This is a genomic window from Amycolatopsis sp. NPDC114503 (genome assembly GCF_055633655.1).
Genome location: NZ_JBVKDT010000003.1, coordinates 503,506 through 617,163, shown reverse-complemented (window position 1 = coordinate 617,163; position 113,658 = coordinate 503,506). Strand labels below are relative to the sequence as shown.

Annotated in this window: 97 protein-coding genes (2 of these 97 cut by a window edge); 47 read left to right on the top strand and 50 right to left on the bottom strand. The window is 70.3% G+C overall.

The features are described from left to right. Positions 1–649 carry the start of a helix-turn-helix domain-containing protein gene (locus ACZ7OI_RS15430; RefSeq protein ID WP_470264838.1) on the bottom strand. 728 nt of this gene lie to the left of the window's left edge, so 649 of the gene's 1,377 nt are visible here — the first part of the coding sequence; its start codon is at positions 647–649; its stop codon lies off the left edge, out of view. Positions 650–832: 183 nt separating this feature from the next. Between ACZ7OI_RS15430 and ACZ7OI_RS15425 the strand changes: the two genes are divergently transcribed. Both ACZ7OI_RS15425 and ACZ7OI_RS15420 read left to right on the top strand, forming a co-directional pair. Further along, a complete protein-coding gene (locus tag ACZ7OI_RS15425; RefSeq protein ID WP_470264837.1) occupies positions 833–1,204 on the top strand; it encodes a hypothetical protein in 372 nt (123 codons plus the stop codon). A gap of 371 nt (positions 1,205–1,575) precedes the next feature. After that, a complete protein-coding gene (locus ACZ7OI_RS15420) occupies positions 1,576–2,982 on the top strand; it encodes a pentapeptide repeat-containing protein (RefSeq protein ID WP_470264836.1) in 1,407 nt (468 codons plus the stop codon). A gap of 195 nt (positions 2,983–3,177) precedes the next feature. On the opposite strand, the gene ACZ7OI_RS15415 is transcribed toward ACZ7OI_RS15420, so the two are convergent. After that, positions 3,178–4,026 carry a sigma-70 family RNA polymerase sigma factor gene (locus tag ACZ7OI_RS15415; protein WP_470264835.1) on the bottom strand — a complete coding sequence of 283 codons (849 nt, stop codon included), beginning with the start codon at positions 4,024–4,026 and terminating at the stop codon, positions 3,178–3,180. A 72-nt stretch (positions 4,027–4,098) separates the two neighbouring features. Here ACZ7OI_RS15415 and ACZ7OI_RS15410 point away from each other — a divergent pair, with 72 nt between their 5' ends. Next, the gene (locus tag ACZ7OI_RS15410) at positions 4,099–4,785 is read left to right on the top strand and encodes an FMN-dependent NADH-azoreductase (protein ID WP_470264834.1); all 687 of its coding nucleotides are present in this window, start codon (positions 4,099–4,101) and stop codon (positions 4,783–4,785) included. Here the strand turns inward: ACZ7OI_RS15410 and ACZ7OI_RS15405 are convergent. Further along, positions 4,775–7,411: a glycoside hydrolase family 3 protein gene (locus ACZ7OI_RS15405; RefSeq protein ID WP_470264833.1), complete on the bottom strand. Its 2,637-nt coding sequence runs from the start codon at positions 7,409–7,411 to the stop codon at positions 4,775–4,777. The genes ACZ7OI_RS15410 and ACZ7OI_RS15405 overlap by 11 nt on opposite strands. A 200-nt stretch (positions 7,412–7,611) precedes the next feature. On the opposite strand from ACZ7OI_RS15405, the gene ACZ7OI_RS15400 reads away from it, so the two are divergent. The 3 genes from ACZ7OI_RS15400 (at position 7,612) to ACZ7OI_RS15390 (ending at position 9,515) form a co-directional block, all read left to right on the top strand. Beyond that, positions 7,612–8,355: a dienelactone hydrolase family protein gene (locus ACZ7OI_RS15400; protein WP_470264832.1), complete on the top strand. Its 744-nt coding sequence runs from the start codon at positions 7,612–7,614 to the stop codon at positions 8,353–8,355. A 147-nt stretch (positions 8,356–8,502) separates the two neighbouring features. Continuing rightward, positions 8,503–8,859, top strand: coding sequence for a hypothetical protein (locus ACZ7OI_RS15395; RefSeq protein WP_470264831.1), 357 nt, complete (start codon positions 8,503–8,505; stop codon positions 8,857–8,859). 11 nt (positions 8,860–8,870) lie between these two features. Then, the gene (locus tag ACZ7OI_RS15390) at positions 8,871–9,515 is read left to right on the top strand and encodes a phosphate signaling complex PhoU family protein (RefSeq protein ID WP_470264830.1); all 645 of its coding nucleotides are present in this window, start codon (positions 8,871–8,873) and stop codon (positions 9,513–9,515) included. Here ACZ7OI_RS15390 and ACZ7OI_RS15385 read toward each other — a convergent pair. From ACZ7OI_RS15385 to ACZ7OI_RS15370, 4 genes are all read right to left on the bottom strand, one after another. Beyond that, positions 9,427–10,638 (bottom strand): phosphatase PAP2 family protein, encoded by a 1,212-nt coding sequence (locus tag ACZ7OI_RS15385; RefSeq protein WP_470264829.1) that lies wholly within the window; start codon positions 10,636–10,638, stop codon positions 9,427–9,429. The genes ACZ7OI_RS15390 and ACZ7OI_RS15385 overlap by 89 nt on opposite strands. 128 nt (positions 10,639–10,766) lie before the next feature. Beyond that, a complete protein-coding gene (locus ACZ7OI_RS15380; RefSeq protein WP_470264828.1) occupies positions 10,767–11,153 on the bottom strand; it encodes a hypothetical protein in 387 nt (128 codons plus the stop codon). After that, the gene (ftsW, locus tag ACZ7OI_RS15375; protein ID WP_470264827.1) at positions 11,150–12,358 is read right to left on the bottom strand and encodes a putative lipid II flippase FtsW; all 1,209 of its coding nucleotides are present in this window, start codon (positions 12,356–12,358) and stop codon (positions 11,150–11,152) included. The genes ACZ7OI_RS15380 and ftsW overlap by 4 nt, the downstream gene beginning before the upstream one ends. Before the next feature lie 63 nt (positions 12,359–12,421). Further along, on the bottom strand, positions 12,422–12,793 hold the full coding sequence (locus tag ACZ7OI_RS15370; protein WP_470264826.1) for a winged helix-turn-helix transcriptional regulator: 372 nt from the start codon (positions 12,791–12,793) through the stop codon (positions 12,422–12,424). A 96-nt stretch (positions 12,794–12,889) separates the two neighbouring features. Between ACZ7OI_RS15370 and ACZ7OI_RS15365 the strand changes: the two genes are divergently transcribed. Then, positions 12,890–13,717 carry an alpha/beta fold hydrolase gene (locus ACZ7OI_RS15365; RefSeq protein ID WP_470264825.1) on the top strand — a complete coding sequence of 276 codons (828 nt, stop codon included), beginning with the start codon at positions 12,890–12,892 and terminating at the stop codon, positions 13,715–13,717. Next, complete coding sequence (locus tag ACZ7OI_RS15360; RefSeq protein WP_470264824.1) at positions 13,708–14,832, top strand: hypothetical protein; 1,125 nt, start codon at positions 13,708–13,710, stop codon at positions 14,830–14,832. Before ACZ7OI_RS15365 ends, ACZ7OI_RS15360 begins: the two co-directional genes overlap by 10 nt. Here the strand turns inward: ACZ7OI_RS15360 and ACZ7OI_RS15355 are convergent. Continuing rightward, a complete protein-coding gene (locus ACZ7OI_RS15355) occupies positions 14,757–15,755 on the bottom strand; it encodes a DMT family transporter (protein ID WP_470264823.1) in 999 nt (332 codons plus the stop codon). The genes ACZ7OI_RS15360 and ACZ7OI_RS15355 overlap by 76 nt on opposite strands. A 92-nt stretch (positions 15,756–15,847) precedes the next feature. On the opposite strand from ACZ7OI_RS15355, the gene ACZ7OI_RS15350 reads away from it, so the two are divergent. The 4 genes from ACZ7OI_RS15350 to ACZ7OI_RS15335 all read left to right on the top strand — a co-directional run bounded on the left by ACZ7OI_RS15350 (position 15,848) and on the right by ACZ7OI_RS15335 (position 19,238). Beyond that, a complete protein-coding gene (locus ACZ7OI_RS15350) occupies positions 15,848–16,738 on the top strand; it encodes a LysR substrate-binding domain-containing protein (RefSeq protein WP_470265174.1) in 891 nt (296 codons plus the stop codon). 72 nt (positions 16,739–16,810) lie between these two features. Further along, on the top strand, positions 16,811–18,124 hold the full coding sequence (locus tag ACZ7OI_RS15345; protein ID WP_470264822.1) for an FAD-binding oxidoreductase: 1,314 nt from the start codon (positions 16,811–16,813) through the stop codon (positions 18,122–18,124). Between the two features lie 49 nt (positions 18,125–18,173). Continuing rightward, positions 18,174–18,512: a ferredoxin gene (gene fdxA, locus ACZ7OI_RS15340; protein ID WP_470264821.1), complete on the top strand. Its 339-nt coding sequence runs from the start codon at positions 18,174–18,176 to the stop codon at positions 18,510–18,512. Positions 18,513–18,545: 33 nt separating this feature from the next. Continuing rightward, positions 18,546–19,238, top strand: a complete 693-nt coding sequence (locus tag ACZ7OI_RS15335) for a helix-turn-helix transcriptional regulator (RefSeq protein WP_470264820.1) — start codon at positions 18,546–18,548, stop codon at positions 19,236–19,238. 9 nt (positions 19,239–19,247) lie between these two features. On the opposite strand, the gene ACZ7OI_RS15330 is transcribed toward ACZ7OI_RS15335, so the two are convergent. Continuing rightward, positions 19,248–19,832, bottom strand: a complete 585-nt coding sequence (locus ACZ7OI_RS15330) for a DUF3885 domain-containing protein (protein WP_470264819.1) — start codon at positions 19,830–19,832, stop codon at positions 19,248–19,250. 90 nt (positions 19,833–19,922) lie between these two features. On the opposite strand from ACZ7OI_RS15330, the gene ACZ7OI_RS15325 reads away from it, so the two are divergent. Next, positions 19,923–20,318 carry an Imm7 family immunity protein gene (locus ACZ7OI_RS15325; protein ID WP_470264818.1) on the top strand — a complete coding sequence of 132 codons (396 nt, stop codon included), beginning with the start codon at positions 19,923–19,925 and terminating at the stop codon, positions 20,316–20,318. Positions 20,319–20,742: 424 nt separating this feature from the next. On the opposite strand, the gene ACZ7OI_RS15320 is transcribed toward ACZ7OI_RS15325, so the two are convergent. Both ACZ7OI_RS15320 and ACZ7OI_RS15315 read right to left on the bottom strand, forming a co-directional pair. Next, positions 20,743–21,486, bottom strand: coding sequence for a DUF2249 domain-containing protein (locus ACZ7OI_RS15320; protein WP_470264817.1), 744 nt, complete (start codon positions 21,484–21,486; stop codon positions 20,743–20,745). 71 nt (positions 21,487–21,557) lie between these two features. Then, positions 21,558–22,025, bottom strand: coding sequence for a hypothetical protein (locus ACZ7OI_RS15315; RefSeq protein ID WP_470264816.1), 468 nt, complete (start codon positions 22,023–22,025; stop codon positions 21,558–21,560). Between the two features lie 136 nt (positions 22,026–22,161). Between ACZ7OI_RS15315 and ACZ7OI_RS15310 the strand changes: the two genes are divergently transcribed. From ACZ7OI_RS15310 to ACZ7OI_RS15295, 4 genes are all read left to right on the top strand, one after another. Then, entirely contained in the window at positions 22,162–23,160 is a 999-nt protein-coding gene (locus ACZ7OI_RS15310; RefSeq protein ID WP_470264815.1) for a zinc-binding dehydrogenase, read from the top strand. A 69-nt stretch (positions 23,161–23,229) separates the two neighbouring features. Beyond that, positions 23,230–23,637, top strand: coding sequence for a RidA family protein (locus ACZ7OI_RS15305; protein WP_470264814.1), 408 nt, complete (start codon positions 23,230–23,232; stop codon positions 23,635–23,637). 28 nt (positions 23,638–23,665) lie between these two features. After that, the gene (locus tag ACZ7OI_RS15300; RefSeq protein WP_470264813.1) at positions 23,666–24,520 is read left to right on the top strand and encodes an MBL fold metallo-hydrolase; all 855 of its coding nucleotides are present in this window, start codon (positions 23,666–23,668) and stop codon (positions 24,518–24,520) included. 56 nt (positions 24,521–24,576) lie between these two features. Then, positions 24,577–25,104 (top strand): pyridoxamine 5'-phosphate oxidase family protein, encoded by a 528-nt coding sequence (locus ACZ7OI_RS15295; RefSeq protein WP_470264812.1) that lies wholly within the window; start codon positions 24,577–24,579, stop codon positions 25,102–25,104. 441 nt (positions 25,105–25,545) lie between these two features. Here ACZ7OI_RS15295 and ACZ7OI_RS15290 read toward each other — a convergent pair whose 3' ends face one another. Then, complete coding sequence (locus ACZ7OI_RS15290) at positions 25,546–26,055, bottom strand: MarR family winged helix-turn-helix transcriptional regulator (protein WP_470264811.1); 510 nt, start codon at positions 26,053–26,055, stop codon at positions 25,546–25,548. Between the two features lie 55 nt (positions 26,056–26,110). On the opposite strand from ACZ7OI_RS15290, the gene ACZ7OI_RS15285 reads away from it, so the two are divergent. Continuing rightward, positions 26,111–28,060, top strand: a complete 1,950-nt coding sequence (locus tag ACZ7OI_RS15285; RefSeq protein ID WP_470264810.1) for an MFS transporter — start codon at positions 26,111–26,113, stop codon at positions 28,058–28,060. 10 nt (positions 28,061–28,070) lie between these two features. On the opposite strand, the gene ACZ7OI_RS15280 is transcribed toward ACZ7OI_RS15285, so the two are convergent. The 11 genes from ACZ7OI_RS15280 to ACZ7OI_RS15230 all read right to left on the bottom strand — a co-directional run bounded on the left by ACZ7OI_RS15280 (position 28,071) and on the right by ACZ7OI_RS15230 (position 40,414). Next, on the bottom strand, positions 28,071–28,895 hold the full coding sequence (locus tag ACZ7OI_RS15280; RefSeq protein ID WP_470264809.1) for an HpcH/HpaI aldolase/citrate lyase family protein: 825 nt from the start codon (positions 28,893–28,895) through the stop codon (positions 28,071–28,073). Further along, positions 28,892–30,100 carry a CaiB/BaiF CoA transferase family protein gene (locus ACZ7OI_RS15275; protein ID WP_470264808.1) on the bottom strand — a complete coding sequence of 403 codons (1,209 nt, stop codon included), beginning with the start codon at positions 30,098–30,100 and terminating at the stop codon, positions 28,892–28,894. Before ACZ7OI_RS15275 ends, ACZ7OI_RS15280 begins: the two co-directional genes overlap by 4 nt. Next, positions 30,097–32,046 (bottom strand): SUMF1/EgtB/PvdO family nonheme iron enzyme, encoded by a 1,950-nt coding sequence (locus ACZ7OI_RS15270; protein WP_470264807.1) that lies wholly within the window; start codon positions 32,044–32,046, stop codon positions 30,097–30,099. Before ACZ7OI_RS15270 ends, ACZ7OI_RS15275 begins: the two co-directional genes overlap by 4 nt. Further along, positions 32,043–32,936, bottom strand: a complete 894-nt coding sequence (locus ACZ7OI_RS15265) for a ribokinase (protein WP_470264806.1) — start codon at positions 32,934–32,936, stop codon at positions 32,043–32,045. Before ACZ7OI_RS15265 ends, ACZ7OI_RS15270 begins: the two co-directional genes overlap by 4 nt. Then, positions 32,933–34,252 (bottom strand): ADP-ribosylglycohydrolase family protein, encoded by a 1,320-nt coding sequence (locus ACZ7OI_RS15260; protein WP_470264805.1) that lies wholly within the window; start codon positions 34,250–34,252, stop codon positions 32,933–32,935. The genes ACZ7OI_RS15265 and ACZ7OI_RS15260 overlap by 4 nt, the downstream gene beginning before the upstream one ends. Continuing rightward, positions 34,249–35,409 carry an ADP-ribosylglycohydrolase family protein gene (locus ACZ7OI_RS15255; protein ID WP_470264804.1) on the bottom strand — a complete coding sequence of 387 codons (1,161 nt, stop codon included), beginning with the start codon at positions 35,407–35,409 and terminating at the stop codon, positions 34,249–34,251. The genes ACZ7OI_RS15260 and ACZ7OI_RS15255 overlap by 4 nt, the downstream gene beginning before the upstream one ends. A 94-nt stretch (positions 35,410–35,503) precedes the next feature. Continuing rightward, complete coding sequence (locus ACZ7OI_RS15250; RefSeq protein WP_470264803.1) at positions 35,504–36,787, bottom strand: ABC transporter substrate-binding protein; 1,284 nt, start codon at positions 36,785–36,787, stop codon at positions 35,504–35,506. 38 nt (positions 36,788–36,825) lie between these two features. After that, complete coding sequence (locus tag ACZ7OI_RS15245; protein ID WP_470264802.1) at positions 36,826–37,653, bottom strand: carbohydrate ABC transporter permease; 828 nt, start codon at positions 37,651–37,653, stop codon at positions 36,826–36,828. A gap of 3 nt (positions 37,654–37,656) precedes the next feature. Further along, entirely contained in the window at positions 37,657–38,607 is a 951-nt protein-coding gene (locus ACZ7OI_RS15240) for a carbohydrate ABC transporter permease (RefSeq protein ID WP_470264801.1), read from the bottom strand. Beyond that, complete coding sequence (locus tag ACZ7OI_RS15235) at positions 38,604–39,629, bottom strand: LacI family DNA-binding transcriptional regulator (RefSeq protein WP_470264800.1); 1,026 nt, start codon at positions 39,627–39,629, stop codon at positions 38,604–38,606. The genes ACZ7OI_RS15240 and ACZ7OI_RS15235 overlap by 4 nt, the downstream gene beginning before the upstream one ends. A gap of 233 nt (positions 39,630–39,862) precedes the next feature. Then, on the bottom strand, positions 39,863–40,414 hold the full coding sequence (locus tag ACZ7OI_RS15230; protein WP_470264799.1) for a TetR/AcrR family transcriptional regulator: 552 nt from the start codon (positions 40,412–40,414) through the stop codon (positions 39,863–39,865). 66 nt (positions 40,415–40,480) lie between these two features. Here ACZ7OI_RS15230 and ACZ7OI_RS15225 point away from each other — a divergent pair, with 66 nt between their 5' ends. The 4 genes from ACZ7OI_RS15225 (at position 40,481) to ACZ7OI_RS15210 (ending at position 43,536) form a co-directional block, all read left to right on the top strand. After that, a complete protein-coding gene (locus ACZ7OI_RS15225; protein WP_470264798.1) occupies positions 40,481–41,242 on the top strand; it encodes an ABC transporter ATP-binding protein in 762 nt (253 codons plus the stop codon). Positions 41,243–41,342: 100 nt separating this feature from the next. After that, positions 41,343–42,677: an FtsX-like permease family protein gene (locus ACZ7OI_RS15220; RefSeq protein ID WP_470264797.1), complete on the top strand. Its 1,335-nt coding sequence runs from the start codon at positions 41,343–41,345 to the stop codon at positions 42,675–42,677. Next, the gene (locus ACZ7OI_RS15215) at positions 42,674–43,192 is read left to right on the top strand and encodes an MATE family efflux transporter (protein WP_470264796.1); all 519 of its coding nucleotides are present in this window, start codon (positions 42,674–42,676) and stop codon (positions 43,190–43,192) included. The genes ACZ7OI_RS15220 and ACZ7OI_RS15215 overlap by 4 nt, the downstream gene beginning before the upstream one ends. Positions 43,193–43,209: 17 nt before the next feature. Continuing rightward, positions 43,210–43,536, top strand: coding sequence for a putative quinol monooxygenase (locus ACZ7OI_RS15210; protein ID WP_470264795.1), 327 nt, complete (start codon positions 43,210–43,212; stop codon positions 43,534–43,536). Between the two features lie 45 nt (positions 43,537–43,581). Here ACZ7OI_RS15210 and ACZ7OI_RS15205 read toward each other — a convergent pair whose 3' ends face one another. Both ACZ7OI_RS15205 and ACZ7OI_RS15200 read right to left on the bottom strand, forming a co-directional pair. Then, positions 43,582–45,186 (bottom strand): amidohydrolase, encoded by a 1,605-nt coding sequence (locus ACZ7OI_RS15205; RefSeq protein ID WP_470264794.1) that lies wholly within the window; start codon positions 45,184–45,186, stop codon positions 43,582–43,584. Continuing rightward, positions 45,179–46,474, bottom strand: coding sequence for an MFS transporter (locus tag ACZ7OI_RS15200; protein ID WP_470264793.1), 1,296 nt, complete (start codon positions 46,472–46,474; stop codon positions 45,179–45,181). Before ACZ7OI_RS15200 ends, ACZ7OI_RS15205 begins: the two co-directional genes overlap by 8 nt. An 81-nt stretch (positions 46,475–46,555) precedes the next feature. On the opposite strand from ACZ7OI_RS15200, the gene ACZ7OI_RS15195 reads away from it, so the two are divergent. Further along, positions 46,556–48,070, top strand: coding sequence for a PucR family transcriptional regulator (locus ACZ7OI_RS15195; RefSeq protein WP_470264792.1), 1,515 nt, complete (start codon positions 46,556–46,558; stop codon positions 48,068–48,070). Positions 48,071–48,079: 9 nt separating this feature from the next. Here ACZ7OI_RS15195 and ACZ7OI_RS15190 read toward each other — a convergent pair whose 3' ends face one another. Next, the gene (locus ACZ7OI_RS15190) at positions 48,080–49,105 is read right to left on the bottom strand and encodes a LacI family DNA-binding transcriptional regulator (protein WP_470264791.1); all 1,026 of its coding nucleotides are present in this window, start codon (positions 49,103–49,105) and stop codon (positions 48,080–48,082) included. A 137-nt stretch (positions 49,106–49,242) separates the two neighbouring features. Here ACZ7OI_RS15190 and ACZ7OI_RS15185 point away from each other — a divergent pair, with 137 nt between their 5' ends. Genes ACZ7OI_RS15185 through ACZ7OI_RS15175 form a run of 3 tightly spaced genes read left to right on the top strand, consistent with a single transcriptional unit; the run spans position 49,243 to position 54,245 of the window. After that, the gene (locus ACZ7OI_RS15185) at positions 49,243–50,580 is read left to right on the top strand and encodes an MFS transporter (RefSeq protein ID WP_470264790.1); all 1,338 of its coding nucleotides are present in this window, start codon (positions 49,243–49,245) and stop codon (positions 50,578–50,580) included. A gap of 27 nt (positions 50,581–50,607) precedes the next feature. Continuing rightward, the gene (locus tag ACZ7OI_RS15180; RefSeq protein ID WP_470264789.1) at positions 50,608–52,665 is read left to right on the top strand and encodes a hydantoinase/oxoprolinase family protein; all 2,058 of its coding nucleotides are present in this window, start codon (positions 50,608–50,610) and stop codon (positions 52,663–52,665) included. Continuing rightward, positions 52,662–54,245, top strand: a complete 1,584-nt coding sequence (locus ACZ7OI_RS15175; RefSeq protein WP_470264788.1) for a hydantoinase B/oxoprolinase family protein — start codon at positions 52,662–52,664, stop codon at positions 54,243–54,245. The genes ACZ7OI_RS15180 and ACZ7OI_RS15175 overlap by 4 nt, the downstream gene beginning before the upstream one ends. A gap of 28 nt (positions 54,246–54,273) precedes the next feature. Here ACZ7OI_RS15175 and ACZ7OI_RS15170 read toward each other — a convergent pair whose 3' ends face one another. After that, positions 54,274–54,684: an NUDIX hydrolase gene (locus ACZ7OI_RS15170; RefSeq protein WP_470264787.1), complete on the bottom strand. Its 411-nt coding sequence runs from the start codon at positions 54,682–54,684 to the stop codon at positions 54,274–54,276. Between the two features lie 73 nt (positions 54,685–54,757). Between ACZ7OI_RS15170 and ACZ7OI_RS15165 the strand changes: the two genes are divergently transcribed. Then, positions 54,758–55,135 (top strand): hypothetical protein, encoded by a 378-nt coding sequence (locus ACZ7OI_RS15165; RefSeq protein WP_470264786.1) that lies wholly within the window; start codon positions 54,758–54,760, stop codon positions 55,133–55,135. A 36-nt stretch (positions 55,136–55,171) separates the two neighbouring features. On the opposite strand, the gene ACZ7OI_RS15160 is transcribed toward ACZ7OI_RS15165, so the two are convergent. Further along, positions 55,172–55,852 (bottom strand): endonuclease V, encoded by a 681-nt coding sequence (locus ACZ7OI_RS15160; RefSeq protein WP_470264785.1) that lies wholly within the window; start codon positions 55,850–55,852, stop codon positions 55,172–55,174. 161 nt (positions 55,853–56,013) lie between these two features. Between ACZ7OI_RS15160 and ACZ7OI_RS15155 the strand changes: the two genes are divergently transcribed. The 3 genes from ACZ7OI_RS15155 to ACZ7OI_RS15145 all read left to right on the top strand — a co-directional run bounded on the left by ACZ7OI_RS15155 (position 56,014) and on the right by ACZ7OI_RS15145 (position 62,511). After that, complete coding sequence (locus ACZ7OI_RS15155) at positions 56,014–56,838, top strand: BPL-N domain-containing protein (protein WP_470264784.1); 825 nt, start codon at positions 56,014–56,016, stop codon at positions 56,836–56,838. Positions 56,839–56,971: 133 nt separating this feature from the next. Next, on the top strand, positions 56,972–61,921 hold the full coding sequence (locus tag ACZ7OI_RS15150; protein WP_470264783.1) for a DUF7927 domain-containing protein: 4,950 nt from the start codon (positions 56,972–56,974) through the stop codon (positions 61,919–61,921). A gap of 44 nt (positions 61,922–61,965) precedes the next feature. After that, positions 61,966–62,511 (top strand): AAA family ATPase, encoded by a 546-nt coding sequence (locus ACZ7OI_RS15145; RefSeq protein WP_470264782.1) that lies wholly within the window; start codon positions 61,966–61,968, stop codon positions 62,509–62,511. 6 nt (positions 62,512–62,517) lie between these two features. Here ACZ7OI_RS15145 and ACZ7OI_RS15140 read toward each other — a convergent pair whose 3' ends face one another. The 4 genes from ACZ7OI_RS15140 to ACZ7OI_RS15125 form a co-directional block, all read right to left on the bottom strand. Further along, entirely contained in the window at positions 62,518–63,156 is a 639-nt protein-coding gene (locus ACZ7OI_RS15140) for a hypothetical protein (RefSeq protein WP_470264781.1), read from the bottom strand. A gap of 94 nt (positions 63,157–63,250) precedes the next feature. After that, positions 63,251–64,411: a sulfotransferase family protein gene (locus tag ACZ7OI_RS15135; protein ID WP_470264780.1), complete on the bottom strand. Its 1,161-nt coding sequence runs from the start codon at positions 64,409–64,411 to the stop codon at positions 63,251–63,253. A 10-nt stretch (positions 64,412–64,421) separates the two neighbouring features. Beyond that, on the bottom strand, positions 64,422–65,201 hold the full coding sequence (locus ACZ7OI_RS15130) for an SDR family oxidoreductase (RefSeq protein WP_470264779.1): 780 nt from the start codon (positions 65,199–65,201) through the stop codon (positions 64,422–64,424). 4 nt (positions 65,202–65,205) lie between these two features. Continuing rightward, positions 65,206–66,375, bottom strand: coding sequence for a hypothetical protein (locus ACZ7OI_RS15125; protein WP_470264778.1), 1,170 nt, complete (start codon positions 66,373–66,375; stop codon positions 65,206–65,208). Positions 66,376–66,462: 87 nt separating this feature from the next. On the opposite strand from ACZ7OI_RS15125, the gene ACZ7OI_RS15120 reads away from it, so the two are divergent. Next, on the top strand, positions 66,463–67,344 hold the full coding sequence (locus ACZ7OI_RS15120; protein WP_470264777.1) for a helix-turn-helix domain-containing protein: 882 nt from the start codon (positions 66,463–66,465) through the stop codon (positions 67,342–67,344). Between the two features lie 78 nt (positions 67,345–67,422). Here ACZ7OI_RS15120 and ACZ7OI_RS15115 read toward each other — a convergent pair whose 3' ends face one another. Then, the gene (locus ACZ7OI_RS15115) at positions 67,423–67,896 is read right to left on the bottom strand and encodes a nuclear transport factor 2 family protein (protein WP_470264776.1); all 474 of its coding nucleotides are present in this window, start codon (positions 67,894–67,896) and stop codon (positions 67,423–67,425) included. Between the two features lie 81 nt (positions 67,897–67,977). Between ACZ7OI_RS15115 and cysD the strand changes: the two genes are divergently transcribed. From cysD to ACZ7OI_RS15085, 6 genes are all read left to right on the top strand, one after another. Beyond that, positions 67,978–68,895, top strand: coding sequence for a sulfate adenylyltransferase subunit CysD (gene cysD, locus ACZ7OI_RS15110; RefSeq protein ID WP_470264775.1), 918 nt, complete (start codon positions 67,978–67,980; stop codon positions 68,893–68,895). Continuing rightward, entirely contained in the window at positions 68,895–70,733 is a 1,839-nt protein-coding gene (gene cysC / locus ACZ7OI_RS15105; protein WP_470264774.1) for an adenylyl-sulfate kinase, read from the top strand. The genes cysD and cysC overlap by 1 nt, the downstream gene beginning before the upstream one ends. A 248-nt stretch (positions 70,734–70,981) precedes the next feature. Then, the gene (locus tag ACZ7OI_RS15100) at positions 70,982–71,698 is read left to right on the top strand and encodes a class I SAM-dependent methyltransferase (protein ID WP_470264773.1); all 717 of its coding nucleotides are present in this window, start codon (positions 70,982–70,984) and stop codon (positions 71,696–71,698) included. A gap of 77 nt (positions 71,699–71,775) precedes the next feature. Next, positions 71,776–71,910, top strand: coding sequence for a hypothetical protein (locus tag ACZ7OI_RS15095; RefSeq protein WP_470264772.1), 135 nt, complete (start codon positions 71,776–71,778; stop codon positions 71,908–71,910). Between the two features lie 61 nt (positions 71,911–71,971). Continuing rightward, a complete protein-coding gene (locus tag ACZ7OI_RS15090; RefSeq protein WP_470264771.1) occupies positions 71,972–73,156 on the top strand; it encodes a YcaO-like family protein in 1,185 nt (394 codons plus the stop codon). Positions 73,157–73,173: 17 nt separating this feature from the next. Then, complete coding sequence (locus ACZ7OI_RS15085) at positions 73,174–74,583, top strand: TfuA-like protein (RefSeq protein ID WP_470264770.1); 1,410 nt, start codon at positions 73,174–73,176, stop codon at positions 74,581–74,583. An 84-nt stretch (positions 74,584–74,667) separates the two neighbouring features. Here ACZ7OI_RS15085 and ACZ7OI_RS15080 read toward each other — a convergent pair whose 3' ends face one another. From ACZ7OI_RS15080 to ACZ7OI_RS15065, 4 genes are all read right to left on the bottom strand, one after another. Next, positions 74,668–74,808, bottom strand: coding sequence for a hypothetical protein (locus ACZ7OI_RS15080; protein ID WP_470264769.1), 141 nt, complete (start codon positions 74,806–74,808; stop codon positions 74,668–74,670). Positions 74,809–75,053: 245 nt separating this feature from the next. Then, positions 75,054–75,758 carry a type 1 glutamine amidotransferase domain-containing protein gene (locus tag ACZ7OI_RS15075; RefSeq protein ID WP_470264768.1) on the bottom strand — a complete coding sequence of 235 codons (705 nt, stop codon included), beginning with the start codon at positions 75,756–75,758 and terminating at the stop codon, positions 75,054–75,056. Beyond that, positions 75,755–76,699, bottom strand: a complete 945-nt coding sequence (locus tag ACZ7OI_RS15070) for an acetoacetate decarboxylase family protein (RefSeq protein WP_470264767.1) — start codon at positions 76,697–76,699, stop codon at positions 75,755–75,757. The genes ACZ7OI_RS15075 and ACZ7OI_RS15070 overlap by 4 nt, the downstream gene beginning before the upstream one ends. A gap of 81 nt (positions 76,700–76,780) precedes the next feature. Next, positions 76,781–77,362: a TetR/AcrR family transcriptional regulator gene (locus ACZ7OI_RS15065; RefSeq protein WP_470264766.1), complete on the bottom strand. Its 582-nt coding sequence runs from the start codon at positions 77,360–77,362 to the stop codon at positions 76,781–76,783. Positions 77,363–77,425: 63 nt separating this feature from the next. Between ACZ7OI_RS15065 and ACZ7OI_RS15060 the strand changes: the two genes are divergently transcribed. Further along, complete coding sequence (locus tag ACZ7OI_RS15060; RefSeq protein WP_470264765.1) at positions 77,426–78,694, top strand: NADH:flavin oxidoreductase/NADH oxidase family protein; 1,269 nt, start codon at positions 77,426–77,428, stop codon at positions 78,692–78,694. On the opposite strand, the gene ACZ7OI_RS15055 is transcribed toward ACZ7OI_RS15060, so the two are convergent. Both ACZ7OI_RS15055 and ACZ7OI_RS15050 read right to left on the bottom strand, forming a co-directional pair. Next, positions 78,663–80,294: an ABC transporter substrate-binding protein gene (locus tag ACZ7OI_RS15055; RefSeq protein WP_470264764.1), complete on the bottom strand. Its 1,632-nt coding sequence runs from the start codon at positions 80,292–80,294 to the stop codon at positions 78,663–78,665. The two genes, ACZ7OI_RS15060 and ACZ7OI_RS15055, sit on opposite strands and share 32 nt — an antisense overlap. Before the next feature lie 26 nt (positions 80,295–80,320). Further along, the gene (locus ACZ7OI_RS15050) at positions 80,321–82,378 is read right to left on the bottom strand and encodes a hypothetical protein (RefSeq protein ID WP_470264763.1); all 2,058 of its coding nucleotides are present in this window, start codon (positions 82,376–82,378) and stop codon (positions 80,321–80,323) included. Between the two features lie 275 nt (positions 82,379–82,653). Between ACZ7OI_RS15050 and ACZ7OI_RS15045 the strand changes: the two genes are divergently transcribed. From ACZ7OI_RS15045 to ACZ7OI_RS15035, 3 genes are all read left to right on the top strand, one after another. Then, positions 82,654–83,955, top strand: coding sequence for a threonine/serine exporter family protein (locus ACZ7OI_RS15045; protein ID WP_470264762.1), 1,302 nt, complete (start codon positions 82,654–82,656; stop codon positions 83,953–83,955). 581 nt (positions 83,956–84,536) lie between these two features. After that, the gene (locus ACZ7OI_RS15040; protein WP_470264761.1) at positions 84,537–90,275 is read left to right on the top strand and encodes an SDR family NAD(P)-dependent oxidoreductase; all 5,739 of its coding nucleotides are present in this window, start codon (positions 84,537–84,539) and stop codon (positions 90,273–90,275) included. Next, complete coding sequence (locus ACZ7OI_RS15035; protein WP_470264760.1) at positions 90,272–91,489, top strand: cytochrome P450; 1,218 nt, start codon at positions 90,272–90,274, stop codon at positions 91,487–91,489. Before ACZ7OI_RS15040 ends, ACZ7OI_RS15035 begins: the two co-directional genes overlap by 4 nt. Positions 91,490–91,575: 86 nt before the next feature. Here the strand turns inward: ACZ7OI_RS15035 and ACZ7OI_RS15030 are convergent, their stop codons facing one another. The 4 genes from ACZ7OI_RS15030 to ACZ7OI_RS15015 are packed head-to-tail and all read right to left on the bottom strand — an operon-like array spanning position 91,576 to position 97,463. Continuing rightward, positions 91,576–92,757 carry an alkyl sulfatase dimerization domain-containing protein gene (locus ACZ7OI_RS15030; protein ID WP_470264759.1) on the bottom strand — a complete coding sequence of 394 codons (1,182 nt, stop codon included), beginning with the start codon at positions 92,755–92,757 and terminating at the stop codon, positions 91,576–91,578. Then, positions 92,757–94,079, bottom strand: coding sequence for an MFS transporter (locus tag ACZ7OI_RS15025; protein WP_470264758.1), 1,323 nt, complete (start codon positions 94,077–94,079; stop codon positions 92,757–92,759). Before ACZ7OI_RS15025 ends, ACZ7OI_RS15030 begins: the two co-directional genes overlap by 1 nt. Before the next feature lie 53 nt (positions 94,080–94,132). Beyond that, positions 94,133–95,452 carry an alkyl sulfatase dimerization domain-containing protein gene (locus ACZ7OI_RS15020; RefSeq protein WP_470264757.1) on the bottom strand — a complete coding sequence of 440 codons (1,320 nt, stop codon included), beginning with the start codon at positions 95,450–95,452 and terminating at the stop codon, positions 94,133–94,135. Next, positions 95,445–97,463: an acetate--CoA ligase family protein gene (locus ACZ7OI_RS15015; RefSeq protein WP_470264756.1), complete on the bottom strand. Its 2,019-nt coding sequence runs from the start codon at positions 97,461–97,463 to the stop codon at positions 95,445–95,447. Before ACZ7OI_RS15015 ends, ACZ7OI_RS15020 begins: the two co-directional genes overlap by 8 nt. A gap of 110 nt (positions 97,464–97,573) precedes the next feature. Between ACZ7OI_RS15015 and ACZ7OI_RS15010 the strand changes: the two genes are divergently transcribed. Then, on the top strand, positions 97,574–98,743 hold the full coding sequence (locus ACZ7OI_RS15010) for a PucR family transcriptional regulator (RefSeq protein WP_470264755.1): 1,170 nt from the start codon (positions 97,574–97,576) through the stop codon (positions 98,741–98,743). Here the strand turns inward: ACZ7OI_RS15010 and ACZ7OI_RS15005 are convergent, their stop codons facing one another. From ACZ7OI_RS15005 to ACZ7OI_RS14980, 6 genes are all read right to left on the bottom strand, one after another. Continuing rightward, positions 98,744–99,745 carry a hypothetical protein gene (locus ACZ7OI_RS15005; protein WP_470264754.1) on the bottom strand — a complete coding sequence of 334 codons (1,002 nt, stop codon included), beginning with the start codon at positions 99,743–99,745 and terminating at the stop codon, positions 98,744–98,746. It abuts the gene before it with no gap. Between the two features lie 21 nt (positions 99,746–99,766). Beyond that, positions 99,767–100,579 (bottom strand): DUF3592 domain-containing protein, encoded by an 813-nt coding sequence (locus ACZ7OI_RS15000; RefSeq protein WP_470264753.1) that lies wholly within the window; start codon positions 100,577–100,579, stop codon positions 99,767–99,769. 9 nt (positions 100,580–100,588) lie between these two features. Then, a complete protein-coding gene (locus ACZ7OI_RS14995) occupies positions 100,589–101,116 on the bottom strand; it encodes a hypothetical protein (RefSeq protein WP_470264752.1) in 528 nt (175 codons plus the stop codon). A 123-nt stretch (positions 101,117–101,239) separates the two neighbouring features. Beyond that, positions 101,240–104,242, bottom strand: coding sequence for a hypothetical protein (locus ACZ7OI_RS14990; protein ID WP_470264751.1), 3,003 nt, complete (start codon positions 104,240–104,242; stop codon positions 101,240–101,242). A gap of 1 nt (position 104,243) precedes the next feature. Beyond that, on the bottom strand, positions 104,244–105,278 hold the full coding sequence (locus tag ACZ7OI_RS14985) for a hypothetical protein (protein ID WP_470264750.1): 1,035 nt from the start codon (positions 105,276–105,278) through the stop codon (positions 104,244–104,246). Then, positions 105,275–106,582 carry a hypothetical protein gene (locus ACZ7OI_RS14980; protein WP_470264749.1) on the bottom strand — a complete coding sequence of 436 codons (1,308 nt, stop codon included), beginning with the start codon at positions 106,580–106,582 and terminating at the stop codon, positions 105,275–105,277. The genes ACZ7OI_RS14985 and ACZ7OI_RS14980 overlap by 4 nt, the downstream gene beginning before the upstream one ends. Positions 106,583–106,895: 313 nt before the next feature. On the opposite strand from ACZ7OI_RS14980, the gene cynS reads away from it, so the two are divergent. Next, on the top strand, positions 106,896–107,366 hold the full coding sequence (gene cynS, locus ACZ7OI_RS14975; RefSeq protein ID WP_470264748.1) for a cyanase: 471 nt from the start codon (positions 106,896–106,898) through the stop codon (positions 107,364–107,366). Positions 107,367–107,431: 65 nt separating this feature from the next. Here the strand turns inward: cynS and ACZ7OI_RS14970 are convergent, their stop codons facing one another. Further along, a complete protein-coding gene (locus ACZ7OI_RS14970; protein ID WP_470264747.1) occupies positions 107,432–108,718 on the bottom strand; it encodes a type VII secretion protein EccE in 1,287 nt (428 codons plus the stop codon). A gap of 152 nt (positions 108,719–108,870) precedes the next feature. Here ACZ7OI_RS14970 and ACZ7OI_RS14965 point away from each other — a divergent pair, with 152 nt between their 5' ends. The 4 genes in view from ACZ7OI_RS14965 to ACZ7OI_RS14950 are tightly spaced (at most 3 nt apart) and all read left to right on the top strand, a layout consistent with a single transcriptional unit that may run on beyond the window. Then, positions 108,871–110,895, top strand: a complete 2,025-nt coding sequence (locus ACZ7OI_RS14965; protein WP_470264746.1) for a fibronectin type III domain-containing protein — start codon at positions 108,871–108,873, stop codon at positions 110,893–110,895. Further along, positions 110,892–111,860 carry an AAA family ATPase gene (locus tag ACZ7OI_RS14960; RefSeq protein WP_470264745.1) on the top strand — a complete coding sequence of 323 codons (969 nt, stop codon included), beginning with the start codon at positions 110,892–110,894 and terminating at the stop codon, positions 111,858–111,860. The genes ACZ7OI_RS14965 and ACZ7OI_RS14960 overlap by 4 nt, the downstream gene beginning before the upstream one ends. Before the next feature lie 3 nt (positions 111,861–111,863). Continuing rightward, the gene (locus ACZ7OI_RS14955) at positions 111,864–112,982 is read left to right on the top strand and encodes a DUF58 domain-containing protein (RefSeq protein WP_470264744.1); all 1,119 of its coding nucleotides are present in this window, start codon (positions 111,864–111,866) and stop codon (positions 112,980–112,982) included. Beyond that, on the top strand, positions 112,979–113,658 hold the 5' end (the start) of the coding sequence (locus ACZ7OI_RS14950; RefSeq protein ID WP_470264743.1) for a transglutaminase TgpA family protein. The gene runs 1,438 nt beyond the window's last position; 680 of the gene's 2,118 nt are visible here — the first part of the coding sequence; it begins with the start codon at positions 112,979–112,981; its stop codon lies off the right edge, out of view. Before ACZ7OI_RS14955 ends, ACZ7OI_RS14950 begins: the two co-directional genes overlap by 4 nt.

The following is a 113,658-nucleotide window of genomic DNA, read 5'->3' as shown; positions in this document are numbered from 1 at the left end:
CGTCGGCGGTCGCGTCGCGGGCGATGCGGTCGATGATGTCCAGCACGCCGAGCGTCATCGGCAGCGTTTTGGCCGGACCGCGTTCGCCGTCCTCGTATTTGTACTGGTCGAGCTGTCTGCGGAAATAGTGCGTGACGGTTTTGTCCATGTACCGCCGGGGATTCTCCAGCGCTCGCGCGACGTGCTCGGCGCTGCCTATTCCCAGCGCGGGCAAAGCCGCGACCGGCAGGCCGTTTTTGAGCAGGGAGCGGCGACTGAGCGGGCTCATGACGTCCCATTCTGTGGTCGGAACCGCCGGCTGGGCCGCGTCGCCGGGAGCGGGCACGAGCCGGCCGAGGACGCTGGCCGCGACCGTGCCCCGGTCCAGCGGCAGCGCGACCGGCCGCCCGTCCACGACGACCGGGAGCAGGACGCTCGGCGGCCCCCCGAGGTCTGCCTGCGTGCCTTCCCGGAGCAGCTCCTCCAGCCGGGCGGGGCTGATGCGCAGAAGCCGGGCGAGCCGGTCGCGCCGGTGCGGACGAGGCTCGGACCGGCCGGATTCCCAGGCGCGGATGCTCTTTTCGTCCGCCGGGAGCAGCGCGGCGAGCTTTTCTTGCGTCAGGTTCGCCGCTTTGCGCGCCCGGACAAGCCCTTCTCGCCGTTCGCCCATGGGCGACACTCCTTCGCCACGAACCGGGGTCGTCAGATTACCGCAGGTCACCGGGTGCAGGGCAAGACGATTCGCTCGGTTGCCGCCCGCTTTTCGCCCGGTTTGCTGGCTGGTCCAGGCCACTGCCCGCCTTCATGGTGGTGGGGCACGCGAAGACACTTCCGAAGCCGAGAGGTGCATCGCATGAAGGCAGCAGAGACGCTCGTCGAGGCGACCCGCACCGGCCATCCGGCGGTGGTCATCGTGTGTTGCGTGCTCCTGCTGCTGGTACTGGTCTCGATGTGGCTGTGGCGGGCGCGCCGGCCGATCCCGCCTCCGCGAGGACGGCTGACGGTCCGCGACCTCAAGGCCCGTCTGGACTACGAGGTCCAGGCCGAGATCGAGGAAGCCCGCCTGGCCGAATTCCGCCGGACGGCCGAGGCGATGGCCGCCGAACGCGCCGAGGAGGACACCGAGGTGATCCCGAAAGTCGAGGACGACGAGGACACCATTGTCTTCCCGGAGGTCGAGAACCCGCGAAAAGGGAGGAAAACGAGTAAAGCTCGGTGCGGTTAGGAGCGTCCCGCCCATCGCTCACCGCACCGTTATGCCTGCCCCAGCCTGGCGCGGCACGCCACCTCCCCTGGGCTGGGGCAGGCCTTATCTGCCGCACAACATCTTTGCCCGCCTGCGGCGTGCTGAACTGGAGGTTCTGCCCGGCAACGCCTCCGTGCCCGATTGCCGCCGCTGAGCTGACCGTACATCGTACGACATTGTGACAGGTCGGAATTTCGGTGTGTTTGTCCGCTCTCCGGTACTCGAGGAGGCGTCGTGCTGTCTTTCCGGGCTGTCTGCGCGACGGCTGTTCGGGTGAACGTCCTGAGCTGGCAGCGGCCTGGTTTCCAGGATCTGGATCGGAGTGGCAAGGCGTAAGACAAGATGCCTTGATGAGTGACGACACGCCTAGACGTGAGGTCCGTGAGCTGCTCGCCCCCGTTTATCCAGTGACCGCCGGAGTCAGCCGGTTGCGGGAGTTGACTCCGAAGGCGATGTGGGCGACCGCAGTGGTGATCGGGGGGCTCACCGTAGCGGCGGTGACCGTGTTGTGGTGGCCGGCGACGGCCGGTCTGAACGGCGCAGCGTTGGTCACTGCGCGATTCGACGCGTTGAAGATCGGCCTAAGCATCGGAGTGGGAAGCGGGGGAGTTGTCGCACTTTACCTGACTTGGCGGCGGCAGCACGCCGCGGAAGCCGATCTTGACACCCGTGAGCGCACGCTTGCGCATCAACAAGCCGTGGCGGCCGATACCAAGCGGCATCAGGAGCGGGTCGCGGAAGATGCCCGGGTGGATGCCGCTGCGAGGCGAATTACTGAGTTATACACCAAAGCCGTAGAACAACTCGGCTCCGACAAGGCCCCGGTGCGGCTTGGCGGTCTCTATGCTCTCGAGCGCCTCGCGCAAGACAATGAATCCCAGCGTCAGACTATTGTAAATGTTTTGTGCGCTTATCTCCGAATGCCGGAAAATTCTGAGAAGCTCAAGTCTGGTGCGGCTGGGGATCAAGATATCTTTGACCTTCAATATGCACAGGAGCGAGAAGTTCGAACAGCCGCGCAAAGAATTATCGTGAGTCACCTGGGCGTTGGTTGCGAGGATGCCTACTGGGGGCCGCGTGACCTCGACCTTGCCGGTGCACGCCTCCGGAATTTCGACCTGTCGACGAGTCGGATCGGCTCAGCGGACTTTACTGGTGCGTTTTTTTCCGGTGTGGCGAGCTTTTCGTCCTGTAAATTCGCTGGTTATGGTGATTTCACTGGCGCTACTTTTCAGGATCAGGCCCTCTTTGAGGGTGTCGAGTTCGATGGCGGCGCGGTCCTTGTTGATGCGAGGTTTCGGGGCGATGCAAATTTTTCCGGTGCTACTTTTGTGGCATTCGTGCTCGCTCGGGGAACGGTATTCGAGGGGGGAGCGGAGTTCAATTTCTCCAGATTTAAGGAAGGTGCACGGTTTGAGAATTCGAATTTTGAAGGAATGGCAAAGTTTTCTGGGGTCAACTTCGGGGTCATCGAAGTTGAAGACTCTGTCTTCGAGTCATCTGCAAGCTTCATGCATTTAACTGTGTCCAGGCGTTCCGCGTGGAGTGGTGCTCGGTTCGTCGGTAATGTCACATTTGAGGGATCGTCATTTGACGAGGGGTCCAAATTTGTTGGAGTGAAATTCGAGTCTGGTGCTGATTTCTCTGCGGTGAACTTTACCTATGCGCCGGATTTCAAGAACGTGTCCTTCGGGAAAGAGCCGCAGTTCGTCGGTGCTCGTTCGGAAGGTCGTGACTTCGATCTCGGGCGGGGTTGATGCGGGGGAGTGGGTGAGGGCGCGAACTTGCGGTCCCTGCGCTGATGGAAGGTCGGAAGTTCTTGCGCGGGAGCGTGACGCGTTGGGCGAGATCACGCCGCGCCTGCGATCCGGGCTGTGCCTTGGACCGAGTCCTGTCTTGCCCCAGGGCCGCTTCCGTCTCGTCGAAGTTGAGTGTATAACGCCCTATACGGCCTAGCGGGAAAGCGCAGCGATCTCGATCCCCGCCAACCGCTCGGCACTCACCACCACTTCATACGCCTGGAGCAACCCGCCCCGAACCTCGATCCGGAGCACCCCCGCCAACCGCCCAGCCGGAGCGAGCACCAGCCCGACCTCCCCGTCGATCAGCGCCAGCTCCGCCAGCCGCGCGTTCCCCGCGAACAGCTTCGTTCCCCGCGCAACCTCGTCCGACCCGCGCAGCACCGCGGCGGCACCCGGCGGCAGCATCGCCGGATCGGTAACCCGGACGACATCCGGTGCCAGCACGGTCAGCAGCGTCGCCATGTCCCCGCCCCGGGCCGCGGAGAGGAACGCCGTCACCACTTCCCGGTGCTCGGCCAGCTCCGCGGCAGGCACCGCCGGGACCCCGCGCACCCGCAGCCGCGCACGGCTGGCGAGTTTCTTCGCGGTCGCGGGCGTCCGGTCGAGGATCGGCCCGACCGCGTCGAACGGCACCGCGAACAGATCGTGCAGCACGAACGCCACCCGTTCGGGCGGGGCGAGCCGGTCCAGGACCACCAGCAGCGCGCGCCCCACCTCCCCGGCCAGCAGGACCTCGTCCTCGGGAACCGCGCCGCCGGCGGCGTCGGGCACCGCGGAGACCGGGGTTTCCCGGCGCGCCCGCAGCGCGTCCAGGCACAGCCGGGACACCGCGGTCGTCAGCCAGCCGCCGAGGTTGTCGACGCCGGACGTGCGGTTCAGCCGCAGCCACGACTCCTGCACGACGTCCTCGGCCTCGGCCGCGGAGCCCAGCATGCGGTAGGCCAGCGCGTGCAGCCGCGGGCGCTCGTCTTCGAAGCGCCGCGCCAGTGCGTCGTCCATCGGTCACCTTTTCCCGTCTCGATCCGTCATGGGAGTGCCGGCCCGAAGACCAAGGACGAGGAGAGGAACCGGATGACCGTCATGCTAGCGCCCCTGCTGCACGTGGATTCGAGCGCCGACCGAGAGGCGTCGGTGAGCAGGCAGCTGGGCGCGTTGTTCGCCGACGAGTGGCGAAGAGGCGGCGGAACCGTGCGCCACCGCGACGTTTCCGCTGAGCCGGTCCCGCCCCTGAGGGAGGCGTACGCGCGGCTCGGCCGCCGGGTGGAACGCAAGGGAGTGCTGTCCCTGGAAGACATCGCGGCACTGATCGCGGACGACGACGAACAGCGCGAATGGGAGCGGACGCTGCCGCTGGTCAACGAGGTGCGCGAAGCCCGCGCCGTGCTGCTCGGCGTGCCGATGTACAACTTCGGCGTGCCCGCCACGCTCAAGGCGTGGATCGACCGGATCAGCTTCCCGGGCGTGTTCGTCGACCCGGAGACCGGCCGGAAACTGCTGGCGGACAAGGACTTCGTGATCGTCAGCGCGCGCGGCGGCGGATACGGTCCTGGCACGCCGCGCGAGAAGTTCGAGTTCCAGGAGTCGTATTTGCGCGCCTACCTGGGTGACAAAGGCGTCGGGCGGCTGACGTTCGTCGCCCAGGAGTTCACCCGGGTCGGCGACGTTCCGGCGCTGGACGGGTTCGAAGACCTGGCCGCCGCGTCGCGCGCGGCGGCCAGGTCTCAGGTCGCAGAAACCGCCCAGCGGCTCATCCGGTGAGGTCGGAGCACTTCCGCGCGTCCGGATCCTTCGCCCCGCCCGGCGACCACCGCACGTTCGCGAACGACGCGGAGAACGGGCCGTCGGTGTAGACGAGGAACGGCGTGTCGACGCTCTCGAAGTCCAGCCCGCTCGCGAAGCAGGACAACGGGATCTTCACCGTCGACTTCTGCCCGGCGGGCAGATCGCCGAACAGCTTCGTCGCGTTGACCTCGGACGAGCACGGGTAGACGCAGTGCAGGCTGACGACCGTCCGGTTCACCGGCGGCGAATGCACGATCACGTCGAACTCGAGCGCGCCGTCGGCGTTGAGGTACCCGCGCAGGTCGTCCGTGCCGCCGGGGTGCTGCGAGTACAGCTGCGCCGCGCCGGTGCCGGTCCACGTCGCTTTCAGGCCGTCGCCCTGGACGTTGACGTCGGCCGGCGCCACGTTGATCTCAGGATGCGAAGCGGTGCCGTCGGCACCGATCTCGGTGCCACCCCAGTTCGAGGCCGAGCCGATGAAACTCTTGTACGGCGCGACATCCGTGCGGTCGTAGATCGGCAGGTCCTCGGTTGCGGTGCCGCCGCCGTCGTGCGATCCGCAGCGGGCCGGGCCTTCGGTTTCGTCGAGCTTTCCGACGGTGGTCCGCTGGTTGGAGGTGAGGCCGTAGCCGAGCTTGAACAGCGGGTCGTAGCCGGGACTCCACGGGTTGAGCGGCGTCTGGCACGCGCTCTTCGGCCACGAATAGGACAGCTTGCCGTGGTATCCGCCGCGGTCCTTGCCGCGCACGAGCATGTCCGCGACCCCGCCGCCCTCAGTACCGGGCAGCCACGCGGCGACGAACGCGTCGGAACGGTTGAGCTCCTTGTTGACGTACAGCGGACGCCCGCTGACGTACACCGTCACCACCGGAGTGCCCTTGCCGCTGACTTTGTCCAACACCGCAAGGTCTTCCGGATACAGCTTCGCCGCTTCAAGGCTCTTCCGCTGCAGATCGCCGACGCCTTCCGCGTACGGAGTCTCGCCGACGACCGCGATGACAGCGTCGTAGCCCTTCGGGTCGACGGTGCCGGCGGGATCGAAGGTGACGTTGGCGAGATCCTCCTTGAGCCCGGCGAGGATCGAAGTGGCGCCAGGGAAGTCCGCGTTGGTGTTCCCGGTGCCCTGCCAGGTCAGCGTCCAGCCGCCGGTCTGGTTCGAGATGTTGTCCGCGCTCTTGCCGACCACGAGCACCTTCGCGTTGCGCGCCAAGGGAAGCACGTTCCCGTTGTTCTTCAGCAGAGTCTGCGACTTGCGCACCGCTTCGCGAGCGAGCGCCTTGTCCGTGAGGGCGTCCGACGAACCGGCGTACCAGCGCTGCGACGGCTTGCGTTCCTCGAAAAGCCCGGCGCGCAGCTTGACCCGCAGGATCCGGGTGACCGCGTCGTCGATGCGCGACATCGGGATCTCGCCGCCGCGCACCTGCGCGACCGTGTTGGCGATGAAGGCTTTCCAGTCGTTCGGCACCATTACGACGTCGATGCCCGCGTTGATCGCGCGCGGGCAGCTGGCGTTGGTGCAGCCGGACACCTGGCCGATGCCGTTCCAATCCGACACGACCAGGCCGTCGAAGCCCATCTTGCCCTTGAGGATCTGGTTGAGGACCTTGTCGCTGCCGTGGATCTTGCCCTCGTTGATGCCGAGGTCGGGATTGGTCCAGCTGTTGAACGATGCCATGACCGTCTGCGCGCCCGCGGCGAGCGCGCCGTAGTAGCCCTGGCCGTGGAGGTTGATCATGTCTGCTTCTGAAGAAGCGTTGACGCCCTGGTCCTGGCCGTCGGTGGTGCCGCCGTCGCCGATGAAGTGCTTGGCGGTGCCGATCACGCCGTTCGGGCCGATCCGCAGCCTCGCACCGGCTTGCAGTCCGTTCATGGCCTCGTATCCGTACGCGCGCGTGATGCGCGGATCCTCGGAGAAGCCTTCGTAGGTGCGGCCCCAGCGGTCGTCCTGCACGACGGCGAGCGTCGGCGCGAACGCCCAGTCCTGGCCGGTCGAGCGGATCTGCCGCGCGGTGGAGTTCTCGACGTCGCGCACCAGGCACGGGTCGTGCGCCGCGCCGAGCGCGATGTTCTGCGGGAAAACGGTGGAGCCGTATACGTTGTTGTTTCCGTGCACGGCATCTATGCCCCAAATTACCGGAATCTTTGTCCTCGTGGCCTTCGCCGCGTCCCAATAGGAATCTGCGAGCTTGAGCCAGTCCTGCTGCGTGGCGTGCTTGTTCCCGCCCGGCCACGAGCCGCCGCCGTTGAGCACGGACCCGATGGAGTACTGCGTGACCTCGGCCGGCGTGATCGCGCCGATCTCGGGCTGGGTCATCTGGCCGACTTTTTCCTCCAGCGACATGCCGGAGACGATCTGCCTGATCCGCCATTCGTCGACCGGGTTCCGCGGCATCGCGCTGCGCACCTTCGGCCAGTCGGCCAGCTCGGGCAGCGAGTTTTCGATGCGGGCACAGCCGTTCCGGTCGAGCGCGGGACGGCCGATCTCCGGCTGGGCCGGGGGAGCGGCGTGAGCGGCCTGGGCGGGGACGAGCCCGCCGAGGAGGACGAGCGCGGCGAGCGCGACCCGGTTCCGGGCGCGCGGGGAGCGAGGAGGTCTGGCCATCGACAGTCCGTTCTGCGGAGGGCGGCCCGGAGCGGGCCCGGTGATCCTGGCCGGGCAAACCGGACTCCGTCAATCCGCCGACCGCAGTGGTTCAGTCCACTGACCGGACAGGAAACGGGACATCGCGGGGAGCGGCGGCCCGTCGCCGGACGGGGATAGATTGATCGCGTACGCACTGCAATCAATGGAGGACAAAGCGGATGCGCAAGGAAATGCTGGACGTTCCGGCGGCTGACGGGACCGCGGACGCGTACCTGGCCGTGCCGGACGGCGGGCCGCATCCCGGGGTGCTGCTCTTCCCGGACGCGTTCGGGCTGCGGCCGCGGATCGAGGAGATGGCCGACCGCATCGCCGAGGCGGGCTACGCCGTGCTGGCCCCGAATCTGCTCTACCGCGGCGGCCGGACGCCGCTGGTGGACTTGGCCGCGCTGGAAGACCCGGAGCGGCGCGGGGAGGTCTTCGGCAAGCTGATGCCGCTGATCGAGGCCCTGGACACCGAGGCGATGACCCGGGACGCGGAGAAGTACCTCGACTGGTTCGCCGCGCAGGACGGCGTCGCGCCGGGCCCGGTCGTGATCACCGGCTACTGCATGGGCGGCACGAACGCGCTGCGCGTGATCGAGGCGTTCCCGGACCGCGTCAAAGCGATCGCGTCGTTCCACGGCGGGCGCCTCGCCACCGACCAGCCCGACAGCCCGCACCTGCGGGTCGGCTCGATCACCGGCGAGCTGTACTTCGGGCACGCCGACCAGGACCCGTCGGCCACCCCCGAGCAGATCAAGACGCTGGAGCACGCCCTCGACGAGGCAGGCGTGACGTACCAGTCGGAGGTCTACGAGGGCGCGTCGCACGGGTTCACGATGTCGGACACGGCGGCGTACCACGAGGAGGGCGAGAAGCGGCACTGGGAGAACCTGTTCGCGCTCCTGGAACGGGTGCGCTGACCCGCGGCTGATCAGGCCCGGTTCGCTGTCCGTGAGGGGAACCCTGAAGGACTCGGATTCGCTCAGGGTTCCCCTCACGGACCTGCGCGGACGGCTCGCGGCCGGGCCCTGCGCGCGGAATCGGCGGCGGCCGTTTACGCTGGCCGCATGGCCGAAGGTGCGCTGTGCCGCGAACCGGTGGAGCTGACCGGGCGCGAGCGCTCGGTCCTGCGGAGCGTCGCGGTCCGCGGGACGGAGCCCGAGCTGTTCTGCGAGCTGGAGGCCGGGCACGGCCACGAGCACGCGACCCAGGTCGGCGGACGCGGCGAGGAGCCGCTGATGTGGCTGCGCTGGTGGCCCGGCCGCCGCGTGCTGGAGACCCGCGCGCTCTGCGGCGCCGAGTCCGACGAGGGCGTGTTCTGCCGGGTGCCCGGCGGGCACGAGGGCAGCCACAGCTACGAGCTGACCGAGCCTGAGGAGGCCTGGCCGCTGGCCGACGCGGGCCTGCCCGCCGGCCGCCGGTAAAGTCGCTCGACATGCGCGAAGGCTTCCAGGACGACCTGAAACAGCTCGACGGGCGTCTGGCGGCGATGGCCGAGGCAGCCGCCGAGGCGATGCGCCGGGCCACGCGGGCGTTGCTGACCACGGACCTGCCGCTGGCCGAACAGGTGCTCAGCGGCGACGCCGACCTAGACGACCAGCGTGCCGCCTGCGAGGACGAGGCGTATTCGCTGCTCGCCCTGCAGGCCCCGGTGGCGGGCGACCTGCGCGCCGTGCTGGCCGCGGTGTACTGCGCGGAGAAGCTCGAGCGGATGGGCGACCTGGCCGCGCACGTCGCGGGCACCGCCCGGCGCGGCCACCCGGACCCGACCGTGCCCGCCGACCTGGAGCCGGTGTTCGCCGAACTGGGCGAGGTCACCTCGGCGATGGCCGAACGGCTCGCCGACCTCGTGCACGGCGAGGCCCGCGGCGGCTACGCCGAACTGAGCCGCGCCGACGAGCGCGTGGACGCGCTGCACGCCCGGGTGATGGCGACGGTCACCGCGCCGGACTGGACGCAAGACCAGCGGATCGCGGTCGCGCTCAGCCTGCTCACGCGTTTCTACGAGCGTTTCGCCGACCAGGCGGTGTCGGTCGCGAAGCGCCTGGAGTTCGCCGCGACGGGCGATCTCCCGGGCTGACGTCCGGCGGGGGACCGGCCGGAGCCTGGTTCGACGGACGCGGCGGCGAGCCCGCGGCGCGGGAGTGCGGCGGGCCTGCCGGGCGCGGCTGCGGCGAGCGTGCCGGACGGGCCGGCGGCTGGCTGGCGCCGCGCGCCGGCGGTTGCGCGGGCGGACGGCCCGGGTTCTGCGGCGGCGCGTCGCCCGGACGGGGCTGAGGCGCGGCAGTGCGGACCGGCTGCGAGTTCTGCTGCCGCGGGGCGCTCGGGTCACGGGGTGCGGCGGTGCGGATCGGCTGCGAATTCTGCCGCCGGGGCGGGCCTCCGGCGGGGCGGGCGTCCGACTGCGGGCGTACCGGGCGACCGCTGGCGTCCCGAGGCGCTGAATCGGCGGGTCGCGGCCCACGCGGCGGCAGAGAACCAGCGTCCTCAGGACGAACCGCCGCGGCGTCGACGTCCCTGCTGTCCGGACGACCGCCGCGAGTTCGCCGCGGCTTCTCCTCAGCCGGAGCAAGCACCGTCGCAGCCTCCGCACCTTCCGGCGCGACGCCCAGCAACCCGAACGGCACCTTCCCCGAGAACCGCCGCACGAGCCCCGCGGCCGGAGCCAGCGCGTACCGCTGCAGCAGCAACGCCATCCCGGCCCCGAGAGCGAGCCCGATCAGCACGTCATGCGGATAGTGCGCTCCCACGAACACCCGCGAGAAGCCCATCGTCGCCGCGAAGGCCGCGAGCCACGGCGCGCCCTTGCGCCAGGCGAAAGCCCCGCCGAGCGCGACCGCGGCCGCGATAGTGGAGTGGTTGCTGGGGAACGACCAATCGCCCGGCGGCGGGCAGGCGCCGACGATCGCCTCCGGCGGCAGTCCCCGGCACGGCCGTTGCTCGTGCACGAAGGCTTTGACGATCTCGCTGAGCACGTACGCCACCACCGTGGCCGCCGGGACCAGCAGTGCCGCCGCCATCCGCTCGGGCGAGCCGGTCGGGCGGGCCCGCCACCAGAGCCAGGCGAAGAACGGGGCCACGAGGACCAGGCCGTAATGCGTGTACGCCAGCACGAGAGACTGCACCCAGCCCGGCATCGCCTGGGCGAAATGGGTGATCGCGTCGTACGTCTCGCTGCTGGAACCCCCGGCCGTGGTCGCCATACAACCCCTCTCCGGTCCGCCGGTTCGCCTGGCGGCCATCTCGCGTTCACCCGAAGGTCACGAGCGTACCGAGCGGCGGAGAGGAGTCCGCGACGCCCCGCGAGTCCGCGGGGACTCTCCGGGACGGGTCAGGAGTCGGTGGTGTGCTTGCAGGTCACCGGCTTGCCGGGAGCGGGGGCGCTGGCCTGGGCGAGTTCCTTCTTCTTGTCCAGCAGGATCCGGCAGCGCAGCGTCGCGCCGGTCGAAGGCGTCGCGGTGACCGACGCGTCCTGTCCGGCGCTGACCACGACGTCCTGTTTCCACGGCAGCCCGAGCGGGCCGGCGAGCTGGTGCGGCGCGACCTTGTCCTCGTAGCGGTTGCCCGATTCGCCGTAGGTGACGCCGGTGGCCGTCGTCTGCTGGTCGGAGGTGACCTCGTAGGTGATCGCCCACGACTTGCCGGTCGGGTTGGAACACGCGGCGAGACCGGCGAGCGCGACAGCCGCGAAGGTGGCGGAGAGTGCCTTCTTGATCACGCTCGGACTGTACCGGAGCCCTTCTTCCCGAGCCCGGCGAGGAACATCCGCGCGGCGGGTTCCTCGCGCGCGGCCTGGGCGAGGATGCCGAACTGCAGCATGGCGACCACGAGCGACGTCCCGCCCGCGGACACCAGCGGCAGCGTCACGCCGGTCACCGGCAACGCGCCCGCGACGTAGCCGATGTTGATCAGCGCCTGCGCCGCCAGCAGCAACGTGGTCGTCCCGGCGACCAGCCGCACCCACGGATCGGCGACCCGGCTCGCGGTGCGCAGGCCGATCACCGCGAGGCAGCCGAACAGCCCGAGCACCAGGAGGCATCCGGCGAACCCGAGTTCCTCGCCGACAAGCGCGAAGACGAAGTCGTTCTGGACGTCCGGCAGATAGCTCCACTTCGCCGCGCCGCGGCCGAGGCCGACGCCGAACCAGCCGCCGTCGGCGAGCGCGTACTGCGCCTGCTGCGCTTGGTAGCCGCTGCCGCTGGCGTCGGGATTCGGCGAAAGAAAAGAAAGGATGCGCGCGAGACGATAACTGGCGAAAAGGGCGAGTACGACGATTCCGGCGACCCCGCCGGCGAGAATGGCGGCGAACAAGCGTTTCGGCGCGCCGGAGAACCACAGCAATCCCAAGGTGATCAGCGCGAGCGTGACCGTGCCGCTGAGATTCGGCTGGGCGAGCAGCAGGGCGCACAACGCGAGCGTCACCGGGATCAGCGGCACGAGCAGATGGCGCCAATGGTGCAGCACCTTCTGTTTCGACACCAGCAGATGTGCACCCCAGAACACGAGAGCGACCTTCGCGATTTCCACTGGCTGCAGGGTGATCGGCCCGGCGGCGAGCCAGCGTTGCGCGCCGCCGTGGTCGGAACCCAGCGGGGTCAGCACGAGAAGCAGCAGCACGACCGCGGCGGCGAGCGCCGGGGCGGCTGCCTTGCGCAGGTGGGAAAACGGGATGCGCAGGCCGAGCACGAACGCGACCGCGCCGAGCGCGACGAAGGCCAGGTGCCGGAAAAAGGCTTGGTACACCCCGGTTCCGGCGGCCGGGTTGGCGGCGGCGGCCGAGGACGACAGCGCCATCACCGCGCCGAGCAGCGTCAGCAGCGCCCAGATCGCGGTGATGATCCGGAACGACGCGAGCGGATGCGCGAAGAACTGTCCGATTGCGTGCCGTGCGGGTTTGCGGTCCCGTTCGGTTGGCGACTCCACAGCGGGTGAGTGTGTGCCGTTTTCGCTTCGCGGTGGCTGACCGACTCGCCCGTGTGCGGAAAATTACCGTTCGGATTCCTGATTGGCCTGGTCGACGTCGGCCATGTGTTCTTCCGCCCACGTGCGCAATACCGCGAGCGCGGACTCCAGCGACCTGCCGAGCGGCGTGAGCCGGTAATGCACCCGAGGCGGCACGGTGGCTTCGACCCGCCGCGAGACGAGACCGTCGCGGACGAGGCTCTGCAGGGTCACCGACAGCATTTTCTGCGATACCCCGGGGATGCGGCGGCGCAGGTCGGCGAACCGCACCTCGTCCGGCGCGGCCTCGGCGAGGATCTTGACCGTCATCGACGTCCACTTCGTCCCGATCCGGTCGAGCAGCCGCCGGGTCGGGCAGGCCGGGTCGAACAGATCGCCGCGGGCGGAGGGCGTCACCTCGGGCTCACCACCTGTCGGGAAAGTGCCGTCTTGGCGGCACCGTTGGAGTTACCTACCGTGTGCTGGTAACCAATGGTAACCACAGGAGGTCCGATGATCGCGGTGCGGCAGGTCGAAGCGAACGGGGTCCGGCTGAACGTCGCCGTCGCCGGGAGCGGTCCGGCGCTGGTCCTGCTGCACGGGTTTCCGCACACCTGGCAGCTGTGGAGCAAGGTCGTCCCGGAGCTGGCGAAGCACTACCGGGTGCTCGCGCCGGACCTTCGCGGCCTGGGTGCGAGCAGCCGTCCGGAGAGCGGTTTCGACGCCGGGACGGTCGCCGCCGATATCGCGGGCCTGCTCGATGCGCTGGGGGAGTCGGACGCTGAGGTGGTGGCGATCGACCTGGCGGTGGCGGGCGCGTTGCTGCTGGCCTTGCGGCAGCCGGAGCGCGTGCGCCGTCTGGTGCTGATGGAGTCGCTGCCGTGGGGTTTCCCGGCCAGCCCGCCGTGGTGGTTCGGCTTCCACGCGGTGCCGGGCCTCGCCGAGACTGTCCTTAATGGACACGAGGCGGAGTACGTCGGCTGGTTCCTCGACCAGGGCACGCTCGGCCGCGGCGTTCCGGCGGACCTCCGGGCGGCCTTCGCCGAGGCGTACACCGGGACCGACGCGCTCCGCTGTGCCTTCGAGTACTACCGGGCGTTGCCGGAAAGCGCCCGTCAGCTGACCGAAGCGGCGGAGAAGCGGCTGACCGTCCCGACGATGGCGATCGGCGCGAATCCGGTGGGCGACGCGCTGGAGCGGCAGTTGCGCCCGATCGCCGACGACCTCGCCGGGCACGTGCTGCCGGATTGCGGGCACCTGATTCCGCTGGACCGTCCGCGCGAATTCCTCGATCTCCTGCTGCCGTTCCTGTCCCGGGAGATACTGGCCGGGTGTCGTTGACGTCCGAACTGGCCGACCCGCGAGGGACGCTCGCGCGCTGGTGCGCCCGGGTCTTCACCGGCACGGCCGCGGCCGCGCGCCGGGTCGAGGAGGCGACGAACGGCGTACGCCCGATCCGCCCGTCGCTCGCGCGTCCGCCGCGCGAGCACTGGGCCGAGATCGGCGGCGCGTTCGGCCAGCGGATCGCCGACCTCGTGCAGCCCGCGCCGCCGTACTACGCGCTGCTCGGGATGGTGCGTGCGCAGTGGGGCAGCGGCCCGTGGGCGCACGCGCAAGCCGCCGAGTACCCGACGCACGACGAACTGCCGCCGGAGTACCGGGCACGGGCGCTCGGCATCCGCCCGGCGGCCGCGACCTGGCTCGACCTCGGCGACGGAATGCCGCCCGGCGAGGCACTCCCGGGTGCCGAGGAGCTGTGGGGCGAACTGCTGGGACGCGCTCGTCGCTACCAAGCGCAGCACGCTCCGCCCGGCGTGCTCGGCGGACCGGGCGCGGAAGCGGGACTGGCACGGACGAACTGGGTGTTGTCGGCGTGCGAAGACATCTACCGCTCCGGCCGGATCGACCCGCGGCTCGCCCGGGTGGTCGACGGCGGCGGCACGATCGCGGACCTGCGCGCCCTGCCCGCCGACGCGGCGGTGACCGAACTGACGGAACTCGCGAAACGCTTGCACGACAACGGTGCGCTGTGGGAACTGCGCCGTCTCGCCGGTGCGCCGCCCGAGGGCTATCCGCTCGGGATCGCCGGGCCGACCATCGTGCCCGGCTGGGCGGATGGCGACCTCCTGCTCGGGAAGCTCGATCCCGAAGAGGGGATCGCCGAGGGCACCTTGCTGGACGTGAAGACCGTGCTGACTGTCGGCGACTCGGAGCGGGCCGGGCGCTGGCTGTGGCAGATCCTGCTGTACGCCTGGCTCGATGTCGCCGACCTATACCGGATCCGGGAGGTCGGACTGCTGCTCGGGCGGCACGGCAAGCTGGTCCGCTGGCCGGTCGACGAGCTGGCGGGGGAGTTGCTCGGCGGGGACGGGCTGGTCGATCACCGCCGCGACGAGTTCAGGGACATGGCCCGCGGGCTGCTCGACGCGGTCGGGCTGAGCTTGGCCGACGGCTGAGCCGCGGGCCGCTTCGTCGCGCCGCGACCGGCGAAACACACCGCGCCGAGCACGATCACGCAGCCGACGAGCTGCAGCGCGCCCGGCCGTTCGCTCAGCAGCAGGAACCCGAAGATGACCGCGCCGACGGGCTGAAGCAGCATCATCGTGGCACCGGTCGAGGCCGCGAGCCGCGGCAGCGCCCCGGCGATCAGCAGCCACCCGACGATCTGGCCGACCAGGGCCAGCGCGGCGAACCAGCCGAGCGAGGGCAGGCTGGGCGTCAGGTCGAGGCGGCCGAACGGCAGCCCGAGCGCCACCGACACGAAGCCCGCCGACACGGTGGCCAGCGACAGCGAGCGGACCTGCGTCGCGGGGCTGCTGCTGAGCCGGAGCAACAACAGGTACCCCGAGTAGCCCGCCCCGGCGGCGAGCGCGAAAACCATGCCCAGCACCGGGTTCGAGCCGGCCATCGACGAGCCGAACACCCCGCCGGCGAGCACGATGCCGGCGATCAGCGTCGGCGCGACGAACTTGAAACGCGGGTCCGGCCGCTCCTTGAGGAAGACGAACGCCAGCAGCGGCACGATCACCACCTGCACCGAAAGCAGCATGGTCGCGACGCCGGCGCCGACGCGCGGGATCGCCTCGCCCCACAGGACGAAGTCGAGACCCAGCCCGAGCCCGGCCAGCAGCGGCAGCAGGATTTTCGCTCCCACGCGGGTCCGCCGCGCCTCGCTGAACGCCAGGATCGCGAGCAGCGGCAGCGCGAGGGCGCAGCGCCAGAACGCGCTGGTCGCCCCGCTGGCCCCGGAAACCTTGATGAGCACCGAGGTCAGCGCGACGCAGAGGCAGCCGGCCGCGGCCAGCAGCCGAGGGTCGGCGCGGCCGGTGAGGGCGGCGATCGGACCGGCGGTCGGCAACGGGGCGGGTTCGGTGGTCATGCCTTCTATCGTGGGGTCGCTAACTATCAAGGACAAGTGAATGTTCCTGCGTAAAATCCGGTAGCATCGCTACTGTGTTCAGTGTGGATCGGATGCGCGCCCTGCACGCGGTGGCGCAGCACGGCTCGGTCGCCCGCGCGGCGGCTGCGTTGCACGTCACGCCGTCCGGAGTGTCACAGCAGCTGGCGAAGCTCGAACGGGAAGCGGGCCTGGCGCTGTTGGAGCCGCGCGGCCGGACCGTGCGGCTCACTCGCGCCGGGCAGGTGCTGGTCGGACACGCCGAGCGCGTGCTGGCTCAACTCGCCGAAGCGCGCACGGATCTCGAACGGCTGCGCGAGGATGTGTTCGGGCCGTTGCGGATCGGGTCGATCGCGACGTGCGTGCACGCCCTCCTGCCGCCCGCGCTCGCCACGCTCACCGAACAGCACCCGCGGCTGGACGTGACGTTGGTCGAGGGCGAAGCCGAGCAGACGTTGCCGAAGGTGCTCGCCGGAGACCTCGACGTCGCGGTGTTCGAAAGCTGGGCGGACCGGCCGACTGTGGTGCCGCCGGGGATCGCGCAGGTCACGCTGTTCTCCGACGTCGCCGATCTGGCGCTGCCCGCCGGGCACCGGCTCGCGCACCGGCGCACGGTCGATCTCTCCGAGGTGGACGACGTGTCGTGGATCAGCTGGACCGGCCGGTCCGGCTGCTACGAATGGCTCGTGCACGTGCTCCGTTCGCAGGACTTGGAGCCGCGGATCAGTTGCACCATCGGGAGTTACGTGACGCAACTGGCGCTCGTCGCGGGCAACGTCGGCGCCGCGCTCGTCCCTCGGCTCGCCCGAGGCCCGGTGCCGGACGGCGTCCGGATGCTCGCGACGCGGCCGGTGCTGAACCGCACGATCATCGCCGCGTGCCGGTCCGGCGAGGAGGCGCTCGGCGGCGTCCGGGCGGCGCTGGAGGCGCTCGGCGAGGCGTCGGCGACTTATGTGAATCACTGAATTTCCTTGCGCGGCTGCCTTTTCCGGCCGGTTCGGCCCTAGAGTCGGCATCGACGAGCAGGGGAGCCGCCCATGACTGCCGAGGACGCCGCCCGCGCCTTGCGGGCTCGATTGCCCGCCGAGCAAGTGCACACCTCTGGTCCGCAGTACGAATCGGCGGCGACCGTCTGGAACGCCGCCGTTGTCGCTCGGCCGGACGTGGTCGTGGAATGCCGGAGCACGGCCGATGTCCAAGCCTCGGTGCGTGCCGCGCGCGAACTGGGCCTGCCGTTGTCCGTGCGGAGCGGCGGCCACGACTGGGCCGGACGCGCCTTGGCGGACGGCGGGATCACGCTTGATCTCCGTCCGCTCAAACGGGTCGCGGTCGATGCCGGGCGGCGAGCCGCGGTGGTCGGCGGCGGGGCTCAGTCCAACGATGTGCTTGCCGCGGCTGAGGTTCACGGCCTGACGGCGGCTGTGGGCACCATCGGCACGGTCGGCTTCGCCGGGCTCGCGCTCGGCGGCGGATACGGTCCTTTCCTGGGGAAGTACGGGCTCGCCGCGGACAATCTGCTCGGCGCCGAGATCGTCCTCGCGGACGGCGAGGTCGTGCTCGCCAACGCGTCGCGGCTGCCGGATCTGTGGTGGGCGCTGCGGGGCGGCGGCGGAAACTTCGGCGTGGTGACTTCGCTGGGCGTGCGCTTGCACGCGCCGCCGCAGATCACGACCGGCCCGGTCTGGTACCCGGCGACCGACGCCGCCCGGGTTTTCGCTGCGGTAGCGGAGATCCAGGCGAGTGCGCCGGACGAACTCACCGTGCAGACCGGCGTGCTCGCCGGCGCCGACGGTTCGCTGTGCGTGCTGGTCTGGCCGACGTGGTGCGGCCCCGCCGATCCCGACAGCTTCCTCGCCCGGCTCGGGACACCGCTCGCGGCGGAGATAGCGCCGGTGTCGTCGTACGCGGCGGAGATCGCTCGCCGGGACGCGATGTTCCCCGGCGGCCGGTCGGTCACCATCCGGACGCGGTCGTTCCCGGCGTTCACGCCGGAGATCGTCTCGGTGCTGGTGACGCAGGCGGAAGCCCGAACCTCGCCGTTGTCGGGGCTGTCTATCCACCACTTCCACGGCGTTGCCGCCCGCGTCCCGGCGGCGGACACGCCTTTCCCGCTGCGGGAGGACCACGTGATGGTCGAGGTTCTCGGACTGGGGGAAGACACCGACGACCGCGCCTGGGCGGATGCCACGTCGGCCGCGTTGGCTCCCTACTCCTTGCCCGGCGCGTACGCGAACCTGCTCGGACCGGATGTGCCGTCCGTTGAACCCTTCGGGGCCCACACCGCCCGGTTGCGGGACATCAAACACCGCTACGACCCGGACGGAGTTTTCCACGCCATCCCGCTGGCCTGACCTTTTTACCGAGTACATTGGTGAAAAAGCCGGGCGGAGGGAGCGGACCGTGGCGTATGTGATCGCGGAACCGTGCGTGGACGTGACGGACCGGGTGTGCGTGGACGAATGCCCGGTGGACTGCATCTACGTCGGCGAACGTTCGCTCTACATCCACCCGGACGAATGCGTCGACTGCGGCGCGTGCGAACCGGTGTGCCCGGTCGAGGCCATCTATTACGAGGACGACCTTCCGGAGCGCTGGCGCGGCTGCGCCGAGGACAACGCCCGGTTCTTCAGCGAAACCCTGCCCGGCCGCGACGCCCCGCTGGGCAGCCCTGGCGGCGCGGCGAAACTCGGCGACCTCGGGGCGGACACGCCCTTGGTCGCCGGGCGGCCGCGTCCGTAGTTTGCCCTGGTTGACTCGGTTAAACTGTCTCGCATGAGCGACCAGACGCTGACCGATCCGCCCGGCTCCCGCACGCTGGGCGAGAGCCGGGCCCGGGTGCTGGACGCGGTGCGGGAGGCAGGCGCGCCCGTCGCGGTGCACGACGTCGCCGCGCAGGTAGGACTGCACCCCAACACCGCGCGATTCCACCTGGACGGCCTCGTCGACTCCGGCCTCGCCGAACGCCGAGCCGAAGACCGCACCCGCCCCGGCCGCCCGCGCACGGTCTACGTCGCCGTCGCCGAGGAAGCGGCGGAGGGACGGCGCAGCTACCGGCTGCTCGCGGAAATGCTCACCGGCCTGATCGCGGAAAACGTGGCCGACCCCGGCAAGGCCGCGGAATCGGCAGGCGAAGCGTGGGGCCGCTACCTGGCCGACCGCCCGCCGCCGACCCGGCGCGTCGACGAGACCGAGGGCCTCCGCCGGCTGTCCACTGTGCTCAGCGACGCAGGCTTCGCCCCGGACGCGGTGGACGACCCGGAGCGTCCGGTGATCCGGTTGCGGCACTGCCCGTTCCGGGAAGTCGCGGAGGAACGCCGCGATGTGGTGTGCGGCCTGCATCTCGGGCTGATGCGCGGCGTGCTGGCCGAGGTGCGCGCGCCGTTGACAGCGGAGAGGCTGGAGGCGTTCGTGGAGCCGTCGCTGTGTCTGGCGCATCTGAAACCGGCCGGGAAACGTCGCCGCTGACCGCGTCGCTCAGTAGCCGAGCGGGTTTGCGGAAAGCCAGTCGGTGTGACGGCGTTTCAGGGCATCCCGTTCGCTGGTCGTGGGCAGGAGGATGTCGGCGCCGCCGTCGTACGGGTGGTACACGCGGTCGAAATCCAGGCTCGTGATCATCACGTTGGCGGTGAGGTCGTCGGCCGTGGCGCGGAGCAGGTCGTCCGCCAGCCCGGGTCGCCAAGGCTTTCGGCTGGCGTACAGGTGGGTGTGGACAATGAAGTCCGGGTCGGTTTCGTTCTCGTCGGCGCGCACGGACATCAGGTGCGGGGCATCCGGGTTCCAGAGCGCGTGTCGCTCGGACGGCGCGGGGGGTTCGGAGGTGCCCGACCATTCGGCGGTGACGATCCGGACCTCTTGTCCGCGGAACAGTTCGTCGAGAATGGTGTTGTAGCGGTGCAGGGCGATGCCGTACTCGGCGTCGGTGCCGGGATAGCGCTGGGAGCCGGGCAGGCTGTGGAAACGCACCCATCGGTCTGGGAAGGCGTGTTTCAAGCGATCGGCGAGAGGCAGGAATCCGGGCCAGTGTCGCTGCCACAGCGCTGCGAGGTCCTTGTCTGGCAAGCGATCGCCTTCCCGCGGGCCGAGTTTCGGTCTTCCTCCAGGCGAGCAATGTACTCGCCCGTCCCTGTCCCGGTCTTCTAGGCTCGTGCCGTGTTCGAATACCACGGATGGATATCGCTCCGCTCGACCGCCGAAGCGCTCGACGACGAACCGCCGCTTCGCCTCGCCGAGATCCAGGCCCTGGTCGACGACTTGGCCGGGTACGCGCTGATGGACCTCCAGCCCATGAACGGCGAGTACTACATCCACCTCGGCGGGCATCCGAATCACCGCGGGCAGCAGGGCGACCAGGTGATCGACTTGTTCGCGAAGGTCGGGCGCCTCGCCCCGGGGTCGTACGGGCTGCTGTACGTCCACGACGACGAACATCCCGAGCACCCGCTGAGCTTCCGCGTCTTCCGGCTGGTCCGCGGCGAGGTCACGGAGCACGCGGATCGCTTTCTGTCGCCGGTGATCCCTGTCTTGGAGGACGCGGAGCCGAGCTGAAGGCAGACGGGATGGGAGAGCGCGAGCTTGGTGATTCCGGCTTCGGCGCGGGCTTGCCTCCGCTGCGTCGCGTTTTCGCGGATCCACTAGCCGTCGGCGATTTCGAGGTGGCGGCACGGTAGAACGGGATGCGCTCGCGGGCGGGCTCTGCCGGAGCCGCTGGTCTGGCCGGACAGACGCCCTTAGGTCCACAGTGGACGGAAGTACGCCGGACGGAAGCCTCCTCCGTTTCGAGCGTGGCTGGTCTGGGTCCGGCGAGCGGATCGTCCGGCGGGCATCGCCGGGAACTTCCGCGGCGGCACCCGAATCCGGTCGCTCCGGACCACTCAGCGCGGAGTGAAAACCCGGTCCGCGGCGGCCGGGGCGGGGGAGACCGGCCGCCGCGGCGGGTCGCGCCGAAGGGGAGCCGGCGCGGGCGGGAGGGTCAGGCCGGGACTGCGGCGCGCCCGATCCGGACTCGCCACTTCTCCGGCCCGGATTCCACGTACTCCCAGGTGAAATCCGCGCCGAGGGCGGCGGTGAACTCGCGGCGCAGCGGCTTCGGGTCGTGGTTGTTGACGAGCAGGAACGATTCCCCGGGCGCGAGCCGCGCGTAACGGCCGAAGATGCGCGGATGCCGGGTGCTGCGCGGGATTTCGCGGACGTCGAGGACTTCCGCGCGGTCCAGTTCGCCGCCGTCGAGGAGCGTGCGGAGGTCGTCGACGAGGACGGGGACGTCGGCTCCGGGGAGGTCGGCCAGCGCGGGCAGCAGGACAGTGGTTTCGGCGTCCAGGTAGGCGGCGAGAAGCGTGTCCAGTGCCTGTGCGGCATGGCTGACCTGGGCTGAGGTGTCGGCTTCCCGCAGTTCGTCGACGGTGCGGAGCACGGCGTCCTGGATCCGGCGCAGGGCGCGAACCAGCAGCCGGGTCGCGGGGGCTCCGGCGGCGGTCGCGTTGAGGACGCGGTCCGCGGCGGACAGGTACCCGGTCAGCCGGCCCGACGCGAATGCGGTCAGCCGGGCGTTCGCCTCCTCGCGGGCGCTGCCGTCGAGCTGGAGTTCTGTGACCACAGCGGCTTTTTCCCGGTATTCGGCGAGGATCCGGCCGGCTTCGGCGCGGAGGGTCTGGCCTGCCCGGAGCGCCGGGTCGGTGCTGGTGCCGCTGATGTAAACCTCGGACGAGCCGGTCACGGGAACCTCCCGGAAGAGTATTTACGAGAATGATAGTGCAAAAGGGTGGGACGGCGGACGTGACGTGAGACTCAGGACGGGCCGATCCGCGCGAGGACGAGCCCGACCGGGATGCTGACCAGCAGCAGCACGACCAGGGCCTGGAATCCGTGCCGTACCCAGCGTGTGCGGCCGTCCGGCGATCCGTCGCGCACGCCCAAGGCCAGCAGGGCCAGACTGATGACGAGAATCGCGCCGCCGAGGTCCACAACGATTGTCGCACCGGAGAGTGTTCCGCCTAGCACAGCGGCATTTCCGGCGTTCCAAGCCGCGACTTGAGCGACGACCAGCCGTCGAGGAGGCGGTGCCGGGGCGAGCTGTGCCTGCCCGATCCCGAGGCCGAGTTGCGCGATCCCGCAGACCAGCACCAGGTATGCGACTGCCCACGCGCCGTGCGGGGTCGGATGCGGGGCGATCGCCGCGGACGCGAGCCCTCCGGCGATCGCGCACCCGATGCCGGGCACGGCGAAAGGCGCTGCGGCGGCGAGTCGAGGAGTCATATATCCAAACTAATCTAGTGAAAAAGATCAGCTCAACCCTGGTCGGCGCCACGGAGTCCGGAGCGGAAAATTCCCTGCTGTGACGGGATTCGCGCGAGGTCGGCAGCGGACTGCCCCGGCTGTTAGGTTCGCGGACGTGACAACAAAAGCAATGCGGGCAGTGGTCCACGAAGGCGCGGCGGGAGTCGGCGGGGTGCGGGTCGCGGAGGTTCCGGTACCGCGACCCGGCCCGGGCGAAGTGCTGGTCCGGGTGAAAGCGGCCGGGCTGAACCACCGGGATCTGTTCATCGTGGACAGTCGCAATCCGGCTGACCCCTGGGCGGTGCTGGGTTCGGACGGCGCCGGAGTGGTCGTGGCGGCGGGTGCGGACACGAGCGTCGAGGCCGGCGCCGAGGTGGTCGTCAACCCGTCCCTTGACTGGGCTGAGCCGGACGCGGTGCCGGACGTCCCCGCCATCCTCGGGGTGCCGACGAACGGCACGCTGGCCGAGTACGTCGTGGTCCCGGCGGGCAATGTCCTGCCGAAACCCGCGCACCTGAGCTGGACCGAAGCCGCCGCGCTGCCGCTGGCCGCGCTCACCGCGTACCGGGCGCTCTTCACCCGCGGCGGGCTGACCGCCGGGGAACACGTGCTGCTGCCCGGCATCGGCGGCGGAGTCGCGACGTTCGCCCTCGCCATGGCGAAAGCCGTGGGCGCGACGGTCAGCGTCACCTCGCGCAGTCCCGAAAAGCTCGCCAGGGCAACGGAATTGGGTGCTGACCGCGCGATCGGCAGCAGCGGCGACTGGGCCGCTGAACTCGGCCAACCGGTGGACCTGGTCGTCGACAGCATCGGCTCGGCGACGTTCGACGCCTGTCTCTCCGTGCTTCGCTCCGGCGGCCGGATGGTGACGCTCGGCGCGACCACCGGCCCGGATGTCGAGCTGTCGCTGCGCAACCTCTTCTTCCGGCAGATCAGCCTGCTGGGCACGTCGATGGGCAGCGCGCGGGAGTTTTCGCAGATGGTCGCGCTGGTCGCGGAACACCGTCTGCGGCCGGTGGTGCACCACGTCTACGACCTCGCGGACGGGCCGCGCGGGCTGGCCGAACTGGCGTCGGGGGACCAGTTCGGCAAGCTGGTGGTCACGATCGGCTGACCCGGCCGGTGATTTTTGTCGGTGCCTCGTGGTGAACTGAGGACACGAACCCAGGGAGGGGAACACCTGATGAGCAAGCGCTGGAATCCGGGGACTGTCGCGGCGCCAGTAGGCCGCTACAGCCACCTCGCGCAGATTCCCGCTGACCACGAGCTGGTCGTGGTGGCCGGCCAGATCGGCGCCCGGCCGGACGGCACGCTCGCCGGTCCGGACGCGGAAGCGCAGACGCGCGAGGTGCTGGCGAACATCGAACGCGTGCTCGCGGCGGCGGGAGCCGGGCCGGAGCATCTGGTCAAGGTCTTCAGCATGGTCGCGGGCACCGAGCATCTGCCCGGTTTCCGCGCGGCGACCGGCGACGTGTTCAGCCGGTGGTTCCCGGAGAGCGACTGGCCGGCGCAGTCGCTGATCGTCGTGTCCGCGCTGGCGAAGCCGGAGCTCCTCGTGGAAATCGAAGCGATGGCGGCGGTGCCCCGATGAACCTGCTCTCCGAACGACAGGAAACCCGATGACCATCACGCTCGGACAGCTGCGGATCGACCCGGTGGCCGAACTGGACCACTGGCCGTTCGCCCCGGCGGACCTGTTCCCGGCGGTCACGCCCGAACAGCTGGGGGAGCACCGCGGCGACCTGGACCTGTCGATCACCACGTACCTGGTGCGCACGCCGGACCAGACCGTGCTCCTCGACGCCGGGAACGGCAACGCCAAGGAACGCCCGGTCCTGCTGGCGCACCACCAGTTCGACGCGCCGTACCTCGACCGCCTGGCCGCGGCCGGCGTCGTGCCGGAGGACGTCGACATCGTAGTGGCGACCCACCTGCACCCCGATCACTGCGGCGGCTTCACCCAGCTGGTCGACGGTTCCTGGGATCCGACCTTCCCGCGCGCCCGGTACCTGATCCCGAGCGAGGAATACGCCTGGCTCCACCAGGTCCACGCGGCGGCGCCCGACGGCGGCGTCGCGGGCGACCTGGCCAGGACGTTCGAAGACAGCGTGCTGCCGGTCGTCGAGGCAGGCCTGGTCGAGTTGATCGACCTCCCGTACGAGGTGGCGGACGGCATCACCCTGCGTGCTCTGCCCGGCCACACCACCGCACACCTGATCGCGGAACTCAGTAGCGGCGGTCAGCACGCCCTGGTGAGCGGGGATGTGCTGCACCACCCGTTCCAGTTCGCAAACCTGACGCTGGCCCAAGGCGGCGACGTGGATCCCGTCGCCGCCGCGGAATCCCGGCGGACGCTGTGCGAACTAGCCGTCGAACGGGACGCGCTCCTGCTGCCCGCGCACTTCCCCGCCGGGCGAATCACCCGAGACGGCGATGGTTTCGCTTACCGCCCGACCTCGCCGGGAGGTGCCTGACCCATCTTCTGCCGGGTGCCGTGTCGATTCGGCGGCGCCCCGTTCGACGCATGGGCATGACTGACTACGAACCGACCACAACCCGCAACCTCGACCGCTACGGAAACGCTCCGCTGCCGTGGAGCCGTGCCCGCGACGTCCTCGCCGCCGACACCCCGACCGCCGACCTGACGTTCTTCGTGGCGACCGTCCGCCCGGACGGACGTCCGCACTCGGCGGGCGTAGGCGCGGTCTGGGTGGACGACGCGCTGTACTTCGTCGGCGGACCGGGCACGCGCCGCTCCCGGAACCTCGCGGCGAACCCGGCATGCAGCATTTCGGTCCGGCTGCGCGGCGTGGACCTGGTGCTGGAGGGCGATGCGTACCGAGTCGCGGACGTCGACACCGTGGCGCGCCTGGCCGAGGTCTACCGCTCCGGCGGCTGGCCGGCGGAAGCGGCCGGGGACGCCTTGACGGCTCCGTTCAGCGCGCCGAGCGCAGGCCCGCCGCCGTGGCACCTGTACCGCCTCGCCTTGCGGCGAGCGGTGGGAGTCGCGTCGGAGGAACCGCATGGGGCGACGTGCTGGGAGTTCGTGGGGGATTGAGGGCGGTGGTCCGGCTTGGGGCGGGCGGTCGTGGCGGGACTGTGTGCGGGGAGATCGCCGGGGATTGAGTGGGGTGGTCCGGCGTGGGGTGGCTGTGGCGGGCCTGGCTGCGGGGAGTTGGCCGGGTGGTTGGTCGCCGTGGTCCAGCTTGGCGCGGAGGGCCGTGGCGGACCTGCCTGCGGGGAGTTGGCCGGGGGTTTGGCTTGGCGCGGGTGGCTGTGCCGGGCCTGCCTGCCTGCCTGCCGGGATTTAGCGGAAGTTTGAGCGTGATGGTCCGGCCTGGCGCGAGGCCGCCGTGGCGATGCTGCTCGCTGGGACCTCGCCGGGGCTCGAGCGCGGTGGTCCAGCTCTGCCGGGAACGGCAGCGGCGGAACCTCCTGCCGGGACTTCGGCCACCCCAAACAGCGCCCCTAAACCCCGAACCCCCGAAACCCCCAGACCTCAAGCCCGCCCGTCCGGCCCCTCCCACTCCAGCAGCAACTCCCGCAGGTCGGCGTTCATCCGGTCCTGTTCCGCATGCGACAAAACCCCCAGCAGCCGCGCCTCCGTCTGCGTCTTCATCCCGAATACCTCGAGCGCCCGCGCCAGCCCCTCGTCGGTCAGGCTCACCAGGATCTGCCGACGGTCGCCCGGGTCGATGTCGCGGCGGACCCAGCCTTTGCGTTCCAGTCCGGCGACGCGTTTGGTCACCCCGCCGGAGGTCAGGCGCATGCTGTCCAGCAGCTGCCCGGCCGAGAGGCGGTACGGGGGACCGGCTCGCTTGAGCGCGCCCAGCAGCTCGACTTCCCACAGGCCGACCCCGAAGGCGTCGAACTCCCGGCGCAGTTCCGTTTCCAGCAGCCGGGCCGCGCGCAGCAGGCGGAAGCTCAGCGCCTTGCTGACCCGGTCTTCCGCGCGCACGCCGGTGATCTGCGCCATGACTCCGTCGACGTGGTCCCGCTCCGCTGGCATGGGCGAGTATTCTAACACCAGTAATTATCTTACCGGTCTCGAATCAGGACGGTCCGTGCATTCTTCCCCTGCCCCCGAGCCCGATCCGCAGCGCTGGCGCGCCTTGTGGGTGTGCCTCATCGCGGGGTTCATGACACTGCTCGACGTCAGCATCGTCAACGTCGCCCTGCCCTCGATGGAGCACGGGATCGGCGCGACGCCCGCGGACGTCTCGTGGGTCGTGTCCGGGTACGCGCTCACGTTCGGGCTCGCGCTGGTGCCCTCGGGACGGCTCGGCGACGACTACGGACGCCGCCGGATGTTCCTGCTCGGGCTGGCATTGTTCGTCGCGACCAGCGTGTTGTGCGGGGCGGCGCCGAACGCGACCTGGCTCGTCGTCGCCCGGCTGGGGCAGGGCGTCGCCGGCGGGCTGCTGAATCCGCAGATCATCGGCCTGATGCAGCAGCTGTTCTCCGGTCGCGAGCGGGGCAAGGCGTTCGGCGCGTTCGGCGCGACGGTCGGGCTGTCCACCGCGATCGGGCCGGTGCTGGGCGGGTTGCTGATCCAGGGCATCGGCGTCGACCAAGGGTGGCGCTGGGTGTTCTACGTCAACCTGCCGATCGGGATTCTCGCGATCCTGTTCGGGCTGCGGCTGCTGCCGAAGGACGCGCGCGGCGGCCGGAAGCGGACGCCGGACCTGGTCGGGTCGGTGCTGCTCGGCGTGGCGGTCGTGCTGGTGATGCTGCCGTTGATCGAGGAAGAGGAACAGGCGACGTCGCCGCGCTGGTGGCTGATGGGCGTCGCGGCCGGGCTGCTCGTGCTGTTCGTGCTGTGGGAGCGCTGGCTCGGCAACCGCGGCAAGCAGCCGCTGGTGAACCTCAAGCTGCTGACCGTGCGCAGCTACTCCATGGGTTCCGCGCTCGGAATGGTCTATTTCGCCGGATTCACCGGGATTTTCCTCGTCCTGACGCTGTTTTTCCAGCAGGGCCTCGGCTACACGGCGCTGCAGGCCGGCGCGGCGATGCTCGCGTTCGCGATCGGCTCGGCGATCTCGCCGACCATCGGCGGGCGGCTCGTGCACCGGCTCGGCAGGCCGATGGTCGTCCTCGGCACGCTGCTCGTGGCGATCGGGCTCGCCGCCACCGCGTGGCTCGTCCGCGACTACTCCGGCGCGAACACCGCGTTCGTGCTGGCCGCGCCGTTGTTCGTCGGAGGGTTCGGCAGCGGGCTGGTGATTTCGCCGAACTCCACGCTCGCCTTGGAAGAAGTCCCGCCCGCGGAAGGCGGCACGGCGGCCGGAGTGCTGCAGACCGGGCAGCGGATCGGATCGGCGGTCGGCACGGCGCTCGGCGGGTCGCTGTTCTTCGGCGAGCTCGGACGCTCGCACGGGGACTACCACTCCGCGACCGCGCTCGGGCTGATGGGTTCGACCGCGCTGGTGGTGCTCGCGTTGCTGTTCGGGGTCGTCGACGTGCTGCTGTCTCGAACTCGGAAACGCCGCAGCACTCCGCAAAGCACGCCGCGCGCGGCGATTTCCGGCGCGGTAAGCGGCCTCGCGCCCGCCGAAACCGCCTCGGTGAGCCTGACCTCCTTGGAAACCCACGAGGTACGCCGCACCACCACCGGTTCGGACAACACCTTCGCCCTGGACGCCCCGGCAGGCACGTATCTGCTGCTGGTCCAGGCAGGCGGCCGGGAACCGGTGGCCCGCCATGTTCAGGTGGGCGCCGAACCGGTGCGCGAGGACGTCGAGTTGGCGCGGTCGGTTCGGCTCACCGGCACTGTGCACGCGGTCCGGGGCCCGTTCCCGGGCGCGCAGGTCGCGGTGCTGGACGCCGAGGGCGAGGTCCAGCGGGTAACCGTCACGGACGAAGCGGGGCACTACACCGTCGACGACCTGTTCCCCGGCGAGTACACCGTCGTCGTGACCGGCTATCAGCCGGTCGCGGGTCCGGTGCAGCTGACGACTGAAGGGCCGGTTCGGTTCGATCCGTTGCTGCGCTTGGTTTCCGCGGACAAGTCCTGATCGACAGGGCTTAGTCGGAGACGAGCGCCAGCACTGCCAACGCCTGGTCTCGCATCGCGACATCCAGGAACGTCCCGTCGGCGAGCGCGATCGCCCCCACCCCGGCCTGGGTGGCACCGTCCATTCGGGACAGCACCTCGCGCGCCCGCGCGACCTCCTCCGCCGTCGGCAGGAACGCCGCTCGGATCGTCGGCAACTGCACCGGATGGATCGCCGTCCGCCCGCGAAACCCGAGCGCTCGCCCGGCCCGGCAGCTTTCCGCCAGCCCGTCGAGATCCCGGACATTCGCGTACACCGACATCGCCGGCGGCGGCAGGCGCGCGGCGCGGGCGGCGTTCACGATCCGGCTGCGCGCCCAGGTGAGCCCGGCTTCGTCGGCGAGCCGCAGATCGGACCGCAAGTCCGCCTCGCCCAGCCCGAGCGACGCGATCTGCGGGGAGGCAAGCGCGATCTCCAACGCCCGCTCCACCCCGAGCGCCGATTCGATCAGCGGGTGCAATTCCCGCCCAGGCAAAGCATCGGCGTGCACCCGGACGTCAACCGAACTCTCGACCTTCGGCAGCCGCGCGCCCACCCAGGTCGGCAGCGCGGCAACCGCAGCAACGTCCGCCGCGTGCCACGGCGTGTCCGGATGGTTGATCCGCACCTGCACCGGACGCGACGCGGGCACCTCGGCCAGCAGGCGCATCGCGTTGTCCCGCGCGGCATCCTTCTGCGCGGGTGCGACGGCGTCCTCCAGATCGACCAGCACGACGTCGGCGTCCGATGCGAGAGCCTTGGCCACGCGATCGGGCCGGTCCGCCGGAACGTAGAGCAGGGTCAGCGCGGGCGTCATACCGCTCCCTCCGCACGAAGCTCGGCGATCCGGGACGCGGTGAAGCCCAGTGCGCCGAGCACCTCGTCGGTGTCCGCGCCGTGCGGCCGTCCGGTGAAGCCGATGACGCCGTCGTTGTCCGACAACCGGAACAGGGGGCCCTGCATCAAGGTCGCACCCAGTTCCGGGTCCTCGACCTCGTGGATGGTCCCCAGCGCGCGGAACTGCGGGTCGGCCACGATGTCGGCCGCGTCGTAGATCGGCGCGACCGCGGCCTGCGCCTCCTCGAAAGCGGCCACGACCTCGTCGCGCGTGTGCCGCGCGATCCATCCGCCGACGGCCTCGTCCAGTTCGTCCGCGTGCGCCGCGCGGTCCGTGCCGGTCGCGAACCACGGTTCGTCGGCCAGTTCCGGACGCCCGACCAGCCGCACGACGCGTTCCGCGATCGACTGCGCCGACGTCGAAACCGCCACCCACTGCCCGTCGCGCGTGCGATAGGTGTTGCGCGGCGCGTTGTTCGTGGACCGGTTGCCGGTGCGCGGCTGGACTGTCCCGAGCTGGTCCCACCGCGTGATCTGCGGTCCGAGCATGGCGAGAATCGGCTCGATGATCGCGACGTCCACGACCTGGCCGCGTCCGCTGGCGGTCCGGCCGGCGAGCGCGACCATGATCGCGTACGCGGTGGCCAGCGACGCGACCCCGTCGGCGAGCCCGAACGGCGGCAGCGTCGGCGGCCCGTCCGGTTCGCCGGTCGCGGCGGCGAATCCGCTCATCGCCTCGGCGAGCGTGCCGAAGCCGGGCCGCGAGCGATACGGTCCGAGCTGGCCGAACCCGGTTACCCGCGCCAGAACCAGCCCCGGATTGCGCGCGGACAGCTCCTCGTAACCGAGGCCCCAGCGTTCGAGCGTGCCCGGACGGAAGTTCTCGATCACCACGTCCGCGGTCTCGGCGAGAGCCAGGAACACCTCGCGCCCGCCGTCGCTGCTCAGGTTCGCGGTGACGGTGCGTTTGTTGCGTCCCAACGTCTTCCACCACAGGTTGACGTCGCCCTTGGCCACTCCGTGCGTGCGCGACGGGTCGGGTCGCGAAGGGTGCTCGACCTTGACCACCTCGGCGCCCATGTCGCCGAGATGCATCGCGGCCATCGGCCCGGCGAACAACGTCGACGCGTCCACCACCCGCAGCCCGGCCAGAGCTCCGGCGGACGCTTCTCTCGACACAGTCATCGCGCCACATCCCACGCGCAGCGGAACCCGACCGTCGCGCCACGCGCCAGCCCCAACCCCGGCAGCAGTAGCTTCACGCTGTAGTCCGGCTCGCGCCGACCGCCCTCGACGTACCATTCGGAACCCTCGGCGCGGTAATCGCTGCCGCCCTTGAGCATCACGAACCGGGTCCTCCCGTCGGAGTGTTCGCTTTCGGTCCAGTTCCACACCGCGGGCGTGCCGCGCCGGAGCCCGCCGGTTTCCCCGGCGAGCTGCCATTCGTCCTCGGTCGGCAGCCGGCCGCCGCGCCACGCGCAGTACGCACGGGCGTCGTCGAGGTCCACAAAGGTCACCGGCTCGTCCTCGACAGCAGGCTGACCGTCGACCCAGTGCGCGAGGAACCGATGCGGCTCGACCGGCTGATACCCCGTAGCGGCAAGGAATTCCGCGAACTCGCCATTCGTCACCTCAGTAGCCGCGACCGCGACCGGCGACGCCAGCGAACCGTCTCGCTGCAGCGTCCGGGCATCGTGCAGCCGTGGCGGCAACGGCTTCCACTCGTCCACGTACGGCGCGCCCTGGTACATTCCGGTCTCACGCCCGCGATACCGCACCGTCAGCACATACGGCCCGGCAGGCACCACGACCGCATCGTCGTCTGGTGAACCGCTCGTCGGCTGAGGGCGGACCCACGTGGCGAGACGGTGCGGGAAACGGGCGTCCGGATCGTGGGGGAGGGTCGCCACCTGCGACAGCCACGACGGCTCCGCCGCACCATCGGCGACCCGCAGCAACGCCGAAATCCCGCGCGCGGGCACGCGTCCGTCGGAGAAAAGATCGATCACCGGCCCGTCGACGACCGGTCCGAGGTAGTCCGAGTCGCCGCGGTTGACGACCGTCCACAATGTCCAGTCGCCGAGTTCCCAGCGCGACGCGTAAACCCCGGCCGCCTCGGCTTCCGGCGTCAGCGGAGCCAACGGCGTCCACTCGCCCTCGCGCAGCAGGTCACCGGCCGCACGCTGCACGGTCACCATCCGCCGCACCGTCGCCGCGTCCCGCTGCGACCAGCCGACCCACACGCCGAACACGACTTCCCACACCATCACGCCGACGCCGTTCAGCCACGCCGACTGCAGTTCCTCGGTGTGGTCGCGATGCCACCGCCGCACGTGGTGCTGCATGTGCCGCCGCTCGTACCAGTGCGAACGCAGCACCCCCGGCACCGGCGAATCGGCGAAAAACTGCGCCCACGACGCCGAATGATCCTCGATCCGCTCGACCGGCAGCTTCGACTCGCCCTCCAGCACGACCCCCGGCCGCGCGCGTTCGAGCTGCTCGACCAGTGCCGGATCGGCCTTCTTCAACGTGTCCAGGAAGACGCCGTCCGCACCGAAATCCGCCAGTACCGCCGACAGTTCCTCAGCGTCGTCCTCGCCCCGGCGCGTGCCGACATCCCACGGGTTGTAGTCCACGAACACCCGCACGCCCGCCGAATGGAACGTCTCGACCAGCTCGCCGAGACCGGGCACGTCGCGGTAGAAATCCCACTGGTTGCGGTCGTCGAGGCCGATCACCGGGTACGCGTGCCACAGCACGACCGCGTCGAGCCCGCCGAACCTCTGATGCGCGTCGGCGAGGAACCGCTCCGGCGCGAACCGGCGCTCCTCGAACGAATACAGCAATTCGTCCCACAGCCATACCTGCGCGACCGTGTGGCATCCGGCGGCCCACGCGGCTTCCGGCCGGTCGTAGGCGCGGCCGTGGTAGCTGTGCCGTTGGTGTGCGTCCGCCCGCCATTGCCGCAGCCGCACCCTCCACTCCGGACGGTCGGCGGGGTCCGCCGGGCCGACGAAGATCTTGGCCTCGTCCAGCGCGACGAGCTGCTCATCCGACAGGGGAGCGTCGAGCGGGACCTCGGTCGGCTGGTCGATCGGGCGCGGGACGAGCGGGTCGAACACGTACGTCATCGGGCGTTTCCTCCGGTCGCGAACTCGGCGACCTCTGCGACGGTCGGCACGGCGGACTGCGCGCCGGGCCGGGTGACAGCGAGCGCGGCGGCGGCCCCGGCGCATCCGGCGGCTTCGCGAAGCGGGCGACCCTCGGCGAGCACCGCCGCGAGGACGCCGCAGAACGTGTCGCCGGCTCCGGTTGTGTCCACAGGGGACACCCGGAAACCAGGCAGGTGCACAATTTCCTTTTCGGCGACAACACAACCGGCCGCCCCGAGCGTGATCACCACAGCAGGTGCGCGCTGCTGCAGAATCCGGGCCAGCTCCTCGGGAGAGCCAGACCTCCCGGCCAGGTCCGCGGCCTCGTGCTCGTTGACGATCAGCACGTCAAGATCAAGCTCCGGCAGAGGACGGGAAGGCGCGGCGTTGAGCACCATCCGCGCGCCAGTCCGCCGGGCCGCAGCCGCAGCGGTCACGACCTCCAAGGGGACTTCCAGCTGAGCGAGCACGACGTCCGCGGCGGCGATCCGCTCCAGCTGTGCCTGACCCAGCTGGAGCCGCGAGTTGGCCCCCGGCGCGACCACAATGGAGTTCTCCCCGTCCGGCGACACCATGATGAACGCGGTCCCGGTCGCACTGTCCACTCGCGACACCAGATCCGTCCGCACCCCGGCCTTCGTCAGCGATGCCAACAGAAACTCCGCGCCGTCATCGACACCGAACGCTCCGAGGAACGTCGTCTCCGCCCCACCGGCGAGCGACGCGGCAACCGCCTGATTGGCGCCCTTGCCACCCGGACTGCGCCGCAAATCCCCGCCAAGAACGGTCTCGCCCCCACGCGGCTGCCGCGGAACGCCGACCACCAGATCGACGTTCGCCGACCCGACGACAGCAACTCGACCAGTCATCGCGCCACCCCGGCCGTCCGCGCGGCAAGGTCGGTGATCCGCTGCTCTCCGCCGGGCAACGACGTCGCGATCCGGTTGTCGAGCGGCTTCGTCCACTGCTCGCCGATCCCGTCCACACCCAGCAGCGCACCGACCACCCCGCCGACCGTCGCGGCCGCCGAATCCGTGTCCCAGCCAGCCGTGACAGCGAGCGAGATGCTCTGGCCGAAGTCGCCGTCGCCGCGAGTCAACGCGTACGCGATTACCGCTGCGTTGTTCAGCACGTGCACCCAATGCAGGTCGCCGTATCGGGCATGCAACCGGTCCAGCCCGTCTTCGTAAGCAGCGGCTTCGCGACCGAACCGGACCGCCGCGGCCAGCTGACTCCCCGGCGGCAGAACAGTTTCCGCCGCGTCGAGGACATTGTGGACGGAGCCGCACACCATCGCCGCCGACGCCAGCGCAGCCGCCCACATCGCGCCGTAAATGCCGTTCCGGGTGTGGCTGAGCCGCGCGTCGACCCACGCGAGCCGCGCGGCGCCGCGGACGTCACCGGGGGAGACCCAGCCGAAGACGTCGGTCCGGATCAACGCGCCGATCCACTCGCGGAACGGGTTGAGGTGCGTCGCGGTCTCCGGCACCGGCCGCGCGTCCAGCAGGTTCCGGTACGCGGCGCGCTCGGCGGTGAACACCCGCCCGGCGGGCAGCTGCTCCAGCCAGAGCTGGGCGACGTCGTCGGTGGTGAACTCGCGGCCGTGCCGTTCCAGCAGGGCGAGCGCGAGGATCGGGTAGTTGAGGTCGTCGTCCTCCGGCATCCCGGAGATGTTCTCCTCCAAGGAAGTCGGCGCCGACCGCCGGTTCCACGGCCACCGCGCCGCGACGTCGTCCGGCAGCCCGACCGCGGTGAACCACCGGTCCAACGGCCAGCGTCCGGTCGCGCGCAGGATCTCCTCGATGCCCTCGCGCGGGATCTTCTCGACCGGCTTCCCGAGCAGACATCCCGCCGCTCGCCCGGTCCACGCGCCGAGCGTGCGGTCCGCGGCAGGCTGGGGGAGGACCGGCGCGGCCGGAAGCAGCGCGACGATCGAGTCCCAGTCGTCCGGTTCCTCAGGCGAGGGCGCGGCGGGGAGCGCGGCCAGTTCCTCCAGCAGCGTCCGGGCCAGCGCCCGCAACGCTGGGGGCGCCGGCCGCGGTCCTGCCCCGCTCACGGCGGGTACTGGATCACCGCCAGCGGCGATCCAGCGCTCCCGCACCGAGGTCACGTCCTTGCCCTCCACAGCGGACTGGACGAACTCGTGCGCGAGCAGGTCTTCGGGCTGTGCCCAGGTGAGCCTCATGCCGCGGCCAGCGCGTCGAGAACGGCGAGCCGCGCCTGGGTCCGTGCCCGGTCCGCCTTGACGATGTCCGTCGCGGCCGACGCGAGCAGCCGCCCGGTCTCGCGCAGATCCATCTTGCTGGCCTCGCCGATCGGATCGATCCACTCGTCCGGCACCGAAGCCGCCCCGCCGAGCCCGGCGCAGAGCGCGCCCGCCATCGACGCGATCGAGTCCGCGTCCCGGCCGTAGTTCACCGAGCCCAGCACCGCGCCGCGGTAGTCGCCCTGATGGCCGAGCACAAACCCCAGCGCGGCAGGCAATTCCTCGATCGCCTTGGTCCGCGACGGCCGCCGCGCGTCCATCGACATCTGCCGGTACTCCGGCCCGACCGAATCGAACGGCGCGACGACCTCGCGGATCTTCCGCGCGAGCGCCCGCTCCTCGTCGTCGGTCTTGGGCGCGTCTTTCCATCCCTCGAAGGCGTCCACCACAGCCTGCAATGCCGCCGAAGTCCCGTCGTGCGACACCGCGAGCGCGGCCTGCACGATGTCGTCCAGCCCCGCGCCAGGCGCGACCGAAGCGGCGACCATCGCGGCCAGCACCCCGGCGGCCTCCCGGCCGTAGCTCGACTGATGCGGCGCGGTCAGGTCGATCGCCTCGGCATACGCGGCCTGCGGATCCCCCGGGTTCACCACGCCGACCGGCGCGATGTACATCGCCGCGCCGCAGTTCACGATGTTGCCGACGCCCGCCTCACGCGGATCGACGTGGCCGTAGTGCAGCTTCGCGACGATCCACTTCTCAGCGAGGAACACCCGCTGCAGCAACAGGGCCGTCGACTCCAGCTCCGGCACCCAGCGCGGTTCGCCGATCATCAGCGGCACGAGGTCCTCGGCCATCGAGTACGCGTCGAGGTGCGCGCGGCGCTTCGCGTACACCTCCACGATCGCGCGGGTCATCAAGGTGTCGTCGGTGATGTGCCCGTCGCCCTTGTGGTACGGCGCGATCGGGCGCGCGTCCCGCCAGTTCGGGTACCAGGGCGGAACGATCCCGGTCACCCGGCCGCCGTGGCGCTCCTCGATCTGCTCGGGCGTCCACCCTTCGGTCGCGCCGCCGAGCGCGTCCCCCACTGCCGCGCCGGTGATCACTGCCACCGCGCGGTCCTCCAGCCAGGTCACCGGCTTGCGTCCCTTCGTTCCCCGGCGCGGGCCAGAACGCCCGCGCCTGTTGTGCGCGCCGGGACCGGACGCGTGCCCGGGCCCGGCGCGGCGGTCACTTGCCGACGCTCTTCCAGCCGTCCTTCAGCTGCTGCGCCAGCGTGTTCGCGTCGATCTGGTTCGCCAGGAAGCGCTGGTAGGCAGGCGTCGCGACAGTGTCCTTCCACTGCGCGTACTTGCCGGCGAACAGATACGGCGCCGAGGTCAGGTACTTGCCCGAGGCCAGGATGGTGCTCCAGCCCTTCTTGGCGCCGAGCTTCTTGTCCAGCGCTTCGCGAGCGGAGTTGCTCGCCGGGATCAGCGTGTCGGCCTCGTTGAGCGCGGCCAGGTTCTCGGTGCTGGTGAAGTAGTCCAGGAACTTCGCGGCCTGCTCGACGTGCTTGGAGTCCTTGTTGACCGACAGCGTCTGCGGGTTCGCCGCCTGCGCCGGTCCGGCCGGGCCGGCGATCGGGGGCAGCGCGACCCAGTCGAGGTCCTTCGGCGCGTCCTTCTCGATGTTGGCCGCCTGGTACGAACCCTGCACGGTCATCGCGACCTGGCCCGCGTAGAACGGGGCCAGCGCCTTGCCGCCGGACTGGGTCAGCGTCACCGGCAGGATCGAGTGGTCGGTGGCGTTCATGTCGTGCACCAGCTGCGGCAGCGCCATTTCGCCCTGGCCGACGCTGATCTGCGCCTGGTCGCCGGTGCCCTCGAAGTACTTGCCGCCGAACGCCGGGGCCATCGCCACGAACGTCGCCGTCGGGCTCGACAGTCCCCAGCCGAGGCCGTACTTGCCGTCCTTCGTGGCGGTCTTGGCCAGCTGGCGCAGCTGGTCCCAGGTCATCGTGTCGCCGGTCGGGACCTGCGCGCCGGACTGCTCCAGCAGCTTCTTGTTCGCGAAGACCACATAGGACTGAAGCTCGGTCGGGTAGGCGACGACCTTGCCCTCGACGGTCACCGAGTCGAGCACCCCCTTCGGGATGTCCGCGCGCTTCTGCTCGGACAGGTAAGAGGAGAGGTCGGCAAGGTAGCCGTCGGCGGCGAACGGCCCGATCCCAGCCGCCTCGTAGTGCACGATGTCCGGCGCGGTGCCCGCGTTGAACTGGGTGATCAGCTTGTCGTAAGCGCTGTCCCAGCCGGCCTGGACGACCTTCACCTGGGTGTCCGGATGCGCCTGGTTCCACGACCCGACGATCTTGTTCGTGGCGGCGATCGCGGCGGGCTGGTCCGACAGGGACTGGAAGGTGAGGGTGACCGGCCCGCCGTCCCCGCTGCCGCTGTCCCCGCCGCTGCCGCACGCCGCGGCGAGCAGGCTGGTGAGGGCGAGGCTGGCGGCGATGACCGCGCGTCGTGTCTTCATCGACCGACCTTTCGAGGGTGTTTCCGATGGGGTGGGGCTCATCCCTTCACCGCCCCGGCCATGAGGCCGCCGGTGAGTTTCTTCCGCAGGAGGCTGAAGAAGGCGATGCTCGGGATCGCCGCGAGCACGGCGCCCGCGGCCAGCGGGCCGAGGGCGACCTTGCCCTCGCCGCCGATGAACATGGTGAGCGTGATCGGCAGCGTGTAGTTCTCCGGCGACTGCAGCAGCACCAGCGCGAAGAAGAACTCGTTCCACGACGACACGAAGCTGAACATCGCCGTCGCGACCACGCCCGGGGCCAGCAGGGGGAACACGATGGTGCGCAGCACGGTGAACCGGGTCGCGCCGTCCATCGCCCCGGCCTCCTCCAGGTCGACCGGGATCGCGGCGACGTAGCCCTGCAGCATCCACAGCGCGAACGGGAGGATGTAGGTGGTGTGCACGAGCGTCAGCCCGACGAGGCTGTCGGCGAGCCTGAGCGTCCGCAGCACGAGGAACAGCGGCAGGATCACCAGCACCACCGGAAACACCTGGCTGACCAGGATCCAGGTGACGCCCGCGACGCGCAGCTTGCCCTTGAGCCGGGCCAGCACGTAGGCCGCGGGCACCGAGATCAGGATCGCGAGAACGGTGCTGGCCAGCGCGACCAGCAGGCTGTTGAACGCCGAATGCAGCAGGCCCTGCCGGGAGAGCGCTTCGCCGTAGTTGTCCCAATGCCATTCGCTCGGGACCAGGTTGACCGACAGCGAGTTCAGCTCCGCCGACGACTTCACCGACGCGGAAATCAGCCACAGCAACGGGAAACCGAGGAACAGCAGGTACAGCACGAGAGCCAGGTACTGCGCGGGGCGCACGGACCAGCGCATGGATCACCGCCCCCTTTCCGGGCGGTCGCCGCGGAACTGCGACCGCAGGTAGATCGCGAGCAGCGCGACGACCACGATGACGAGGACCAGCCCCATCGCGGCGGCGTAGCCGATCTCGCGGTTCTTGAACGCTTCGAGGTACACGAACAGCACCGGGACCATGGTTTTGCCGCCCGGGCCGCCCGCGGTGAGGACGTAGACGAGCGAGAAGGAATTGAAATTCCAAATAAAATTGAGGGAAGTAATAGAACTGACGATGGGTCGCATGCTCGGCCAGGTCACCGCGGTGAATCGTCGCCATGCTCCGGCTCCGTCCACCGCTGCCGCTTCGTGCAGTTCTGTGGGGATCTGTTGCAGGCCAGCGAGAAGCGTCACGGTGGTCTGCGGCATGCCGACCCAGACGCCGACCACGATCACCGCGGGCAATGCGGTATTGAAATCGCCGAGCCAGTTGATTCCGTCCGGAAGTCCGATGCTGCCGAGGAAGGCGTTGAGCGGTCCGCCGTTGGCCGAGTAAATCATTTGCCACATAATCGCGACGACCACCGGCGGCATTGCCCAGGGAATGAGTGCGAGCACCCGGGTGAGGCCCTGGAGTTTGAGGCCCGAGTTGAGCAGCAGTGCCAGGCCCATCGCCGCGGCCAGCTGCAGGACGGTCACCCCGACCGTCCAAATCAGACCGATCCGCAGCGAGTCCCAGAACAGCGAATTCCCGCCGAGTCGGACGAAGTTGTCGACCCCGGCGAAGCCGAAGTCCGGATGCCGCACCAGCCGCGTGTCGGTGAAGGCCAGCACGATGCCGATGACCAGCGGGGCCACCGACAGCACCAGGATCGGGATCAGCGACGGCATCACCAGCGCGATCGCCTCGCGCCGGCGCGTGCGGGCCTGCGTGGTCTTCTTGGGGCGCGGCGGGGGAGCGGGGGCGACCCGCGGCTGCGTCGCGGTGGTCATTCCGCGTCCTCCACGTTCTGGTCCATAGTGGATTCCCGGACGAACAGCTCGGTTCCCACCGAGATCTGCTGCGCTGGGGCGTCCGCGTCGTCGGTCAGCCCGAGCATCAGCCGGGCGGCGGCGCGCCCGCGTTCGGCCGAGCCGAGGGACACGCTGGTCAGCCGAGGCAAGAAGACCTGCCCGAGCTCGGTGTCGTCCATGCCGGTGACGGCGACGTCGCGCGGGATGCTGAGCCCCATTTCGCGGGCGGCGCGGATGGCTCCGATGGCGAGCAGGTCGTTGGCCGCCACGATGGCGTCAGGCCGGTGCGGACGGTCGAGCAGCTTCCGGGCGGCGTCGATCCCCGCCGCGACAGTGAAATCGGCCGCGACTTCGACGTCTGTCTTGGCCGCGAAGTCCTTTGCGGACACCGCTTCGTCGAATCCGCGCTGCCGCGAGGAGCCCGGCGTGGTGTCGAGCGGCCCGTTGAGGAAGCCGATCCGGCGGCGGCCCAGCGAAACCACGTGCTGCACCGCCGCGCCGATCCCGGCGGCGGAATCCGTGGAGACGGAGCTGATCCCGCGGTCGCTCATCGCCCGGCCGATCACCACGACGGGCACCGGGGCGCGGCCGATCTGCTCGATCAGCTCGTCGTCGGTGCGCAGCGGGATGACGATCATGCCGTCGACGAATCCGCCGTGCAGGCTGTGCATCAGCTCGGCGGTCGACGCCGCGGTGTCCCCCGTGGACATCACCACGACCCGATACCCGTGCGGCGCGAGGACTTCGTGGATGCCGCGCATGATCTCGACGTAAACCGGGTTGCCGATGTCCGCCACCGCGAACGCGATCTGCGAGGTCTTCTTCAGCCGCAACGACCGCCCGATCGCGTCCGCGCTGTACCCGAGTTCCGCCGCGGCGGCCCGCACGCGCTCGACCATCGCCTTGCTCGCCCCGGTCCCGTGCAGCGCGCGCGAGGTCGAAGCCAGCGACACGCCGGCGCGCTCGGCCACCTGGATCAGCGTGGCTCGGGTTGACGTCATCGTCCCTCCCAGTCGGACACAGCGGGCAACGGTGCGGATACCGCTGCTGGAAACGTTTCCAGGCTACGGACTGGATGGTTTGGAAACGTTTCCAAGCGGTGCCGGGATCATGTCACCCGGATGGCGGACATGTCAACGGAACGGCTGCGGGGGCCGGGGATCTGTGACGTCAGCGTGACGTGCGCCGGTTCAGTGCCGGTTCAGTGCCGGTTCGGTGCCGGTTCGGTGCCGGTCTAGAGGGAGCGCCAGTCGGCGCGGACGACGTCCGCCGCCGAGGGAGCGTTGTCCGGATCGGTCAGCCACTGCAGCGCGGTCCCGACCAGCAGCGAGTAGTAATGCGCGCCGATCGCGTGGACGTCCTTCGGATCGGCGTCCGGTCCCAGATCGCCGAAAGCGCGGGCGAGTCCGACGCGCGCCAGTCGCTGGCCTTCGGCGTTGATCTTCCGGACTTTCTCGTCGTGCTGGAGGTAGCTGACGCTCTCGAAGTTCACGAACCACAGCTCGCGGTGCTCGCGGATCGACTCGATGATCCGCGCCCAGCGCTGCTCGGGTCCGGCCTTCTCGTCGTCCGGGGCGGAGAGGACGGCGAACAGCATCTCGCCCCACTCGGCGTTGAGGTCGGACAGCGCCTGCGTGAGCAACTGTTCCTTCGAGCCGAAGTGGTAGTTGATCGACGCCTGGTTGGCCCCGGAGGCGGCGACGAGGTCGCGCACCGTCGTGCGCGCGTAACCGGCTGTGAGGAGGCATTCCCGGGCGGCGGTGATCAGGTTCTCGCGGTGTCCCACGCGTGCTACCGTATCATGTAAACGTTCGTTTTAAACGATCGTTCATAACGCTGGGAGGACTTGAAGATGACTGCACCCGCGATCCGCACCAGACGGTTGCGCTGCCGCTTCGAAGGGGAGGGCGGCCCGGTCGACGCACTGCGCGGCGTGGACCTGGACGTCCCGCGCGGCGCCTTCGCCGCGATCATGGGCCCGTCGGGCTCAGGAAAGACGACGCTGCTTCACTGCGCGGCGGGTCTGCGCACCCCGACCGAAGGCACCGTCGAACTGGACGGCACTGATCTGTCTACTTTGGACGAGCCGCGCCTGGCCGAGCTGCGACGTCAGCGGATCGGCTTCGTATTCCAGCAGTTCAACCTGCTGGCCGCGCTGACCGCGGAGGAGAACATCGAACTGCCGTTGCGATTGGACGGCCGCAGCCCGGACCCGCGGCGCACTGCGGACTTGCTGGCGCAGGTCGGCCTGGCGCAGCGCGGGGGACACCGGCCGGGCCAGCTGTCCGGCGGGCAGCAGCAGCGGGTGGCCGTGGCCCGGGCGCTGGTGACGGATCCGCAGGTGGTCTTCGCGGACGAACCGACTGGCGCGCTGGACATCCGCAGCGCCCGCGAGGTGCTGGGCTTGCTGCGTTCCTTGGCCGATCGCGGTCAGACGATCGTGATGGTGACGCACGATCCGGTGGCTGCGTCTTATGCCGACGCAGTGTTGTTCCTGGCGGACGGTCTGGTGGTGGATCAGCTGGCCCGGCCGACGGCGGCGACGGTGGCGAACCGGATGGCGATGCTTGTCGAATCGGCTGAGCGGGCGGCGAATGCGGTGGGTGCCCGGTGAGCTGGCGCGCCGGACGGCAAGGCCGAGGGGGGAAGTGACATGGGGAACTGCGCATTGCGGCCGGTTGACGGCTGTTGCTTTGCGGGAAAGGGGAAGTGACATGGTGAGACTTGCCTTGCGGTTGTTCGGCCATCACCGCGCCGCTGCCTTGGCCACCGGCCTGGTCGCGCTTGTCGGGATGGCGTTGGTGGTCGCGATGACCGCCTTGCTCGGCACCGGCCTGTCCGGGAGCACCGCGCCGGCCGATCGCGGATTCCTGACCCAGTTCCCGCTCATTCTGGGCGGCTGGGTGGTGGCGATCGTCGTGTTCGCGATGGTGTCGACGATCGGCGTCACGCTCGCCGGGCGATCCGGCGAGATCGGCGGGTTGCGGCTGATCGGCGCGGCGCCACGGCAAATCCGGGTGCTGGTCTCGACGGAGACCCTCGCGATCGTCGCTGTGGCGGCGCTGCCCGGCCTGGGGCTCGGCTACCTGCTCGGGTTCCTGCTGCTGACCGGAGTGCGTTCGGCCGGGCTTGCCGCGCCGGGCACGGCTTTCTCGCCCGGGATCGTGCTTCCGCTGACCGGCGTCGCGGTGGTGCTGCTGGCCGGAGTTCTCGCGGCGTGGATCGGCAGCCGAGGCCCGGCTCGGCGCAATCCGGTGGAAGAAGAGTCCGGACCACGCCGGGTCAGGTCGGCGCGTCCGCGCCGGATTGCCGCGATTGTGTTGCTGGCACTGGGTTTCGGCTCGGCGAGCGCCGTGCTGGCCTTGCCCGCCGACAGCATCGCGACGACGGGGATGACCGGACCGGCCGTGGTGCTGTGTTCGATCGGGTTCGCCATCCTGGCTCCGGAACTGATCGCCGCGGCCAACCGGATCGTCGGCCGCCTTTCGCGCGGTGCGAAGAACCCGGAGGCGCATCTGGCCGGGGTGAATCTGCGCGCCGCGCCGGAGCGTGCCCGCCCGATCGTCACCTTTCTGACGCTGCTGGTCGGCGTCTCCGCGGGCACGTTGGCCATGCAGGGAATCGAAAACCAGCACAGCGTCCCGGGCGGCACGGCCGACGTGCTGGCGTCGATCAACTACCTGGTCGTCGTCCTGATCGCGCTGTTCATGGCGATCGCGCTGACCAACAACCTGGTCGCCGCGATCGGCGACCGCCGGACGGAGTTCGCGACGCTGTCGCTGATCGGCTCGACCGTTCGGCAGGTTCGCGGTGTGCTGCTGCGCGAAACCGCGGCCGCGACGCTGCTGGCGATTGTTGTCGCGGTGGTGGGTTCGGCGGTGTGCGTCCTGCCGTTTTCGATTGTCAAGACCGGGAGCCCGGCTGCTGCGTTCGGGGTCTGGCCGTTCGCGGGGAGCGCGGTTTTCGGGGGAGGGGTGGCGTTGGCGGTGACGTATGTGGCCGGGGTGCGGGTGATTCGTTCCGCGGCGGTCGGCGGTCGCCGGGCGTGAATGCCGGTGCCGCTGGTCGCGGCGAATCCCGGACCGGCGGCGACCGGCCGGACAATCGGGCACGCCGCGAAATCCGCGACCTCGTGCGGGCTTCGTTCCTGGTGGAGACGGCGACCGCGATGACCGCCGCAGGCCTGCTGTATCTCGCCGCGCCGGGCTGGGTGCTGGGCCTGTTCCTCGAGAAGAACCCGCCGCCGGAAGTGCTGGCGCTGGCGCGCACCCTGCTGTTCTTCGGGATCGCGCAGCAATATGTCAAGGGAACGCAGAACGTCTGCGTCGGCTTACTTCGCGGTCTCGGCAACACCAAAAGCGGCTTTCGCGCGACGCTGCTCGGCTACTGGCTGATCGGAACCCCGGTGATGGTGTTGTGCGGTTTCGCACTGGATCTCCGCGGGCCGGGCATCTGGCTCGGGCTGTGCGTCGGGTTCGGCGCGACGGCGGTGCTGCTGCTGCGCAAGTTCTCTCGGGAACTCGCTGGCGTACCGGCGCTTTCCGCGGTGCCGAGCGGGACCTGAGCTGCGATACTCGACGCATGATTTTGATCGTCCTCAAAGCACAGATCCGCCCCGAGAAGCGAACCGAATGGCTGGAAGGCATCGCGCGCTACACCGCGCAGGTGCGGAGCGAACCGGGCAATGTGTCGTTCGACTATTACCAGAACGGCGGCGACGAGAACGAATTCGTGATGGTCGAGGTTTTCGCCGACAGCGCCGCCGGGGACGCGCACGTCGCGACCGCGCACGCGCAGGAGTTCTTCCCGTTCATGTCGACGGTCGTCGCGAAGAAGCCCGAGATCAACTACCAGAACCTCGACGGGGCGGCCTGGTCGGAAATGGCCGAGGTCACGCCGGTCGACTAGCACGAGAAAGGCCGGCCGCGGGGTCGTCGCGGTCGGCCGTTCGCGTTAGCGCTGGTGCACGATCCGCCCGTCGAGCACCGTGGTCGTCACGTGCACGTCGCCGAAGCTCTCCGGGCGGGTCTGTTCGAGGTCGGCGTCCAGCACCACGACGTCGCCCAGTTTGCCCGGCGTCAGCGAGCCGATCCGGTCCTCCATGCCGAGCGTGTACGCCGCGTCGAGCGTGTGCGCGCGCAGTGCCTCGTGCAGCGAAATCGCCTGCTCCGCACCGATGTCGGCGCCTTCGCGGGTCTGTCGAAGCATCGCGTTCGCGATCGTGTGCAGCGGTTTGAACGACGAGACGAACGAATCGCTGGACAGCGCCGGCCGCAGGCCCGCGTCGAGTTCCTCGCGGACCGGCTGGAGCCGGTGTGCGCGGTCGCCGAGGCGGCGCAGGAAATCTCCGCCGCTGTCGTGCAGGAAGTTCGGCTGGTTCACCGGGATCACGCCCAGCCCGGTGAACCGGCGGACGTGCTCGCGGGTCGGGTAGCCGCAGTGTTCGATGCGGGGGCGGAAGTCGTCGCCGTACGCGCGGGAGCCGGCTTCGAGTGCGCGCAGGGTGTTCTCCATCGCCAGGTCGCCCTGGGTGTGGACGGCGACCCGCCACCCGGCGCGGGCGGCGCGTTCGACGAGTGCGGTGAGGTCGTCGGCTGGCCAGTAGAGGCTGCCGGTGAACTCTCCGTGTTCGCCGTAGGGTTCGCTGAACACCGCGGTGCCGCCGATGAGCGTGCCGTCGGAGTAGAACTTCATCGCGCCGAGGCTCAGCCAGTCGTCGCCGAACGGATCGCCGAGGCCGACCGCGGCGAGGGCGTCGAGCTGGTGCGACAACGGCATCGCGACGGTGCGCACCGGAAGCCGGCCTGCCGCGCGGGCCGCCCGGTACACGCGCAGTTCGCGCGCCGACACCTGCGGGTCGGCGATGGTCGTCAACCCGGCTTCGACGTAGTGCCTGCCCGCGTCGTCGAGCCAGCCCGACAGCTGTTCGAACGGCAGGTCGGTGTGGAAATTCGGGCCGTGGCAGCCGATTTCGACCGCGACCGGCAAGAGCAGCTGCATCGCGGAGTCGAGCACCATCCCGGTCAGCCGCCCGGCCGCGTCGCGGAGGAACTGGCCGCCCGCCGGGTCGGCGACGTCGCCGCCGATGCCGCGCCACCGCAGCGCGGCGGAGTTGACGACGGCGTGGTGGCCGGAGACGTGGTAGACGATCACCGGGTGCTCGGTCGTCGCCTCGTCGAGCCGCTGCCGGGTCGGGCGGCCTTCCGGATACTTCGCGTCGTCCATGCCGAACGCGCGGATCCACTGTCCGGCCGGCGTGCGCGCGGCGGCCTTGGCGACCATCTCGACCAGATCGTCCACAGTGGACACTGCCGGGTAGCTCGCGTCCTCCGCGGCGAGGGATTCCGCGGTCGACAGCAGGTGGTTGTGCGGGTCCACGAAGCCGGGCAGCACCGTCGCGCCGCGCGCGTCCACGCGTTCGGCCTCCGGGGCAGCCTGCGCGACCGCCGCCGCGCCGAGTGCGGCGACGCGGCCGTCGCGGACGAGCACCGCGTCGGTTCCGGCGAGGTCCGGGTCCATGGTCAGGACGCGGGCGCGGTGGATCAGGACGTCAGCCACGGGCGGTCTCCGTTCGGTGGGGCTGGGGGACGTCGTCGGACAGCTGCGGCGCACCGCGCAGGCAGGCGATGCTGACCAGGCACATCACGACGAGCAGGACGATCACCGGCGCCACGCCGCCGAATCCGGCGACGAGCGCGGTGCAGGCCAGCGGCGAGAATCCGCCGAAGACGGCGCCGGCGACCTGGTAGGACAGCGAGATGCTGGTGTAGCGGGCGCGGGCGGGGAACATCTGCGCGAGGATCGCCGCGATCGGCCCGTAGGTGGCGGCCATGACGAGCCGCATCAGCGACAGCGTCAGGAAAATCAGCCCGGTGCTGCCGCTGCCCATCACGAGGAACTGCGGCGCGGCCAGCACCGCGACGCCGAGCAGTCCGGCGATCACCACGCGCCGTCCGCCGACGCGGTCGCCGAGCCAGGCCACGCCGACGGTCGCGACGAGTTCCACCAGGGACGCGATGCTCAGCCCGGTCAGCACGAGTTGTTCGCTCACGTGCAGATCGGTCGTGGAGTAGCCGAGCAGGAAGGTGGTGACGATGTAGTAGCCGCCGACGGCCACCGGCAGCGCGCCGATCCCGCGCAGGATCTGCCGCCACGACGTGCGCAGCGCGAGCCGCACCGGGAGTTCGGCCACCGGTTCGGTCTGTTTGAACACCGGCGATTCCTCGACCTTCAACCGGATCACCAGCCCGACGATCACGAGCACCGCCGACAGCAGGAACGGCACCCGCCAGCCGCCCGCGGCGAGCGCCCCGTCGCCCTGGCCGGCGAGCAGGCCGAACAGCCCGGAGGCGAGCAGCGCCCCAGCCGGGTTCCCGAGCTGCGCGAACGAACCGTAGAACGTCTTGCGCCCGGCAGGCGCGTGCTCCACGGCCATCAGGACCGCGCCGCCCCATTCGCCGCCGACCGCGAGCCCTTGGGCGAACCGAAGCACGACGAGCAGCAGCGGCGCGAGCACCCCGGCGGTGGCGTAGGTGGGCAGCAGGCCGGTGGCGAACGTCGCGATCCCCATGATGAGCAACGTCGTGACGAGCGCGGCCTTGCGCCCGGCCCGGTCGCCGAAATGCCCGAACACGATGCCGCCGAGCGGACGGGCGAGGAAGCCGACCGCGTAGGTCGCGAACGAGGCCATGAGCCCGACCAGCGGGCTGGTGCCTTCGGGGAAGAACAGCTTCCCGAACACGAGGCTCGCGGCGGTCGAATAGGCGTAGAAGTCGTACCACTCGATGGTGGTGCCGACGAACGCCGCGGCAGCCGCGCGGCGGGCGCTCGAGACGGATGCGGTCATGGGGGCTCCCACTGCTCCGGGGGATCGGTTCGGGCAACGCTAACCGCGGGACGGGCCGGAACCCGCTGTACGATGTGTCCTTTGCCGAAGATCGTTTTGTGCGAACCGCACTGGGAGGCGGCTGTGCTGACCGTGGCCGGCGTGCTCCGGTTCGAAGGGCTTGAGCTGGGCTTGCTCGCCGGACGGGCCGGACTGGGCCGGGAAGTGTCCTGGGCGCACGCGATCGAGGTCGCCGATCCGGTCCCGTGGCTGCGCGGCGGCGAGCTGGTGCTGACGATCGGGCTCGGGCTGCCCGCGGACGAACCGGGACGGCGGGCGTACGTGCGGCGACTGGCCGAGGCGGGCGCGGCCGGGCTGGGGTTCGCCGCGGAGGTGCTCGACGCGTTGCCGCCGGAGGTGCTCGAAGAAGCCGAGGCGTGCGGCTTGCCGGTGGTGGGCGTGCTGGGGACGACGCCGTTCATCGCGGTCAGCCAAGCCGTCGCGCGCTGGCACGCGGAGGCGGCGCTGCGCGCGGAACGGCACGCGATCGCGGTGCAGGAAGCGATCGCGCGGGCGGCGCTGCGCTCCGGCGACCGCGGGATCCTGGCCGAGCTGGCGAAGGGCGTCGACGGCGAGGCACTGCTGCTGGACGTCGAGGGCCGGCCGCGCGCGGCGCATCCGGCGGGGGAGCGCTCCTGGCACGGCCGGGCGCGCGACCTGGTCGCCGGGATGGCCGGGCCGGGGCAGGCGGCGGGCGCGGAAGAACACGAGGGCCGGTACCTGGTCGTGCACAGCATCGGGCTGTCCGGACATCCGCGCGGCTGGCTCGCGCTCGACTGCCCGGCGGGCGATCCGGCGCATCAGCGCCTGCTGGCCAGTCACGCGGCGGTGCTGCTGGGCATGACTTTGCTCGGCATCCGCGCACTCCGCCGCACCTTGCACGAACAGCGGGCGCGCTTGCTGGCCTCGGTCGCGGAACCGGACGAGTCGCTGATGCCGGAGCCGCCGCTGGAGGTCGCGGTTTTCGCGATGGCCGTCGACGATCCGCTCGCCGCGGTGCTCGACGCGATCGCCGACGTGGCCGGGAAAACCGACCAGGACCGGCTCTTGCTGACCCCGCGCCCGGGCGGTCTCGCGGCGGTGCTGCCCGCGGCGGCCGGCTTGGGCGCGCGGATCCGGGCCAGGGCCGCGGAACTGGCCGGCGTCCCCGTCGGCTGCGGCGCGGCCGTCGCGCCGGATGTCGCCGGGATCCCGGCCGCGATCCGCCGGGCCGCCGACGTCGTGCCCGCCGATTCGTCCTATGTGGACGCTGAACAAGCGTCGTCGTGGGGATTGCTTCGCGAGGCGTTGCGCCCGGCGGCGCTGGCCCCGTTCACCGCCGCGGTGCTCGGGCCGTTGCGCGAACACGACCGCCGCACCGGCGGCGGACTGGTGCCGACGCTGAGGTGCTACCTCGACGCGGACGGCAACCTCGAAACCGCCGCGCGGGAGCTGGGCGTGCACCGGAACACGGTGCGGAGCCGGTTGCGGACCGCGGAACGGGTGGCGCGGCGCAGGCTTGACCGGCCGCGGGATCGGCTGGAGCTGTGGCTGGCGTTGTCCGCGGAAGATCTCTGACCGGGCGCGCTACCTTCCCCGCTGAGTCGACTCCCGCAACCGCAGTTCCGGAGCCAGAAACACCGGCCCCTCGGGCGTTTCGGCCCCGGACAGTCGCGCCAGCATCAGCTCCACCGCCTGCTCGGCAAGCGCTTCGTGGGTCAGGTCCATCGCGGTGATCGGCGGGGTGCTCGTGCGGGCGTGTTCGCTGTCGGTCAGGGCGGCGAGCAGCAGATCGTCCGGAATCCGCAGGCCTTGCGCCGCGGCGGCTTCGGCGATCAGCGGGGCGAAATCGCTTGTCGCGACGACGATCGCGTCCGGCCGGTCCGGGCCGGACAGCAGCGGCTGCACCAGTTCGGGCACGTCGCGCGGGGTCAAGCCTTCGCTGAGCAAGGCGGTCCGCGGCGAAAGCGCGCGTCGTTCGCACCACGCCAGATAGGTTTCGCGCGGACGCCGGTTCCAGGCGTTGTCCTCGGTGCCGGACAGCAGAAGCACGTCGCGCGCGCCCTGGTCGTAGAGATGGTCCAGCAGCGCCTCGACCACCGGCGGATAGTCCAGCCGCACTGCCCACGGCAGGTCCGGCTGTTCCGGGTCCTCCTCGACGGTCACCACGGGAAGGCCCCGGCCGAGCAGTTCGGCCAGCGCGGTGTCGCCGCCGTAGGGGTGGGCCACGATGCAGCCGTCCATCGGGACGCTCGCGACCGCCGGGTCGTGCAGGTCGGGCACGTGGATCAGGCCGGTCTTGTGCCGCAGCATCTCGGTCGCGATCGACCCGACGAGCCGGTTGAACGTCTCGGCGCGGTCGGGCGTGCCGGCCACCGCGTAGCGCGGCCGCAGGATGAGCCCGACGAGCCCGGACCGGCCGGTGCGCAGCGACCGGGCGTTGGGGTTCGGGTCGTAGCCCAGCTCCGCGGCGGCCTCGCGCACCCGCGCCTTCGTCGCCGCCGAAATGGGCCTGCGTCCGGAAAGCGCGTGCGAAACCGTGCTGATCGAGACCCCGGCGCGCTCGGCGACCTCCCGGATCGTCACCGGCCGTCTGCCGCTCGCCGTGTCCACCGTCGTTCCCTTCGCCCTGCCTCCGGACGGCCCAGTATCGCCCACCGGCCGGCGGAGAAGGTCTTGACACCGCACCGGCGCGCGGGTTTGATGCCGCGAAAGCTCATCAAAACGTTTTGATGATGATAGGAGGCGCCATGGCCGCCCCGCACGAGCCCGCCCCGCCCACCTCCGCCGCCGCGCCCACGGTCGGCGACGTCTGCACCGGGATGCGGCTGACCAGACGGCATTGGCTGGCCGGTTCGGTGCTGTTCTTCGCGTTCGTCGTCGAGGCATGGGAACAGGTCGGGCTCGTCTACGTCTCGAACGGGATCGCGGGCGAGTTCGGGGTGGACAACACGAAACTCGGCTGGGCGTTGTCGGCGGTCGCGTTCGGCATGGTGCCCGGCGCGCTGCTGTGGGGCGGGCTGATCGACCGGCTCGGCCGCCGCCGCGTGACAGTCGCGAGCCTCCTGATCTACGCGGTGCTCGCGCTGGCCGCCGGGCTTTCGCCGGCGTTCTGGCCGTTCGTCGTGCTGCGGTTCCTGTCCGGCGTCGCGTTCGGCGGGGTCTACGCGGTCACGTTCCCGTACTTCCTCGAACTGCTGCCCACCGCCCGGCGCGGCCAAGGCGCGGTCGCGCTCAGCATCGGATTTCCGATCGGCACGCTGCTGTGCATCGGCGTGAGCCAGTCGCTGGGCATGATCAGCTGGCGCGCCGTCGCCGTGGTCGCCGCGCTGGCCGGGCTGTGGGCGTTCGCCGTGCTGCGCTGGGTGCCCGAATCGCCGTACTGGCTCGCCCGGCGCGGCCGGCACGCGGAAGCCGCGACCGTGCTGCGTGGCCTCGGCGCGGAAATTCCGGCTGACACAAGGTTTTCCGTCGAGGACGCCGACCGCGAGGCCGGTGCGGTGCGGAACCTGTTCCGGTCTCCGGTGCGGCGGCGGTTCCTGCCGTTGCTGCTCACGTCGTTCACGTTCAGCTGGGGCTATTGGGGTTTGCAGACGTGGCTGCCCGTCCTGCTGCAGAACCGCGGGCTGAGCGTGTCCGGCGCGCTGTGGTTCGTCGCGGTGACCCAGGTCGTGTCCGTCCCCGGCTACCTGCTCGCCGCGTGGCTGACCCGCCGCCACGGGCGCAAGCGGATCTTCCTGCTGTTCGCGCTCGCCTCGGCTATCGGCGGCGTGCTGTTCGGCCTCGCCACCGGTTCGGCGCAGCTGTACGCGGGCAACCTGATCCTCGCGTTCTTCTCGCTCGGCGCCTGGGGCATCTGGAACACCTGGTCGGCCGAGGTGCTGCCGACCGGGCTGCGCGGCGTCGGCTATTCCTGGTCCACCTCGGCGATCCTGCTGGCCAACACCGTTTCGGTGCCGGTGATCGGCGCGATGATGGACCACGGCGTGGCATCCTCGCTGACCGTCGCGTCGATCGTGGCCTTCCTCGTCGTCGCGCTTCTCGCCGTCCTTCCGCTGCCCGAGACCGAGGGTCGCGCGCTCACCTGATTTTCCGTTATCCGACAAGGAGTTCCCATGACCTACCGGGTCGCCATGGACATCGGCGGCACCTTCACCGACGTGGTCGTCCACGACGGCGCGACGCAGCGGCTGCGCGCGGGCAAGGTGCTCACCACCCCCGACGACCTCGCGCGCGGCGTTTTCGGCGCGCTCGAAGGATTCGACCTGCCGTTCGCGGAGATCGAGTTCTTCGTGCACGGCACCACGCAAGGCCTGAACGCGCTGCTCGAACGGCGCGGCGCGAAGGTCCTGATCCTGACCACGCGGGGGATCGGCGACGTCTACCGGATCGCGCGCGGCAACCGGAACCGGCTGTTCGACCTGCACTACCGCAAGCCCGAGCCGCTCGTCGGGCCGGAAGCCGTCGCGGAGGTGGCCGGACGTCTCGACGCCACCGGCGCGGAACTCGAACCCCTCGACGAGGACGCGGTGCGGCTCGTCGCGAAACGCGTGCGCGAAGAGGGTTTCGAGGCCGTCGCGGTGTGTTTCCTGTTCTCGTACCTGGATTCCGGGCACGAACGCCGCGCCGGCGAGCTCCTGCGCGACGAACTCGGCGACGACGCGCTGGTCGTGCTCTCCCACGAGGTCGCGCCGGAATGGCGGGAGTACGAGCGGACGTCGACCGCGGTGCTCGAGGCCTACACCGGCCCGTCGGTGCACCGTTACCTCGACCGCATCGAGGCGCGGTTCACGGAGAAGGGCCTGCACGTCCCGGTGCACGTCATGCAATCTTCCGGCGGACTGGTCAACGCCGGGTTCGCGCGGCGGCATCCGTTGCAGACGCTGCTGTCCGGACCGGTCGGCGGCACGATGGGCGGCGTCGCGGCGGCGAAGCTGCTCGGCCGTCCCGATCTGATCTGCGTGGACATGGGCGGGACCTCGTTCGACGTCTCGCTGGTGATGGACTACGCCGCCGACGTTTCGCCGGACGGCGAGGCGGAGGGATTCCCGCTGCTGATGCCGCTGGTCAACCTGCACACGGTCGGCGCGGGCGGCGGTTCGCTCGCCTACGCCGAGGGCGACGCGCTGCGCGTCGGCCCCGAATCGGCAGGCGCGGTGCCCGGCCCGGCGTGCTACGGCCGCGGCGGTACGCAGGCGACGGTCACCGACGCGAACTGCGTGCTCGGCCGCGTCGATCCCGAATCCTTCGCCGGCGGCGGCATGCCGCTCGACCTCGACGCCGCGCAGACGGCTGTCTCGACACTGGCGCAGCAGCTCAGCATGGACCCGGTCGAGCTGGCGTCCGGCATCTGCGACGTCGGCAACGCCAAGATGGCGCAGGCGATCCGCACCCTGACCGTCGAGCACGGCCGTGAACCGGGCCAATTCGCACTGCTCGCGTTCGGCGGCGCGGGACCGATGCACGCGGCGTTCATCGCGCGGGAAATCGGCATCACCGAGGTGATCGTGCCGCGATTCCCCGGCGCGTTCTCGGCGTGGGGCATGCTCGAAGCCGACGTCCGGCGGGACTTCACCATGCAGTTCTTCGCCAACGGAGCCGAACTCGACACCCGCGCCCTGCGCACGTCGCTCGACTCGCTGCGCGATCAGGCGCTGGAAGCGTTGCGGGAACAGGGAATCCCCGAGGACCGCCAGTCGGTGACGCACGGCGTCGACATGCGGTACGAGAGCCAGGACTACACCCTGACCGTGCCGATCCTGGACGACGATCCGGTCGACAGCCCGGAGTTCCTGCCCGCCGTCGAGGCGCGTTTCGCCGAGATCCACCATCAGCGCTACGGCCACGCCACTCCCGGCGCGCCGGTGCAGTTCGTCGCGCTCCGCACCACCGGCCACGGCGTCGTCGACCGCGCCGCAGCGTCTGCCGAGGCGATCGTCGAACGACCCGAGCCTGTTGTTCGCGATGTCGTTTTCGCTGGGCAGCCTGTGCCGACCACGATCGTGGCGCGCGCCTCGCTCGCCCCCGGCAGCCGGTTGTCCGGACCGGCGATCGTGCACGAGGAAACCGCCACCACGGTCGTCCCGCCGGACGCCGAACTCGCCGTCGACGACCACGGTTTCCTGGTCGTCACCCTCGCGGCCGCCGATCACCTGCAGGAGGAGCACGCGTGAGCATCAGCCCCGTCACCACCGAAATCATCCGCTCGGCGCTGATCCAGGCGGCCGAGGACATGAACATGACCCTGATCCGGTCGTCCTACACGCCGACGATCTACGAGGGCAAAGACTGCGCCGTCGCGCTGCTGGACCGGAACCACCGCGTCCTCGGCCAGTCGTCGGGGCTGCCGATTTTCCTGGGAAACCTGGAAATCTGCACGAGCCACACCGAGGACCTGTTCGGCGCCGACGTCTGGCAGCCCGGCGACGTCTGGGTGCTCAACGATTCCTACATCGGCGGCACCCACCTCAACGACTGCACGGTGTACGCGCCGATTTTCGTCGGAGACGAACTGGTCGGCTTCGCGGCTTCGCGCGCGCACTGGATCGACATGGGTTCCAAGGATCCCGGCGGTTCGATGGATTCCACGAACATCTACCAGGAGGGCCTCCGGATGGGTCCGACGCGGATCGTCGCCGGTGGTGTCGAGTGCTTGGATATTCTGCGGCTGATCGAGACGAACGTGCGGTTCCCGTACGTGACCCTCGGCGACATGCGCGCGCAGATCGCCTGTGCCCGGATGGGCGTGCGGCGCCTCGGGGAGCTGTTCGCCCGCTACGGCGCGGAAACCGTCGACGCCGCGCGCGAGCAGATCTTCGCCCAGACCGAACGGCTCGAACGCGAACGCATCGCGGCGATCCCCGACGGCGAGTACGAGGCGACCGGATACCTGGACAACGACGCGATCGACCCGGACACGCCGCTGAAGGTGCGCGTGCGGGTGGTCGTCGAAGGCGAGTCGATGACGATCGACCTCACCGACTGTGCCGACCAGGCCACCGGCCCGGTGAATTGCGGCCGCTCCCAAGCGATTTCGGCCGCGCGGGTGGGGTACAAGCTGCTGATCTCGCCGCAGGTGAGCCTCAACGGAGGTTCGTTCGCGCCGCTGGACGTGCAGGTCCGCGACGGCTCGATGCTCGGCGCGCGGGAGCCCGCCGCGTGCCAGTACTACTACTCCAGCCTCGGCATGTTGATCGACCTCGTCGTGGCCGCCCTCGCGCCCGCGATGCCGGACCGCGTCGCCGCGGCCAGCTACGGCGATTCGATGATCGTGCAGTTCGCCGGTGACCATCCGCGGACGGGGGAGCCGTTCGTGACCTTGGAGGCGACCGTCGGCGGCTGGGGCGCCTGGGAAGGCGGCGACGGGGAGACGGCGCTGATCAACAACGTCAACGGGTCGCTGCGGGACCTGCCGGTGGAGGTCGTCGAGACGCTGTATCCGGTGCGGGTGAACGAATACCGCATCCGCACGGGTTCGGGCGGTGCGGGCCGGTGGCGCGGGGGAGACGGCGTGGTCCGGGAGTACGTGATGGAGGCGGACCAGGATCTGTCGCTGTGGTGGGAACGGTCGGTGACGCCCGCTTGGGGGCTTTTCGGTGGCTCGTCGGGGGCGCCGCCGCGGGTGGTGTTGAACCCTGGCACGCCGGAGGCGCGGGAGATGTTGAAGGTGAACAGCCTCCGGGTGCGGCGAGGGGATGTGCTGCGGTGCGAGTCTGGCGGGGGAGGGGGTTACGGGACGCCCGCTGGGGCGTAACGGAAGCTGGACTCTGCGGACAGAGTGTCTACTGTGGAGCTTGGGCCAGCAGCCCGATTTCGCGCAGGTGGTCGAAAATGACCTGGTCGACCGGGGAGACCCGGCCCCGGTCGGCATAGGTCAGCCAGACGATCTCCGCGATCTCGCTGCTGGGGGCGAGGGTTCCGCGGTAGTCGGCGGTGTAGCAGGTCATCCGGACGGCGACGCCCGCGGCGTGTCCGTGGGCTTGAGCCTGGAAAGTGCCGAAATGCCGGGCACTCTCGGGCGCGATCGCGACCGCGAGTTCCTCGTCGATCTCGCGGACGAGAGTCTGGAGATCGGTCTCGCCGGGTTCGCGTTTGCCGCCGGGGAGGTAATAGGCATCCTTGCCCCGGGAGCGGGTGCTGAGAACCCGGCCCGCGTCGAGCGTGATCCAGGCGATCTTGTCGATGACGGTCAACGGGGTTCCTTTCCTGCGGGGCGTTCCTCAGATGAAGGTAGCTGGCTGCTCGATTCGATATGCTGGCAGGACAATGGAATCTCTCCCTGGCGGCCGTCGCTCGCTGGTGTTCCTTGATGTCGACGGAACGCTGCTGCCGTTTGGCGACGGCTCGAGGTGCCGACCACCCGAGGCGGGTGCTCCGCCGCTGCCGGTCGTGCGCTGGCCGGAGCCCTCCGCGGCGGAGGAACGCGAAGATCAGTGGTTCGGCGTGCACTGGAAGACCCGGGCCCTGGTCGAATGGGCGGACGGGCGTCCCTTCGTCTGGGTCGACGACGAGATCGGCGACGGGGATCAGGAGTGGGTGCGAGCCCGTCACCCCGGTCGTGCGCTGCTGCACCGCGTCGCTCCGCACCGCGGTCTCACGGAGGAGGATTTCGCCGTCATCGGCGACTGGCTGCGGTCGTTCTGAAAGCTTGCGCTCCGGTCACTCCGGGGTGCGGGCTGCTCATCCAGCCCCGGGAAGAACAGCCTCCGCCAATGCCCGACGGCACAAGGAATCCGCCCGGCGCGTCGTCTCCGGCAGCCGGTAACCCCGTGCCAGCGCCAGCGTCGCGTCGCTGGCCTCGGCCAAGCCGATCCGGTGGCCGGCCGAAACGAAGACCGGCTTGACCCCTTCCCGCGTCCGCAGCGCACGGCCGACGACCTCCGCGCCGTCGAGCAGCGGGGACCAATCGCCGCGTGCCGGGCCGGGTTGGTCGTGCGTGAAGGTGAACGGCGTCTTGGCGACCCCGGCGGTGCGGAGGCCGGTCAGCACGCCCAGGTGGCTGGCCAATCCGAGGCGGCGCGGATGGGCGATTCCGTAACCGTCGCAGAGGACCAGGTCTGGGCGGCGGCGGAGTGCGGCCAAGGCGTCCAGGACCGGCGGGAGTTCGCGGAAGGCCAGCAAGCCGGGGACGTAAGGGAAGCTGACCTGCCCGATCGCGGTCGCTTCTTCCACAGTCTCGAGCGAGGTGAAGTCGACGAGCACGGCGGCTGCGACGACCACGTCTCGTTCATCGTCGTAAGCGACATCGACGCCTGCTACCAGGGCGCCGTCGGACACGGGCGGGCCGGCCGGGTCCACCAGGGCGCGCAGGCGGTGCTGTTCGGCAAGGGCGTCGGCCTCGGTGGCGGGCCAGGCGGGCATGGAGTTCCTCGAGGAGTGGCAGGACGAGCAGGTCCTGCGGCACGATCGGATAAGGGCGAATGGTCGGCGCTGACCCTATCAGGCTCAAAAGTGTGACCGTTACTCAAAGCTAATCGTTAGTGCTACGGTACGACGGCGGCCATTGCGAGGAGAGGGAAACCATGCCCGGTACGGACCGAAGCTCCGACCGCCGTCCAGCGAGTCCGGGGCGGCGGCGGTTGCTGGCCGGGCTTCTTTCGGCTGCCGCGTTGCTGGCGGTGGGCTGTGGTCAGCCGGAAGCCGTGGCGAAGCCTCCGGCGAAACCCCCGGCGCGGAGTGCCGAAGCGCCGCTCGCGCTGGTCTACAACGGACCGCAGGGGTGCGCGGAATGCGGGCCCGCGGTGGCGGATCTGCTGCGCCGGGCGCCGCAGCATTACCGGGTCGAGTACGTCGGGCCGGGCACGGGAAAGCCGCTCACCGCGGCGGTCCTGGCGGACGCGCAGTTGTACGTCCAGCCGGGCGGCGGTCAGGATCTCGACCGGACCTGGCGGGACCTGGACGACTCCGCGGACGCGGTCCGCGACTGGGTCCGGAACGGCGGCAGCTACCTCGGCCTGTGCTTCGGCGGTTATCTCGCGGGCCACGACCCGGGGTTCGGCCTGCTGCCCGGCGACACTCACGGGTACGCGGGTTCTCCCGGCTCCACGGTTCCGGACGAGCGCGACACCGTCATCGAGGTCAGTTGGCGAGGGAAGCCGCGGCACATGTATTTCCAGGACGGGCCCGCCTTCCGGCTGGACGAAGGCTCCAACGCGACGGTGCTGGCGACCTACACCAACGGGGAGCCCGCGGTGGCCGTCACCCCGTACGGCAAGGGACGGGTCGGCGTCAGCGGGCCGCATCCGGAAGCCGACGCCTCCTGGTACGACGAGAAGGGGCTCGCCAATCCCGACGGCGTCCAACTCGATCTGGCCTACGAGCTGATCCAGGCGACCGTCTCGCGGTAAGGCAAATACCCGCGCGCGAATGTTTTTCGCGGGCGGGCAATTCCGGTGCCTAAGGCGAACTCAGGTGGGTGACTTGTGCGCCCGGCCGCGCTTTCGAGTTGTCGGCTGGGGTGCGCGTTGATTCGATGCGATCATGGTGCGCTGGGCGGGTGGGAACGGGAAAGCGGTCCGGCGGTTGGCCGTGCAGGTTCTCGTGACGGCGATCGCCGTATCGGGCGCGGTGGTCGGCGGCGCCGCTCCCGCGTCGGCCGCGACGTGGCCGGTGGAAGGCGAGCAGAGCCCGTCCGCATTCGACTGCGACCATCTTTACTACAGCAATTTCCGCTCGGGCATGCAGTTCCGCACCGACGCGGCCGGGGACGCCGAGATCCAGAACACCGTGATCAGCAAACGGTCCGGCAGCGGCCTGCCGGATTACTGGTCGACCAATATGGCGCTCGGCAAGGATCCCGACACTGGCCGTCCGGCGGCGTTCTATTCCAGTTACACGAGCGCGAACCGGAAGCTGTACAAACACGTTTCCGGAACGGACCAAGCCACCGACGAGATCGCGGCCGGCCAGCCCCGCGACCTGCCCGCCGGCGTGAACTGGGGCGGGACCGCCGCGGATCCGAACACCGGGATGCTCTTCGGCGCGCAGAACGGCGGCGCGCCGAAGCTGTTCGGGATGAACCTGGCGACCGGCGCGACGACCGTCTGGACCAGGGGCTCCAACCTCACGCCGGTGCCGTCGAACGATCCGGTTTTCCTCAGCGGCTCGCTGGTGCCGGACCTGTTCGTGGACGCTGACGGCGGCGCGTACTACGGCATTTCCTACGGCGGGTCGACCTATGTGTACCGGCTCGATCCGGCGACCGGGACCACGACGCGGGCGGTCCGCGTCGTCGGGCCGGGGTCGAGCAACGGGTTCAACAACTACGGAATGGCCTATTTCCACGGTTCGATCTACCTCGGCTATTACGGCGGCGCACTGTACAAAGTGGACCCGCGGACCGGAGCCTCGACGCTGGTGCCCGGCGGCAACGCCCAGAACAACCAGGTCGGCCGGATCACGTCCGAATCCGGCGGCTCCTGGCCGATCACCGACCTGGCCAGCTGCTCGATCGCGCCGAACCTGACCTCCCGCCTCGTCGTGCGCAAGACCGCCAGCGAGCGGGCCGCGAAGCCGGGGGACACCGTGCGGTACACGGTGACGATCACCAACGAGGGCGACGCTCCCGCTCCCGCCGCCAGCCTGACCGACGACCTGAGCGCGGTCCTCGACGACGCCGCGTACAACAACGACGCGGCCACCACGACCGGCGGCGCGCCGACCCCGACCCAGCCGAGTTACGCCGGCCGGAAGCTGACCTGGACGGGCGCGATCGCGCCGGGCGACACCGTCACCATGGCGTACTCGGTGACCGTGGGGAAACCGCCCGGCGGGGACAAAAAGCTGACCAACGTCGTGACGGTCCCGGAAAGCAACTGCGCTGAGCCGTCGAAGGATCCGGCGTGTTCGACGGTCGTGCCGATCGCCACCTTGAAGATCGCGAAGCATGCCTCGCCCGCCAACCCCAGCCCGGGGAGCGTCGTCTCGTACACGGTCACCGTGACCAACGACGGTCAAGCTGACTGGCCGGGAGCGCGCGTCACCGACGACCTGACCGACGTCCTCGACGACGCCACCTACAACAATGACGCGCGCGCAACCGGATCCGGCACGATTACCTACGACCCAGGTCGCGCGCTGCACTGGACCGGCGACGTCGCGGCGGGTGCCACAGTCACCATCACGTACACGGTGACGGTCGCCGACCCGCCGCGCGGGAACCGTCGGCTGACCAACCGGGTAGTCGGCCCGGACGGTTCGAACTGCGGCCCCGACCCCATGTGCACCACGGATGAACCGATTTCCGGCTTGGTGATTCGGAAATCGGCCTCGCCCGCCACCGCGAAGCCGGGCGACACCGTCACGTACACGATCACCGCCGAGAACATCGGCGGCGCGACGGCGTCCGCGGTCAAGCTGACCGACGATCTCGCCGGCGTGGTCGACGACGCTGCCTACGACAACAATGCCGCCGCCACGATCGGCGGCACTCCCGCGCCGACCCAGCCGGGATACGACCCGGACACAGCGAAACTGACGTGGACCGGCGACATTCCCGCCGCCCAGACCGTCACCATCCGCTACACGGCCACGGTGCACTCGCCGCCGCGCGGGGACCACAAACTGCGCAACACCGTAACCGGCCCGGAAGAATCGAACTGCCCGCCGAACAGCACGGTCTGTGCGACCGAAACCCCGGTCGGCGCGCTCGAAATCAAGAAAACCACGGACAAGACCGACGCCAAGCCCGGTGAACGAGTCGGCTACACCGTGACCGTGCGCAACACCGGCGAGGCCGCCTATCCCGGAGCGTCGTTCACCGACGATCTCTCCGGCGTGCTCGACGACGCGACGTGGAACAACGACGCGACAGCCTCGTCAGGCACCGTGTCCTTCGCCGCACCGCGGTTGCGCTGGACGGGCGATGTCCCGGCCGGTGCGACGGTGACCGTGCGCTATTCCGTCACCGTCGGCAGCCCGCCCGCCGGTGACAAACGCCTGCGCAACCTCGTCACCGGACCCGACGGTTCGACCTGCCCGCCCGGCAACACCGACCCGGACTGCGGCACCGACACCGGCATCGGCGCCCTCGAACTGTCGAAGACCGCGTCGTCCGCGACGGCTCAGCCCGGCGATAAGGTCACGTACACGGTGGTCGCCCGAAATCCAGGCACCGCAACCTATCGAGGCGCGCGTTTCACCGACGACCTGAGCCGCGTCCTGGACGACGCGACCTATAATCAGGACGCCAGCGCCACTTCGGGCACCGTCAGCTACGCCGAACCCACTTTGACGTGGACCGCCGACCTGCCCGCCGGCGCGACCGCGACGATCACCTATTCGGTCACTGTCACGCGCACCGGTGACGGCGAACTCCGCAATGCGATCACCGGCCCGCCCGACTCCAGTTGCCCGCCTGGCAGCACCGACCCGGACTGCGGGACGGTGACTCCGGTCGCTCGGCTGCACGTCAAGAAGAGCGTGACCCCGTCGAACCCGCGGCCTGGCGACACGGTGACTTATACGGTCCTGGTGGCCAATGATGGCAAGGCTGCCTATCGCGGTGCATCCGTCACCGATGACCTGACGGGTGTCCTCGATGATGCGAGCTTCAACAACGACGCTCGCGCGACCGGCGGCGCAACTGCTTATGCCGCACCGAAACTGACGTGGAACGGCGACGTCGAAGCCGGTGCGACGGTGACGATCACCTACACCGTCACCGTCCACGACCCGCCGACGGGGGACAAGCGGCTGGTCAACGCGGTCACTGGCGGCGACTGCCCACCGGGCGGTCACGATCCAGACTGCGAGACGGTTACCCCGTTGCCAGCGCTGCATGTCAAGAAGACCGCGAGCCCGGCGGAGCCTCGGCCCGGGGACACGGTCACCTATACCGTTCTGGTGACCAACGATGGCAAGGCTGCCTATCGCGATGCATCCGTCACCGATGACCTGAGTGGCGTTCTCGATGATGCGAGCTATAACAACGACGCTCGCGCGACTAGCGGCACAACTGCTTATGCCGCACCGAAATTGACGTGGAACGGCGACGTCGAAGCCGGTGCGACGGTGACGATCACCTACACCGTCACCGTGCACAACCCGCCGACCGGGGACAAGCGGCTCGTCAACGCGGTCACTGGCGGCGACTGCCCACCGGGCGGTCACGATCCAGACTGCGAGACGGTTACCCCGCTGCCCGCGCTGAAGATCACGAAGACCGCGACCCCAGCCGAAATCAAGACCGGCGACCGCGTCACCTACACGATCACCGTCGAGAACGTCGGCGAGGCTGACTACCGGGCCGCGTCGTTCATCGACAATCTCGCGGGCGTGCTCGACGACGCGACCTACAACAACGACGCCAAAGCGGACACCGGCACGGTCGCCGTCGCGCCGCCGAACCTGACGTGGACCGGGGACTTGGCCAAGGGCGCCACCGCGAAAATCACCTACTCCGTCACCGTCACCAACGCAGGCGACCACCGGCTCGTCAACACCGTCACCGGCAGCGGGTCGAACTGCCCGGAGGGCTCGACCGATCCGGACTGCCGCGTCGTGCTGCCGAAGCCGCACCTGCGGATCACCAAAACCGCCGACCCCGCGTTCGCCGAGCCCGGCGGGCGGGTCACCTACACGGTGACCGTCCGCAACATCGGCGAGGCACCGCAACCGGAAGCGTCGTTCACCGACGATCTGTCCGGCGTCCTGGACGACGCCGCGTACAACGGAGATGCGAAGGCGACCGCCGGAAGCGTCCGCTATGCCAGCCCGCGTCTACAGTGGACTGGCCCCGTGGCGGCGGGTGCACAGGTCACCATCACGTACTCGGTGACGGTCGGGGATCCGCCGCGTGGCGACAAGATCCTGCGCAACTCCGTCACGAGTCCGGACGACACGAACTGCGAGACCCGAGACCCGGTGTGCGGCACCGAAACCCCGGTGCGCGCCATGACCATCACCAAGCGAGCCGGCGTGGCGACGGCAAAACCGGGGGAGAAGGTCACCTACACCCTGGATATCGCCAACACCGGCACTGCCGCCTATCCGGACGCGGCGTTCGTCGACGACCTCGCCGACGTTCTGGACGACGCCGACTACAACCACGACGCCAAAGCCACCAGCGGCACCGTCGACCAGACCGGTTCGCGGCTGACCTGGCACGGGACACTGGCGGTCGGCCAGACCGTCACGGTCACGTACTCGATCACCGTCAAGCCCGGAGCGACTGCGGGGAGCCATCTGCGCAACGTCGTGGTTTCGCCGAACCCGGGAACCAGTTGCGTCACTGGCACCGACCCCGGCTGTTCCACGGACACTCCGGTGACTCCGCCGACTCCGGGGACACCGCCGACGGGTCCGCCGGGAACCCCGCCGCTGGCCTCGACGGGCACGCCGTTGCGGGACCTGTTGCTCGGCTCGCTGTTCAGCTTGCTCTGCGGCTTCGCGCTGCTGGTTGCCTCCCGGCGGCGCAGGCTGCGGCGCTGAAAACCGCTGGCGGGCCGGGTCGTGAAGAAGGCAGGGTTCCTGGCGTGACGATCTTCGTGCTGACCGGCATCCAAGCGGCGGGCAAGTCGACGGTGGCGCAGGCGCTCGCCGAACGGTTGCCGAAATCCGCACACGTGCGCGGGGACGCGTTCCGGCGGATGGTGGTCAACGGCCGGGTCGAGATGGGCCCGGCCGACCCGCCCGCCGAGGCGATCCGTCAGCTTCGGCTCCGGTACGCGCTCGCGGCGCAGGTCGCGGACGGGTACGCCGACGCTGGGTTCACCGTGGTGCTGCAGGACATCGTGCTCGGCGAACACCTGACCGGGATGGTCGGCGCGCTGCGCACGCGGCCCTGTTATGTGGTGGTACTCGCGCCTAGCGCCGCAGTGGTGGCGCAGCGCGACGCGGCTCGGCAGGCGACGCGGGGAAAGGTCGCGTACCAGCCGGGCGACACGGGTATCGCCGGGCTGGACGCGTACCTCCGCGAGGAGACCCCGCGTCTCGGGCTGTGGCTGGACACGTCGGAGCTGACCGTCGAGGAGACTGTCGACGAGATTCTGGCCCGGACCGAGGCCGAAGCGGGGGTCTGACCGGCGTCAGTTCGGCGGCTGCTGCGGGCCTTCGCCCGGGTTGGGCTGCTGCTGACCGGGCTGGGGATGGCCGGGCTGCTCCGGCTGGGAGTAGCCGGACTGCTGACCTGGCTCCGGCTGAGGGTAACCAGGCTGGGGGTAACCAGGCTGAGGCTGGCCGGGCTGAGGCTGACCGGGTTGCTGCTGGCCGGATTGCGGATAACCAGGCTGCGCGTAGCCGGTCTGCGGATAGCCGGGCTGGCCGTAACCGGCCTGCGGACCGAACCCCGGCTGCCCGACCGTCGGGTACCCGCCGGGTGCGAAACCGGGCTGCGGCGCGCGGCCGCCCTTCGCGACCGCGAGCACGACCAGCAGCCACGACAGCACCTCGAGAAGGCTGAGCGGGATGCCCACGGCCAGGAAGATCGTCGACATCTCCGAGCTGCTCAGATGATCCGACGCCATCCAGGACGCGACGTTCGCCAGCATGAGCTGCCAGGCGATGTTCAGCGCCGTGGTGACGAGCATGACCGCGAAGGCGGCCACCATCAGGCCCGAGCCGCCGCGCGAGCGCCGGCCGATCGAGAGGATCAGGCCGAACAGCCCCACGATCAGCAGCAACGCCTGCGGGAGGATCTGGAGGATCGTGCTGGTGAAGGTCGTCATACCTGCTCTCCGCTCAAGGAACGTCGGGCAGATCCTAGGGGGCGGCCCCGTCCGGCGTGGCCGGTTCGCCGAACATCCCGGTCTCGAAACGGCTTCAACTTCGGTGCGCGGCACGATATCCGGCGAACCGCTCGTCGACCTCCCCGGCGGTCAGGCCGAAGTCGGCGAGGTCGTAGCGGTGCTTCGGTTTCGCGTCTCCCGTGCGGCTCCGCTCGTGCAGCGTTGTCATCGCCTCGCGCGCTTGCGGGGCGAGATCGAGCCCGAAGTGCTGGTAGACGCCCTCGACGGTGCCGATCGGGTCCGCGACGAAGTCCTCGTACCGGACGTCGCAGAACTGCGCCGGGTTGTGCCGCTGCCGGGCGGCCGCGAACTGTTCCGCGCCGCGCGCCCACAGATCGAGCTGGCTGCGTCCGACTACCTCGCCGCGGAAAGTGTCCGACCATCCTTCCGAAGCCTGTTCGGTGAGGCTGCACACGGACGCGATGATCGTGCTGGGTGCGCGATGGGTCTGCACGACCAGCGCGTCGGGGTAGACCTCCAGCAGCGCGTCGAGGGCGAACAGATGGCTCGGGTTCTTGAGCACCCAGCGGCGGCCGGCGTCGGGGAGGCCGATGAGCTGCAGGTTGCGCCGGTGCCTGCGGTAAGCGTCGGTCCAGTCCTGCCCGTCGAGCCAGCGCGAGTAGCCGGGCACGTGCGCGAGGCATTCGTACGACACGGATTTCAGCGACTGCCGCAGCAACTGCCAGCATTCCTCGACCTGGTCCGCCGACATGTGGTGCAGGCCCATGAATTCGGGATGCTCGACGTGGTGCTGTTCGTAGCCGGCCTGAATCGCTTGGAACACCGGGTTTTCCGCCCACGTTTCGCGCGGCGGGCGCGGTTGCGGCATTTCGGTCAGCCACACTTCGAGACCCTGGTGGGCCGGGTCTTCGGTGAGCAGCCGGTGCAGCGCCGTCGTGCCAGTGCGCGGCAGGCCGGTGACGAAGATGGGCCGCTCGATCGGTACGTCGGCGTATTGCGGATTCTGTTTCCACGACGCTTCGCTCAGCAGCCGCGCGACCAACGCGCCGCGCAGGAAAGCGCGGTGGACTTTGTTGCCGTACGGGGTCAAATCGGCCTCGCCGGCATAGGAATCGAGCAGCACGCGCAGGCCGTCGAGGTGCTCGTCGCCGCCGAAATCGTCGAGGCCGGTGAGCTTCGTGGCGGACGCGTGGAGGTCTTCGACCGTGCCGACGCTGTCTCGTCCTGGACGCATGATCTTCCCCTCAGTGATGGTATTCGCCGGCGTTCACGTCGAGGCACTGCCCGGTGACGCAGCGGGCGAGCGCGGACGCGAGGAACACGACGGTGTCGGCGATCTCGTCCGGTTCCGGGAGGCGGCGAAGGTCGATCGTCGCGGCCGTTTCCGTGTACACCTGCTCCGCGGGAACGCCGCGTTCCTTGGCCAGGTAAGCGAAATACCATTTGAGCGAATCCGCCCAGATGTAGCCCGGCGCCACGGAATTGACGCGGATTCCGCGCGGGCCGAGCTCCGACGCGAGGCTTTGGGCGAGTGCCAGCAAGCTCGCCTTCGCCATTTTGTACGCGCCGAAGGTGCGCCGCGAATGCCGCAGCACAGCCGAGTTGATCATCACGACCGAACCGGCGCTCTCGGCGAGCGCGGCGGTGCAGAGCCGGGTCAGCCGGAGCGCGGCGAGCACGTTGGTTTCGAAGCCGGCGCGGACGGCGTCGAGGTCGACTTCGGCGAGGTCGGTGATCGGCGGGATCGCGAAAGCGTTGTTCACCAAGGTATCCACGCGTCCGAACTCGCTCAGCGCGGTTTCGACGAGCTTGGTCGCCGAGGCGTCGTCGGTGATGTCGGTGGGCACCGGAACGGCGCGCCGGCCGAGCGCTTCGACCTCGGCGGCGACCTCGGCGAGCCGGGATTCGGTGCGGGCCGCGAGGACGACGTCGGCGCCGGCCGCGGCGGACCGCAAGGCGATCGAGCGGCCGAGTCCCGGGCCGATTCCGGAGACGAGAACGACTTTGCCAGTCAGGAGATCCATGAATTCAGCCCAGCATCCTGGCCGCGACCGCAGCCTGTCGCGCGGCGATCCGCTCGGCCCATTCCTCGGGGGTCACGCGGGCTTCCTTGTAAAAGGGCAGCCGGTCGGCGAGTTCGCCGAACTTCACGACCTCGACCTCCGGACCGTCCTCCGCGGTCAGCTCGCGGGAAAGCCGCTGCCAGCGGATCTGGACGTAGCCGCGGTCGTGCCCGGTGCGTTCGAGCCAGTTCGCGACGCCGGGGTCGCGTTCGCTGATCACGAACCGTATCTTGCCGTCCGGGTCGACGCGGGCCTGGTCGGCGGTGAGGCTGGTCTGGTGGTTCAGATAGTCCAACGAGATGTACCACGGGCTGCCGAGCTGGATGCCCTGGTACGGCGCGTCCGAGCGGGGCACCGTGACGATCATGACCTCCTCGTCGGCGAGTTCGTAATGCCCGGCCGAGGAATACTGGGTGGGCAGGCCGCCGGGCGTGCTGCGCGGTTCGGTCATCGTGTTCGCCGGCAGGTTCAGGTAGAACCACTTGGGGAAGGCGAGGAACGTCCGGATCCGGCTGAGCAGGATCTTTCCGGTGACGCCGTAGCGTTTCTCCATCGCGGTGCGCGACAGCGCGGGCGGCGCCTGGCCGGTGGTGCCGGCGCACCGGAGCTGGATCGAGCCGCGCCGTTCGGTCGCCCAGTCGCTGTAGACCTCGCGGACGACGAGCATCGACGAACCCGGGCCGAGCACGAAATAACCGGGCTCGGGATCGGGTTTCGCCGGGCCGAAGCGGATCTCGAAGGAGCCGTCGGCGGCGACGGGGATGTCGCGGTCGTCGAACGCGGTCATGCTGTCGGGCACCTCGACCGGCGTGTAGTCGCCGTTGAGGACCTGGAAGCTCAGGTCGGCGGTGGTGCCGCGGGTGCCGGTGACGACGTACTCGCGGTCCTCGCGGATGTTCGCGTTGAAGTACAGGGTGTCCGGGTTGTCCAGGCCCATTTTCGTGTACGGGCCGGTGGACAGGGTGAAGTACGGGAAGTCGCGGTCGTAGGCCCACGCTGTCTGGACCGACGCCCGGATGCTGCCCGCGAGGTAGTCGTAGCCCTCGATCAGGTCCTGTTCGGTCCGGACGTGCGGCGCCTCGGCGATGATCTTTTCGGCTTCGGCGATCGCGCCGGCGAGCGGTTCGGTCAGCACCGGAGACTCCTCACGCTGGTCCAAATCTGTACCGGGGTGGTACGTTCGGTGTCGGTTGAGACTAGAACGCGTTCTAAGGATGGGTCAATGGCGGTTACCCGGCGCTCGCCGCCGACGCAGCGGGTCGTGCGGCTGCTGGACTATTTCGCGGCCCGGCCGGGGCAGCGCTTCGGGCTGTCCGCGCTCGCCCGCGAACTGGACCTGAGCAAGCCGACCTGCCTCGGCATCCTGACCGAGCTGACCGCGAGCGGCTACGTGGTCCGCGACCCGCGATCGACGACGTATCGCCTGGGACCGGCGATGATCGCGGCCGGGCGCGCGGCCGGCGAAGGCTTCGGGGCGAGCGAGATCGCCCGTACCCACCTGGAAGAACTCAGCGCCCGGTACCAGGCGACGTGCACCGCGTCGGCCGTGGTCGACGGGCGCATCCTCATGCTGCAGAGCGCCGGGCCGGGCAAGGTGCGGCTGGGCGAGACGTATCCGTTCGCGCCGCCGGTCGGGCTGATGTACGTGCTGTGGGACGCCGAATCCGCCTTCGACGCGTGGCTGGCCACGCCGCCCGCGGTGCCGGTGCGGCTGGACGAGGCGTACCTGCGGCGCGTGGTCGCCGAATGCCGGGAACACGGGTATCTGGTGGAAAGCCTGACGTCGGCGGGGCGTCGGCTGTACACGCTGATGGCGGGTGTCGCCGCCGGGGATCTGCCGCCGGAGGTGCGCGGGCTGGTCGGCGAGCTGGTGTCGAGCCTGGGGGAGCGGGTGTACCTCGGCGCGGATCTCGAGCCGCGGAAGAAGCACGCGGTGAGCCTGCTCGCGGCCCCGACATTCGACGCGTCGGGGCGGCAGGAACTGGTGCTGACGCTGTCAGTCGGCGAACCGATCACCGGCGCGGAAATCGCCCGCCGGGGAGCGGCGCTGGCTGCCGTCGCGGATGCAGTGACGGCGGAGACGGGCGGAGTCCGTCCTCGCTAGGTTCCACGGTCCGTGAAGGGAACCCCGAGGGAAGCAGAGGCCCTCGGGGTTCCCCTCACGGACCGCTGACCGTCGCAGTCAGGCTGGCTGGCCCCACATGTTCGCCGTCAGCTTCCACCCCGGCTGGTCTTTCATCGAGACCAGCGTTTCGTACAACCGCTCGTACCCCGTGCTGCTGATCCGCCACACCCCGTCCTCGCGACGGTAGGTGTCCTCGTAGTACGCGGCTCCCTCGATCACGACGCGGTGCTCGGCGACGATCACCTTGTCCTGGAACATCCATCGCCCGGTCGCGGTGTCGCCGTCGATGTCGATTTCCGGGTGGCTGGCGAAGTGCATCGTCGTGATGCCGGGGCCGACGGTCGTGCGCAAGAACTCCATGAGCGCGTCGCGGTTGTCGAAGTTCAGCGGTTCGCCGTAGGAGGGCGTGCCGTAGTGCACGCGGGCGTCTGCGGTGAGCGTCTCCGCCATCTCGTCCCAGCGCTTCAGATCGAGGCACCGGAGGTAGCGGAATTTCACGCGGCGGATTTCTTCGAGTGCGGCCAGGTCCATCCGCTCAGCGTCCTCCGCCGCTTGACCCAGCGCAAGAACCTGTTCTACTTTTCTGTTCTCGAACCCGGAAGGGCGGATCCGATGGCGACCCAGGCACCCCCGGCCTACGAGCTGAGCCACCTCGGTGCGCTCGAAGCCGAAGCCGTGCATGTCTTCCGCGAGGTCGCGGCGACCTTCGAGCGGCCGGTGCTGCTGTTCTCCGGCGGGAAAGACTCGATGGTGATGCTGCACGTCGCGGCGAAGGCGTTCTGGCCCGCGCCGCTGCCGTTCCCGGTCATGCACGTCGACACCGGGCACAACTTCGACGAAGTGATCCGGTTCCGGGACGAAATCGTCGAACGCTACGGATTGCGGCTGGTGGTCGCCAGCGTCCAGGACGACATCGACGCGGGCCGGTCCGTCGAGGACCCGAAGGCGGGCCGGAACCGGCTCCAGACGGCGACTTTGCTGCGCGGCATCCGAGAGAACGGCTTCGACGCGGTGTTCGGCGGCGCGCGGCGCGACGAAGAGAAGGCCCGGGCCAAGGAACGGGTGTTCAGCTTCCGCGACGAATTCGGTCAATGGGATCCGCGGCGGCAGCGTCCGGAACTGTGGAATCTGTACAACGGCAGACATCGCAAGGGCGAGCACATCCGGGTGTTCCCGTTGTCGAACTGGACTGAGCTGGACATCTGGCAGTACGTCGAAGCGGAGGGCGTGACCCTGCCGTCGCTGTACTACGCGCACGAGCGGCCGGTCGTCCAGCGGGACGGGATGCTGCTCGCGGAAACCCGGTTCCTCACCGTCGGCGAGGGAGAAGTTCCTTACCCCGCAACGGTTCGCTTCCGCACGATCGGGGACGCGACCTGCACCGGCTGCGTCGAATCGACCGCTTCCTCGCCCGCGGAAGTGGTGGCCGAGGTCGCCGCGACGCGGGTCACCGAACGCGGCGCGACCCGGGCCGACGACCGGATTTCCGAGGCCGGGATGGAAGACCGCAAGAAGGAAGGCTACTTCTGATGAGCGCCGGGGACCGGGTCACGACAGTGCGGCTCGCCACCGCGGGCAGCGTGGACGACGGCAAGTCGACCCTGATCGGCCGCTTGCTGTTCGATTCCAAGACGGTGTTCACCGACCAGCTCGAAGCGATCGAGCGCACCAGCCGGGCCCGGGGCGACGCGTATCCGGACCTCGCCCTGCTGACCGACGGCCTGCGCGCCGAACGCGAACAGGGCATCACGATCGACGTCGCGCACCGGTATTTCGCCACGCCCAAACGGAAATTCATCATCGCCGACACCCCGGGGCACGTGCAGTACACCCGGAACATGGTCACCGGAGCGTCCACTTCGGACGTCGCGCTGATCCTGGTCGACGCGCGCAAGGGCGTGCTCGAGCAGTCGCGCCGGCACGCGTTCCTCGCCAGCTTGCTGGGCATCCGGCACCTGGTGGTGTGCGTGAACAAAATGGACCTCGTCGACTGGTCTCAGGAGCGGTTCGAGGAAATCCGCGAGGATTTCCGCCGGTTCGCGATGAAATTGCAGACGCCTGATCTGACTTTCGTGCCGATGTCCGCGCTGCACGGCGACAACGTGGTGCACCGGGGCGCGAGCATGCCTTGGTATGAAGGCACTTCGCTGTTGCACCACCTCGAACAGGTGCATGTGGCGTCGGATCGGAATCTCGTCGACGCGCGCTTTCCCGTGCAATACGTGATTCGCGAACACAGCCGGGACTTCCGCGGTTACGCCGGGACGGTGGCCGGCGGAGTGTTCAAGCCCGGCGACGAGGTGACGGTGCTGCCCTCCGGGTTCACCACGACCGTCCGGGCGATCTGGGGTCCCGGCGGGGCGGAGGTGCCGGAGGCGTTCGCCTCGCTGGCGGTCACCATCGAGCTCGCCGACGAACTCGACCTCAGCCGCGGCGACCTGATCTGCCGCCCGGGCAACCGCCCGCACGTCGGCCAGGACGTCGATGCCATGGTCTGCTGGTTCTCCGAACAGGCCTCGCTCGCTCCTGGCGCGAACTACCTCGTCCGACACACGACCCGCGAGACCAAGGCCGAGGTCCGCGCCCTCGACTACCGGCTGGACGTCACCACCCTGCACCGCGACGAGGCCGCGGAGTCGTTGTCGCTCAACGAGATCGGCCGGATCCGACTGCGCACGAGGCAGCCGCTGCTGTTCGACCCGTACCTCCGCAACAAGCCGACCGGCGGATTCCTGCTGGTCGACGAACATTCCGGCGACACCGTCGGGGCGGGCATGATCACCGGCCCGAGCGCGACGGCGCCGAACGTGGTCTGGCATCCGGCGGCGGTGTCGCGCGACGAACGCGCGACCCGCGGCCGGACCGTCTGGCTCACCGGGCTGTCCGCCTCGGGCAAGTCGAGCGTGGCCGTCGAACTGGAGCGCCGGCTGGTCGCGTCGGGCCGCCCCGCCTACCTCCTGGACGGGGACAACCTCCGGCACGGCCTCAACGGCGACCTCGGGTTCGCCCCGGCCGAGCGGGCCGAGAACATCCGCCGCGTCGCGGAGGTCGCCAAGCTGTTCGCTGACGCCGGGGTCGTGGCGGTCGTGTCGTTGATCAGCCCGTATCAGGCTGACCGCGAACTGGCGCGGACCGTGCACGAAACCGCGGGTTTGCCGTTTTTGGAAGTCTTCGTCGACACTCCGCTCGAAGTGTGCGAGGACCGTGATCCGAAGGGCATGTACGCGAAGGCGCGGTCGGGAGAGATCACCGGATTCACCGGAGTGGACGCGCCGTACGAGCGGCCCGCGTCGCCGGATCTCGTGCTGCGCCCGGAAAACGGCGACCCGGTGGAGATGGCCGCGCTGGTTCTCGCCGCCCTGGAGTGACGTCCGGGCGGCACAGGATCCATTCGTACGGCTGGGCTAATTCGCGCTGCGGCCGGTTTCCGCCGAGAGCCGATCGGGCAGGCGTGCCAGTTTCTTCGGGTAACAACCTTTGACGGTGCGTCGCGGGCGCTGCGACTCTGGAGTTCTGCCTCCGGCGGAATGCCAGCTGAGGTCTCGGTCGAGCCGGGCAATTCGCTGCCCGGTACGGCGTCATTCGCATTTCGGCAATGGTGCTGGGAGTGTCAGGCGTGGATGTCACTTTCTTCGAACAGGCTTTGCGACGCGAAATCCGGCCGGGTTCCTTCGCGGTCGAAATCGGCGACAGCAAGCTGCCGGTCGCCCCGCAACCGCTGGCGTGGTGGAAGCGGGAGCCCGGGGCGGAGCCGCCGGTCGGCTCGGACGTGCTCGACTGGGTGCGGGACGGCTACGTGCTCGACGTCGGCTGCGCCACCGGCCGTGACCTGGAGATACTCGCCCGCCGAGGGGTGCGCGGGCACGGGATCGAACTGATCCCGGCCGCAGTGGCGATGGCGAAGGCCTCGGGTGTTTCCTGTGTGCAGGCGGACGTTTTCTCCTACACGCCACCACGACCCGTGGACACCGTCCTCGCGGTCGGCGGCAACGGCGGAATGGCGGCGAGGCTCGCCGCCCTGCCGGAATTCCTGCTTCGGTTGTCCTCGTGGCTGAACGAAACCGGCCGCATTGTGTTCACCAGCACGGATTGGCGCAAACTGCCGCCGGGAACGTTCAACAACCGCGAACTCCCGGACGGCGGATACCGGGGAGACATCCGGATGCGGCTGTGGCTCGAGGACGAGGCGGGCCCGTGGTTCCCGTGGCTGTTCGCCGATCCCGAAGCGCTGGAAAAGGCGTGCTCCGAAGCGGGGCTGCGGATCGCCGCCCGCAAGGAATGGCAGGGCGGGATCGCCTACGCGGCGCTGCTGGAGCGGGCCGTTTCCGCCTGAGCGTGCGGGGAAGACCGGTTTCCGCCCCCGAATTTCCCTGATCCTCAGGGGAAAGTGGAATGAAAGGAAGTTCCCGCATGAACGAAATCGTGCTGCCCACGGCCGCCGAACTGGAAGCCGACCTCGCGAGCGTCCGCTCGGAGAAGCTCTCGACCTTCCAGTCGCCGTTCGCCGAAGGCGTGGCCGAGAGCAGCGAACTCTGCGGCTGCTGACCGGGGTCGGGCTGGCGGTGCGCGCCGCCAGCCCGATCGGCGCGGAAGAAACGAGGCGAAGATGACCCAGCGGACGGCTGCGGATCCCGAGGATCCCGATCCGGGTCCGGCGAAGGTGGTGTTCGACGGAACGCACCGAAGCCGGCGGCCGGAGGAGACGTGGGAGTGGATCAAGCCGAAACTGCCGCGGCTCGGCATCACCCGCGTCGCCGACGTCACCTGGCTCGACGAGATCGGGATCCCGGTGTTCCAGGCGATGCGCCCGAACGCGCGGACCCTCTCGGTTTCCCAAGGCAAGGGCGTCAGCGCGGCGCTCGCCCGGGTGTCCGGAGTGATGGAGGGCGCAGAGCTGTGGCACGCGGAACATCCGCTGCCCTTCGCGACCCAGACGGCCGCTGTCGGCGAGGCGGAACGGTTCACCGGATATCGCGTCGACGAGCTCGCCCTGGCCGCCCGGCATCGCCTCAACCCGGACACGCGCTTGGCATGGCGGACGGCGCGGCTGGTCGACGGCAGCGGCACGTCACTGGTGCCCGTCGAGCTGATCACGCTCGACTTCCGGTTCGACGAACGCTGGCTCCCGCCGTTGTTCCGGATCAGCAGCAATGGTCTGGCCAGCGGAAACACCCTGGACGAGGCGTTGCTTCACGGGATGTACGAGGTGGTCGAACGCGACTCGATGGCGCGCAGGGCCGCCCGGGAACAGTCGTTGGCGGTCCACCCGGACACGGTCGAGAACGCCGGGCTGGCGGCGTTGCTGGAGAAATACCGGGCGGCGAAGGTGCATGTCCAGATGAGTTTCCTGCCGAATCCGTTCGGCATCCCGGCTTTCGACGTCCTCATCTGGAGCGACGCGTTCCCCGCGACGTTCACCGGTTCCGGCGCTCATCTGGACGCGGCGGTCGCGTTGTCGCGCGCGCTCACCGAAGCCGCGCAGTCCCGCGCGACAGCAATCGCCGGGGCGCGTGACGACATCGGCAAGGCGCCGTACCGGGAGGCCCGCGTCTTCGGGGTCCGGCGTTCGGCGGATTCGCCGCCCTTCGCCGAGCAGGACGGCCCCTCGATTCCGTTCACCGACATCAAGTCTGCCCCGCTGGCCACCTTGGCCGACGAGGTGCGGAACGTCGCCGACCGGATCAAGCGGGTGACCGGGCACGCCCCGCTGTACGTCGACCTGACGCAGCCGGACCTCGGGATCCCGGTGGCGCACGTCGTCTGCCCGGGAACCTCCTTCCAGCACCAGTGACCTCGAACGGACGCCTCATGCCCCGTCGTATTCTCTTCGCCGGTCCGAGCCTGCCCGACGCCGCCGAACTGGCGCGCGGCTGCGACATCGAGGTGCTGCCGCCGGTGGCCGCGGGCGATCTGCCCCGGCTGTCGCTGGCCGCCGGGGACGCGGTCGGCATCGTCGACGGCTACTTCCACCAGGTCGGAACGGTGCGGCACAAGGAAATCCTGGCGCTGCTGAGCGACGGGGTGCGGGTGCTCGGCGCGGCCAGCATGGGTGCGCTCCGGGCCGCCGAACTGGACGTCTTCGGCATGGAGGGGATCGGCCGGATCTACGCGGACTACCGCGACGGCAGGCTCGAGGCGGACGACGAGGTCACCCTCCTGCACAGCACGCCGGAGGAGGACTACCGGCCGCTCTCGGAGCCCTTGGTGTGCATGCGCGCGACCTTTTCCCAGGCCGTGGCCGCCGGGGTGTGCGACAGCGAGACGGTCGCGCGGCTGGTCGCTGTTCTGTCCTGCTGGCCCTTCGGCCGGCGGTCCTACGACGGACTCGCCGCGGCCGGTCGGGAAGCCGGAGTCGACCCGAAGCTCGCCCGGGAGATCGGCCGGTACTGCGTCGCGCATCGGCTGGACCCCAAGCGTGCGGACGCGATCCTGCTGCTGGACGCGTTGCGCCGCGAACGGCCGACCCCGCTCGACCCGCCGGCGGTGAACCGGACTTCCTTTCTCTACCTGTGGCAAACGGCCGCGTTGGGGCTGGAGATCGGGGACTCGCCGCACCAAGGCCACCTCGGCGCGCTGCGGGCCTGCCAGCTGTTCGCCGCCGACTATCCGGAGTTCCATCGAAAGGTGATTTTCCGCGCCCTGGCGGCGAAGTGCGTGGAGGAATGCGGCACGGAGCCAGGGGATGACGACGCTGAGACCGCTTTGCGGCACGGCGAACACCGTGGCCTGTACCGGCTTCCGGCCGAGCCGGGGCGGCTGGGGTTTCTCGCGGCGCAATGGCTGACCTCGGCGGAGCAGGAAACCCTGGCCCCGCCGGAGCGGCTCCTGACGTTCCTCGTGCGCAGTTTCCGGGTGAACCCGGGGCTGACGTGGGAGGAACTGCCGCTGCGCCAGTTGCGCGAAAAGCCGTCGTGGGAGAACGCGCGGCGGCTCGTGCGGCTGGCGTGGGAGGTCAACGACCGGGTGTTCGCCGAGGGGCGGGACCGCGACGTGAACGACCTGTCGCACGAGAAGATCCTCGATTTGTTCGCCGGGCGATGGGGAGTCGCCCGGGAGGATCTGGAACTGGCGGCGATGGACCGCGGGCTGGAATCGCTGGACAGCCTGGTGATGGCGGGGCGGGCGTTCTACCTGCTCGCGCGGTACAACCCGGACCTGGTCCGGCTCGCCGTCGAGGCTGAGGTGCCGGTGGCGAGCCGGCTCCGTGCGGAGGTCTAGCTGGCGCGGCAGGGCCAGGCGGCGGGTCCCGGAGCGGTTGGCGTGATTGTCGAAATGGGAGAGGAGACTGAAGCCTTTGGCGACTCAGGCGGGATTCTGCCAGCGGCAGGCGGCCGTCAGCGGGACGGCGGTGCCGATTTTGTAGTTCCCGATGCGGAACCAGCCGTCGGCGCGCCGGGTGACGTCCGCGAGCCCGTTCGCGTGGCAGAACTCGCGGGGCATCATGCCGTCGAGGTCGCCGACGGTGGCCGGCGAGGCAGGCTCGGCGGAGGCGGCGGGGGAAATGAGCAGGGAGTGCGAGCAGTGCGCCGCCCACCGCGGCCAGCAGCGATCCGAACCGTGATTTTCTCATCGGAAATCCGTCCGTCGCTGTCCGGAATCATCGCTTTGTGGTGCGCCTCGCGAAGCGTTGCGCGCGGAGACGGGCGAGCACGATCAGCCTGCGAGCGCAAGGCGTGGCGTCAGGTGCGCTATGCGGCGGAGACGTCGGCGATGATCCGGCGCGCGAGCGCGGCCGAGGAACCGGGATTCTGGCCGGTGTACAGGCCGCGGTCGACGACGACGTGAGATTTCAGCGGAAGCCCGGCGGTGTAGTCCGCGCCCGCTTCCTTCAGCCGGTCTTCCAGCAGCCACTTGGCTTTCCACGCGAACGGGTTGAACCGTTCCTCGACGTTGGAAAGCCCGGTCATCCGGTACCCGGCGAACGGCCAGGTCCCGTCCGGGTTCTTCGCGGCCAGCGCGGCGGCGGGCGCGTGGCACAGCAGCGCGAGCGGCTTGCCCGAGGACAGCCGTGCGGTCAGCAGCGCGCCGGAAACCGGGTCGACGGCGAGGTCTTCCATCGGACCGTGGCCGCCGGAATAGAAGACGACGTCGAACTCGTCCGGGTCCGCTTCGGACAGATCGGCGGGCTGCGCCAGCACGGGGGAGAGGCGGTCGAGTTCCGCGCGCAGTTTCTTGGCAGTGCGCGGAAGAACGCCGCCTTTGACGCCGAGGCTGAGGTTGTCGACCACCGGCTGCTTGCCGCCGGGAGTGGCGACGGTGACGTCCCAGCCCGCTTCGGTGAACAGCGTGCAGGGTACGACGAACTCCTCGGCCCAGAACCCGGTCGGATGCTCGGTGCCGTCTTTCAGCGTCCAGACCCGGGCGGCGGAGAGCACCTGCAGAACCTTGGTCATCGCGAAACTCCTTGCTGGGGAACCGAATACGGGATCGGCAGGTGCAGCGCGAGCTGGCCCTCGGCGAGCACGTCGAACCGGACCGGCCGGGCCGGCTTGAGCGAGCGCAGGTCGTCGCTCATCCGGCCCTGGCCGAGGCGCAGATCGACAGTGCGCGGGAAAGACACGCTGCCGGACGACAGGGCGTTGGTCTGGCTGAGCGTCGAGTGCCACGCGCCGTTGATCGTCGTGTACGAGGTGAGGGCCGAGACGCGTTCGCCGCTGGGGTGCCTGGTCTGCGCGGGAGTCGGCGCGGACAGCGTCAGGTCGGCCTCGCCGGAGTCGTTGGCGACGCGGGCGGCGGTGCGGTGCGCGTCGATGTCGACGTCCAGTTCGGTGACCCACTTCGGGAAGCCGTAGCCGTCGTGGCCGCGGACCTGCGCGATGTCGGTGTTGACCGGCAGCGACAGGACGTAGGTGTCGAGGTGGTCGTTTTTCAGCGCGGCGAGCAGATCGACGAACCCGAGCTTCCCGTGCCGCGCGGGCCGGACCGCGACGCCGACCGCGGCCTCGGTGTAGAAGTCGATGTCGCACACGTCGTAGCGGAAGAACATCACCGACACCAGGCCAAGGCCGGGTGCGACCTCCAGCGGAGCCAGCTCCTTCGGCAGCCGGGCGCGGATCGCGCGGGAACGGGCGAGCATGGTGAGGCGGGCCGAGGACATCCGGTAGTAGAAGTTCGGCGTCAGGGTGGGGCCGATCGGCGATTCGACCCTCGTCTTCGGCAGGCCGCGGAAGAACTCGACGCCGCTGACGCGCGGGTCGCGGGCCACCTCGTCGAGGTCGGTGTCCATCCGGTAGCGGTCGAACAGCCCGCCCTCGGGCACGGCGACGAGGCGACCGCCGAGGTCGACCTCCGTCGTTCCGGTCGCCGCCGGGTTGTCCTGGCTGGTCGGTGCCATCGGGGTTGCTCCCGTCGCGTCATGTGTGCAGTGCTTACATCACGGTAGGCCTCGATGTGAGCACTGTCAACACGGCTGGCGTCACTCACCTGTCCGAGTGGCGAAGACCGCGGTGAAGGACGCGCGGACCTGCTTGGCGACGTCTTCGGGGGAGTCGCTGGCGAGCTTGCCGTCGAGGTGCAGGCAGGCGAGTCCGTGCACCATTCCCCAGCCGGCGATGGTGATGGCGGCGAGGTCGGCCTTGGGGAACACGGCGGCAACGGCGCGGGCGAGGGTCTCGTGCACCGCGGCTGCGGCGGCGACGCGGTCGTCGTTCGTGTCGTCGCAGGCGTTGCCGAACATGAGCCGGAACAACGCCGGGCGGCGCAGGGCGAAGTCGACGTACGCGACGCCCAGTTCGGCCAGTTCGGCGACCGTGGCCGGCATCGCGTCGTCCTGGACCAGGTCGCCGTTCAGGTCGCGCAGGCCTTGGGCGGCCAGGGCCGACTCCAGTGCTTCGCGGTCGGCGAAATGCCGGTACGGGGCGGTCGGCGAGACGCCCGCTTTCCGTGCGACAGCGCGCAGGGAGAACTGTTCGCCCTGCTCGAGCATCTCCATCGCGGTCGTCAGCAGGGCGGCCCGCAGATCGCCGTGGTGGTAGCCGTCCTTCGTGGAAGTTGACACCGCTTACATCGCCTCCTACTCTCATGTGAGCACTGCAAACATACCGCACGGATCGAAGGAATCATGACAACCTCGCCCCTGTTCGCGCCGTTCGCGCCCGCCCACGGGCCGGCGCTGCCCAATCGGCTCGTCAAGGCGGCCATGGAGGAGAACATGGCCGGCCCCGGGCAGCTGCCCGACGAGCCGATCCGCCGCCTGTACCGCCGCTGGAGCGCGGGCGGCGCCGGGCTGCTCGTCACCGGCAACGTGATGGTGCACGCCGAAGCGATGACCGGCCCGGCGGGCATCGTGCTGGACGAGCGGTCGCCGCTGGAGCCGTTTCGCGCGTGGGCGGACGCGGCCAAGAGCGGCGGCGCGCGGGTGTGGATGCAGATCAACCACCCCGGCCGCCAGGTGCTGGCCGACCTGCCGGGCGTCGCTTGGGGCCCGTCGGAGGTGAAGGTGGACCTCGGCAAGCAGAGCAAGCGGTTCGCCCGGCCGACCGGGATGACCTCTGACCACATTGGACAGACGGTGGCGCGCTTCGCCGAAACCGCGCGTCGTGCCGAGGAAGCCGGGTTCGACGGCGTCGAGATCCACGCCGCGCACGGATACCTGCTGTCGCAGTTCCTTTCGCCGCTGGTCAACACGCGCACCGACGAGTGGGGCGGCAGTTTGGGCAACCGCGCCCGGCTGTTGCTCGACATCGTGCGAGCCGTGCGCGCGGGGGTGTCCCCGGATTTCACGGTCGCGGTGAAGCTGAACTCGGCCGATTTCCAGCGCGGCGGATTCGATGCCGCGGACGCCGGCCGGGTGATCGAAATGCTGGCTCCGCTCGGCGTCGACGCAGTCGAACTGTCCGGCGGCAGCTACGAAAGCCCGGCGATGTCCGGCCGGTCCGCCGACGAGCGCACCGTGGCCAGGGAGGCGTACTTCCTGACTCTGGCGGAAGAACTCGCCCGGACGAGCCCGCTGCCGCTGATGCTGACCGGCGGCATCGTCCGGCGGCCGGTCGCCGAGCAGGTCCTGGCGGGCGGCATCGACCTGGCCGGGATGGGGACCGCGCTCGCGATGGATCCGGATCTGCCGAAGAAATGGCTTCACGGCGAGGACGCCGTCGTCGAGCTCGCGCCGGTGGCGATCAGGGACAAGGCGGTGGCGTCTGCGGCGGGGATGGCCCGGGTGCGTCGTCAGCTGCGGCGGCTGGGTGCGGGTCGTGCGCCGCGGTTGCGTGCGAATGCGAAGCTGGCTCTCGTGAAAGAGACCGTTCTGCAGCGACGTGCCTTGCGCCGTTACCGGGGTTGGCTCGCGGACCGGGGTGTCAGCAGGACGCTTTCGGCACAGCAGGCGTGAGCGCCTTGTTCCACACCGTCGCAGTGGACCCGTCCGCCCTGATCTCCACGACCGGGAACGGTTTCTCCACCGGGTTGCCGTACTGCGCCTGATCCGGGCTGAACTGGATGGTGCCGCTCGCCCCGCGAATGGCGTTCTGGCACCGCATTTCCTCGATGAGCCCGATTTGGGACAGGGGCGAGCGCACGACCGTGTCGGCGTTGCCGTTCGCGGCGCGGCGGGCGGCGGTCACGGCGACCATCACGGCGTCGTGGGTGAGGATGCCTTCGCCGCTGCCCAGATCCACGACGGAGAAGCCCAGCGAGGCGGCGCCGTCGTCCGCGCGGGCCGGCTGTCCGTCGCACGTCCCGGGCCGGCCGGTGAAGACTGCCTGGAACGTGTTGTAGGCGGCCTGTTCGGCGGAACCGTTGCACGGGCCCCATTCGTCGGGACTGGCCAGCGAGGTGAACAGCACCCGGACGTGGCCGCCGCGGAGGGCGTCTCGGAGGCTGGCCTCGTTGATCGCGGAGCCGCCGTCGTCGCCGGTGACGACGGTCAGTTTTCCGTTGGCGCACGGGGTGTTCCCCTGCGTCCAGGATTGCACGAACGGCCCGAGATCGGTGCCGCGGCCGGTGAAGTAGACGACCGTCGGCGCGACCGAGCAGAGATTCTGGTCCAGATAAGCGAATTGGGTGAGCAGCGGGTCGCTGCGGGAGACGTCGGCGGGCAGCGCGCCCGGCGACGTGAACGGGAACCGGTGCGCGGCGGGCATTTCCTTGACGGCCGTCGCGCCGAGCGTCTGGGTGTAGTCGTCGCCGGGGATGTTGTCCTGCACGATCGCGACCCGCGCCGGGTCCGGCTCGATGCTCGCGATGTAGCGGGCGGCGGCCGCGACGGAGTGGGTGTTGGTGGGCGAGGTGCGGAAGAAGCCGGTGTTGAGCTTGCCCTCGGGGGTGAGGTTCATGGTGTCGCCGGTGACCGTCGCGCCGATCACCGGAAGACGGGCCTGGCCGGTCAGTTTCGCCGCCGCCGCGCGGGTGTTGTCCATGCTCTGCCCGAGCCCGATCACCGAGACCACGTGCTGGGCGGCCGCGTGCTCGGAGATCTCGTCCACGGCCTCGGACCAGCTCGCGTACTGGCTGCCCATGCTGGCCAGGAACAGCTTCACCTTCGGCACGCTGCCCTGGAACGCGGCGGTGTGGTTGGCCCGCCACACTCCCGCGATCGCGCCCTCGATGTCGGGGTACAGATCGGGGTAGAGCCTGGTGTCGACGCCCTCGTTCGGCGACATGTCCTGCAACAGCACGACGGACACGTAATCGCCGGTCACCGCTTCGTTGCCGGCCCGGATCGTCTTTTCCAGGTCCCGCATGTGCTCCGGTTCGTCCGTCCGGAACTGCGCACTGTCCAGATTGATGCCGATACAGGCGCCGTTCGAATCGGCGGACATGCCTGCCCCGCATCGGGCGAACAGCGGGGGCACGAGGAAGCCCGCGGCGACGAGCACGACCACTGTCAGGGTGGCGAAGCTGGTGGCCAGCACCGGGCGTCGCAGCACCCAGTTGCTCAGCTTCGGGAATTTGTCGGTGAACCAGTGCAGAAACTTGCTGATGAGGCTCATCGCGCTCCTGTCGGGGAAGAGGCGGCTTACTGGCTGTCGAAGCGCTCGGCGGCGTCGATCAGCGCGTCCGTGTCCACCCGGGCCGAATAGTTGCCGGCCAGCCGGGAGAAGTTCTTGCGGATCCGCTGGTCCCGCACCGGGTCCGGCAGGGTGTGCGCGTCCTGGTACAGCCAGAGCAGGGCCACGATGCAGCTGACGGCGGCCTCGGCCGACGCCCGGCCCAGCCGCCCGTCCGGCACGAGCCGCCGCACGATGTCGTCGACCGGCTCGAGCGCGGGCCACCGGCACGGGGCGGTGGTCACCTGGTCCACGAGCCGGATCCAGTCCGGGTGCTCGGCCTCGGAGAACTGCCGCACCACTTCCCCGACCACCTTGTCGAAGTTGTCGCAGGCGAGGTGGTAGTACAGCCGGCGGGCCAAGTCCGCCTCGCCGCTCGGTCCGGCGCACGTGGCCGCCATCGAGCTGAACACGTCGGCCCAGGTCATGGCGGTGGCGTGCAGGCCGGCTGCGCTCTGCGCGTGCAGACCCGCCATCAGGCAGGCGAGCAGCCACGGATGCAGGACCGCGGGGTGCTCCTCCTCGGGCGCGGCGACCGGCCACAGCCGCGAAGGGCGGGCGGCGAAGGTGCTGACCCACAGGTTTTCGCGCAGCGCGTTCAGGATCTGGTTGGCGCCGGGGAAGTCGACGCGGCTCAGGTCGGCGGACGGCCCGGGCTGACGGAGCCGGACCGCCACCGCGACCGCCTGCGGAACGACGACGTGCAGCGGGTCCGCCAGCAGCGACCTCGGCAGGAAGGACGTCAGCGCGCGTTCCCAGAGTGCGATTCCGTTGTGCTGCTGGAACAGCAGCGAGCGCGCGAGCGGTGCGGTGTCCGCTGGCGGTTCGGCGACTCGGCGGCCGATCTCCTGCGCGGCGGCGGGCAGGCCGCCGGTGAGCCGCTGGACGAACTGGTCGAAGACGGCCGGGTCCCAGCCGTCCGGCGTCGTCGGGGCGAGTTCGCGAAGCACTTCGGGGCCGGGCGGATCCAGCCAGACGGGATACCAGGCCCGCGCCGGAGCCGCGCCCGCTTCGGCGCTGGCGGCCAGATGCTGGGTCCACTGCTTGAAATCGGCCTGGGACAGCAGGGGGATCGGCCGCTTGCCCGGACAGTCCGCTTTCGTCCGCCATGGCTCCCGCCACCAATGACCCCACCCGGCCGACCATCGGTCCATCGCCGCGACGATCAGCAGCGGATCGCGCTCGGGCAACCGATTCTGCCGTGCTCGCACGAGAGCGGAGAGGAATTCGCGGCCGGTGGGGGTGGCGTCGACGTTGTCGATCAGCAGCGCCCAGGCGTGCTCGTGCGCGCCGTACTGTCCGCGCGGGGTCAGGCAGCGGCATCGCCGCACCGGCGTCGTCCATTGGTCGGCGCTGCGCGACAAATCGGTCAGGAATGCGTTCATGACGTGCGGGAGCGGATCCGAACTGCGGTGGCTCAGTTCGATCAGCGCGCCGATCGTGCCGGCTCCCTCGAGCAGGCCGCTGAACCACCGCAGCGCCTGCCGCACGCTTCGCCGCCGTCGGTTCGCGAGGCGCAGCAGCGCGCGGATTCCGCTGCTGACCGCGTGCTGGACCGCGGGCCCTGGCACCTGATCCCCGATCCCGGTCAGCGACAGGGCGAACTGGACCGCTTCGCCGGCCACGTCCGCGATCTGCCCTTCGTCCTCCTGGTGCAGGTAGCCTGCGATGAGCTGGAGCAGGCGCGCGCGGGCGGCGTCCCGGTCCTGCGGCAGGGTTTCGTTCAGCGCCAGCAAGGAAAGCCCGACGCGGTGGAAGGTCGGATCGCGCGGCAGGTTGTCCCAGTGCCGTGCCAGCAGGAAGGAAACGTAGGCGACGGCGGAGATCGGGTCGGCGACGCGGGCGTCCCGGAAATCGAGCCGGGCGTGCACCAGCGTGCCGCCGCAGGCGCCGGCGATCGCGTTCAGCGCGGTGCTCTTGCCCGCGCCCTTCGGCCCGAGCAGCGCGACCACCGGCTCCGGAACGGACGTCCCCTCCGCCGGTCGCCGGAATGCCTGCCGGACAAAGAGTTCTGCGGCAGTGAGCACGGGTGGTTCCCCCAGGTCTTGGACACGCTGTTCGGCTCGCGGTGCGCGGGCACGGCAGACGGTGTGTCGGTTCAGCTGTGGGCCGTGTCACAGGTATCGCGGCGGTTCACTCAGAAGTGTGGCCATCCTGGCCGGGCGCGCAAGAGACTGTCCGGGGGCGTTCCGGTGGCTGGAACAAGGGCTGCGAGCGGCGCGGCGCCACGATCGGGCGAAGACTCGCGAGAGGCGCGTTCGAGGGCGCGTTTTTGTCTGGGCGGCTCCTTAAAGTTCGGGTCATGGCAAAGGACGAGCGCGAACAAGCGCGAAGGGTGCTGAGCTTCGCGCTCGACGTGGCGATGCAGATGTTCCGGCAGGGAATCGAAACGGCGGTCATCGTGCGCACGGTCCGCGGGCTGGCGCTGGCCGGCGGCGTCGGGGATCTGCGGATTTCGGTGGGAGTACGGGCGATTCACCTCCAATACTGCCCCTGCGGCGGGGCGGAACCGCTGGTTTTGTTCGGGAGCGTGCAGGCGAACGACGCACGCGACATCGGCCGGATGGGAGATCTGGAGGCGCTCGCGGTCCGCGCGGGCGCCGGTACGATTTCGCCCGCCGATGCCGAGCGCGACGCCGGAATCCTCGCTCAAGCGGGGCCGACGTGGCCGTGGTACGTGAGTTTGCTCGGCGGGTGCCTGCTCGCGGCGATGATTTGCCTGCAGGCGAACGGGACCGTCCTGGCCGCGGTGGTGTCCGCCGGGTTGTTCGTTTTCGCCAACCGCGTCGGTTGGGCGCTGAGCACGGTCGGCATCGCGGAGTTCTTCCAGGTCGCGGCCAAGGCGAGCACCGTGCTGGTCGTCGCGATTTCGTTGCTGTCGCTCGGTGTGCTCACCGGGCATGAAGCAGCGAGCCTCTCGGCGGCGAATCTCGTGCTGCTGCTGCCGATCCTGTCGTTGGTGTCGCTGGTCGAGGACGCCGTCGGCGATTTCCACCTGATGGCCGCCGCGCGGATCGTGACGGTGCTGCTGCTGACCGGGGCGATCGCGACCGGGGTGATGGTCGTGGTGTCGGTGGCGAACGACCTCGACATCCTCGGCGAGGCCAGCCGCGTTTCGCTCGCCGCGCTGCCGCTCGCCTTGGTGCCGGTGACGGCGCTGGTCGGTTCGCTGGGGAACGCGATCCTGATGGGCGCCCCGGCACGGTGGTGGCTGCTCGCCTGCGGGGCGGGACTCGTGACGTCGCTGGCGAACTGGACCGGAAGGTCGGTGCTCGGCCTGTCCGCTCCGGTGTCGATTTTCCTTGCCACCACGGTGCTGGGCATCCTCGCCGGTGCGGCGTCCCGGATCTTGAAGGTGCCGACCGCGGTGGTCACGATCCCCGGGTTGACCGGTGCCGTGCTGCCGGGACCGGCGATGTACTTGAGCTTGTCGCAGGTTTTCGCCCGCGTCCCCGGCTCCTGGGACGCGGTGGCGGAGGCAATCCTGTCGACCGCGGCGATCGGTGTCGGCGTGGTGCTCGGGTTGCAACTGGCGGCGCTGCGGAGGCCGGTGGCGCGGTCGCCGGGCGAGCGCCGCGGTGAGGGGGTCGATCTTGGTATTTGAGGGGGAAGGAGGAGGGAGGCGGGTTTCGGTTGAGGGAAGGGGGACTCCGTGGTGATCACCGGAGTTCGCGAGCGGTGAGTCATGGGTTCCTGGGATGACGTGGCGGAAGCGGTCGTGCCGACTGCCGTGATCGGCGGTGGTCTGGTGCTCGGGTGGTAACTCGGGCGTTGGGGTGGCGCGGTTGTCGGGTGAATCTTGGTGTCTGAGGGAAGGGGTGGCGCGATTTCGGCTGAGGGAAGGGAGATTCCCGCGCGGCTATGCCGGGTGTACGGGCGGCGGCTCGTTGCTTCCTGGGACGCGGTCATGGAAGCAGTCGTGGCGGCGGGGGCGATCGGTGCTGGTCCGGTGCTCGGGCTGCGGCGTTGCGCCGACCGGTGGCGAGGAGGGCGGACGTCGCCGCGAACAGGCCCACCTCGGCACCTGAGAGGAGGGGAGCGGCGGAATTTCGGCTGAGGGAAGGGAGATCCCCGCGCCGATCAGCCCCGTGCGCGGGCGGCGGCCCATTATCTAGGGGGTGGCAGTGATCCGGTTGGTGCGTAATGTCGGACTGGTCATGCCGCACATCTAGCCCTGGGGGGCCGTTGAGCGAGTCTGAACGCAACCTGGTCGCCGCATTGCGTACGTCGCTGAAGGAGAATCATCGGCTCAAAGACGAGAACCGGCGGCTGCTCGGTGCGGCCGCGGGAGCGGAACCGGTCGCGATCGTCAGTGCCGGGTGCCGGCTGCCGGGCGGGATCGAGACGCCGGAGCAGTTGTGGCGGCTTCTCGCCGACGGCGGCGACGCGATCGGCGGGTTCCCGGACGACCGGGGCTGGGACGTCGAACGGCTTTACGATCCCGAAGGGGTCCGGCCGGGGTCGATTTCGGTGCGAGAGGGCGGGTTTCTGACCGGTGCGGGCGAATTCGACGCCGGGCTCTTCGGGATCAGCCCGCGCGACGCCCTGCTGATGGACCCGCAGCTGCGGCTCCTGCTGGAAACCGGCTGGGAATCCCTCGAACGGGCCGGGATTCCGCCGCGTTCGCTGGGCGGCAGCCGGACCGGCGTGTTCACCGGCGTGATGTACCACGACTATCCGGGCAGTTTCGCCGCGTCCGGGATGGTGTCCGGCCGGGTGGCCTACACGTTCGGGCTGCAGGGACCGGCGATCACGGTGGACACCGCGTGCTCGTCGTCGATGGTCACCGTGCATCTCGCGGCGCAGGCGCTGCGCGCGGGGGAGTGCGAGCTCGCGCTCGCGGGCGGGGCGACGGTGATGTCGACGCCGCGCACGTTCGTCGAGTTCAGCAAGGACGGCACGTTGTCGCGCGGCGCGCGGTGCCGGAGCTTCGCGGAGTCCGCCGACGGAACGGCGTGGTCCGAAGGCTGTGTAATGCTGGTGCTGCAACGGCTTTCCGACGCGCGCCGGTCCGGTCGCCCGATCCTGGCGGTGCTTCGCGGCAGCGCGGTCAATTCCGACGGCGCGTCGAACGGCATTACCGCGCCGAACGGTCCGGCGCAGCGCAGGGTGATCCGGCAGGCGCTGGCGTCGGCCCGGTTGTCCGCTGCGCAGATCGACGTCGTGGAGGCGCACGGGACAGCGACGCCGCTCGGCGATCCCATTGAGGCGCAGGCGCTTCTGGCCACTTACGGCGCGGACCGGGGCGACGGGGATCCGCTGCGGCTCGGGTCGTTGAAATCCAATCTCGGGCACACCCAGGCCGCGTCCGGGGTGGCTGGGCTGCTGAAACTGGGCCTCGCGTTGCGGCACGAACTGCTGCCCAAGACCTTGCACGTGGACGCGCCCAGCAGCCGGATCGAATGGTCTGCCGGTGCGGTCGAACTGCTGACCGAGGCGACGCCATGGCCGCGCGGGTCTCGGCCGCGCCGGGGTGCGGTCTCGAGTTTCGGGCTCAGCGGGACGAACGCTCACGTCGTGCTGGAGGAAGCTCCGGCACCTGCCGAAACCGTGGCTAGCGACGGGGTGGCGGTGCCGGTCGTGCTCAGCGGGCGCGATCCGAAGGCCTTGCGGGCGCAGGCGGAACGGCTGGCCGAGCGGCTGCGCGAGGAGCCGGATCTCCGTCCGGCGGACGTTGCCTGGACGCTCGCGACTGGGCGCACGCATCTGGACCATTGCGCGGCAGTCGTTGCGCGTGATCGGGGCGAACTGCTCGCGGGGTTGGCCGATCCGGCCGCGAGAGCGGTGCGCGGCGAGGGCAAACTGGCGCGCGGCGAGGGGCCGCTGGCGTTCCTATTCTCCGGTGCCGGGTCACAGCGGACGGGCATGGGCGAGGAATTGGCCGCCGCGTACCCGGTGTTCGCGAAGGCTTATGCCGCTGCTTGCGCGGAACTCGACCGGCATCTCGACCGGCCGCTGCGGGAGGCGGTCGGCGGACCGCTCGACGAGTTCCGGTACAGCCAAGCGGGATTGTTCGCGATCGAGGTCGCGTTGTTCCGGCTGGCCGAATCGTGGCAGCTGGTGCCGGACGTCCTTTGTGGACACTCCGGGGGCGAACTTGCGGCCGCGCATTGTGCGGGAGTGCTGACGCTCGCGGACGCGGCGGAGCTGGTCGTCGCGCGGGCCGCGCTGATGCAGGCCCAGCCGCGCGGGGTGATGGCGGCGATCGAAGCGGAGCCGGAGGAATTCGCCGGTGAAGCGGTCGACGTCGCGGCGGTCAACGGTCCGCGATCGGTCGTCGTCTCCGGGGAGGAAGCGGCGGTGCTGGCCGTTGTCGTCCGGTTCTCCGCTGCGGGGCGGCGTACCAAGCGGCTGGCGCTGTCGGTGGCCTGCCATTCGCGGCTGATGGACCCGGTGCTGGAACCGTTCCGCGCGATCGCCGCTCGGGTCGCCTGCGCGACGCCAGAACTGCCCGTCGTGTCCACGGTGACGGGCGAGCCGATCGAATCCTTCGACGCCGATTACTGGGTGCGCAACATCCGCAGCGCGGTCCGGTTCGGCGATGCGGTCCGCACGTTGGAAAGCCAAGGCGTCACCCGGTTTTTCGAACTCGGCGCGGACGGGCCGCTCACCGCACTGCTGCCGGACGCTCCGCTGGCCGTCGCCGCGCTGCGCCGCGATGTGCCTGAGGACGTCGCGATCGCCGAGGCGATCGGGGCGCTGCACAGCGACGGGGTCTCCCTGGACTGGGCGGCGGTTCTCGCGCCGCGCGGAGCGGGGTTCGTGGACTTGCCGACCTACCCCTTCCAGCGGGAACACTACTGGCTGTCCGCTTCGGACGAGGCGGGAGACCTGTCCGCGACCGGGCTCGAAGCTGCCGGGCACCCATTGCTCGGCGCCGCGGTTCCGCTCGCCGACGGCGACGGATTCCTGCTGCACGGCCGGATCTCGGTCGCCGCGCAGCCTTGGCTGGCGGGACACGCTGTCGGCGGCTCGGTGGTGTTTCCCGGCACCGGATTCCTGGAACTCGCCCTGCGCGCCGGGGAAGAGGCGGGGGACACGCGGGTTCGCGAGCTGACCGTGCACGCGCCGCTGGTTCTGGGCGGCCACGGGGTTCGGGTTCAGGTCCGCGTCGGCGGGGCTGACGAAGCCGGAGTGCGCCCGTTGAGCATCCATGCGCAGACCGGCGACGCGCCTTGGATGCGGCACGCCGACGGTGCGCTGGCTCCGGCTGGCCCGGCGCCTGAGACCGGTCCGGCTTGGCCGCCTGCCGGGGCCGAGGAGATCGATCTCGACGGGATGTACGAGCTGCTCGCCGAGCGTGGCGTCGAGTACGGGCCGTTGTTCCAGGGCCTGAAGACCGCTTGGCGGTGCGGGGACGAGGTGTACGCCGAAGTCGCCCTGCCGGAATCCGCGGTACTGGACGCTGGGGAGTTCGGTCTGCATCCCGGGCTTGCCGATTCGGCGCTGCACGCTGTCGGTCTCGGCCCGGCGGCCGGTGCGGGGACGCTGCTGCCGTACTCGTGGTCCGAAGTGGACTTGTGGTCGACTGGCAGCTCTGAGCTTCGAGTACACGTGAAACCGTTGGGGGAGAATACGGTTTCGCTGTCCTTTTCGGATTACTCGGGCAATCCGGTGGCCACGATCGGCTCGCTGAGGTTGCGTCCGGTCACCAGGGTGCGGCACGCGCCCCGCTCCGGGGCATTGCTCCGTCCGGAATGGACAGAGTGCGCCCTTCCCGGCGGGAAAGCGGACGACGTCCAGGCTTTGGCGGTTTCGCCAGGAGCCGACGCTGCCTCGGCTCAGTACGAAGTCCACCGGATCCTCGCCGCGTTGCGCACGGCGCTCGCGGACGACCGGCGGATCGTGGTGATCACCCGTCACGCGGCCGGGCTGCCCGGCGAACCGGTGGACCTGGCCGGTGCGGCGGTCGCCGGATTGGTCCGCTCCGCGCAGAACGAGCACCCGGGCCGGATCGTGCACCTGGACACGGACACGCCGCCGTCCGACGAGTTGATCGCGACCGTACGCGAGCCAGCCGTCGTGGTGCGTGACGAAAGAACGCTGATCCCGCGCCTGGTCGCCGTCGAAGCCGCCGAAAGCGCGGAATGGAGCCCCGGCCCGGTGCTGATCACCGGCGGGACCGGGCAGCTCGGCCAGTTGGTGGCCGAACATCTGGTCCGCCGCCACGGGGTCCGGAAGCTGGTGCTGGCGAGCCGGACCGGACGGGGCGGGGACGTCCTCGCCGCCGAACTGGCCGCGCTCGGTGCGGAGGCCGAGGTGGCGGTCTGCGACCTCACCGACCGATCCGCCGTCGCCGCGCTGCTGACCGCCCACCCGGTCACGGCGATCGTGCACGCGGCGGGAGTGCTGGCCGACGGGATGCTCGCTTCGCTGACCGAGGACCAGGTCGACGCGGTGTTCGAGGCCAAAGCGACTGCCGCGTGGAACCTGCACCAACTGGCTGGGGACGTCGAGAGGTTCGTCCTGTTCTCTTCTGCCGCAGGCATTCTCGGCGCGCCCGGCCAGGCGAACTACGCGGCGGCGAACGCGTTCCTCGACGCCCTCGCGCAGCACCGCCGCAGCCTCGGACTGCCCGCGCAGTCACTGGCCTGGGGGCTGTGGAACTCCGACGAACGCACCGGTGGCCTCACCGCCGAAGCAGGCTTGGCCCTGTTCGACGCGGCCCTCGCCGACCCGGCGCCGGTACTGGCCCCGCTGCGGCTCGACGCGTGGCGCGGCGGCGACGTCCCGCCGCTGTTGCGCGGACACGTGCGGACGACCCGGCGCGCAGGCGGTTCTGCCGCGGGCCGGCTGCGCCGTACTCCGCCGGCTGAGCGCCGGGAGCGGTTGGAGGAACTGGTCGGCACGCAGGTGGCGGCGGTGCTCGGACACGGCGAGACCCTCGCACCCGACCGTGCGCTGCCGGATCTCGGTTTCGACTCGCTCACCGCGGTCCAGGTCCGCAACCGGCTCGCCGAACTGACCGGCCTGACACTGGGCGCGACCGTGGTGTTCGACCATCCGACAGTCGGGGACCTGGCGGAATTCCTGAACGAGTCCTTTTCGGACACTCCCGAGGAGCCTTCTGTGCCGACGCGGGCGGATCCGGTCGCCCGGCTGTTCGCCGAGGCGGTGGCAGCGGGCCGAGTACCGGAAGGCGTCGCCCTGCTCGGAGCCGCGGCGAACCTGCGCCCGTCGTTTCACGCATCGACCACAGGATCTCGTCCGATACGGCTGGCGGAGGGACCACGACGTCCCGCGCTGCTGTGCGTGCCCTCGCCCGCCGCGATGACCGGTGCTGTCCAATATGGACGCTTGGCCGCCCCTTTCCGCGGCGACCGGCGCGTCTCCGTGCTGTCCCTGCCAGGCTTCACCTCGGACGAACTGCTTCCGGCCGACCTCGCCACGCTCGTCGCGGTCCTCGCCGACCAGGCCCGCGAAGCAGCCGACGGCGAACCCTTCGCACTGCTGGGGTATTCGTCCGGCGGGCTGCTGGCCGAAGCGGCGGCGGCGGAACTGGCCCGTACCGGCCGTGCTCCGGCGGGCCTGTGCCTGCTGGACACCTACGAGATCGGCGGCCCGGCCGAGAACGCCGTCCACGCGATGGCCGGGGAGGTGCTGACCCGCCAGGACGACGGCGGTTTCGACCGGGCGCAACTGACCGCCATGGGCCGCTACCTCGGCCTCCTCGCCGCCGCGGGGCCGCCGGACATCCAGGTCCCCACGGTGCTGCTGCGTTCCGCCCGCAGCTTCGGGGAGCTGGCCGGGTCGAGGTGGCAGACGACCTGGTCGCGGGCCGACCGCGTGGAAACCGTGCCCGGGGACCATTTCAGCCTCGTCGCCGAGGACGCGGAGAGCACGGCGTCGGCCGTCGGGGCGTGGCTGGAATCCGTAGCAGAACCGATCGTGGAAACCGTTGCCGGACTTGGGAGTTCGTCGTGAATACTGAAGTGTGCCCGTACCCGTTCGCACCGTCGGCGCTGGCGGTCGACGCCCGGTACGGCGAGATGCGCGAGCAGCCGGGGATGAGCCGGGTGCGGCTGCCCTACGGCGGCGAGGCCTGGCTGGCGACGCGGTACGAGGACGTGCGGGCCGTGCTGGTGGACCGCAGGCTGATGCGCAGCCTGACCGTCGGGAAGGACGCGCCGCGCGGGACCGAGGCGATCGAGAGCGAAAGCTCGATCATCACCATGGACCCCCCGGTGCACTCCCGGCTGCGCCGGCTGGTGGCGGCCGCGTTCACGCCGAAACGGGTGGAAACGCTGCGCCCGCGCGTCCAGGAGATCACCGACGGCCTGATCGACCGGATGATCGAGCAGGGTCCGCCTGCGGATCTGGTGTCGTCGTTCTCGATCCCGCTGCCGATCACCGCGCTGTGCGAGCTTCTCGGGGTGCCGCAGGAGGATCGCGACAAGGTGCACATGTGGACCGACACCATGCTGATGCTCAGCGGCGCCGGTTCGGACCACACCGCGATCATGACCGCGCAGCGCGAACTGTGGGGCTACATCGCGGGTCTGGTCGCGGAACGCCGGGAGACCCCGACCGACGACCTGATCGGCGCGTTGGTGCGGGCCCGCGACGACGAGGGCCGGCTGACCGAGGGCGAGCTGATCGACCTGTCCGGCGGAATCCTGGCAGTCGGCCACGAGACGACCGCGAACCACATCTCCAACCTGCTTTACACCCTGCTGACGAACCCGGACCAGCTGGCGCGCCTGCGCTCGGATCCCGGCCTGATGCCGTCGGCGGTCGAGGAACTGCTGCGGTTCGTCCCGCTCAGCGCGAGCGCCAGTTTCGCGCACATCGCCAGCGAGGACGTCGAAATCGGCGGCCAGCTGATCCGCAAGGGCGAGGCGGTGTTCGCCGACGTGGACGGCGCCAACCGCGACGCGACGGTGTTCGAGTGCCCGGAGGACCTGAACCTGGCCCGCCCGCGCAACCACCACGTCGGCTTCGGCCACGGCCCGCACCACTGCCTCGGCGCCCAGATGGCGCGGCTGGAACTGCAGGTCGCGCTGGGCACGCTGCTGGCCCGGTTCCCGGATCTGGCGCTGGCGGCCGACTCGGCCGACGTGCCGTGGCTCAGCGGGCGACGGCAGCGGGGGCCGGAGCGGCTGGAGCTGACCTGGACAGAGGCGTTGCCCGCGAAGTAAAACTCCCGCTGAGGTCCGTGAAGGGCTCCTTGAGGGAATCAGATTCCCTCAAGGAGCCCTTCACGGACGTTCGCAGGGCCGGTGCGTCACCAGCCGCTGCGGTAGAAACTCCGCGAAACGTAACTGCTGGCCTCCGCCGCCCGCGCCGCGCACAGCTCCTCTTTCACTGCCCGCGCCTGCTTGACCAGCGGGTCGTCCCCGGGCGCGAGTGCCAGCAGATCGATCACGTGCAACGCCTCCTGCACCCGCCCGTCCGCCCGCAGCCGCTCGGCCTGGTCGAGCACCGCCTGCTTGTCCGTGATCGCCTCGGCCCGGGCAGCGGCCGCGACGTCCGGCCGGGAAGGGTGCAGGGTCGTCGGATTTCCGTCCCACCAGCCGGTTTCCGAGCGCACGAGGTCTCGGACGATGTACTCCCGGTGCCCGTAATGCTCGCGCATCCACGGCACGTCGAACAGCTCGGCCGGATACCGGAGATCGTGCACGATGTCGTCCGCCCTCCGGCCCCGGTTGAGCTGGTCCACGACCGCGCTCCGCAGCCATCGGAGCGCGGCGGCGGTCATGGTGAGCTGCCGGACCGGATCCTCGCGGACCACCGGGCCGAACTCCGGCACCAGCACTGCCGGGTTCAACGCGGCAAGGCGGTCCAAGGTGTCTGCCCACCGGACGGTGTCGCGCATCGTCCGCATGGGCGTCCCGATGTTGGGGATGCCGTTGATCACCGCCGCGCTGCCGTACAGAACCCGCTGGGACGGCAGCCACACGGCGGTCACGTCGTCGGTTTCGGAAGGCGCCCACAGCAGGCGGACATCCGGAGCCAGGGTCATCGCTTCCCGGTAGGTCTGGTCGGGGAAAGTGACCGGCGGCGGGGCCGTCAGGTCGGCCATCGGACGGCGGAACTGCCGGGTGTTGATGTGGTTCTGCAGCCCGGCCGTCTCCAGGTACCGCTGATACCGCCGGACGACGTTCTCGTGCGCCACGACCGTCGGACGGCGCTCGCCGTGCGCGGCGGCGTACTCGAAAAACCCTGGTACGCCGTAGTTGTAGCCGAGATGTCCGTGGCTGTAGACGATCCAGCGCACCGGCTCGCCCAGCTGGTCCAGCACCGGCGCGACGAGGTCCGGAGACGGTCCGGTGTCGACCACGACCAGACCCGAAGCCGTTTCCACCGCGAGGCTGTTGCCCTGCAAGCCGATCGAGCGGACGCCGGGCGCGACCTCGGTGATCTCGCCGCGGCCGTAGAGCGGGTTTTTGGTGTCCTGAAAAGGCATCAGCCGACCACCTCGGTGCGGAGTCCGAGCCGCCGCGCGGTGCGGTCCGGGTTGACGAAGAACACGGCGAGCAGACCGCCCACGACGGACAGGAGGCCGCTGATCGTGAAGGCGAGCGTGAAGCCGCCCTCGGGCGACGAAGAAGCTTGGATGAGCCGTCCGGTGAGGTACGGGGCGAGCAATCCGGCGGTGGTGACCAGGCCGACGGTGATCGACAGCACCGCGCCGCGCTGGCGGGTCGGGCTGATCTCGGCGTTCATCGTGACGCCGAGCGCGAACACGACCCCGCCGAGGCTGAACGCGACGGTCAGCAGCGCGATCTGGAACCAGCCCCCGGTGTGCGGGAACAGGAGCATCGCGAGACCGGAGACCAGCACCGCGACTCCGCCGAGCACGCCGCGGGCCACCCGGCTCGACACGCCGCGCCGCATCAACCGGTCGCTGAGCACGCCTTGGGCCAGGTTGAACACGACCGACGCGATCCACGGCAGCGCGACCAGCGTCCCGGTGGTCACCGTGCTGTAGTGCAACGCCGTTTCGAGGTAATGCGGCACCCACGCGACGAGCACGGCCAACGCCCAGTACGCGGCGAAGCCGGCCAGGAAACCGCCGAGCCAGGTGCCGTTCAGCAGGATCCGGCGGTAGGGCACCCGGGGCTCGTCCGCTTCGGACTTGGCCTCGTCCGCGTGCACGGACGCGGTTCCGGCGACCTTGCCCTCCCGGCCGAAGATCGCCCACAGCAACGACCACACCAGTCCGACGACGAGCAGCGCGAAGAACGCCCACCGCCAGCCGTAGCCGACGATCAGCGCCGTCAGCAGCGGCGACGCCAGCGCCACGCCGATGCCGGAACCGGCGTTCAGCAACGCGCTGGGCAGCCCGCGTTTCTCGTTGGGGAACCACTTGTACGCCGCGTGCATGGCCAGCGGATTCGCCGGGCCTTCGGCCGCGCCGAGGACGATCCGGCTGACCAGCACCGCGCCGAAACCGACCGTGCCGAGCATCGGGGCCTGCGTCAGCGCCCAGATCACGCCCAGCACCAGCAGGATCCACTTCGCCGGCACGCGGTTCGACACGAAGCCGACCACGATCGCGGAAATGCTGAACAGGAAGTAGAACCCGCTGCTGATCAGGCCGTACGCCTCGGGGGTCAGGCCGAGATCGTGCATCAGCGGTTTCGCGGCGAGCCCGAGCACGGCCTTGTCCGCGAAGTTGATCAGCATGAACACCAGCAGCAGTCCGGTGACGACCCAGCCGCGGGCGCTGGTGCCGCGGGCGCGCCGGCGAGCGGAGGTTTCGGCGGGGAGGGCGGGAGCGTTCATCGTGGGGTCCCCATTTCAACGTCGTTGTCGGACGGGGTGCTGCGGGAGGCGGTTCAGAAGGCCCAGCGGGTGCGGCCCGCGGTGCGGGCGCGCAGCTGCTCGGCGCGGTCGGTGCCGTCGAGCACGGCTTGGGATTCGGCGGCGGCCCAGGCGTAGACGCCCTTGGCCATCGTCGAGGTCGCGGCTTTTTCCAGTGCGGTGAACACTTCCGCGCGGGCGGCGTGCGCGGTCTCGTCGTCGGGCGCGGCGTCCACGGCGAGCTGCGCGAAGTGCCCGGCCAGCCGGTGTTCGCCCGCGGCGAGCAGCTCCCGCGCGCGGGCGGCCAGCCGGTCGGAGCCGCCGGACAGGTCGGCGAGTTCGCGGGAGAGGTCGGCGCGGCGGGCGGGTTTGAGGTTGGCCGGGTTGCCGTCGTACCAGCCGCCGTAGAGCCGCCAGACGTTGCGGACGACGAATTCCGGCTCGTCGTACGACGGTTTCAGGTACGGCTTGGCCAGCAGCTCGGCAGGCGCGGTGACGCCGTGCACGACCTCGTCGAGCGTGGCTCCGGCGTTCATCGCGTCCACGGTCTGGTCGTGCAGGGTTTCGAGGAATTCGGCGGTGTCGGACAGCGCGGTCCGGATCCGATCGGCGCCGGCGATCGGCACGCCGTGACCGGGCAGCAGCAGTTCCGCGCCCAGTCCGGCCATCCAGCGCAGCGCCCGCGCCCACTCGGCGGCGTAGCGCTGGACCTTCTGCGGGTTGCCCGGGTTGGGGGAGGACCAGATGAAAAAGTCGCCGCAGCACAGGATTTTCCGCTCGGGCAGCCACGCGATCGTCGCGTCGTCCGTCTCGCCGCGGGCGTGCTTCAGCCGGACGTCGAGGTCGCCGATCCGCAGCGTCGTGGTGTCGCGGTAGGTGAGGTCGGGATGCCGGTATCGGTCCGGCCAGCGGAAACCGGGCGACTGGAACTGCCGCTGGTTGATCACCGTGTTGTAGCCGTGGGTGCGGGCGTACCGCTCGAAGCGCGGCGGCGTGTTCTCGTGGGCCAGCACGGACGGCCGGCGCCAGCCGCGCTCCTCGGCCTCAGCGTCGAACGGGCCGACGCCGAAGACATGGTCGATGTGCCCGTGCGAGTAGACCGCGGTGTGCAGCGGGGCGTCGGTGCGGGCGCGGGTCGCGCCGAAGAGGTCCTTCGCGGTGCGGCGTTCGCCGGTGTCGAAGCAGAACAGGCCGTCGGCGGTGGGGAAGAGGAAGACGTTGCCGAACGCGGGCCACATCCAGACGCCCTCGGCCAGCTCGTGCAGACCGTCCTTGCGCAGCGCGCCGGTGTGGTAGACGCGGGTGTCGGCCTCGCCTCGCCAGACTTTGTCGGCGTAGTCGAGCAGGTCAGTCACGGGATGCCTCCTGAAGAGTCTCGGTGAACAGCGCGTCGACGGCGACCAGGTCGTCACCGGCGACGCAGAGCGGGTTGAGGTCGGCTTCGGCGAATTCCGGGTGGTCGCCGAGGATGCGGACGAGACCGTCGATCGCGGCGGCGACGGCGGGGACCGGGACGGCGAGGACGTCGCCGGCCCAGGCGGCCAGTTCGGCCCGCTGCTCCGGGGTCGCCGGAAGCAGCAGCGCGCGGCGGGGTGCGGCGGGGTCCTCGGCACGGTCGCCGCCTGCGCCGAGGACGATCGCGGTGCCGTACAACGGATCCCGCGTCGCGCCGAGGGCGAGTTCGGCGGTGTGCGGCAGCAGTGGTTGCACGACGAGCGTGCGTTCCGGGTCGGCGGAGACCTCGTCCAGGCGGGCCTGGAGCGCCTCCAGCACCGCGGGAAGTTCGGCCGCCGTGACGCCCACGCGGACGAGCCCTGCTCGGGCCCGGTGCGGTACGTCAGCGGCATCGCCCTTGACCACATACGGCTCCGGCCAGCCGTTTTGCCGAACCGCAGCGGCAAGATCGGCCCCGGCGGCGGTGTCCACGTGCGCGATACCAGCGTCCTCCAGCAGCGGAACGGCCCGCAGTTCTGTCCACACTGGACGGTCGTCGGCGGCGAGGCGCTGCGCGGGCTCCGGGACCCGGTCCGGGACCAGCACCCGAAGCCGTCGCACGAGGGCGCCGATGCTGGGCAGCACCGTGTCCGGCCGCCCGATCTCAGCCAGCTCGCCGGGCGGCGCACAGGCCCAGACGAACCACGTCGGCGTCCGCATCCCGGCGGCGGCTGCGGCCAGCCGGTGGTACGCCTCCCGGAACCGATCGCCGAATGTCAGGTAGAGCACGACGCCGTCCAGCGCCGGGTCTTCGTCGAGCGCGCCGAGGAGATCGCCGACGCGGTCGAGCCAGCGGTCGATGTTGCCGCCGAGGTCGACCGGGTTCTCGTCGGCCGCCTCGACGCCGCCGACCTCGGCGAGCTTCGCGCGCGTCGCACCGGACAGCGGCGGAATCCGGACGCCCAGCGCGGTGAGATTGTCGGCGAGGATGCCGCCCGCGCCGCCGGACATCGTGAGCACGGCGAGCCGGGGAGCCGGGGGCAGCGTCGTGCCTTTGCGGGCGCAGAGCACGGCGTCCACGAGCTGGTCGTCGTCCGTGACCAGGTGAATGCCCTCCTGTCGGCACAGCGACGCAAGCAGGAAGTGGTCACCGGCGACGGCCGCGGTGTGCGACAAGGCAGCCTGCCTGCCGGCGGCGCTGCTGCCCACCGCGAGGGCCACCACGGTCTTGCCTGTCGCTCGCGCCTGTCGGCCGAGTTCGCGGAGGCCGTCCGCGTCGCGCACGCCTTCGAGGTAAAGCACAAGCACCTCGACGTCCGGCTGATCGAGCAGGTAGCTGCCGAGTTCATGGCTCGACAGGCAGGCTTCGTTCCCGACGCTCGCGTAGTAGGAGTAGCCGATTCCCGCCTGTTCGAGCAGGTCAGCGAGCACGAAACCCATCGCTCCGCTCTGCGTGACGATCGCGACCGGGCCCGGCGGGACGCGCTCGCGGTCGAGAAAGACGGTCGTCGACAGCTGAACCCCAGCCGGGTGGCTCACCACGCCGAGGCAGTTCGGGCCGAGCACCGGCAGGTCTCCGGCGGCCTCGCGCAGTTCGTCCTCCAGGGCGGTATTGCCGCCCTCGGCGAAGCCTGCCGCGAAGACGATGACGGCGCCGGAGCCGAGTTCGCGCGCCTGCCGGACCAGCCCCGGGACCGTTTCCGCAGGGGTCGCGAGGACCACGAGATCCGGGCCGTAGCCGATTTCGGCGAGGGAGCCGACCGTCCGCACCCCGGGGAGGTCGAACGGGCCGCGCGAGACCGCGAAGACCTCGCCGCCGTAGCCGCCGCGCAGCAGCCGGTCCAGCGCGATCCGTCCCCAGGACAGCGCGGTGGTCGCGGAAACGCCGACCACGGCGACCGACTTCGGGCGGAACAGCGGCTCGCAGCGCATGGGTCCGGGGCCTCCTGTGATCGCGGTCATGGACTCAAACCCAACTGTCGCCGCTGGCCAATCCGGCTGGTAGCGCACATTGCCCAGGTTTTCGGCTACCGTGCTGTGACATGTCACAACTGTCGTGGCGCAGCTTCGAGCACCGGCTGCCGAAGGTGGGCGAGCGGACGATCCGCCGGTACGTCGAGACCTCCCCGCACTACCGGGGCCAGGCGCCCGCACACCTGCACCTGCACATGGCGCACACGGTCCGCGAGTTCGGCCGGATGTTCGCGCGCGCCGTGCGGGAGCACGACGAACTGCGCGAGGACGAACTGGAGCTGTTCCGCAGGCGCGGCCGGGAACGGGGCGCGGAGGGGCTGCCGGTCAGCGAGTTCATGCACGCGTATCTGCTGGCGGCCGAGGAGATGTGGGCGGAGATCCAGGACCTGTCCGGCGGGGCGCCGCCCGGCGAGGCGACCGCGGTGCTGCTGAAGTGCCTGCACCAGGTGCTGAACGCGGCCGTGCAGGCGCATCAGAAGGAATTCCAGACCGCCGACCACGAACAGCGCGAGGCGGCCCGGGCTCTGGTCCGGCGGCTGGCGGCGGGGGAGGTCGTGCCGGAACCGGCGGACGTCCGGCTCGCCCCGGCGTACGGCGTGCTGGCGCTGCGGTTCGCCGCGGACCCGGCGGATTCGGTCGGCGACGCGGTCGGCCGGCATCTGGCCGGACAGCGGAAGGCGCGGTTGCTGCTGCAGCACCTGCGTCGAGAACTGTCCGGAGACGTGCTGGCCGCCTTGGATCCGGACGGCGGGCTTCTGCTCATCCCGTCCGCTTCGGACAGTCACGAGGCAGCGCTGACCGAGGCCCGGCAAGCAGTTCCGCGCGCGCATCAGACGACGGGGGTGGAGATCACCGGTGCGTTCGCCCACGCGGCCGAGCTGTCCGAAATCCCGGCGGCAGCGGCGGAGGCGGAACGGCTCCTGCGGCTGAACGCGGTCCCCGGCACCGTCGCGGTGCTCGCCGACCATCTCTTCGAATACCAGCTGAACCACGACAGCGCGGCGACTCCTCAGCTGCGTGCGCTCGCGGAGCGGCTGGGCGGCGAGCCCGATCTGACGACGACGCTCCGGACGTACTTCGACACCGATTTCAACCGCCGCGAGACCGCGCGGAAGCTGCACGTCCATCCGAACACAGTGGACAATCGCCTGTCGCGCATCGCCAACCTGACCGGCGCTGATCCCCGGACAGCCAAAGGACTTCTGCTGCTCGGCGCGTCCCTCGGCCTGGCGGGCTGATCACCCGGCGAGAGAACCGCTGCCGCGGGGACCGGTCACCGTGACGCGGACGGTGCGTGCCGAGGGCAGCTGGGCGACGGTGACTTGCCAGGTCTGCGGCGTGCCGACGTCGATGGTGCGCAAGGCTTTCCGGACCAGAGCGGGAATCTCGTCGACGGGCAGGGTGCGGAGGTCGAATCGCGGGATCTGGACCGCGGACGGCGCGAAGACGACTGTCAGCCGGTGTTCTTGGACGACCGCGGTGAGCGTTTGCGAGACGTCGGTGCTCTGGGCCAGCCCGTCGACAGCGCGGCGCAGCTCTCCCTCGTCCAGCAAGGACTGTTCCGGGCCGACGTCGACCGTCGCGGAACCCGAGGAGGTCACCGCGGACGACTCGGGAGGCGGCGGTGCCGGGGCGCTGGTGTCCGGAGCGAACAGTTCGGCACGGAAGAGCCCGAGGACGGCGCCCGCACCGAGCAGCAGCCCGAGCAACGTGAGGTAACCGGCCGCGCACCCTTCCGGCGGCGGGTGGACCAAAGTGGACTCGGCCGCGGGCTCGATGACCGCTTCCGCCGCGCGACGCTGCCATTCCGGCGACGGATTGGAGACGATCCGGACCTTCCACGGCCGGTCCGGCGGGTACGCGACCAGCAGGACGTCGCCCTTGCGGTAGCTGGGAAGATCGACCAGGTTGACGGTGTGGCTCGTGGCCGCGCGATGGGACGGTGCCCCGTCCGGCGCGACCGTGAGGACGAATTCGAGCGGGAGATCGCCCGTTTCGCTGCCGCCGGCGCGCAGGCTTTCGATCCGCGCGAGCGCCAGTACGGGCGGTACTGCCGCCTCGCGGGCGCGGCGCGGCATTCCGCCGAGGTACACGAGAATGCCGTAGCCGAGCGGAATTCCCAGCCCGGTCACGAACAACGGAACGCTCTCGACGACGATCCCGGCGATGAGCGAGCACAGGGTCGCTCCGATCGTCACGCCGGTCAGGAAACCGAACGCGATCGTGCGAAGGGCTGCCATGGACATGCTCCCTTGGGGAGGTCAGAGGGAAATCGGTTCCACCAGAACGGATTTCGGGTCCTTGGGGTCGTAGCGGACTTTGACCTCCGAACCCTGGGAAGGGGCTTGGAACAGCGGTGTGATCATCGTCGTCACGACCTCGCGTTCGCCGGTCTCGGTGGGAAATCGCACGTGGACGGTGAATCTCGGGTTCCCCATGACCCAGACGTTGGTGAAGTCCACGCGGGTGAGAAGCCCGGTCACCTGGCGGCCGCAGTGGAGGATCGCCTGCTCGCGGTCGTCCGCCTCGGCCGCGCGCAGGAAAGACCGCAGCAGCACCACGATCAGGACCAGCGCGACGAGCCCGGCCACGACGGGCACCAGGAACGGCTCGTAGTAGACCACCCAGTCCACATCGGACCACGGCTCGGGCTTGCCGTCGAGGAAGGGCAGCCGTTCGCCGACCGATTCCGGCGGCGTCCACGAGGGAGCCGCCACGCCGCTGCCCAGCGCCACCCCGAGTGCCGCGGCCAGCGAACTGGAACGGAAGCCGATGCCCATGCGGCGCAACGACATTCCGCCGCCCCACAGCATCGCGAAGCCGAGCGAAGACGCCACCGTGACCGACAGGCTGAAGAACAGCACGAGCGACGCCGCCGGCCCCGCGTCGGCCCCCCACGCGCCGACGCGGTTCAGCGACATCAGCCGGAAGTTGTCCAGCAACCCGAGTGCGCCCGACCATCCCGCGACCGCCCAGGCGAGCGTCGTGGGAATCCCGAGCAGCCACAGCCGCCGGCTCGACGCGCGGGTCTCTTCAGGATCGTCCGGCAAACCGAACGCGAATGAACTGAACACCGAGGCCGCCTACGCGATCGGGCCGAACACCGCGACCTTGGCCGGATCGGCGGGGTCGAGGCGGGCCTCGTGGCGGGTCCCCGGCGCGTACTGCTGGATCGTCGCCAGCGGGGTGATCAGCGGGGTGACCGTCCGGTACATCATGCCGTCGGCACGGGTGACCTCCAGCGTCGCGGTGTACTGCGCCTGCCCGGCGACCGTCCGGCCGGTCGGTTCCAGCGCGCGGATCACCAGGGTCGCCTTCTCGCCGGTGTCGTAGAGCCGGCGCAGTTCGGTGCCGTAGGCCTGGAGTTCCTGCTGCTGGCGCAGCTGCTCCTCCATCGGCAGCGCCATGAAGGCCGCCATTTCCGGGTCGGCCGCGACGGTGCGGAACGCCTGAGCGGCCGCCTGAGGAGTCGGCAGCTGCGGGGTGATGTCGTGGCCTTGCGCGGCGGCGGCCTGCCGGAACTGCTCGGCGTGCTGCTGGAAGTCTTGCGCGCCCCGGGCCATGCCCTGCTGGGTGGCTTCGTTGATCTTGTCGCGGATTTTCTTGAACATGGGGTGCCTTTCGCTGTGTCGGTGTGCTGGACACAGCTTCGGGCGGGCGGGGTGCTACCGAACCCAGGTTTTGCGGTTGCGGGGTGCGTTGATGCTGGTCAGGGCGAGGCCCGGGGGCAGCCGCTAAAGCCGGTCGCTACCGTGCCAAGGCCCGCCGTCGTCGGTGGCGTCGAGGCAGGTCAGAGCTGCCCAGAAGACCGGAGAGCGGGCGGCTTCGGGACGTTCGCGCCAGCGCGCGAGCCGATCCCGCTGCCACGCGCACAGCTCCGTGACCGGGTCCGCCCCGGCGAGCGCGGTGTCGACGGCGACGATCAGCTCGGCCATCGGGTCCGCGCCGGGCGCCGCGGCCGACGTCGGCAGCGCCCAGACCGTCGCGGCGACCAGCCCGGCTCCGGCGGCGACGGCGGCGAGCAGCACGCCGAACGGTTCGGGCAGGCCGAAGTCGCTCGCGCTCGCGCAGCCGATGAGCGCCACCCGCGCGGGCATGTCCACTTCGGACAGTGCCAGGTCGGCCGCGGTGAACGGCCGGTGCGCGCCGATCGGGGCGGCCGTGCCCGCCACGTCGGCTGAGCAGGACAGGTGCAGGGCGGTCTGCGCGCCGTGGACGTCCTGGATGCGGCTGACGTGCCCCGCGAACACCAGTCGCGAGCACGGTTCGGCCAGCAGTTCGGCGAGCAGCCGCCGGTCGGTGTCGGTGCGGCGGACCAGGTCCAGCCCGCGCACGGCGGCAGGCCGGACCGGGCCGGTGGCGAGTTGGGCGTCGAGGTGGCGGATCAGCGGCGAGGTTTCGTCTTGCTTGCCGAGGACCGAACCCAGTTCGCCGAACGCGCTCTGGCCGGGGATCCGCGGATCGAGCAGGTAGACGGGCGGTCCGGCGGACACGGGCGCGCGGCGCGGGATTCCGGAGGGGGCGAGGAGGGAGACGTCGGCGAGGTCGAGGATCCGGACGTCGCTGTCGAAGCAGGTGTCGACCTCGCCGGCGTCGAGCACGTGGTCCGGCCGCCGGTCGGGGAGGGCGAGCAGACCCCACGGGACCGCGGCGAGGGCCGGGGACGGCTGGATTCGCAGCAGCGGGCGCGTGGCTCGCCGGAGTTGCGCGACGAGATCGGCGGGCAGGAGGTTGAGGGCGAGGACGCGGGCAAGGCGTTGCTCTCCCGAGGAGAAGGCGTCGAGCGAACGACGGACGGCGTCGGCGACCCGTTCGCCTTCGCGCGGCGTCGGGGAAGCCTCGGCGAGGAAACCGCGCGCGGTGTCGACGAGATCGGCGTCGATCGGGTGCGTGTGGACGGTGTCGAGGTCGCTGGTGGTGCGCCAGCTGAGGTAGGTGTGCCCGGCGTCGGCATAGCGCAGGATGAACGTCTCTCGGCCCGGGTCGGCGGCTGGCCACGTTTCGACAGTCCGAGTTGCCGGGACGCACCCGTACCTCTCGACGGCCAGCCGGGACCAGGCGTCCAATTCCATCGGCGAGGACGGCGACCAGCGCAGTCCGGGCGGCGGGGCGAGCCGGAGGGGGAGCGACGAGGTGACCGAACCCAATGCTGCCAACGGAAGATGACCGGTCTCGACGGGTGGTGCCGTCAGCGTGGGGAGTTCGCCGGTCAGGTCCAGGGAACGATCTTCGGGATACGCGCCGACCGCGCAGGCGCGTTCGATCAGCTCCGCCGTCAGCCGTGTCTCGCCGAGTTGGGTCAGCAGGACCATCAGCAGTTCCGTCGCCGGGCCCGCGACGCTGTTCGCCCACGCGGTGCGCGCCTGGGCCGACGCGAAGGCGAAGCGGTACTCCTGTGCGGCGAGGGCGACCGGAAGCAGCACGTCCAGCACCGCTCGCGGGTCTTCGCCGCGTGCGTAGCCGATCGTGGCCGACAGGTAATCGGCTCGCAGGCACTCCAGCCATTCGCCCGATTCGCGGGCCGCGGCCTGGAGATCGACCACGTGCTCTTCCGCGGACGGCCAGTCGCCCTCGGCCGCGGAGCAGCGAGCCAGCGCGGACGCGAGCCGACGCACGCCCGGAGTGTCTCCGTTCGCCGCCCATAGCTTTCCCGCGTGCTCGAACTGGTCTCGCGCCTGGGCGACCTCGCCGGCGACCAGCAGCAACGTGCCCAGCGCGTAGCTGGCCTCGGCGACGTCTCCGGTCACTCCGGCGGCGGCGAGTTCGTCCCTGGCCTTGACGATCGCCGCGATCGCGCCCGGGAAGTCACCGCCGAGCGCGCGGGTTTCGGCCAGTCCGATGGCGAATTTCGCCGCCGCCGGGCCTTCGTGCCGGGTTGTGAGCCGCAGCAGGTCCGCCGTCGCGTCTGCTTCCTCGCCGCCTGCCTGGCGGATGCGGGCGCGTTCGGCTCGTGCCATTGCCTGCAGCGCCGCTACTTGGACGCGGACCTCGTCAATGTCCGCGAGACCGTCGAGGTCGGTCAGGATCTCGTCGATCGCGTCGCGCGCTCCGGCCGGATCTCCGGCGGCCACTTGCACGCGCACTTCGAGGATGCGCAGCTCCAGCTCGTCGGCACCGTGCGGGTCGAGCTGCTCGGGCGGGAACTGGCCGGGTTCAGCGGCCTTGCGGAACGCCGCGCGGCGTCGCTGATCGGCGAGCAGTTCCCGTGCTTTGTCGAGGTCACCTTTTTCAGTGGACAGAGAAATGAGGACGCGTTCCGCTACCTCGCGGGAACCCTCGATCATCCGCAGTTCGGCGTACTGTCCGAAGTGGACGATGGCTGCGGTGCTCACCGCGAAGACGCTGAGCACGGCTTCCGCGCATTGGCGCGCGTTGCGGAGATCGCCTGCGGAGTAACAGACGGTGGCCAGATCGCTGACGGCGGCGACTTCGAGGCTGACGCGGTCGAGTTGCTGAGCAAGCTGGCGCATCCGGCCGTAGGCCCGTTGCGCACCGGCGACATCCCGCGCTGCGGCGAGTTGTTTGGCCTCGGTCTGGACGGCGAAGGCTTCGGTGAGCAGGGCGTCGTACTCGGCTTCGGTCAGGGCGCAGGCGGGCAGTTCCTGGTAGACAGCCGGGTCGAGGCCGAAATGCCTTGCGACGCAACGACAGTTGTAGCCGTGCGAAACCGCGTCGGCGAGTTCCGGGGGCAGCGGCCGGTCCGGCGGCTCGAGCGGCGGCGGCAATCCGGCGAGCACGTCAGAACTCCTCGTCGGCGACGGCTCGCTCGGCCAGGGTCCGGGCGGCGGGCGGCAGCGCTTCGCGGGATCGCACCAGGGAGATCACCTCGGCCCGGTCCTCCGGCGTGGTCCCGTGGACGTCCGGGTCCGCTGCTCCGACGACGAGGCCGAGCCGGGCGGGGGACGTCGCAGCCAGCCTGGTCCCGGCTTCGTCGAGGTCTGCGGTCCCGGCGAATCCTCCGCTGCCGAGGCGCAGCGGGACTTCGGCGAAGGGCTCGTCGTCGTGGGTCGCGACGGCGGTGAGGGCCGCGTCGCCGAGCGCGCCCGCGACTTCGGCCTCAAGCCGGGCGGCGGTCCTGGTCGCGACAATCCGCCAGGTCACCGTGTCTTCGGCGGCATCGAGAACGCCTGGCGGGACCCGGGCCCAGTCGACACTGACGCGTCCCTCGGCCAGCACGCCCTCGCCGGACGCGGCGGGGCCGGAGCCGGCGGCCAAGGCGTACGCACGTTGACCAGGGGCTACCCGAGCCGCCAGTTCGGCCGCGGCTTCGGCTCGTTCGAGGTCGTCCTGGCGGTCGAACCACGCGGAAAGCTGTGTGCACAGCCGCCGGACTTCCTCGGCGACCGGTCCTGCGGCGGCCAACAAGCCATTCGCTGCGTCGAACAGCTCTCCCGGGCTGGCCTCGAAGCCGTCGAGCAAGCCTTCGGCGAGGTCTTCGACTGCCGTGGTCGCGACGGCCGCTTCGAAGTCGAGCAGCGCCGGGTCGAGCGACGGGATTCCGAGCATCGGGCTGGCGGGCCACCAGCGGCGGGCCCACAGCAGGAGCGCGAGGGCGGCCAATTCCGGCCGAGCCGGGACGTCGACGTGCCCGTCGCGGAGCGCGCTCAGGCTGGCTTCGGTGCCGACGAGCCTGGTCAGCCACGGTTCGGCCGCGCTGGCGTCGGTGAGTTCGATCCGCATCGAAGGCGCCGAAGCGCCGAGCAGATCGGCCAGCGCGAAGCGGATGAGGCCGCCGTCGGCCGCGATGACGGGAGTGTGCACGGGATGCGTCACGAGGCGGCCTCCAGTCGCGGCAGGCTGGCGACGAGGGCGCGGCGCACTTTCGTCCGCAGGTCCAGCGACGTCGACCGGACTACTCCGGTGAGGAGGTCCCGGAAGTCGGCCGGGACCTCTCCGCTGACGTCGAAGCCGTGCAGCCGGACCCACAGCCTAGCGAGAAACCGCTTCGCGAATTCACGCAGCTCTCGCAGGATCTCGGCGTCCGGCTGCGCGGCGAGGGGCGTCGAACCGGCCAGCGCTCGGCGTGCGTAGAGGACGTATCCCTCCCGGGCGACCTGGGCGTTGAGCCGCTGCGCGAACTCCGGGAGGTCGCTGGACGGGACACCCTCGAGCGGCCGAAGCGCGGGTGCGAGGACGACGCCGAGTACGAAACACGTTGCCAGCACGGGCAATTCAAGCCCGAATCCGGCGGCCGTACGGCTGAGTTCTTCGTCGACCAGCTCGGCGACGGGTCTTTGCCCGGCCGCCCGGCGCAAGGTCGCGCGGACCCGTCGTTCGATGCTGCGTTCGAGAAGCTCGCCGCCGGTTTCGTCGCGCTGGTTCAGCGGCGGTACGGCGGTGCGTTCGCCGCGCTGCAGCCCGAGATCCGGCGCGGGCAGGCCGGAAACCTCGCGGACAGCCCGGGCTAGCGCGGCGGTGCCGCCGGGCTGACGCAAGGCCAGGCCGAACGCATGTCCGGCGGGGGAGTCGGCGAGCGCTTGCCAAGCCTCGTCGGTGAAGCCGTTGACGACGGTGTTGAGCAGCGCTGCGGCGTCTTCTGTCTGGTATGGGTGCGGTGTTGTGCGCCAGCGACGACGCAGTTCGGCGGTCAAGTCGGCGGAGCGCTGGGGGTCTGCCAAGTACCGGCTCAACTGATCGATCCCGGCCGTACCGTCTTCGCCGTGCCATTCGCGCAACGCCGCCGCGGCCCGCTCCGGCGCGGAGGCGTCCGGCATGTCGAAGGCTGTCGCGAGTTCGTAGGCGAGCGGAAAACATACGTCCTGGACGTTTCCGGCCGTGATGCGCAGGGCCCGGCGTTGCCGTTTCAGGTGCGTGAACCACGCCGCCGTGGCGCGCAGCCGCGCCGAGTCGGCCAGCAGCAGCTCGGTCACTTCCGCCGCTGCCTCCGGCTCCAGCAGCGGACGGCCGAGCCGGGGCCGTGCCGCGGTGCGAATGACCAGAGGGTCGATGATTTTCTTGACCGTGCGAGTCAGCGGACCGCCGTCGCCCGCCGAAAGGACCTCGACGCCCGGGATCCGCCGCCAGGCCTGCGCGAGGACGGCCGAGCGCAACCGGGACTGCACCTGGCCTGCCGTCATCGCGCCCCCTCGTTCCGCCCGAACTTTATCCTGCCGCGGGTTGCGCGTGCGGCTGAGGGAACGCATGCGGGGCAGGAACAATCGTTTCCGGGATTTGCGCCGAGTTCGCGTGCCGTCCGGCTGCGGTCGTCAAGCCGTGTGGCCGTGCCCCGGCCGGACGGGTGTACTTCGCCGGAGACTGGCTCACCCGTGCCGCCGCCTGGCAGGCTGGGGCATCCGAGTCCGCGCGGCTGGCAGTCCGGCGCCTGCACGAGCGCGTCCGGGTCCTGCTGAACTCCCGGCGGCAAGCGGTCCCTTCGAGGAAAGGACTCCCATGGTGCACGCCCAGTTCGACCCCGCCGTCCGCGAGGCGCTGGCCGCGAAAGCGGTGGAGGCGAAGACCCGCAAGGACCTCACCTGGCAGGAGATCGCCGACGCCGCCCGTCTGTCGGTGGTCTTCACGACGGCTGCCGTCCTCGGCCAGCATCCGCTGCCGAAGGCGTCCGCAGAGGCCGTGGCCGAGCTGCTCGGCCTGGATGACGACGCGGCGCTGCTGCTGCAGACGGTCCCGGTGCGGGGGTCGATCCCGGACCGGGTGCCGACCGATCCGACCATGTACCGCTTCTACGAGATCCTGCAGGTCTACGGAACGACCCTGAAGGCCCTCGTCCACGAACAGTTCGGCGACGGCATCATCTCGGCGGTCAACTTCAAGCTCGACGTGAAGAAGGTCGCCGACCCCGAGGGCGGCGAGCGGGCCGTGATCACCCTGGACGGCAAGTACCTGCCGGCCAAGCCGTTCTGAGCCGATTCCGCCGAAGAATTCGGGAACCGGGCCGGGAGAAAGCGCGGTTTTCCGGAAACTGAAGCTCAGCAGAAAGACCCCAGCGGCAAAGTAGCGGTCAACCCGTCGTGCTGACGGCCTTCGAGCCGGTCCAGCCGGAGGCCCCATTCCGCCGTGAGCCGGGCCAGCACCTGGGCCGCCTGTTCGACCGCCGCCGCATGAGGGGAGGCGACGCGTACGGCGGCCGTCACCTCGGGCGCCCCGGCCGAGCGACGGGCGGTCAGCGAGAGCGTCACAGCGGTCTGGGACGTCGCGCCCAGCACCGCGTGGATCAATCGCGGAGTCGTCGCCGGCGGGAGCTCCGACCAGCCGTCCAGCCGGAACGCCGCCTGGGAAACCGAGCCGCTGTGCCAAAGCCGCCACTGCTCCCGGACCTGGGTGCGGCCCGCCGTGACGTGCGCGAGCGAAGCGATCGAGCCGAGAAACTCGGGCTCTCCCAACGGAGTCGTCGGCACGCCGTCGCGGCGCAAGCGACGTTGCACGCGCCTCAGCGCATTGGCCAGCGCTTGGCGCACGGCATCGTCCTCGTACCGCTCGGCGGTGCGCAATGCCTGCAGCGCAAGCCAAATCCGCGGCGGTTGCCGACGGTCGACGCCCGCGTGGTACATCACCTGGGCGACGAAGCCGGTGCCCGGTTCGGCGGGCGGCAGCAGCGCTTCGGGGCCGGGGATCGGGGTCGGCGGGAGCGAGTCCGGGCGCAGGACGGCGCTGATCCCGTCCGTGCGGCTGAAGAGGAACACGGGATCGTCGCCGAGTTGCCCGATGTGTCCGGAACCCTCCGGCGACAGGGTGCGCAGCAGGGCGCGGCCGGTCTCGTCGGCGTCGGCCAGTTCGCGTTCCCGGTCGCGCAGCGCGTAACCGACGGAAAGCGACAGCCACTCGTAGCCCCAGCGGCCGCGGTACCGCAGTGCTGTCAGGGCCAGCAGCACCGCGGCGCCGAGCCCGATCGTGGCCGCCACCGGCCACGGCCGGTCGATCGCCAAGACCGCTGCCACCAGCACCAGTTGCCCGCAGACGATCTGCAGCGCTCCCCATCGGCGACGTCGCTGTGCCGGAAGGTGCGCCGGAGCCGGGGGCGGGGTCGTCACGACCGGGCGCCATGGCTGGGCATAAGCAGCGGCTGGGGAAGGAGCTGCTGCTCTTGCCGCGGTCAGCGCCGCCAGGGCGGCGGTGCGAGCCGCTGCCTGTGCGTCGGCCGGCACGGGAATCTGCTGGCCCTGGCCGATCGGCCGGGCGAGCGGTATCGGCTCCGGGACCGGTCGCGCCGGGGCGCTGGCGCGCCGGCCGGGATGTGCCTCGCCGGGATGGGTCACGGCAGCTCTCCTCACGTCCCGGACAGGGTCGCGGGGCGAAGCTGAGGTTTCGGTGACAGCTCGTTTAATCAGGATTTCAACGGCGTGCTCTAGCGTCCGGGCATGGGTTCCGGATGTATCTCGGCTGTAGCCGACCCCGTTACGGTCCTCCGGTGACCACAGAAACGCCGCGCGCGAGGCGCGCCGCCATGTTCCGGCTCGGGACGGTAGTCGTCGCCGCCCTGGCCGTGGTCGGCATCGCCGTCACCGGGCACGCTTCGCTGCCCACGGAACTGCAGTTCGCCGACGCCGGGCACTGGGTCTACAACACCTCGTCGCAGTCGGCGGTGCACGTCGACGGCGCGACCGGCCAGGTCGACGCCCAGGCGGCGGTCCCCGGCGCGGAGGCGGGCAGCCCGGTCGCGCAGGGCGGCCGTTCGGGCTACGTCGTCGACCGGACGCGGATCACCGAGTTCAGCAAGTCGACGCTCGGCGTCGAGAGCAGCAAAGCGCCGCCCGCCGCCGAGGAACCGGTCGTGCTGGAGGTCGCGGGCGGCCCGTACCTCGTGTACCGCAACGCCGGGCAGATCGCGCGCCTCGGCGACCCGGCGGCGACCGCCCCGGCAGGCGGCCCGCTGTCCGCACCGGTCACGACGTCGGACGGCACGGTCTGGGTGCACCGCATCGACAACGGCTCGATCTGCGAACTCCCGCGCGGCACCACGCTCCTGACCTGCCCCGCGCAGCTGCCGCAGGGGCACGACGCGTCGCTTTCGATCGTCGGCGACCGCCCCGTCGTGCTCGACACGACCGCCAGCGTGCTCCGCTCGGTCGGCGCGAACGGGCTCGGCGACCCGGCCGACATCGGGCTTTCGCTGCCCGCGACCGTCCAGGTGGCCAGCGACGACGTCGACGGGCGGCTCGCCGTCGTCGACCCGGATCACGGCCAGCTGCACCTGATCGACGCCGCCGGCCTGCTGCAGAGCCGTCCGGTCGCGCGGCCGGTTTCGGTCCCGCTGGAGAAGGGCGGGCACTACGCCGGCCCGGTCGCGGCGTCGCACACCGTCGCCGTGGTCGACCAGGCCCGGCACGAGGTGCGCACCTACGACAGCAAGGGCGCGCTGAAGAGCAGCAAGACGGTGCCCGAGGGCGGCGGCGAAGCGCGGCTGTCGCTCGGCCAGGACCACCGGATCTACGTCGACAACCACGACGGCTCGCACATGGTCGTCGTCGACGGCGGCGACGGCGTGGCCGCGGACGTGGACGTCAGCGCGAAGACCCAGCCGAAGCCCACTCCGCCGTCGCAGCCGGAAACCCCGGCCAGCAGCCAGCCGCCCGCACCTCCTGCGCCGCCGGGACCGCCCGCGCAGCGGGACAATCCGCCTCCGCCGGTCGCGAAGCCGACCCCGCCGGGTTCGCCGCGCAACGTCCGCGCGACCCCGGGCACCGGTTCGGCCACGGTCATGTGGACGTCCGCCCCCGGCAACGGTTCCCGCGTGGCCCGGTATGTCGTGTCGTGGTCCGGCGGTTCGACCACAGTGGACGGTTCGCGGTCGCGGGTCACCGTGAGCGGATTGACCAACGGCCAGTCCTATTCCTTCAGCGTGGCCGCGGAAAACTCCGCCGGTCGCGGCGCGGCGGCCAGTTCGGGCTCGATCGTGCCGGGCGGAGCCGCCGAGGCGCCGAAGGTCACCGCGACCGTCGGGTCCAACGGCGCGGTTTCGGTGAGCTGGACGACTCCGGACCTGCACGGCGCCGACCTCGACCACTACGCGGTGAGCGCGTCCGGACAGGGCGACCGGTCGGTGTCCGGGACGTCGACCAGTTTCCAGGGCTTGAGCGGCACTATCACCTTCACGGTCCGGGCGATCACCTCGTACGGTTCGGGCGGGCAGCTCACCGGCAGCCCCGGTTCGGCGCGGGCGACTGTCGCGTCCGGCCCGCCGTCGGTGAAGATCACGAGCGTGCGCAGCACGAACGCGCTGATCGTGACGGTCGACGCGGACCCGAACGGCGGCGCGGCCACCTGCCAAGCCTCGTTCATGGGCGCGACTTCGCCCGCGAAGTCCTGTTCCGGCTCCACCCAGCTCACGATTTCCAACGTGGTTTGGGCCGGGGCGATCACGATCAAGGCTACGATCCGGAATTCCGCGGGTTCGGCGAACGACAGCTGGACCGGCGTTCCGACCACTTCATGAGAAAGGCGAACGTGAGCTTCACGCCGAAAGCGGCTTACGACCTCATTGCCGACAACGTGCAGACAGTGCTGCGCGGCCATCCGGACGTCGTCCGGATGGCGGTCGCGGCGCTGTTCGCCGAGGGGCACCTGCTGATCGAGGACGTGCCCGGCGTCGGGAAGACCACGCTCGCGCGGTGCCTCGCCGCCAGCGTCGGAGGCCGGTGGAACCGCATCCAGTTCACCCCGGACCTGCTGCCCGGCGACATTCTCGGCGTGATGGTCTACCACCAGCACGCCGAGCAGTTCCAGTTCCACCCCGGCGGGATCTTCGCGAACGTGGTGCTCGCCGACGAAATCAACCGCGGCACCCCGAAAACGCAGGCGGCGCTGCTTGAGGCGATGGCCGAGCGGCGGGTCACGGTCGACGCGGTCAGCCAGCCGGTGCCGCGGCCGTTCCTGGTGGTGGCGACCCAGAACCCGATCGAGATGGAGGGCACCTACCGGCTGCCCGAGGCGCAGCTCGACCGGTTCCTGATGCGGCTGTCGGTCGGCTATCCGAGCCACGACGCGGAAGTGATGGTCGTGATGGGCGACTGCGCGGGCGTCACCGCCGACGAGCTGCGGCCGGTGCTGCGGATCGAAGACGTGCAGCAGGTCATCGCCCGCGTGCGGCAGGCGTACCTGGCGCCGGAGGTCGTGTCGTACGCGGTCCGCCTCGCCGCGGCGAGCCGCAGCCATCCGGCCGTGCGCTACGGCGTGAGCCCGCGCGGCAGCATCGCGCTGATCCGTGCCGGGCAAGGCCTCGCGGCCACGCACGGCCGCGATTTCGTGACCCCGGACGACGTCAAGGACGTGGCGCTTCCGGTGCTGTGCCACCGGCTGGTGCTGACCCCGGACGCCGAATTGAACCAGCGGCGGGCCGAGGACGTCGTCGCCGAACTGCTCGCCGACACCGCCGCTCCGACGGCCGCGCCCGGGCGCTGAGACGTGCGGCTCACCCGCCGCGGAATCGCGGCGCTCGCCGGTGCTGTGCTGGGCTACGGGCTCGGCGAACTGGCCGGGTATCCGCTCCTGCGCGTGCTCGCCGGGATCGTGGCCGGCGCCGTGGTCGCGGCGGTGCTCGTGACCCGGGCCCGGCCGAAGGCCGAGGTCTCGCGGTCCGTGCACCCGGAACGCATCGAACGCGGCCGTCCGGCACTGGCCACTTTGGCGGTGCGCAACGAAAGCGAGCGACGGCACGGCGGGTTCTCCGCGCAGGACTGCGTCGGCGCGCATGTCCGCGAGGTGCGGGTCCGCGCGCTCGCGCCCGGCGCGGCGGCGACCTACCACTACGAGCTTCCGACCAGTGTGCGCGGCAGGCTCGAGGTCGGGCCGCTGGTGCTGCACCGGTCGGATCCGTTCGGGTTCGCGCGCGCCGACCGGACGCTGGGCGCGGCCGCCTGCCTGTGGGTGCACCCGCGGCTGAACCCGATGCGCCCGGCGGCCTCGGGGCACCCGCGCCACCACCACGACGGGCCGATCACCGACCCGCCGCTGCGCGGTTCCGCGGATCTGCTGGCCGTGCGCGAATACATGCTCGGCGACGAAGTCCGGCACCTGCACTGGAAAGCCAGCGCGCGAACCGGACGGTTGATGGTCCGCGACTACGCCGATCCTGCGCAATCGCGGCTCACCGCGGTGCTCGACACCCGGTCGGAGGCGATGCGTCCGGAGGTGTTCGAGGAAGCCGTCGAGGTCGTGGCCTCGTTGCTGTACGCGTCCGCCATGGCGGGCCAGCACTGCCGGTTGCTGACGTCGTCCGGGCTCGAAACTCCGGTGGGGAGCGGGGTTCCGACGGCTCGTTTGCTGTTGGACGAACTCTGCCTGGCCGCGCAGAATCCGGACGATGCGTTGCTGCTGCCCGCAGCGCGGCTGGCGGGTGCGCGGCCGGGCGGGGCGCTGGTGGTGGTCACCGGGCCGGAGGCCGATCTCGGGGCGGCGCTGCGCTGGCGTCCGGACACCGTTGTCCGGCTGGGCGTTCGAGAGCCGGGCGTGCGCGCCGGTTCGATCGACGCGACGGACGCCGTGGACGCGGCGGCGAAGTGGAATGCCCGGGGTGCGGGGTGAACGCCCGGTTGGCGGTGACTGGACTGCTCGGCTCCACCGCGGTGGCCGGGCTGTTGTTCGCGCCGGTTTTCGGGTTGTCCGCGTTGCTGTTGCCGGTGCTCGTGGTCGTGCTGCTCGGCTGCGCGAGCGCCGAGTTGTGCCTTCGCCTGCCGCGGCTGGCGGCGTGGCGTCCGCTGGTCGTGCTGATCGCCGGATTGCTCGGAATCGTTGAGACCACGCTGTTTTCGACCACTGTCTCCGGATTGCCCACGGGCGCCTCGCTGCAAGGATTGAGCCACGGGCTGACCGAGAGCTGGCTGCAGACGCTGCAATCGACCTGGCCCGCGCGACCGGACGCCGGGCAGCTGCTGTTCGTTCCGCTGGCGGTGTTGCTGGCGGTCGTGCTCGGGCTGGAATTGTTGCTGCGCCTGCGAATGCCGCTCGTGGCGCTGCTGCCGAGCCTGGCCGTCGCGGGTCTGGCGCAGGCGTATCAGGCGTTGACCGGATTCACCGCGCTGTACGCCGCAGTCGCGTATTTCGCGCCTGCCGGGTTGATGCTGTGGGCGGCGCGGTCCGGAGGCGGGTCGCTGCGGTTTCGGCGGCCGTCCGGTTCGGCCGCGTTGGCGGTGCTGCCGCTGGTGGTCGCGATCGCCGGCGGAGCAGTCGTTTTCGGCGGACTCGACCCGGCGGAGCGGGA

What these genes read in the sequence shown, in the direction of transcription:
- ACZ7OI_RS15425 (WP_470264837.1), top strand. Translation starts at nt 833, where the DNA reads ATGAAGGCAGCAGAGACGCTCGTCGAGGCGACCCGCACCGGCCATCCG.
- ACZ7OI_RS15420 (WP_470264836.1), top strand. Translation starts at nt 1,576, where the DNA reads ATGAGTGACGACACGCCTAGACGTGAGGTCCGTGAGCTGCTCGCCCCC.
- ACZ7OI_RS15415 (WP_470264835.1), bottom strand. Translation starts at nt 4,026, where the DNA reads ATGGACGACGCACTGGCGCGGCGCTTCGAAGACGAGCGCCCGCGGCTG.
- ACZ7OI_RS15410 (WP_470264834.1), top strand. Translation starts at nt 4,099, where the DNA reads ATGACCGTCATGCTAGCGCCCCTGCTGCACGTGGATTCGAGCGCCGAC.
- ACZ7OI_RS15405 (WP_470264833.1), bottom strand. Translation starts at nt 7,411, where the DNA reads ATGGCCAGACCTCCTCGCTCCCCGCGCGCCCGGAACCGGGTCGCGCTC.
- ACZ7OI_RS15400 (WP_470264832.1), top strand. Translation starts at nt 7,612, where the DNA reads ATGCGCAAGGAAATGCTGGACGTTCCGGCGGCTGACGGGACCGCGGAC.
- ACZ7OI_RS15395 (WP_470264831.1), top strand. Translation starts at nt 8,503, where the DNA reads ATGGCCGAAGGTGCGCTGTGCCGCGAACCGGTGGAGCTGACCGGGCGC.
- ACZ7OI_RS15390 (WP_470264830.1), top strand. Translation starts at nt 8,871, where the DNA reads ATGCGCGAAGGCTTCCAGGACGACCTGAAACAGCTCGACGGGCGTCTG.
- ACZ7OI_RS15385 (WP_470264829.1), bottom strand. Translation starts at nt 10,638, where the DNA reads ATGGCGACCACGGCCGGGGGTTCCAGCAGCGAGACGTACGACGCGATC.
- ACZ7OI_RS15365 (WP_470264825.1), top strand. Translation starts at nt 12,890, where the DNA reads ATGATCGCGGTGCGGCAGGTCGAAGCGAACGGGGTCCGGCTGAACGTC.
- ACZ7OI_RS15355 (WP_470264823.1), bottom strand. Translation starts at nt 15,755, where the DNA reads ATGACCACCGAACCCGCCCCGTTGCCGACCGCCGGTCCGATCGCCGCC.
- ACZ7OI_RS15350 (WP_470265174.1), top strand. Translation starts at nt 15,848, where the DNA reads ATGCGCGCCCTGCACGCGGTGGCGCAGCACGGCTCGGTCGCCCGCGCG.
- ACZ7OI_RS15345 (WP_470264822.1), top strand. Translation starts at nt 16,811, where the DNA reads ATGACTGCCGAGGACGCCGCCCGCGCCTTGCGGGCTCGATTGCCCGCC.
- ACZ7OI_RS15335 (WP_470264820.1), top strand. Translation starts at nt 18,546, where the DNA reads ATGAGCGACCAGACGCTGACCGATCCGCCCGGCTCCCGCACGCTGGGC.
- ACZ7OI_RS15315 (WP_470264816.1), bottom strand. Translation starts at nt 22,025, where the DNA reads ATGACTCCTCGACTCGCCGCCGCAGCGCCTTTCGCCGTGCCCGGCATC.
- ACZ7OI_RS15305 (WP_470264814.1), top strand. Translation starts at nt 23,230, where the DNA reads ATGAGCAAGCGCTGGAATCCGGGGACTGTCGCGGCGCCAGTAGGCCGC.
- ACZ7OI_RS15300 (WP_470264813.1), top strand. Translation starts at nt 23,666, where the DNA reads ATGACCATCACGCTCGGACAGCTGCGGATCGACCCGGTGGCCGAACTG.
- ACZ7OI_RS15295 (WP_470264812.1), top strand. Translation starts at nt 24,577, where the DNA reads ATGACTGACTACGAACCGACCACAACCCGCAACCTCGACCGCTACGGA.
- ACZ7OI_RS15290 (WP_470264811.1), bottom strand. Translation starts at nt 26,055, where the DNA reads ATGCCAGCGGAGCGGGACCACGTCGACGGAGTCATGGCGCAGATCACC.
- ACZ7OI_RS15280 (WP_470264809.1), bottom strand. Translation starts at nt 28,895, where the DNA reads ATGACGCCCGCGCTGACCCTGCTCTACGTTCCGGCGGACCGGCCCGAT.
- ACZ7OI_RS15275 (WP_470264808.1), bottom strand. Translation starts at nt 30,100, where the DNA reads ATGACTGTGTCGAGAGAAGCGTCCGCCGGAGCTCTGGCCGGGCTGCGG.
- ACZ7OI_RS15270 (WP_470264807.1), bottom strand. Translation starts at nt 32,046, where the DNA reads ATGACGTACGTGTTCGACCCGCTCGTCCCGCGCCCGATCGACCAGCCG.
- ACZ7OI_RS15265 (WP_470264806.1), bottom strand. Translation starts at nt 32,936, where the DNA reads ATGACTGGTCGAGTTGCTGTCGTCGGGTCGGCGAACGTCGATCTGGTG.
- ACZ7OI_RS15260 (WP_470264805.1), bottom strand. Translation starts at nt 34,252, where the DNA reads ATGAGGCTCACCTGGGCACAGCCCGAAGACCTGCTCGCGCACGAGTTC.
- ACZ7OI_RS15250 (WP_470264803.1), bottom strand. Translation starts at nt 36,787, where the DNA reads ATGAAGACACGACGCGCGGTCATCGCCGCCAGCCTCGCCCTCACCAGC.
- ACZ7OI_RS15245 (WP_470264802.1), bottom strand. Translation starts at nt 37,653, where the DNA reads ATGCGCTGGTCCGTGCGCCCCGCGCAGTACCTGGCTCTCGTGCTGTAC.
- ACZ7OI_RS15240 (WP_470264801.1), bottom strand. Translation starts at nt 38,607, where the DNA reads ATGACCACCGCGACGCAGCCGCGGGTCGCCCCCGCTCCCCCGCCGCGC.
- ACZ7OI_RS15235 (WP_470264800.1), bottom strand. Translation starts at nt 39,629, where the DNA reads ATGACGTCAACCCGAGCCACGCTGATCCAGGTGGCCGAGCGCGCCGGC.
- ACZ7OI_RS15225 (WP_470264798.1), top strand. Translation starts at nt 40,481, where the DNA reads ATGACTGCACCCGCGATCCGCACCAGACGGTTGCGCTGCCGCTTCGAA.
- ACZ7OI_RS15220 (WP_470264797.1), top strand. Translation starts at nt 41,343, where the DNA reads ATGGTGAGACTTGCCTTGCGGTTGTTCGGCCATCACCGCGCCGCTGCC.
- ACZ7OI_RS15210 (WP_470264795.1), top strand. Translation starts at nt 43,210, where the DNA reads ATGATTTTGATCGTCCTCAAAGCACAGATCCGCCCCGAGAAGCGAACC.
- ACZ7OI_RS15200 (WP_470264793.1), bottom strand. Translation starts at nt 46,474, where the DNA reads ATGACCGCATCCGTCTCGAGCGCCCGCCGCGCGGCTGCCGCGGCGTTC.
- ACZ7OI_RS15185 (WP_470264790.1), top strand. Translation starts at nt 49,243, where the DNA reads ATGGCCGCCCCGCACGAGCCCGCCCCGCCCACCTCCGCCGCCGCGCCC.
- ACZ7OI_RS15180 (WP_470264789.1), top strand. Translation starts at nt 50,608, where the DNA reads ATGACCTACCGGGTCGCCATGGACATCGGCGGCACCTTCACCGACGTG.
- ACZ7OI_RS15165 (WP_470264786.1), top strand. Translation starts at nt 54,758, where the DNA reads ATGGAATCTCTCCCTGGCGGCCGTCGCTCGCTGGTGTTCCTTGATGTC.
- ACZ7OI_RS15160 (WP_470264785.1), bottom strand. Translation starts at nt 55,852, where the DNA reads ATGCCCGCCTGGCCCGCCACCGAGGCCGACGCCCTTGCCGAACAGCAC.
- ACZ7OI_RS15155 (WP_470264784.1), top strand. Translation starts at nt 56,014, where the DNA reads ATGCCCGGTACGGACCGAAGCTCCGACCGCCGTCCAGCGAGTCCGGGG.
- ACZ7OI_RS15150 (WP_470264783.1), top strand. Translation starts at nt 56,972, where the DNA reads ATGGTGCGCTGGGCGGGTGGGAACGGGAAAGCGGTCCGGCGGTTGGCC.
- ACZ7OI_RS15140 (WP_470264781.1), bottom strand. Translation starts at nt 63,156, where the DNA reads ATGACGACCTTCACCAGCACGATCCTCCAGATCCTCCCGCAGGCGTTG.
- ACZ7OI_RS15135 (WP_470264780.1), bottom strand. Translation starts at nt 64,411, where the DNA reads ATGCGTCCAGGACGAGACAGCGTCGGCACGGTCGAAGACCTCCACGCG.
- ACZ7OI_RS15130 (WP_470264779.1), bottom strand. Translation starts at nt 65,201, where the DNA reads ATGGATCTCCTGACTGGCAAAGTCGTTCTCGTCTCCGGAATCGGCCCG.
- ACZ7OI_RS15120 (WP_470264777.1), top strand. Translation starts at nt 66,463, where the DNA reads ATGGCGGTTACCCGGCGCTCGCCGCCGACGCAGCGGGTCGTGCGGCTG.
- ACZ7OI_RS15115 (WP_470264776.1), bottom strand. Translation starts at nt 67,896, where the DNA reads ATGGACCTGGCCGCACTCGAAGAAATCCGCCGCGTGAAATTCCGCTAC.
- cysD (WP_470264775.1), top strand. Translation starts at nt 67,978, where the DNA reads ATGGCGACCCAGGCACCCCCGGCCTACGAGCTGAGCCACCTCGGTGCG.
- cysC (WP_470264774.1), top strand. Translation starts at nt 68,895, where the DNA reads ATGAGCGCCGGGGACCGGGTCACGACAGTGCGGCTCGCCACCGCGGGC.
- ACZ7OI_RS15095 (WP_470264772.1), top strand. Translation starts at nt 71,776, where the DNA reads ATGAACGAAATCGTGCTGCCCACGGCCGCCGAACTGGAAGCCGACCTC.
- ACZ7OI_RS15090 (WP_470264771.1), top strand. Translation starts at nt 71,972, where the DNA reads ATGACCCAGCGGACGGCTGCGGATCCCGAGGATCCCGATCCGGGTCCG.
- ACZ7OI_RS15085 (WP_470264770.1), top strand. Translation starts at nt 73,174, where the DNA reads ATGCCCCGTCGTATTCTCTTCGCCGGTCCGAGCCTGCCCGACGCCGCC.
- ACZ7OI_RS15080 (WP_470264769.1), bottom strand. Translation starts at nt 74,808, where the DNA reads ATGATGCCCCGCGAGTTCTGCCACGCGAACGGGCTCGCGGACGTCACC.
- ACZ7OI_RS15075 (WP_470264768.1), bottom strand. Translation starts at nt 75,758, where the DNA reads ATGACCAAGGTTCTGCAGGTGCTCTCCGCCGCCCGGGTCTGGACGCTG.
- ACZ7OI_RS15070 (WP_470264767.1), bottom strand. Translation starts at nt 76,699, where the DNA reads ATGGCACCGACCAGCCAGGACAACCCGGCGGCGACCGGAACGACGGAG.
- ACZ7OI_RS15060 (WP_470264765.1), top strand. Translation starts at nt 77,426, where the DNA reads ATGACAACCTCGCCCCTGTTCGCGCCGTTCGCGCCCGCCCACGGGCCG.
- ACZ7OI_RS15055 (WP_470264764.1), bottom strand. Translation starts at nt 80,294, where the DNA reads ATGAGCCTCATCAGCAAGTTTCTGCACTGGTTCACCGACAAATTCCCG.
- ACZ7OI_RS15045 (WP_470264762.1), top strand. Translation starts at nt 82,654, where the DNA reads ATGGCAAAGGACGAGCGCGAACAAGCGCGAAGGGTGCTGAGCTTCGCG.
- ACZ7OI_RS15030 (WP_470264759.1), bottom strand. Translation starts at nt 92,757, where the DNA reads ATGCCTTTTCAGGACACCAAAAACCCGCTCTACGGCCGCGGCGAGATC.
- ACZ7OI_RS15025 (WP_470264758.1), bottom strand. Translation starts at nt 94,079, where the DNA reads ATGAACGCTCCCGCCCTCCCCGCCGAAACCTCCGCTCGCCGGCGCGCC.
- ACZ7OI_RS15015 (WP_470264756.1), bottom strand. Translation starts at nt 97,463, where the DNA reads ATGCGCTGCGAGCCGCTGTTCCGCCCGAAGTCGGTCGCCGTGGTCGGC.
- ACZ7OI_RS15010 (WP_470264755.1), top strand. Translation starts at nt 97,574, where the DNA reads ATGTCACAACTGTCGTGGCGCAGCTTCGAGCACCGGCTGCCGAAGGTG.
- ACZ7OI_RS15005 (WP_470264754.1), bottom strand. Translation starts at nt 99,745, where the DNA reads ATGGCAGCCCTTCGCACGATCGCGTTCGGTTTCCTGACCGGCGTGACG.
- ACZ7OI_RS14995 (WP_470264752.1), bottom strand. Translation starts at nt 101,116, where the DNA reads ATGTTCAAGAAAATCCGCGACAAGATCAACGAAGCCACCCAGCAGGGC.
- ACZ7OI_RS14980 (WP_470264749.1), bottom strand. Translation starts at nt 106,582, where the DNA reads ATGACGGCAGGCCAGGTGCAGTCCCGGTTGCGCTCGGCCGTCCTCGCG.
- cynS (WP_470264748.1), top strand. Translation starts at nt 106,896, where the DNA reads ATGGTGCACGCCCAGTTCGACCCCGCCGTCCGCGAGGCGCTGGCCGCG.
- ACZ7OI_RS14960 (WP_470264745.1), top strand. Translation starts at nt 110,892, where the DNA reads ATGAGAAAGGCGAACGTGAGCTTCACGCCGAAAGCGGCTTACGACCTC.